General features: G+C 71.9%; 101 protein-coding genes and 1 tRNA gene (2 of these 102 only partly in view). 47 read left to right on the top strand and 55 right to left on the bottom strand.

Annotated features, from left to right (window positions below; genetic code table 11):
* From Q7L65_RS06815 to Q7L65_RS27695, 15 genes are all read left to right on the top strand, one after another.
* Window positions 1-1,469: the 3' portion of a hydantoinase/oxoprolinase family protein gene (locus tag Q7L65_RS06815; RefSeq protein WP_304719700.1), read on the top strand. 640 nt of this gene lie to the left of the window's left edge; the window shows 1,469 of its 2,109 coding nt (coding positions 641-2,109); its start codon lies beyond the left edge, outside the window; the stop codon is at window positions 1,467-1,469.
* Window positions 1,469-3,643, top strand: a complete 2,175-nt coding sequence (locus Q7L65_RS06810; protein WP_304719698.1) for a hydantoinase B/oxoprolinase family protein — start codon at window positions 1,469-1,471, stop codon at window positions 3,641-3,643. Before Q7L65_RS06815 ends, Q7L65_RS06810 begins: the two co-directional genes overlap by 1 nt.
* Window positions 3,643-4,371 (top strand): SDR family NAD(P)-dependent oxidoreductase, encoded by a 729-nt coding sequence (locus Q7L65_RS06805; protein WP_304719696.1) that lies wholly within the window; start codon window positions 3,643-3,645, stop codon window positions 4,369-4,371. The genes Q7L65_RS06810 and Q7L65_RS06805 overlap by 1 nt, the downstream gene beginning before the upstream one ends.
* Before the next feature lie 47 nt (window positions 4,372-4,418).
* On the top strand, window positions 4,419-5,237 hold the full coding sequence (locus Q7L65_RS06800) for an SDR family NAD(P)-dependent oxidoreductase (protein ID WP_304719694.1): 819 nt from the start codon (window positions 4,419-4,421) through the stop codon (window positions 5,235-5,237).
* 14 nt (window positions 5,238-5,251) lie between these two features.
* Window positions 5,252-7,384, top strand: coding sequence for a hydantoinase/oxoprolinase family protein (locus Q7L65_RS06795; RefSeq protein ID WP_304719693.1), 2,133 nt, complete (start codon window positions 5,252-5,254; stop codon window positions 7,382-7,384).
* Between the two features lie 11 nt (window positions 7,385-7,395).
* Window positions 7,396-9,729, top strand: a complete 2,334-nt coding sequence (locus Q7L65_RS06790) for a hydantoinase B/oxoprolinase family protein (protein WP_304719692.1) — start codon at window positions 7,396-7,398, stop codon at window positions 9,727-9,729.
* Window positions 9,722-10,474, top strand: coding sequence for an ABC transporter ATP-binding protein (locus Q7L65_RS06785; RefSeq protein ID WP_304719691.1), 753 nt, complete (start codon window positions 9,722-9,724; stop codon window positions 10,472-10,474). Before Q7L65_RS06790 ends, Q7L65_RS06785 begins: the two co-directional genes overlap by 8 nt.
* The gene (locus tag Q7L65_RS06780) at window positions 10,461-11,165 is read left to right on the top strand and encodes an ABC transporter ATP-binding protein (RefSeq protein ID WP_304719690.1); all 705 of its coding nucleotides are present in this window, start codon (window positions 10,461-10,463) and stop codon (window positions 11,163-11,165) included. The genes Q7L65_RS06785 and Q7L65_RS06780 overlap by 14 nt, the downstream gene beginning before the upstream one ends.
* Before the next feature lie 10 nt (window positions 11,166-11,175).
* Complete coding sequence (locus Q7L65_RS06775; protein WP_304719689.1) at window positions 11,176-12,081, top strand: branched-chain amino acid ABC transporter permease; 906 nt, start codon at window positions 11,176-11,178, stop codon at window positions 12,079-12,081.
* A complete protein-coding gene (locus Q7L65_RS06770) occupies window positions 12,078-13,181 on the top strand; it encodes a branched-chain amino acid ABC transporter permease (protein ID WP_304719688.1) in 1,104 nt (367 codons plus the stop codon). The genes Q7L65_RS06775 and Q7L65_RS06770 overlap by 4 nt, the downstream gene beginning before the upstream one ends.
* 70 nt (window positions 13,182-13,251) lie before the next feature.
* Window positions 13,252-14,490 carry an ABC transporter substrate-binding protein gene (locus tag Q7L65_RS06765; protein ID WP_304719686.1) on the top strand — a complete coding sequence of 413 codons (1,239 nt, stop codon included), beginning with the start codon at window positions 13,252-13,254 and terminating at the stop codon, window positions 14,488-14,490.
* 119 nt (window positions 14,491-14,609) lie between these two features.
* Window positions 14,610-16,625: a dehydrogenase E1 component subunit alpha/beta gene (locus Q7L65_RS06760; RefSeq protein WP_304719684.1), complete on the top strand. Its 2,016-nt coding sequence runs from the start codon at window positions 14,610-14,612 to the stop codon at window positions 16,623-16,625.
* A gap of 18 nt (window positions 16,626-16,643) precedes the next feature.
* Window positions 16,644-18,158 (top strand): CoA-acylating methylmalonate-semialdehyde dehydrogenase, encoded by a 1,515-nt coding sequence (locus Q7L65_RS06755; protein ID WP_304719681.1) that lies wholly within the window; start codon window positions 16,644-16,646, stop codon window positions 18,156-18,158.
* A gap of 4 nt (window positions 18,159-18,162) precedes the next feature.
* Window positions 18,163-19,338: a dihydrolipoamide acetyltransferase family protein gene (locus tag Q7L65_RS06750; protein ID WP_304719679.1), complete on the top strand. Its 1,176-nt coding sequence runs from the start codon at window positions 18,163-18,165 to the stop codon at window positions 19,336-19,338.
* A gap of 777 nt (window positions 19,339-20,115) precedes the next feature.
* Window positions 20,116-21,213, top strand: a complete 1,098-nt coding sequence (locus Q7L65_RS27695; protein WP_370552523.1) for an IS630 family transposase — start codon at window positions 20,116-20,118, stop codon at window positions 21,211-21,213.
* Here the strand turns inward: Q7L65_RS27695 and Q7L65_RS06735 are convergent.
* Window positions 21,214-21,286, bottom strand: a tRNA-Phe gene (locus tag Q7L65_RS06735).
* Between the two features lie 86 nt (window positions 21,287-21,372).
* On the opposite strand from Q7L65_RS06735, the gene Q7L65_RS06730 reads away from it, so the two are divergent.
* Window positions 21,373-21,741 (top strand): hypothetical protein, encoded by a 369-nt coding sequence (locus Q7L65_RS06730; RefSeq protein ID WP_304719675.1) that lies wholly within the window; start codon window positions 21,373-21,375, stop codon window positions 21,739-21,741.
* Window positions 21,742-21,745: 4 nt separating this feature from the next.
* On the opposite strand, the gene Q7L65_RS06725 is transcribed toward Q7L65_RS06730, so the two are convergent.
* Window positions 21,746-22,432 carry a rhomboid family intramembrane serine protease gene (locus tag Q7L65_RS06725; protein WP_304719672.1) on the bottom strand — a complete coding sequence of 229 codons (687 nt, stop codon included), beginning with the start codon at window positions 22,430-22,432 and terminating at the stop codon, window positions 21,746-21,748.
* Between the two features lie 94 nt (window positions 22,433-22,526).
* Here Q7L65_RS06725 and Q7L65_RS06720 point away from each other — a divergent pair, with 94 nt between their 5' ends.
* Window positions 22,527-23,411, top strand: a complete 885-nt coding sequence (locus Q7L65_RS06720) for a bile acid:sodium symporter family protein (RefSeq protein ID WP_304719671.1) — start codon at window positions 22,527-22,529, stop codon at window positions 23,409-23,411.
* A gap of 48 nt (window positions 23,412-23,459) precedes the next feature.
* Here Q7L65_RS06720 and Q7L65_RS06715 read toward each other — a convergent pair whose 3' ends face one another.
* The 3 genes from Q7L65_RS06715 to Q7L65_RS06705 all read right to left on the bottom strand — a co-directional run bounded on the left by Q7L65_RS06715 (window position 23,460) and on the right by Q7L65_RS06705 (window position 27,119).
* Window positions 23,460-23,984, bottom strand: a complete 525-nt coding sequence (locus tag Q7L65_RS06715) for a M23 family metallopeptidase (RefSeq protein ID WP_304719670.1) — start codon at window positions 23,982-23,984, stop codon at window positions 23,460-23,462.
* A 334-nt stretch (window positions 23,985-24,318) separates the two neighbouring features.
* On the bottom strand, window positions 24,319-26,604 hold the full coding sequence (locus Q7L65_RS06710; RefSeq protein WP_304719668.1) for a DEAD/DEAH box helicase: 2,286 nt from the start codon (window positions 26,602-26,604) through the stop codon (window positions 24,319-24,321).
* A gap of 71 nt (window positions 26,605-26,675) precedes the next feature.
* A complete protein-coding gene (locus tag Q7L65_RS06705) occupies window positions 26,676-27,119 on the bottom strand; it encodes an Lrp/AsnC family transcriptional regulator (protein ID WP_304719666.1) in 444 nt (147 codons plus the stop codon).
* 100 nt (window positions 27,120-27,219) lie between these two features.
* Here Q7L65_RS06705 and Q7L65_RS06700 point away from each other — a divergent pair, with 100 nt between their 5' ends.
* The 4 genes from Q7L65_RS06700 to Q7L65_RS06685 are packed head-to-tail and all read left to right on the top strand — an operon-like array spanning window position 27,220 to window position 31,952.
* Window positions 27,220-29,334 (top strand): DUF6421 family protein, encoded by a 2,115-nt coding sequence (locus Q7L65_RS06700; protein WP_304719664.1) that lies wholly within the window; start codon window positions 27,220-27,222, stop codon window positions 29,332-29,334.
* The gene (locus tag Q7L65_RS06695) at window positions 29,331-30,077 is read left to right on the top strand and encodes an SDR family NAD(P)-dependent oxidoreductase (RefSeq protein ID WP_304719662.1); all 747 of its coding nucleotides are present in this window, start codon (window positions 29,331-29,333) and stop codon (window positions 30,075-30,077) included. The genes Q7L65_RS06700 and Q7L65_RS06695 overlap by 4 nt, the downstream gene beginning before the upstream one ends.
* Window positions 30,074-31,114, top strand: a complete 1,041-nt coding sequence (locus Q7L65_RS06690; RefSeq protein ID WP_304719660.1) for a low specificity L-threonine aldolase — start codon at window positions 30,074-30,076, stop codon at window positions 31,112-31,114. The genes Q7L65_RS06695 and Q7L65_RS06690 overlap by 4 nt, the downstream gene beginning before the upstream one ends.
* 19 nt (window positions 31,115-31,133) lie before the next feature.
* The gene (locus Q7L65_RS06685; protein WP_304719659.1) at window positions 31,134-31,952 is read left to right on the top strand and encodes an HAD family hydrolase; all 819 of its coding nucleotides are present in this window, start codon (window positions 31,134-31,136) and stop codon (window positions 31,950-31,952) included.
* A gap of 57 nt (window positions 31,953-32,009) precedes the next feature.
* Here the strand turns inward: Q7L65_RS06685 and Q7L65_RS06680 are convergent, their stop codons facing one another.
* The 9 genes from Q7L65_RS06680 to Q7L65_RS06640 all read right to left on the bottom strand — a co-directional run bounded on the left by Q7L65_RS06680 (window position 32,010) and on the right by Q7L65_RS06640 (window position 40,032).
* Entirely contained in the window at window positions 32,010-33,137 is a 1,128-nt protein-coding gene (locus tag Q7L65_RS06680; RefSeq protein WP_304719657.1) for an NAD(P)H-dependent glycerol-3-phosphate dehydrogenase, read from the bottom strand.
* Window positions 33,138-33,246: 109 nt separating this feature from the next.
* On the bottom strand, window positions 33,247-33,627 hold the full coding sequence (locus tag Q7L65_RS06675) for a hypothetical protein (protein ID WP_304719655.1): 381 nt from the start codon (window positions 33,625-33,627) through the stop codon (window positions 33,247-33,249).
* A 79-nt stretch (window positions 33,628-33,706) separates the two neighbouring features.
* Window positions 33,707-34,618: a glycerate kinase gene (locus Q7L65_RS06670; protein ID WP_304719653.1), complete on the bottom strand. Its 912-nt coding sequence runs from the start codon at window positions 34,616-34,618 to the stop codon at window positions 33,707-33,709.
* Between the two features lie 22 nt (window positions 34,619-34,640).
* Window positions 34,641-35,045: a hypothetical protein gene (locus Q7L65_RS06665; protein WP_304719651.1), complete on the bottom strand. Its 405-nt coding sequence runs from the start codon at window positions 35,043-35,045 to the stop codon at window positions 34,641-34,643.
* Between the two features lie 3 nt (window positions 35,046-35,048).
* The gene (locus Q7L65_RS06660; protein WP_304719649.1) at window positions 35,049-35,606 is read right to left on the bottom strand and encodes a hypothetical protein; all 558 of its coding nucleotides are present in this window, start codon (window positions 35,604-35,606) and stop codon (window positions 35,049-35,051) included.
* Window positions 35,575-36,123 (bottom strand): SipW-dependent-type signal peptide-containing protein, encoded by a 549-nt coding sequence (locus Q7L65_RS06655; RefSeq protein WP_304719647.1) that lies wholly within the window; start codon window positions 36,121-36,123, stop codon window positions 35,575-35,577. Before Q7L65_RS06655 ends, Q7L65_RS06660 begins: the two co-directional genes overlap by 32 nt.
* Before the next feature lie 193 nt (window positions 36,124-36,316).
* Window positions 36,317-37,810 carry a hypothetical protein gene (locus tag Q7L65_RS06650; protein WP_304719644.1) on the bottom strand — a complete coding sequence of 498 codons (1,494 nt, stop codon included), beginning with the start codon at window positions 37,808-37,810 and terminating at the stop codon, window positions 36,317-36,319.
* Window positions 37,811-37,952: 142 nt separating this feature from the next.
* On the bottom strand, window positions 37,953-38,915 hold the full coding sequence (locus Q7L65_RS06645) for an ATP-dependent DNA ligase (RefSeq protein ID WP_304719642.1): 963 nt from the start codon (window positions 38,913-38,915) through the stop codon (window positions 37,953-37,955).
* The gene (locus Q7L65_RS06640; protein ID WP_304719641.1) at window positions 38,842-40,032 is read right to left on the bottom strand and encodes a DMT family transporter; all 1,191 of its coding nucleotides are present in this window, start codon (window positions 40,030-40,032) and stop codon (window positions 38,842-38,844) included. The genes Q7L65_RS06645 and Q7L65_RS06640 overlap by 74 nt, the downstream gene beginning before the upstream one ends.
* Before the next feature lie 71 nt (window positions 40,033-40,103).
* Here Q7L65_RS06640 and Q7L65_RS06635 point away from each other — a divergent pair, with 71 nt between their 5' ends.
* Window positions 40,104-41,024, top strand: a complete 921-nt coding sequence (locus Q7L65_RS06635) for a LysR family transcriptional regulator (protein WP_304719640.1) — start codon at window positions 40,104-40,106, stop codon at window positions 41,022-41,024.
* A gap of 57 nt (window positions 41,025-41,081) precedes the next feature.
* Here Q7L65_RS06635 and Q7L65_RS06630 read toward each other — a convergent pair whose 3' ends face one another.
* The gene (locus tag Q7L65_RS06630; protein ID WP_304719639.1) at window positions 41,082-41,885 is read right to left on the bottom strand and encodes an SDR family oxidoreductase; all 804 of its coding nucleotides are present in this window, start codon (window positions 41,883-41,885) and stop codon (window positions 41,082-41,084) included.
* Between the two features lie 68 nt (window positions 41,886-41,953).
* Here Q7L65_RS06630 and Q7L65_RS06625 point away from each other — a divergent pair, with 68 nt between their 5' ends.
* Entirely contained in the window at window positions 41,954-42,676 is a 723-nt protein-coding gene (locus Q7L65_RS06625) for a metal-dependent transcriptional regulator (protein ID WP_304719636.1), read from the top strand.
* 21 nt (window positions 42,677-42,697) lie between these two features.
* On the opposite strand, the gene Q7L65_RS06620 is transcribed toward Q7L65_RS06625, so the two are convergent.
* The 3 genes from Q7L65_RS06620 to sucC form a co-directional block, all read right to left on the bottom strand.
* Entirely contained in the window at window positions 42,698-43,798 is a 1,101-nt protein-coding gene (locus Q7L65_RS06620) for a PLP-dependent aminotransferase family protein (RefSeq protein ID WP_304719633.1), read from the bottom strand.
* 103 nt (window positions 43,799-43,901) lie between these two features.
* Window positions 43,902-44,774, bottom strand: coding sequence for a succinate--CoA ligase subunit alpha (gene sucD / locus Q7L65_RS06615; protein ID WP_304719631.1), 873 nt, complete (start codon window positions 44,772-44,774; stop codon window positions 43,902-43,904).
* Window positions 44,771-45,925 carry an ADP-forming succinate--CoA ligase subunit beta gene (gene sucC, locus Q7L65_RS06610; RefSeq protein WP_304719630.1) on the bottom strand — a complete coding sequence of 385 codons (1,155 nt, stop codon included), beginning with the start codon at window positions 45,923-45,925 and terminating at the stop codon, window positions 44,771-44,773. Before sucC ends, sucD begins: the two co-directional genes overlap by 4 nt.
* Window positions 45,926-46,009: 84 nt before the next feature.
* Between sucC and Q7L65_RS06605 the strand changes: the two genes are divergently transcribed.
* Window positions 46,010-46,690 carry an HAD-IA family hydrolase gene (locus tag Q7L65_RS06605; protein WP_304719628.1) on the top strand — a complete coding sequence of 227 codons (681 nt, stop codon included), beginning with the start codon at window positions 46,010-46,012 and terminating at the stop codon, window positions 46,688-46,690.
* Between the two features lie 15 nt (window positions 46,691-46,705).
* Window positions 46,706-47,500 (top strand): MBL fold metallo-hydrolase, encoded by a 795-nt coding sequence (locus Q7L65_RS06600; protein ID WP_304719626.1) that lies wholly within the window; start codon window positions 46,706-46,708, stop codon window positions 47,498-47,500.
* On the opposite strand, the gene Q7L65_RS06595 is transcribed toward Q7L65_RS06600, so the two are convergent.
* The 10 genes from Q7L65_RS06595 to Q7L65_RS06550 form a co-directional block, all read right to left on the bottom strand.
* Window positions 47,501-47,989, bottom strand: coding sequence for an N-acetyltransferase (locus Q7L65_RS06595; RefSeq protein WP_304719624.1), 489 nt, complete (start codon window positions 47,987-47,989; stop codon window positions 47,501-47,503).
* 22 nt (window positions 47,990-48,011) lie between these two features.
* A complete protein-coding gene (locus Q7L65_RS06590) occupies window positions 48,012-49,799 on the bottom strand; it encodes an acetyl-CoA carboxylase biotin carboxylase subunit (protein WP_304719622.1) in 1,788 nt (595 codons plus the stop codon).
* Window positions 49,800-49,810: 11 nt separating this feature from the next.
* Window positions 49,811-50,809, bottom strand: coding sequence for a phosphatase PAP2 family protein (locus Q7L65_RS06585; protein WP_304719620.1), 999 nt, complete (start codon window positions 50,807-50,809; stop codon window positions 49,811-49,813).
* A gap of 89 nt (window positions 50,810-50,898) precedes the next feature.
* Entirely contained in the window at window positions 50,899-52,188 is a 1,290-nt protein-coding gene (locus Q7L65_RS06580) for a sulfate adenylyltransferase subunit 1 (protein WP_304719618.1), read from the bottom strand.
* Window positions 52,189-52,205: 17 nt separating this feature from the next.
* Window positions 52,206-53,111: a sulfate adenylyltransferase subunit CysD gene (gene cysD / locus Q7L65_RS06575; protein WP_304719616.1), complete on the bottom strand. Its 906-nt coding sequence runs from the start codon at window positions 53,109-53,111 to the stop codon at window positions 52,206-52,208.
* Complete coding sequence (locus Q7L65_RS06570; RefSeq protein WP_304719615.1) at window positions 53,108-54,040, bottom strand: sulfite exporter TauE/SafE family protein; 933 nt, start codon at window positions 54,038-54,040, stop codon at window positions 53,108-53,110. The genes cysD and Q7L65_RS06570 overlap by 4 nt, the downstream gene beginning before the upstream one ends.
* A 43-nt stretch (window positions 54,041-54,083) precedes the next feature.
* A complete protein-coding gene (locus Q7L65_RS06565; RefSeq protein WP_304719614.1) occupies window positions 54,084-54,758 on the bottom strand; it encodes a phosphoadenylyl-sulfate reductase in 675 nt (224 codons plus the stop codon).
* Between the two features lie 42 nt (window positions 54,759-54,800).
* Window positions 54,801-55,442: an HAD family phosphatase gene (locus tag Q7L65_RS06560; RefSeq protein ID WP_304720248.1), complete on the bottom strand. Its 642-nt coding sequence runs from the start codon at window positions 55,440-55,442 to the stop codon at window positions 54,801-54,803.
* A gap of 76 nt (window positions 55,443-55,518) precedes the next feature.
* Window positions 55,519-57,351 carry a nitrite/sulfite reductase gene (locus tag Q7L65_RS06555; protein ID WP_304719612.1) on the bottom strand — a complete coding sequence of 611 codons (1,833 nt, stop codon included), beginning with the start codon at window positions 57,349-57,351 and terminating at the stop codon, window positions 55,519-55,521.
* 79 nt (window positions 57,352-57,430) lie between these two features.
* Window positions 57,431-57,646 carry a hypothetical protein gene (locus tag Q7L65_RS06550; RefSeq protein ID WP_304719611.1) on the bottom strand — a complete coding sequence of 72 codons (216 nt, stop codon included), beginning with the start codon at window positions 57,644-57,646 and terminating at the stop codon, window positions 57,431-57,433.
* Window positions 57,647-57,672: 26 nt separating this feature from the next.
* On the opposite strand from Q7L65_RS06550, the gene Q7L65_RS06545 reads away from it, so the two are divergent.
* Together Q7L65_RS06545 and Q7L65_RS06540 are read left to right on the top strand one after the other, a co-directional pair.
* Entirely contained in the window at window positions 57,673-58,872 is a 1,200-nt protein-coding gene (locus Q7L65_RS06545; protein ID WP_304719609.1) for a hypothetical protein, read from the top strand.
* A complete protein-coding gene (locus tag Q7L65_RS06540) occupies window positions 58,869-59,804 on the top strand; it encodes a GDSL-type esterase/lipase family protein (RefSeq protein WP_304719607.1) in 936 nt (311 codons plus the stop codon). The genes Q7L65_RS06545 and Q7L65_RS06540 overlap by 4 nt, the downstream gene beginning before the upstream one ends.
* A 24-nt stretch (window positions 59,805-59,828) precedes the next feature.
* Here the strand turns inward: Q7L65_RS06540 and Q7L65_RS06535 are convergent, their stop codons facing one another.
* A complete protein-coding gene (locus Q7L65_RS06535; protein ID WP_304719604.1) occupies window positions 59,829-60,554 on the bottom strand; it encodes a FadR/GntR family transcriptional regulator in 726 nt (241 codons plus the stop codon).
* A gap of 134 nt (window positions 60,555-60,688) precedes the next feature.
* On the opposite strand from Q7L65_RS06535, the gene Q7L65_RS06530 reads away from it, so the two are divergent.
* Genes Q7L65_RS06530 through Q7L65_RS06485 form a run of 10 tightly spaced genes read left to right on the top strand, consistent with a single transcriptional unit; the run spans window position 60,689 to window position 71,744 of the window.
* Window positions 60,689-62,215, top strand: a complete 1,527-nt coding sequence (locus Q7L65_RS06530; RefSeq protein ID WP_304719601.1) for a sugar ABC transporter ATP-binding protein — start codon at window positions 60,689-60,691, stop codon at window positions 62,213-62,215.
* Window positions 62,212-63,210: an ABC transporter permease gene (locus Q7L65_RS06525; protein ID WP_304719598.1), complete on the top strand. Its 999-nt coding sequence runs from the start codon at window positions 62,212-62,214 to the stop codon at window positions 63,208-63,210. Before Q7L65_RS06530 ends, Q7L65_RS06525 begins: the two co-directional genes overlap by 4 nt.
* Entirely contained in the window at window positions 63,207-64,232 is a 1,026-nt protein-coding gene (locus Q7L65_RS06520) for an ABC transporter permease (RefSeq protein ID WP_304719594.1), read from the top strand. The genes Q7L65_RS06525 and Q7L65_RS06520 overlap by 4 nt, the downstream gene beginning before the upstream one ends.
* A 12-nt stretch (window positions 64,233-64,244) precedes the next feature.
* Window positions 64,245-65,294 carry a substrate-binding domain-containing protein gene (locus tag Q7L65_RS06515; protein ID WP_304719593.1) on the top strand — a complete coding sequence of 350 codons (1,050 nt, stop codon included), beginning with the start codon at window positions 64,245-64,247 and terminating at the stop codon, window positions 65,292-65,294.
* A 9-nt stretch (window positions 65,295-65,303) separates the two neighbouring features.
* A complete protein-coding gene (locus Q7L65_RS06510) occupies window positions 65,304-66,257 on the top strand; it encodes a hypothetical protein (RefSeq protein WP_304719591.1) in 954 nt (317 codons plus the stop codon).
* Window positions 66,250-67,434 carry an enolase C-terminal domain-like protein gene (locus Q7L65_RS06505; protein ID WP_304719589.1) on the top strand — a complete coding sequence of 395 codons (1,185 nt, stop codon included), beginning with the start codon at window positions 66,250-66,252 and terminating at the stop codon, window positions 67,432-67,434. The genes Q7L65_RS06510 and Q7L65_RS06505 overlap by 8 nt, the downstream gene beginning before the upstream one ends.
* Entirely contained in the window at window positions 67,427-68,227 is an 801-nt protein-coding gene (locus Q7L65_RS06500) for a hypothetical protein (RefSeq protein ID WP_304719587.1), read from the top strand. The genes Q7L65_RS06505 and Q7L65_RS06500 overlap by 8 nt, the downstream gene beginning before the upstream one ends.
* On the top strand, window positions 68,224-68,988 hold the full coding sequence (locus Q7L65_RS06495) for an SDR family NAD(P)-dependent oxidoreductase (protein WP_304719586.1): 765 nt from the start codon (window positions 68,224-68,226) through the stop codon (window positions 68,986-68,988). The genes Q7L65_RS06500 and Q7L65_RS06495 overlap by 4 nt, the downstream gene beginning before the upstream one ends.
* Window positions 68,989-69,004: 16 nt before the next feature.
* Window positions 69,005-70,177: an L-rhamnose isomerase gene (locus tag Q7L65_RS06490; protein ID WP_304719585.1), complete on the top strand. Its 1,173-nt coding sequence runs from the start codon at window positions 69,005-69,007 to the stop codon at window positions 70,175-70,177.
* Window positions 70,178-70,181: 4 nt separating this feature from the next.
* On the top strand, window positions 70,182-71,744 hold the full coding sequence (locus tag Q7L65_RS06485; protein ID WP_304719583.1) for an aldehyde dehydrogenase family protein: 1,563 nt from the start codon (window positions 70,182-70,184) through the stop codon (window positions 71,742-71,744).
* Window positions 71,745-71,827: 83 nt separating this feature from the next.
* Here Q7L65_RS06485 and Q7L65_RS06480 read toward each other — a convergent pair whose 3' ends face one another.
* The 3 genes from Q7L65_RS06480 to Q7L65_RS06470 all read right to left on the bottom strand — a co-directional run bounded on the left by Q7L65_RS06480 (window position 71,828) and on the right by Q7L65_RS06470 (window position 76,984).
* Window positions 71,828-73,396: an acyl-CoA carboxylase subunit beta gene (locus Q7L65_RS06480; RefSeq protein WP_304719582.1), complete on the bottom strand. Its 1,569-nt coding sequence runs from the start codon at window positions 73,394-73,396 to the stop codon at window positions 71,828-71,830.
* A 65-nt stretch (window positions 73,397-73,461) separates the two neighbouring features.
* On the bottom strand, window positions 73,462-73,956 hold the full coding sequence (locus tag Q7L65_RS06475) for a DUF2269 family protein (RefSeq protein WP_304719581.1): 495 nt from the start codon (window positions 73,954-73,956) through the stop codon (window positions 73,462-73,464).
* A gap of 34 nt (window positions 73,957-73,990) precedes the next feature.
* Entirely contained in the window at window positions 73,991-76,984 is a 2,994-nt protein-coding gene (locus Q7L65_RS06470; RefSeq protein WP_304719579.1) for a hypothetical protein, read from the bottom strand.
* A 215-nt stretch (window positions 76,985-77,199) separates the two neighbouring features.
* Here Q7L65_RS06470 and Q7L65_RS06465 point away from each other — a divergent pair, with 215 nt between their 5' ends.
* On the top strand, window positions 77,200-79,182 hold the full coding sequence (locus Q7L65_RS06465) for a metallophosphoesterase (RefSeq protein WP_304719578.1): 1,983 nt from the start codon (window positions 77,200-77,202) through the stop codon (window positions 79,180-79,182).
* 43 nt (window positions 79,183-79,225) lie between these two features.
* On the opposite strand, the gene Q7L65_RS06460 is transcribed toward Q7L65_RS06465, so the two are convergent.
* Window positions 79,226-80,839 (bottom strand): methylmalonyl-CoA mutase, encoded by a 1,614-nt coding sequence (locus tag Q7L65_RS06460; RefSeq protein ID WP_304719576.1) that lies wholly within the window; start codon window positions 80,837-80,839, stop codon window positions 79,226-79,228.
* Window positions 80,840-80,904: 65 nt separating this feature from the next.
* On the opposite strand from Q7L65_RS06460, the gene Q7L65_RS06455 reads away from it, so the two are divergent.
* Entirely contained in the window at window positions 80,905-81,606 is a 702-nt protein-coding gene (locus tag Q7L65_RS06455; protein WP_304719574.1) for a molybdenum cofactor biosynthesis protein MoaE, read from the top strand.
* Window positions 81,607-81,781: 175 nt separating this feature from the next.
* On the opposite strand, the gene Q7L65_RS06450 is transcribed toward Q7L65_RS06455, so the two are convergent.
* Together Q7L65_RS06450 and Q7L65_RS06445 are read right to left on the bottom strand one after the other, a co-directional pair.
* Window positions 81,782-82,627, bottom strand: a complete 846-nt coding sequence (locus Q7L65_RS06450) for a TenA family protein (RefSeq protein ID WP_370552529.1) — start codon at window positions 82,625-82,627, stop codon at window positions 81,782-81,784.
* A gap of 86 nt (window positions 82,628-82,713) precedes the next feature.
* Window positions 82,714-83,250 carry a ferritin gene (locus tag Q7L65_RS06445; protein WP_304719570.1) on the bottom strand — a complete coding sequence of 179 codons (537 nt, stop codon included), beginning with the start codon at window positions 83,248-83,250 and terminating at the stop codon, window positions 82,714-82,716.
* Window positions 83,251-83,364: 114 nt separating this feature from the next.
* On the opposite strand from Q7L65_RS06445, the gene Q7L65_RS06440 reads away from it, so the two are divergent.
* Window positions 83,365-84,312, top strand: a complete 948-nt coding sequence (locus Q7L65_RS06440) for a UDP-glucuronic acid decarboxylase family protein (protein ID WP_304719568.1) — start codon at window positions 83,365-83,367, stop codon at window positions 84,310-84,312.
* A 56-nt stretch (window positions 84,313-84,368) separates the two neighbouring features.
* Window positions 84,369-85,898: a sugar transferase gene (locus Q7L65_RS06435; RefSeq protein WP_304719566.1), complete on the top strand. Its 1,530-nt coding sequence runs from the start codon at window positions 84,369-84,371 to the stop codon at window positions 85,896-85,898.
* A 123-nt stretch (window positions 85,899-86,021) separates the two neighbouring features.
* Here the strand turns inward: Q7L65_RS06435 and Q7L65_RS06430 are convergent, their stop codons facing one another.
* The 5 genes from Q7L65_RS06430 to Q7L65_RS06410 all read right to left on the bottom strand — a co-directional run bounded on the left by Q7L65_RS06430 (window position 86,022) and on the right by Q7L65_RS06410 (window position 92,369).
* A complete protein-coding gene (locus Q7L65_RS06430) occupies window positions 86,022-88,235 on the bottom strand; it encodes an O-antigen ligase family protein (RefSeq protein ID WP_304719564.1) in 2,214 nt (737 codons plus the stop codon).
* On the bottom strand, window positions 88,210-88,887 hold the full coding sequence (locus Q7L65_RS06425; protein WP_304719562.1) for a hypothetical protein: 678 nt from the start codon (window positions 88,885-88,887) through the stop codon (window positions 88,210-88,212). Before Q7L65_RS06425 ends, Q7L65_RS06430 begins: the two co-directional genes overlap by 26 nt.
* 449 nt (window positions 88,888-89,336) lie before the next feature.
* Entirely contained in the window at window positions 89,337-90,638 is a 1,302-nt protein-coding gene (locus Q7L65_RS06420; protein WP_304719558.1) for a glycosyltransferase, read from the bottom strand.
* Between the two features lie 73 nt (window positions 90,639-90,711).
* Complete coding sequence (locus Q7L65_RS06415) at window positions 90,712-91,530, bottom strand: hypothetical protein (RefSeq protein ID WP_304719556.1); 819 nt, start codon at window positions 91,528-91,530, stop codon at window positions 90,712-90,714.
* Entirely contained in the window at window positions 91,527-92,369 is an 843-nt protein-coding gene (locus Q7L65_RS06410) for a glycosyltransferase family 2 protein (protein WP_304719554.1), read from the bottom strand. Before Q7L65_RS06410 ends, Q7L65_RS06415 begins: the two co-directional genes overlap by 4 nt.
* Window positions 92,370-92,472: 103 nt before the next feature.
* On the opposite strand from Q7L65_RS06410, the gene Q7L65_RS06405 reads away from it, so the two are divergent.
* Window positions 92,473-92,784, top strand: coding sequence for a hypothetical protein (locus tag Q7L65_RS06405; protein WP_304719551.1), 312 nt, complete (start codon window positions 92,473-92,475; stop codon window positions 92,782-92,784).
* A 144-nt stretch (window positions 92,785-92,928) separates the two neighbouring features.
* On the opposite strand, the gene Q7L65_RS06400 is transcribed toward Q7L65_RS06405, so the two are convergent.
* From Q7L65_RS06400 to Q7L65_RS06385, 4 genes are read right to left on the bottom strand one after another with little or no spacing between them, the layout of a single operon-like run.
* Complete coding sequence (locus Q7L65_RS06400) at window positions 92,929-93,918, bottom strand: NAD(P)-dependent oxidoreductase (RefSeq protein ID WP_304719549.1); 990 nt, start codon at window positions 93,916-93,918, stop codon at window positions 92,929-92,931.
* On the bottom strand, window positions 93,915-95,201 hold the full coding sequence (locus Q7L65_RS06395) for a nucleotide sugar dehydrogenase (protein WP_304719546.1): 1,287 nt from the start codon (window positions 95,199-95,201) through the stop codon (window positions 93,915-93,917). Before Q7L65_RS06395 ends, Q7L65_RS06400 begins: the two co-directional genes overlap by 4 nt.
* Window positions 95,202-95,224: 23 nt before the next feature.
* Window positions 95,225-96,775 (bottom strand): glycosyltransferase family 39 protein, encoded by a 1,551-nt coding sequence (locus tag Q7L65_RS06390; protein ID WP_304719544.1) that lies wholly within the window; start codon window positions 96,773-96,775, stop codon window positions 95,225-95,227.
* A 30-nt stretch (window positions 96,776-96,805) separates the two neighbouring features.
* Window positions 96,806-97,648, bottom strand: a complete 843-nt coding sequence (locus Q7L65_RS06385) for a WecB/TagA/CpsF family glycosyltransferase (RefSeq protein ID WP_304719541.1) — start codon at window positions 97,646-97,648, stop codon at window positions 96,806-96,808.
* A 234-nt stretch (window positions 97,649-97,882) separates the two neighbouring features.
* On the opposite strand from Q7L65_RS06385, the gene gmd reads away from it, so the two are divergent.
* Complete coding sequence (gene gmd, locus Q7L65_RS06380) at window positions 97,883-98,854, top strand: GDP-mannose 4,6-dehydratase (RefSeq protein WP_304719539.1); 972 nt, start codon at window positions 97,883-97,885, stop codon at window positions 98,852-98,854.
* Between the two features lie 67 nt (window positions 98,855-98,921).
* Here the strand turns inward: gmd and Q7L65_RS06375 are convergent, their stop codons facing one another.
* From Q7L65_RS06375 to Q7L65_RS06355, 5 genes are read right to left on the bottom strand one after another with little or no spacing between them, the layout of a single operon-like run.
* Window positions 98,922-99,920, bottom strand: coding sequence for a GDP-mannose 4,6-dehydratase (locus Q7L65_RS06375; RefSeq protein ID WP_304719538.1), 999 nt, complete (start codon window positions 99,918-99,920; stop codon window positions 98,922-98,924).
* A 50-nt stretch (window positions 99,921-99,970) separates the two neighbouring features.
* Complete coding sequence (locus Q7L65_RS06370) at window positions 99,971-100,522, bottom strand: DapH/DapD/GlmU-related protein (RefSeq protein WP_304719536.1); 552 nt, start codon at window positions 100,520-100,522, stop codon at window positions 99,971-99,973.
* Window positions 100,523-100,545: 23 nt separating this feature from the next.
* On the bottom strand, window positions 100,546-101,775 hold the full coding sequence (locus Q7L65_RS06365) for a glycosyltransferase (RefSeq protein ID WP_304719535.1): 1,230 nt from the start codon (window positions 101,773-101,775) through the stop codon (window positions 100,546-100,548).
* On the bottom strand, window positions 101,775-103,316 hold the full coding sequence (locus Q7L65_RS06360) for a lipid II flippase MurJ (RefSeq protein ID WP_304719533.1): 1,542 nt from the start codon (window positions 103,314-103,316) through the stop codon (window positions 101,775-101,777). The genes Q7L65_RS06365 and Q7L65_RS06360 overlap by 1 nt, the downstream gene beginning before the upstream one ends.
* Window positions 103,313-104,023: a bifunctional 2-polyprenyl-6-hydroxyphenol methylase/3-demethylubiquinol 3-O-methyltransferase UbiG gene (locus tag Q7L65_RS06355; protein WP_304719531.1), complete on the bottom strand. Its 711-nt coding sequence runs from the start codon at window positions 104,021-104,023 to the stop codon at window positions 103,313-103,315. The genes Q7L65_RS06360 and Q7L65_RS06355 overlap by 4 nt, the downstream gene beginning before the upstream one ends.
* Before the next feature lie 63 nt (window positions 104,024-104,086).
* Here Q7L65_RS06355 and Q7L65_RS06350 point away from each other — a divergent pair, with 63 nt between their 5' ends.
* Complete coding sequence (locus tag Q7L65_RS06350; RefSeq protein WP_304719530.1) at window positions 104,087-105,094, top strand: glycosyltransferase family 4 protein; 1,008 nt, start codon at window positions 104,087-104,089, stop codon at window positions 105,092-105,094.
* On the opposite strand, the gene Q7L65_RS06345 is transcribed toward Q7L65_RS06350, so the two are convergent.
* Genes Q7L65_RS06345 through Q7L65_RS06325 form a run of 5 tightly spaced genes read right to left on the bottom strand, consistent with a single transcriptional unit; the run spans window position 105,058 to window position 109,634 of the window.
* Window positions 105,058-106,221, bottom strand: a complete 1,164-nt coding sequence (locus Q7L65_RS06345) for a glycosyltransferase family 1 protein (protein ID WP_304719528.1) — start codon at window positions 106,219-106,221, stop codon at window positions 105,058-105,060. The two genes, Q7L65_RS06350 and Q7L65_RS06345, sit on opposite strands and share 37 nt — an antisense overlap.
* A 10-nt stretch (window positions 106,222-106,231) precedes the next feature.
* A complete protein-coding gene (locus Q7L65_RS06340) occupies window positions 106,232-106,954 on the bottom strand; it encodes a hypothetical protein (RefSeq protein WP_304719526.1) in 723 nt (240 codons plus the stop codon).
* A complete protein-coding gene (locus Q7L65_RS06335) occupies window positions 106,947-108,470 on the bottom strand; it encodes a DUF2142 domain-containing protein (protein WP_304719523.1) in 1,524 nt (507 codons plus the stop codon). Before Q7L65_RS06335 ends, Q7L65_RS06340 begins: the two co-directional genes overlap by 8 nt.
* Entirely contained in the window at window positions 108,467-108,871 is a 405-nt protein-coding gene (locus tag Q7L65_RS06330; protein ID WP_304719521.1) for a DUF2304 domain-containing protein, read from the bottom strand. The genes Q7L65_RS06335 and Q7L65_RS06330 overlap by 4 nt, the downstream gene beginning before the upstream one ends.
* 4 nt (window positions 108,872-108,875) lie before the next feature.
* Window positions 108,876-109,634, bottom strand: a complete 759-nt coding sequence (locus tag Q7L65_RS06325; protein ID WP_304719519.1) for a glycosyltransferase family 2 protein — start codon at window positions 109,632-109,634, stop codon at window positions 108,876-108,878.
* A gap of 89 nt (window positions 109,635-109,723) precedes the next feature.
* On the opposite strand from Q7L65_RS06325, the gene Q7L65_RS06320 reads away from it, so the two are divergent.
* From Q7L65_RS06320 to Q7L65_RS06310, 3 genes are read left to right on the top strand one after another with little or no spacing between them, the layout of a single operon-like run.
* Window positions 109,724-110,758: a glycosyltransferase family 2 protein gene (locus tag Q7L65_RS06320; protein WP_304719518.1), complete on the top strand. Its 1,035-nt coding sequence runs from the start codon at window positions 109,724-109,726 to the stop codon at window positions 110,756-110,758.
* A 34-nt stretch (window positions 110,759-110,792) separates the two neighbouring features.
* A complete protein-coding gene (locus tag Q7L65_RS06315; RefSeq protein ID WP_304719516.1) occupies window positions 110,793-112,247 on the top strand; it encodes a hypothetical protein in 1,455 nt (484 codons plus the stop codon).
* Window positions 112,240-112,917 (top strand): hypothetical protein, encoded by a 678-nt coding sequence (locus Q7L65_RS06310; protein WP_304719514.1) that lies wholly within the window; start codon window positions 112,240-112,242, stop codon window positions 112,915-112,917. The genes Q7L65_RS06315 and Q7L65_RS06310 overlap by 8 nt, the downstream gene beginning before the upstream one ends.
* Here Q7L65_RS06310 and Q7L65_RS06305 read toward each other — a convergent pair.
* Window positions 112,914-113,678, bottom strand: the 3' portion of a protein-coding gene (locus tag Q7L65_RS06305) for a glycosyltransferase family 4 protein (protein WP_304719513.1). 594 nt of this gene lie beyond the right edge of the window; only the last 765 of its 1,359 coding nucleotides appear in the window; its start codon lies beyond the right edge, outside the window; its stop codon occupies window positions 112,914-112,916. The two genes, Q7L65_RS06310 and Q7L65_RS06305, sit on opposite strands and share 4 nt — an antisense overlap.

The following is a 113,678-nucleotide window of genomic DNA, read 5'->3' as shown; positions in this document are numbered from 1 at the left end:
ACAGCTACGTCGGGCCGCGCACACGGACGTACCTCGACACGATCTCGAGCCGTACGAGCGCTGCCAGGCTCGATGCGGACCTGCTGGTGATGAACGCGCGAGGCGGTTTCACCGGCGTGGGCGAGGCGCGCGAGCGACCGGTGAACCTGATCGGCTCGGGGCCGGCGGCGGGCGTGATGGGCGCGCGCTTCTTCGGTCAGACGCTGGGGATCGACAACATCGTCTGCGCCGACGTCGGCGGCACCAGCTTCGACGTCGCGACGCTGCCGAACCTGAAGGCGCCGGTCGTGCACCGCATCTCGATCGGCCCGTTCGCGACCGCGATGTCGGCGATGGGCGTCGACTCGATCGGCACGGGCGGCGGCTCGATCGCGTGGATCGACGCGCGCGGCGCGCTCAACGTCGGCCCGCGCAGTGCGGGCTCCGAGCCGGGCCCGGCGTGCTATCGCCGCGGCGGCGAGCAGCCGACCGTCACCGATGCCTTGGTCGCGCTCGGCCTGATCCAGCCCGACCGCTATCTCGGCGGCCGCGTGACGATCGACCGTGAGCGCGCGGAGGAGGTGATCGCGCGCAGACTGTGCGACGCGATCGGCGGCACCGTCACGCAGCGCGCGGCCGACGTGATCCGCATCGCGCTGACGCAGTGCGCCGGTCAGCTGGCGTTGAGCACCGTCGAGAAGGGCTACGACCCGCGCGAGTTCGCGATGTTCGTCTACGGCGGGCTGGGCTCGATCCTCTGCCCGCTGATCGCGCAGGACGTCGGCGTCGCGCGCGCCGTCATCCCGGAGTCCGCGGCGCAGTTCTCCGCCTTCGGCCTGCTGACAGTCGATCGTCAGGTCGAGCTCACGGTCACGCGCCCGTGGATCCTGCCGGGCGACCCGGCTGCCGTCGAGCGGTCCTTCGCGGAGCTGGAGGCGCAGGGACGCGCGGCGCTGCAGAAGGAGGGCTTCAGCGGCGACGTGCACGTCGAACGCTCCGGCGACTTCAGCTTCCTCGGGCAGCACTCGGAGCTGCACATGGAGCTGCCGTTCGAGACGATCGACGCGACGGCGACGGAGGCGATCGCGGAGCGGTTCTCGGCCTACTACGAGGAGCTGCACGGGCCGGGAACGGCCTGGACGGGCGTGCCGATCCAGATGGTCAACACGCGCGTCAAGGTCAGCGGCGCGATCGACAAGCCGACGCTCAGAGCGCTGCCGGAGGGCGACGCCGACGCCTCCTCCGCGCTGCTGCAGCGACGCGAGATGTACGTGCTCGGCCGCGACGAGATCGGCGAGGTGCCGCTGTTCGACTGGGCGGCGCTGGAGCCCGGCATGCGGCTCGACGGCCCAGCCCTGATCGTCGGCGAGGACACGACCGCGTACGTCCCGCCGGACACGCGGCTGCACGTTGACGTGTACCGCAATCTGATCCTTGACCTGGTCGCGGCGCCGTCCGTGGCGGCCGCTCGCAACGGAGGAGGCGCCTGATGGCCATCGAAGTCGGAGACAGCCGCACGACGGGCGCGACCGCGCTGGATCCGGTCGAGGCCGAGATCGTCCGCCACCAGGTGCTCGCGGTCGTCGAGGAGATGGCCGCGACGATGCGCAAGGCGTCCGGCTCGCCCGCGATCACGGAGGCGAACGACTTCTCGGTCTGTCTGCTCGACGCGCAGGGCGAGGTCGTCTCGTTCGCCGTCTACATCACGCTCCATCTCGGGGCGGCGAAGGAGTGCGTCGCGGCGCTGCTGGAGCGCCACCCGGTCGAGACGATCAGACCCGGCGACCGCTTCATCGTCAACGACGCGTATCTCGGCAGCGCGCATCTCAACGACACCGGTGTGATCGCGCCGATCTTCTCGCCCGGCGGCGAGCTGCTCGCGTGGGCGTGGGCGGAGGCGCATCTGCCCGACTACGGCGGCTGGGGCTTCGGCGGCTTCTCGCCCGGCATCACCGACCTCTATCAGGAGGGGTTCCGGATGAGCCTGGTGAAGTTCGTCGAGGAAGGCAGGACGGTTGCGCAGGTGGAGGCGATCCTGCGCGACAACGTGCGCATGCCCGACCTGCTGATGAACGACGTGCGCGGGCTGCTCGCCGCGTGCAACGTCTGCGAGGACCGTGTCGGCCAGCTGGCCGCGAGACACGGAGAGGATCGCATTCGCGACGTCTTCGACTGGAGCATGGCGTCGACGGAGGAGGTGCTGCGCCGCCGCATCGCGAGCCTGCCCGACGGCGACTACGAGTCGGAGGCGTGGTTGGAGCACGACGGCGTCGTGGAGCGCTACTACCGCATCGCGCTGGTGATGACCGTCGCCGGCGATCGGCTGACGTTCGACTTCACCGGGACCGACCCGCAGGCGCTCGGCCTCAGCAACGGCGGGCCCGGCGCGGTCTGGGGCTTCCTGCTGACGCCGCTGATGCACCAGCTGGCGTGGGATCTGCCGATCAACCACGGCTTGATCCGGCCGCTCTCGGTCGTGTTGCCGAGCGGCTCGCTCGTCAGCCCGGTGCCGCCGGCCGGCGTGTCGGGCGGACACCTCGACACCGGGATGCACGGCGTGCAGCCGGCCGTCGGACAGGCGCTGACGCTGGCGCTCGAGCGCGCGGAGGACCCCGCGCTGCGCGAGCGTGTCAGCGGCCTCTTCCACAACACGTGGATGACCGAGAACTGGTTCGGGCAGGACGGCGACGGCGCCCCGTTCCTGTTCTTCAATCTCGACGGCGGCATGACGGGCGGCGGCGCGCAGAGCGTCTGCGACGGCCTGCACACGGCCGGCGACCTGTGCCAGCCCGACAACCACATCCCGGACGTCGAGTGGTACGAGTACCTCAACCCGATCCTGTTCCTGTTCCGGCGCCCGTGGCAGGACTCCGGCGGTCCCGGCCGCTTCCGCGGCGGCGTCGGGGCGGAGGAGGCGTGGGCGCTGTGGGGCGCGGAGCGCGCGACGGGGACCCTGTTCGGTCAGGGCGCAGAGATCCCCCGCAGCGGCGCGTTCGGCGGAATGCCGGCCGGCGGGCACGCCTACGAGATCTGGCGCGGAGTGGACGTCGGCCAGAAGCTGCGTGACGGGGCGACCGTCGGCGACTACGACGCGCTGCGCGAGGTCGCCCGCGTCGACGGCGCGGCTGCGCAACCGCCCGGCTTCAAGATCTCGAATGTCCCGCTCTCCGAGCGCGATGTCGTCTACCGCACGCTGGGCGGCGGATCGGGCCTCGGCGACTGCACGACGCGCCCGCCGCAGCTGGTCCGCGACGACGTCGCCCGCGGGCTCGTCTCGGAGCGCGCGGCGCGTGAGATCTACGGTGTGGCGCTCGAGCGCGGGCAGGTCGACGCGGCCGGGACCGAGCGCCTGCGCTCGGAGATCCGCGCGCGTCGCGCGACCGGCACGCCCCGCGAGGACGCGCCCGGCTACGGCCTCGGCTCGGCGCGGCTCGCCGGCTGCGACCACTGCCGGGCGCTCGTGGCGGGTGCCGGCTGGCGCAGCGACGCGCTCGCGGAGACGGTCGACGCACGCGAGTACGTCGAGCGCAACGGCGGGTGGCTGGCGCCGGCGCGCGCGGGCACGGTCGAGGTCATCGAGTACAGCTGCCCGGAGTGCGCGACGCTGCTCGACGCGGCGGTCGTCGTCACGCGCGAGTCGCCTGAGCCGAGCGGACCGTCATGATGCTCGCAGGCAAGCGCGCGCTCGTGACTGGCGGTTCGTCGGGCATCGGCGAGGCGATCGTCGAGCGGTTCGTGGCCGAAGGCGCCAGTGTGGTGCTCGTCGCCCGCGACGCCGAGCGCGGCACGGCCGTCGCGGCCCGTCACGACGGCGCCGCGACCTTCCTTCGGGCCGACATCGCCGACGTCGCGAGCCTGCCGGACGTGGTGGAGCGGACGCTGGAACGGCTCGGCGCGATCGACATCCTCGTCAACAACGCCGGCGCGTTCGCCGTCGGGCCGCTGATTGAGCCCGACGAGGAGGTCTTCGCGCGCAACTTCGACGTCAACGTCAAGGGCCCGTACTTCCTGACCGGGCTCGTCGCGCCGTCGATGATGCGGCAGGGGCAGGGGAAGATCGTGAGCATCACGACGATGGCCGCATGCGTCGGCGTGCCGGGCATCGGTGTCTACAGCGCGTCGAAGGCCGCCGTCGCATCGTTGACGCAGACGTGGGCGGCGGAGCTGGGTCCGCACGGGATCAACGTCAACGCGGTCGCGCCGGGGCCGGTGGCGACCCCGATGACCGCGGGCATCGCCGCGGCTCAGGACGAGTTCGCGCGCGCGATGCCGGCGCGGCGCAGAGGCGAACCGGGCGAGATCGCGAGCGCGGTGCTCTACCTCGCCAGCGATGAATCGAACTACATGCACGGCGCCCACGTGATGGTCGACGGCGGGTTCGTGGCGGTCTGATGACGGCGCACGAGCAGCGCGGCCCGTCGAGACGGACAGGAGAGACGATGAACGGACGGCTGGACGGCAGAGTCGCATATATCACCGGCGGCGCGAGCGGCCTGGGGCTGCAGGCTGCCCAAGCGCTGGCAGGCGCGGGCGGGCGTGTCCTGCTGATCGACCGCGACGAAGAGGCCGCCCGCGCGAGCGCCAGCGCAATCGAGGCCGGAGGCGCGGAGGCGAGCTTCGTCGCGTGCGACGTCGCCTCGGCGCAGAGCGTGGAGCAGGCGTTCGCGCGCGGCGGAGAGGTCCTTGGGCCGCCGGACGTGCTCGTCAACTCGGCCGGCATCCGCGAGATCAACGACGTGCTGGAGATCGACAGCTCCGACTGGGACCGGGTGATCGCCGTCAACCTCACGGGCACGTTCTACTGCGCGCAGCAGGCCGCGCGCGCGATGGCCCGCAACGGCGGCGGATCGATCGTCAACATCTCGTCGGTCGCCGGGCTGGCCGCGGTGCCGAGACGCCCCGCGTACTCGGCCGCGAAGGCCGGCGTGATCGGGCTCACGCGCTCGATCGCGACCGATCTCGGTCACCTCGGTATTCGCGCCAACGCGATCTGCCCGGGGCTGATTCGCACGCCGCTGACCGACTCCTACTTCGACGACGAGGACTTCGCCGGCGGGCTGGCAGCGCTGGTCCCGGCCGGGCGCGCCGGCGATCCGCGCGAGATCTCCGACGTGATCCTGTTCCTCGCGAGCGACCTCTCCAGGTACGTCAACGGGACCACCATCACGGTCGACGGCGGATTTCTCGCCGGCAAGGGGTTCGAGGTCGGCAAGCCCGGCGCCACGTCCAAGTTCGCCGCCACGCGCGGCGTTCGGTGAGGAAAGGAGCCTCCATGAGATACAGCATCGGCACCGACATCGGCGGGACGTTCACGGACTGCGTGATCGTCGACGAGGAAGGAGCCATCACGACCGGCAAGGCGCCGTCGACGCCGCCCGATTTCGCGGTCGGCTTCTTCGCCGCGATGGAGAACGCGGCGCAGAAGCTCGAGCTGACGCTGCCGCAGCTCTTCTCGCAGAGCCGCCTGCTCGTGCACGCGACGACGGCGGCGACGAACGCACTCGTCGAGAAGCGCGGCGCCAACGTCGGCCTGATCACCACGCGCGGCCACGGCGAGGCGATGCCGATCATGCGCGGCGGGGGACGCTCGAAGGGCCTGGAGGTCGACGACCTGCTCTACCTGCCGGCGATGCACAAGCCGGCGCCGATCGTCCCGCGCGACATGGTCCGCGAGGTGCGCGAGCGAGTCGACTCGAAGGGGCGCGTCGTGATCGCGCTCGACGACGGCGAAGTCCGGCGCGCGATCGCGGAGCTGCTCGCGGCCGGGGCCGAGGCGCTCGCCGTCGGGTTCCTCTGGAGCTTCCTCGAACCCAGCCACGAGCAGCGCGTGCGTGAGCTGATCGAACAGGAGGCGCCGGGTCTGTTCGTCTCCTGCTCGCACGAGATCGCGCCGCAGGTGGGCGAGTACTACCGCCTCGTCGCGACCGTCTTCAACTCGTACGTCGGACCGCTGATGTCGCGCTACGTCGGCAACATCGCCGACGGCGCGATCGAGCGCGGCGCCGACCGTGCGCCGCTGTTCGCGCAGTGCATCGGCGGCACGGTGCCGGTCGAGGAGGTCCAGCGCAAGCCGCTCTTCACGCTCGACAGCGGCCCGGTCAGCGGCATCGTCGCCGCGACGTTCCTCGGCGACGCGCTCGGCTACCCGAACGTGATCACCGCCGACATGGGCGGCACGACGTTCGACGTCAGCGTGATCAGCGACGGGACGCCGACGCGACGCGACGGCACGACGATCGACCGCTACCACATGTACCTCCCGATGCTCGACGTCGAGAGCATCGGCGCGGGTGGCGGCAGCATCGCCTGGCTCGATCCCAAGAGCGGAACGATGAAGGTCGGTCCGCAGAGCGCGGGCGCCGATCCCGGGCCGATCTGCTACCAGCGCGGCGGGACCGCTCCGACGGTCACCGATGCCGACGTCGTGCTCGGCGTCGTCAACCCCGACGCGTTCCTCGGCGGCCGCCGCCGGCTCGACGCCGACGCGGCGCGCGCCGGCATCGCCGAGCTCGGCGGGGCGCTTGCGATGAGCCCCGAGGAGACGGCCGCTGGCATCAGCGAGATCATCGACAACATGATGGCGGACAAGATCCGCCGGATGACGGTGTATCGCGGTCACGATCCGCGCAACTTCGCCGTCTTCGCCTTCGGCGGCGGCGGGCCGACGCACGCGAGCGGATTCTCCGCGCAGCTCGGCGTCGAGGAGGTCGTGATCCCGCTCGGCAACACCGCCTCGGTGCTGTCGGCGCTCGGCACCGTCAGCGGCGACGTGGTCCACATCTACGACCGGGTCACGCGGCTGATCGCTCCGTTGGACATCGACGCGCTGTTCGCGGAGTTCGCCGAGCTGGCGGCCGGCGCGACCGCGCAGCTGCGGGCGGAGGGCTTCGACGACGACGCGATCGGGATCGAGCGGATCGTCTCGATGAAGTACGGAGCGCAGGTGTTCGACATCGAGATCCCCGTCGAACCGGGGATCACGAGCGAGCGGCTGTGCGAGGAGTTCGAGCGGACCTACGAGCGCCGTTTCGGCGAGGGCTCCGGCTACGCGCCCGCGGGGATCGAGGTGATCCGGCTGCGCGTGCGCTCGCGCGGTCGCATCCCGCGCCCCCGGCTGCCCCGTCAGCGGCTGGCGGGCGCCGGTGCCGAGCCTGTCGCGACCCGTCAGGTGTGGTGGCCGCAGGAGCGCGGCTTCGTCGACACCCCCGTCTACCGCGGCGACGCCGGTCGGCTGCGAGACGTCGAGGGTCCGGCGATCGTCGAGCTGCCGGACACGACCGTCCCGGTCCGCCCGGGACAGACCGCCGGCCACGACGACCACGGCAACCTCGTGCTGCGGTTCCCTGCCGCGCGACGCGATCGCGTCGCCAGAAGCGCACACGGCACCCTGACGGCAACGAGCTGAGGAGCACGCAGATGACGACCGACACCGAGATCGCCGTCGCGCTCGACGCGCCGGACTGGAACGGCAAGGACCTGCCGTACCGGCCGCCGGCCGAGCCGTGGACGGCGCCGCGCCTGCAGCTGCATCGCGAGTCCGCGAGCGATATCGACCCGATCGACTTCGAGGTGCTCAGCAACCGTTTCTGGAGCATCAACGAGGAGCACGCGGACACGATCCAGCGCGTCTCCGGCTCGCCTGTCGTGGTGCACAACTACGACTTCAACACCTGCATCTCCACCGAGATCGGCGAGGCGTTCCTGTTCGCGCCCTACATCCAGTACTTCTCGGGCGCCGCCGAGCTGGTGATCAAGTACACGCTCGAGAACCGCGGCGACAGCCCCGGCATCAACCCGGGCGACGTGTTCGTCTGCAACGACCCGCTGATCGCGGGCAGCCATCAGATGGACGTCTCGATGTACGCGCCGGTGTTCGTCGACGGCAGGCTGTTCTGCTGGGTCTTCAACAGCTGCCACTGCCGCGACCTCGGCGGCGTCGAGCCCGGCAGCTTCTCCGTGCAGGCGCCGAACCACTACTACGAGGCGCCCGCGATGGTGGCGGTCAAGCTGGTCGACGGCGAGGGCGGCATCCGCACCGACGTCGAGGACACGCTGTTGCGCTACTCGCGCATCCCGCACATGCTCGCGCTCGAGCTGCGCTCGCAGATCGCCGGCGTCGCGCGTGCCCGCACCCGCATCGAGGAGCTGGTGCAGGAGTACGGCGCCCCCGTCGCCAAGGGCGTCATGCACAAGCTGATCGACGACACCGAGACGGCGATGCGCGAGAAGCTCTCCGCGCTGCCGGACGGGACCTGGCGCGAGGTGTCGTTCTGCAGCGGCGCGCTGCCCGGTGACAGATCGAGCCACAAGCTCTGCCTGACGCTGGAGAAGCGCGGTTCGGAGCTGTACTTCACCAACGCCGGGACGGATCCCGAGATCGGCTCGATCAACTGCGGCTACGGCCAGCTGCGCGCGGCGATCGGGGCGGCGCTGGCGTACATGCTGGCCTACGACCACCGCTTCTGCGCCGGCGGAGTCCTGCGGCTGGTCAACATCGACGCGGAGGTCGGCACGATCTCCGCGGTCAGCCGCGAGGGCGCCGTCACGTCGTGCCATGCGCCGTTGCTGAGCATCTACATGGCGGCGAAGGTCGCCTCGAAGATGATCTACCCGGATCCGGAGCTGCGGCCGACGATCATGGGCAACTCGGGCCTCTCGTCCTGCAGCTGGATCACGTTCTCCGGGACGGACCAATGGGGCGCGCCGTTCGCGAGCGTGTCGCTTGACCACAGCGCCGGCGGGATCGGCGCGTTCCCGTTCCGCGACGGGATCGACCAGGGCGGGTCGACCTTCTGGCCCAAGAGCGAGATCCCCGACTGCGAGGCCTACGAGCAGCTCTACCCGATCCTCTACCTCTACCGCCGTGCCGCGCTCAACGGCGGCCACGGCAAGTTCCGCGGTGGCAACGGAATCGTCTTCGGCTGGGTCGGGCACGACACCGACCACCAGCTGGCATCGACGATCTCGATGGCGTCGACGTTCAGCACGCAGGGCGGCATCTACGGCGGGCACTTCGGTGAGACGGGCACCTACTACGCCGTCAGCGCAAGCGACGTGCGCGATCGGATCGCGGCGCGCGACGCGCCGGGGCATCCGCTGGAGCTGCGCGAGCTGAGCGGCGACGCGCGCACGCTGCCCGCCAAGTCGATCGGCCTCTCGCTCGGCGAGCACGACGTGATCGAGTCGTCGGTCTACGGCGGCGGCGGCTACGGCGACCCGCTCCAGCGCAATCCGCAGGCGGTCGCCGACGACGTCGCGGCCGGCGCGGTCAGAGCCGAGATCGCGCGCTCGGTGTACGCGGTCGCGCTCGGCGAGGAGGGCGCCGTCAACGCGTCGGAGACCGCTTCGCTGCGCGCCGCCGCCTACGCCAAGCGGCTCAAGCGCGCCACGGCGCCGGCGCGGCGCCACCCCGGCGGAGAGACGCAGCAGCTGGTCGAGATCGGCGAGTCGCTCGCGATCGGCCGCACCAGCGACGACGCGCTGGTGACCTGCTGCACGGCGTGCGCGGGAGTCCTCTGCGACGCGGACGAGAACTACAAGCTGGCGGCGAGCACGCTCGACACGTCGCTGCACGAGCTGGACCCGTCGATCTACATCGACCCGGCGACCGAGGTCGACGACGACGTCGTCTACCGCATGTTCCTCTGTCCCGACTGCGGCGTCGCGCTCGAGAACGAGCTGACGCTGCGCGACGAGCCGCCGGTGTGGGACATCCAGCTCGACACGGCGAAGCTGGTGCGTCGTGACTGACACGGCCACGGAGACGCTCGAGGCGCGCGAGGTGCACGTCGAGTTCGGCGGCGTCAAGGCGCTCGACGGCATCGACCTGACGCTCGCTCGCGGCGAGACGCTCGGCCTGATCGGCCCCAACGGCGCCGGCAAGTCGACGCTCGTGAACGTGCTGACGGGCTTCCAGCGTCCGACACGCGGCGACGTGCTGCTCGACGGCCGGCGGATCACCGGCGGCGCGCCGCACCGCAACCCGCGGCAGGGGATCGTGCGGACGTTCCAGAGCACGCGCGTGTTCAGCGGGCTGACGGTCGAGGAGAACGTCGAGGTCTGCGCGCTCGGCGTCGCCCGCTCCCGCCGCGGCGCCCGTCGCGTCGCGCGCGAAGCGCTGCAGCGGGCGGAGCTGTGGGACCGCCGCCGAAGCGGCGCCGGCACGCTCTCCACCGGCGACGCGCATCGTCTCGGCGTCGCTCGCTCGCTCGCCCAGCGTCCGCGCTTCCTGCTGCTGGACGAGCCCGCGGCTGGTCTCAACGACACGGAGTCCGAGCAGCTCGTGGAGGTTCTGCGCGGTGTCCGCCTGGAGCAGTCGATCGGGCTGTTGCTGATCGAGCACAACATGGACGTCATCACCGCGTTGAGCGAGCGGATCCAGGTGATCCATGAGGGCCGCACGATCGCTGTCGGCGTCGCGGAGGCCGTCCGGCGCGATCCCGCCGTGCTCGACGCCTATCTCGGAACGGAGCGACCGGCCGATGCTCGCGCTTGAGGACGTCGTGCTGCGCTACGGGCGCGTGGAGGCGGTTCGCGGCGTCTCGCTGAATGTCGAGCACGGCGAGCTGGTCGGACTGATCGGGCCCAACGGGGCCGGCAAGTCGACGACGCTCGCGGCGATCATGGGCTTCCTCAACGCCGCTTCCGGGTCGATCGAGCTCGACGGCCGCTCGCTCACGGGGACCGGGCCCGAGCGAGTCGCCCGGCTCGGCGTCGCGCTGGTGCCCGAGGGACGCCATATCTTCCCGACGCTGACCGTCGGCGAGAACCTGCGCCTTGGCGCGACGGTCCGCAGCGACGTGGACGCCGTCACGGCGGACTGCGACGCGCTGCAGGACCGCTTTCCCGTCATCCGCCGCGCCTGGAGACGCCGTGCGGGAGGGCTGAGCGGCGGTGAGCAGCAGCAGCTGGCGATCGCGCGGGCGCTGCTGAGCAACCCGAGGCTGCTGCTGCTCGACGAGCCCACGCTCGGGCTCGCGCCGCTGATGGTCGACGCGATCTTCGACGTGCTCGGGGAGCTGCGCGAGGAGGGGATGACGATCCTGCTCGTCGAGCAGAACGCGATCCGCACCGCCGGCCTCGCCGATCGCACCTACGTGCTCAGAAGCGGCCGGATCGCGCTGCAGGGTACGCGCGCGGAGCTCGCCGACCGGCCCGACCTCGCTTCGCTCTACCTCGGCCTCTGAGGGGTTCACCATGCACATCGTCGAATTCGCATCCATCTCGTCGGTCCTGCAGCACGTGATCGACGCGTTCTCGGGCGGCTCGCTGTACGCGCTCTTCGCGCTCGCCATCGCGCTCGTCTTCGGGATCGTGCGCCTGATCAACTTCGCGCAGGGCGCGATCATGACCGTCGCGGCCTACGGGCTGCTGGTGGTCGAGGGCGTGCCGGTGATCGTGAAGCTGGTCGTCGTGATCGTCGTCGCGGTCGGCCTCTCGTTGGCCGTCGACCGTGTCGCCTTCCGTCCGATCCGCGACGTCGACCCGACGACGCTGCTGGTCACATCGTTCGCGGTCGGGTCGCTGTTGCAGGCGCTGCTCGTCGTGATCGACCAGGACCAGCCGCGCTCGACCGAGGTCTCGTCGTGGCTGTCCAGCTCGCTGCACGTGGGCTCGCTCGTGGTCTCGTGGGTGAGCGTCGCGACGATCGTCGCGACGGCGCTGCTGCTGATCGCGCTCGTGCTCTTCCTGCGGCGCTCGACGACCGGCTTGGAGATGCGCGCCGTGGCGGAGAACTTCCGCATGTCGCAGGCCCTCGGCGTGCGCTCCAACCGCGTCATCGCGGTCGCGTTCGCGATCTCGGGCGTGCTGACCGGCATCACCGCCTTCTTCCTGATCGCGCAGAGCGGGACGATCTCGCCCACGATCGGCATCACGCCGCTGCTGTTCGGCTTCATCGGCACCGTCGTCGGCGGGATCGGCTCGTTGCCGGGCGCCGTCGCGGGCGGCTACTTGCTCGGCGTGCTGACCGAGGCCTTGCAGGCGGCGCTGCCCGACAATCTCGTGCCCTACCGCGACGCGTTCGTCTTCGGCGCCGTCTTCTTCCTGCTCGTCTTTCGTCCACAGGGCCTCTTCGGGTCCAACTTCCAGGAGCGCGTATGAGCTCGGCAGGCAGAGCCTTCTCCGACCGCCGTGATGGGCGCAGCTGGATCACGCTCGTGGTCCTGCTGGCGCTGACGGCGGCGGTCCTGCTGATCGCGCCGGCGTTGTCGCCGCAGCTGGAGGGTCCGACCGCGACGGCGGGGATCAACATGGTGCTGGCGGTCGGGCTCTACACGTTCGTCGGCACGACCGGGATCATGTCGTTCGGCCACATGGCCTACATGGCACTCGGCGCGTACGCGGGCGCGATCCTGGCGACGCCCGTCGCGACGAAGGAGCTGCTGTCGGCGGGGATGCCGGCGTGGGCCAGCGGCGTGCACCTGCCGACGGTGCCGGCGATCCTCGCCGGCGCGGCGGTTGCGGCGCTGTTCGCGGCGGTCGTCTCGTTTCCGCTGATGCGGTTGCGGGGACTGGTCGCGAGCCTCGCGACCTTCGCGATCCTCAACGTCGTCCACAACGTCGCGACGAACTGGACGGCGCTGACCGGCGGTGTCGTCGGCTTCACGGGCGCGCCGATCACGACGACGCCGAGATCGGCGTTGGTGTGGGCGCTGGTCGCGATCGTCGCCGGCTTCCTCTTCCGCGAGTCGCGTGTCGGCCTGCGGTTGCGGGCGTCGCGCGAGGACGAGATCGCCGCCCTCGGAGCTGGCCTCGACGTCAGACGGGACCGGCGTGTCGCGATGGTCGTGTCCGGCTTCATCGTCGGTGTCGGCGGCGCCCTCACCGCGTTGCAGCTCGGTCAGTTCACACCCGACGCCTTCTACCTGACGACCACGTTCCTCGTGATCGTGATCGTCGTCGTCGGCGGGGTCAACAGCCTGTCGGGAGCGGTGATCGGGACGCTGCTGATCTCGGCGGTCGGCTACGTCCTGCAGCTCGCGCAGCAGGGCGACGTGCTGGGCGTCTATTCGTTCGGGGGACGGGCGGGGATCGAGGACGCCGGACTTGCGGTGCTGGTCCTCGCCGTACTGCTGCTGCGGCCCCGGGGGCTGCTTGGCAGCAAGGAGATCGGCGAGCTGCGGCCGCCGCGCTCGCGCGGGCGTCCGCGCGTCGGCACGCGGCGCTCGGCGCCGCAGCCGACGCAGCACGAGCCCGCCTGAACGACCCGGGCAGTCTGCACCACAGTCAGTCAATCGGGATCGACCGATCCCAGAAAGCAGGAGGAGAGTCATGCGAGGTAGACATCTCGTTGCGGTTCTGTGCGCGCTTCTGGCGGTCGTGCTGACGGTCTCCGCATGCGGTTCGTCGAGCGACGACAGCTCGTCGTCGACGAGCACGGGCGCCAGCACCGGCGGCGCCGCCAGCGGCAATAAGGATCCGATCACGATCGGCGCCACGTTCGGCCTGACCGGCCCGATGAGCTTCTACGACCAGCCGATGGTCCAGGGCATCGAGGCGGCGATCAAGGACGTCAACGCCAGAGGCGGGATCGACGGACGGCCGGTCAGACTCATCACGAACGACAACCAGTCGGACGTGAACAAGCTCGTCCAGTCGGCGAGAGACATGATCGCCAAGAGACCAACGCTGCTGCTGACGTCGAGCAGCAACACGACCGGCGGGCCGGCGGCCCGGGTCGCCAACGCGGCCGGGCAGCTGACGATGGGCGCCGCCGGCAACACGATCTACGGCAAGACCGGCGGCGGCGAGCTCGTCTTCAACGACTGGCACGGCGACCCGACAGAGGCGGCCGCGCTCGCGCAGTTCGCCGACAGAAAGGGGTACGACTCGGTGTACATCGCAGAGGATCTTGCGCTCGACTACACGCAGGATGTCTGCAGATACTTCCGCACCGCGTACAGAGGCAGAATCGTCGGCGAGGTCAGATACAACTCAAGCACCGACCAGTCGTTCAATTCACAGGTGACGCAGATTCGCTCGGCCGCACCAGAGGCCAGAGCGATCGTGATCTGCGGCCTCACCACGGGCGGCCCGACGCTGATCAAGCAGCTGCGATCCGCCGGCGTCGACAACCCGGTGATCGGGACCGGCGGCGGCATGGACGGCGACTTCTGGGCCAGAGCCGTCCCGAACCTCGGCGAGTTCTACTCCGACAGCGTCGCGTCCGTCTACGGCGACGACCCGGACCCCGCGCGCAACGAGCTCGTCGCGCGCATCACGAGAGAGACCGGGAGAGTGCCTCCGACCGGCCACATCTTCATCGCGTACTCGGTCGTCGAGATGCTGAAGAAGGCGATCGAGGACAGCGGCGGCAAGACCGACGCCGCGACGCTGCAGAAGGCATACGAGTCGTTCAGAGACGTGCCGACCATCGCTGGCACCACGACCTACACCGCGGACTGTCACGTGCCGATCGGCCGGACACTCGCGATCACCGAGATCGTCGACGGCAGAGGCAGATTCGTCGAGGCGATCAAGCCGGCGGACGTGCCGAGAGCGATCTGCTGACCGAACCCGGGAGCGCCGCCGGCCGGCCGACTCGGTTCGGCCGGCGGCGCCCACGGAGACAAGCTCCATGACCCGCCCTCACTTCCGAACACCACGAGCGACGCGACAGGACGTGACGTATGAGCAGCGCGACCATCCCGCCGTTGACGGCCGACCGACCGGCCGACCGGCCTCCGCTGATCGACCACTACCGGCAGATGCTGCGGATCCGCTACTTCGAGGATCGCGCGACTGAGCTGTTCGTCGATGGGCAGATCGTCGGCACGGCCCACAGCTGCGCAGGCCAGGAGGCGATCGCCGTCGGCGCCGCCGCCGTCATGCGCGCCAGCGACTACCTGATCGGCCACCACCGCTCGCACGGCCACCTGATGGCCCGCGGCGCGGACATCCGCCGCATGATGGCCGAGATGTTCGGCAAGCGGACCGGCTTCTGCAAGGGGCTCGGCGGCTCGATGCACATCGCCGACCTCGAGTTGGACATCCTCGGCTGCAACGGGATCGTCGGCGCCGGCCTGCCGCACGCTTGCGGCGCGGCGCTGACCGCCTCCTACCGCGACACCGACCACGCCGCGGTCGCGTTCTTCGGCGACGGCGCGGCGGGCCAGGGCGCGGCGCACGAGGCGATGAACCTCGCCGCGACGTGGAAGCTGCCCGTGGTCTTCATCTGCGAGAACAACCAGTTCGCGCTGTCGGCCGACTGGACGACGACGCGCGCGGTCGCCGACCTCGCCGACCGCGCCCCCGGCTACGGCATGGCCGGGGAGGTCGTCGACGGCAACGACGTCGTGGCGGTCGAGAACGCCGTCGAGCGCGCGCTCGAGCGGGCGCGCGCGGGGGACGGACCGACGCTTCTGGAGATGAAGACGTTCCGGCGGATGCAGCACTCGATGCGCGCGAACCTGCCGGACGTGCGCGACATGGAGCTGGTCGCGAGCTGGGAGCGCAACGACCCGATCCCGCGACTGGAGACGGCGCTGCGCGAACGCGGCGAGCTCGACGACGCGCTGCACGAGCGGCTCGTCGCCGAGATCCGTGCGGAGGTCGACACGGCGGTCGACACCGCGGCAGCCGACGAGGACGCCAGCGCCGACGACCTGCTGAGCTCGGTGTACTCGCCGCACCAGCGTCATCCCGCGCCGCCGCGCCGCTCGGACGACCGCACGCTCGGCTTCGTCGACGCGATCCGCGAGGCGATGGACCTCGAGCTGGAGGCCGATCCGGACGTGCTCGTGATCGGCGAGGACGTCGGCAGGGTCGGCGGCATCTTCCGCGCGACCGCCGGACTGTACGAGAGACACGGCGCCAGACGGGTGCGCGACACGCCGCTGACCGAGAGCGGCTTCGTCGGCTGCGGCATCGGCGCCGCCCTGACGGGTCTGCGCCCGATCGTCGAGCTGCAGTTCTCCGACTTCTCCGCCGTCGCCTTCGACCAGCTCGTCAACCAGGCGGCCAAGCTGAAGTTCATGATGGGCGGCGGCCCGGCGATCCCGCTCGTGATCCGGATGGTGTCCGGCGGAGGGGTCCGGCTCGGAGCGCAGCATTCGCAGAGCCTGGAGAGCGTCTTCGCGCACTTCCCCGGCCTCGTCGTGCTGATGCCGTCCAACGCCTACGACGCGAAGGGGCTGCTGGCCGCCGCCGTGCGAGACGACAACCCCGTCGTGTTCCTCGAGCAGAAGCAGCTGATGTTCGCAAACCCCGAGCCGGTGCCCGAGGCGCGCTACTCACTCGACATCGGCAGCGCGGCCGTCGTGCGCGAGGGCAGCGACGTGACCGTCGTGGCGCTCGGCGCGATGGTGCCCGCGGCGCTGCGCTCGGCGCGCGAGCTCGAGAAGCAGGGCGTCAGCGTGGAGGTGATCGACCCACGCACGATTGTGCCGCTGGACCGCGAGACGATCCTCGCGTCGGTGCGCAAGACCAGCCGCTTGGTCGTCGCCCACGAGGCCGTCACGTTCGGCGGCTTCGGCGGCGAGATCGCGGCGCTGGTCGCCGCGGAGGCGTTCTGGGATCTCGACGCTCCGGTCGTGCGCGTCGGCGCTCCGTTTCACCCGGTGCCGTACCAGAAGGACCTCGAGCGTCAGACCTTGCCGGACGCGGCGGACATCACCGCGGCCATCCAATCGCTGCAGCAGAACTGAGACAGGAGCCACTTCGCGATGAGTACCACTGCGACGGACAGGGCCGGCAGCCCCGTCCGCGAGATGCACAACCACATCGGCGGCCGCTGGGTCGCCGCGACCGGCGCCGGGGGCCTCGAGGTGCTCAACCCCGCCGACGGCGCCGCGCTGGCGACCGTGCCGCTCTCGAGCGCGGCCGACGTCGACGCGGCCGTCGCCGCCGCGCGCGCGGCGCTGCCCCAGTGGAGCCGGCGACCCGTGATCGAGCGGGCACGGCTCCTGTTCAGGCTTCGCCAGCTGGTCGAGGAGCGACTCGAGGACTTCGCCGAGCTGCTGACGCGCGACACCGGCAAGGCGCTCCTCGACGCGCGGCTGGAGATGATGCGCGCGCTGGAGACGATCGAGTGCGCCTGCGCGATCCCGCAGACGATGCAGGGCCGCGCGCTCGGGCAGATCGCCAACGGCGTCGACTGCGAGACGTTCCGCCAGCCGGTCGGCGTCTGCGCCGCGATCACACCGTTCAACTTCCCGGCGATGCTGACGATGTGGTTCCTGCCGTTCGCGATCGGCTGCGGCAACACGCTCGTGCTGAAGCCCTCGGAGCAGACGCCGCTCGTGCCCGAGCTGATCTTCGAGCTGCTGGAGCAGCTGGAGCTTCCGCCCGGGGTCGTCAACCTCGTCCACGGCGGCGAGGCGGCGGTCAACGCGCTCCTCGACGCACCCGGGGTCGACGCGGTCTCGTTCGTCGGATCGGCAGCGACGGCGGCCTACGTCTATGAGCGCGCCGCCGCCACCGGCAAGCGCGTGCAGGCGTTCGGCGGCGCGAAGAACTACATGGTGGTGATGCCGGACGCGGTCGCCGACAAGGTCGCCGCCAACATCGTCGCGAGCGCCTTCGGCGGCGCCGGGCAGCGCTGCATGGCGGGCTCGGTGATCCTCGCGGTCGACGGCGCCTGGGAGCAGATCCGCGAACCGCTGGTGGCGGCCGCGGACAGACTGCGGGTGGGCGACGGGATGCAGGCCGGCACCGACCTCGGGCCGGTCGTCTCGCAGGACGCCCGCGCGCGCGTGACCGACATGATCGAGATCGGCGTCGACGAGGGCGCGTCGCTCGCGCTCGACGGCCGCGGGCCGGTGGCGGACCCCAACGGCGCCTTCGTCGGCCCGACCGTGCTCGAGAACGTCTCCGCGCAGATGCTCGTCGCCAGGGAGGAGATATTCGGCCCGGTGCTGTCCGTGATCCCCGTCGCGAGCCTCGACGAGGCGATCGCGCTCGTGAACGCGAGCCGCTACGGCAACGGCACGTCGATCTTCACCGAGTCGGGCGCCGTCGTGCGGCGCTACCGGGAGGAGGTCGAGGTCGGCATGATCGGCGTCAACATCGGCGTCGCCGCGCCGGTCGCGTTCTTCCCGTTCGGCGGCTGGAAGAGCTCCTTCCTGGGCGACGTCGGCGCCTGCGGCACCGACGCGATCGACTTCTTCACGCGCAAGAAGACCGTCACCTCGCGCTGGTTCTCGGGCGGGCAGACCGGCAAGTACTTCGTCGAGAGCTGACGCGATGCCGCACGCGAGCATGCACGCCGAGGTCGCGATGCCGCGGCTGACGGAGACGATGGAGGAGGCGACCGTCGCGCGCTGGCTCAGAGCCGACGGTGACGAGGTCGCCGTCGGCGACGAGCTGGTCGAGATCGAGACCGACAAGGCGACGACGGTGCACGAGGCGACGGCCGACGGCCGGCTGCGGGTGCTCGTGCAGGAGGGCGCGACGGCGGCGGTGGGAGCGACGCTGGCGACGATCGCAGCGGAGCCGGCCGCGAACGTCCAGGGCCGTTTCACGGCTTCGCCGGTCGCCCGGCGGATCGCGCGCGAACACGGCGTCGAGCTGGCGCAGGTGCGCGGGAGCGGCCCGCACGGACGTGTCCTCAAGTTCGACGTGCTGAGCGCGATCCAGCAGGAGCCCGCGCCCGCGGAGGCGCCCCGCTCGGAGCGGAAGGTCGCGGAGGCATCCCCGGAGGCGGACGGCGCGCCGCTCCCGGTCGCGGCGGACGGCTCGACGTGGCAGGACCTCAGCCGTATCCAGCAGGTAGTCGCGAGACGGATGGCCGCTGCGAAGGCGTCCGTGCCCGACTTCGCCGTCGCCATCGAGATCGACATGGGAGCCTGCCGGGAACTGCGTGCCGAGCTGGGATCGCGCGCGACGCCACAGCGGCCAGCGCCGTCGTACAACGACATGGTCGTCAAGGCGACCGCGTTGTCGTTGCGCGACACGCCGCGAGCGAACGCGTCGTTCCGCGACGGGCGCTACCAGTTGCACGACCACGTCAACGTCGGCGTGGCCGTCGCCGGCGACGGCACGCTGGTCGTGCCGACGGTCTTCGATGCGGACCGCCTGTCGCTGATCGAGATCGCCCGCACGACGCGGCACCTCGCTGCAAGTGTGCGTGACGGCTCGATCGAAGCGGGGGAGCTGGCGGGCGGCACCTGCACGGTGTCCAACCTGGGGATGTTCGGGGTGAGCAGCTTCACCGCGATCATCAATCCGCCGCAGGCTGCGATCGTCGCCGTGGGGGCGATCGTCGACCGTCCTGTCGCGCGCGCGGGCGAGGTGGTGATCCGGCCAATCATGACGGTGTCTCTGGTCGCAGACCATCGGATCCTCTACGGGGCCGACGCCGCCGCGTTCCTCGCGCGTCTGCGCGATCGGCTGGAGGACCCGCTGACGATGGCGCTGTGAGCAATTGCGCGAGGCGAGGCCGAGTCTTGCCGAGCAGCTGACACCGAAGATGCGCGGCATGTGCCGCGCACCTCCGGTCCGTGTCGCGCCATCCGCAGGAGCTTGGAGCGCTATGAGCGTGCTCGCCGGTTCGTCGCGGCGCGGCCCGGACTTGCAACGGTGACGGCGCACGGGAGAAGGTCAAATAGATGAGAATGCCCAAGCTCGCATGGACAGACTGAGGCCTGCGACGCATGGAGCCGGACCTGCGCACCGCTGGCTCGAACGTGCAGAACGTCGGCCCTCCAGTAGCGGGATGCGGGCGGGTGCTGCGCGCACGGCGGCCGTCGAACTGCTGGCGCGAGACGGGCAGCGTCTCGTCAGTGCGCAGGAGATCACCGAGCGCCTGACGGCTCTCAGTTTGCGACGCGAAATGGCCGGTACGCGCCTGGCGACGGCGTCGATGAACTCGGGTGTCAGCTCTGGCCCGGGTCTCACCGCAGCCGCGTCGCAACAGGCCTCGAAAGCACCCCCCTGAATTGGTATCGGCGTGGCTGCGCGGCGGCGGCGAGAGGTGGGTTTAGTCAGAAAACGGGCTTCAATCGGCGTTTTGGGACCAGGAATCGGCCGACTTCCTCGTATTGCGCGCTGCGAGAGAGGCAGCATGCAGGTATTTCGTCGGCGCGGTCCGCGTGCCGAGGCAGCGTCCGCAGGTGCGAGCGACGGATGGCAGCGGCGAGTTGCAGTGGGAGGGTTTGGTGATGCCGAGTCCTGCTGCTGTGCCGATCGAGTTGAGCGGTGAGGAGCGCGAGGCGTTGGAGGCGTGGACGCGTCGGCGTACGTCTGCGGCGGCGTTTGTCGTTGCGGTCGCGGATCGTGCTGGCGTGCGCGGCTGGCCAGGGCAATACCGAGATTGCTGCTGGGCTGGGTGTTCATCGCAACACGGTGGCGCTGTGGCGCAGGCGGTTCTTGGAGTTCCGGCTCGACGGCCTGACCGATGAGCCGCGGCCGGGGCAGCCGCGCAGGATCACCGACGCCAAGGTCGAGGAGGTGATCGCCAAGACGCTGGAGAGCGCTCCCAAGGGCGCGACGCATTGGTCGACGCGGTCGATGGCAGCCGAGGTCGGGCTCAACCAGACCGCGGTCGCGCGGATCTGGCGGGCATTTGGGCTGCAGCCCCATCGCCAGGAGACGTGGAAGCTGTCCAGGGACCCGTTGTTCGTTGAGAAGGTCCGAGACGTCGTCGGTCTCTATCTCGACCCGCCTGAGCGCGCCGATTCTGCCGATGCTGCCCGGGACCCCGCAGCGCGCCACCCACGACTACAAGCGCCACGGCACCCGCATCAGCACGATCGGATCCGTCGTGATCGCGAACTCCTCACCGGGGTCGTCCTCGCGCCAGCCGAGGTCGTCCAGCAGCCGCATGTAGCCCTCGTAGCGGCGCCGCAGCCCGAGCGCGAGCGGGCCTTTGCCGGTGTCGAGCATCAGGTGGATCTCGCCGATGTCACGCAGCTCCGCGATCACCTGGCGGCGCAGCACGTCGCGATGGGCACGCCGGATCGTCACAGGCATGACGCACCCGCCCGAGCGCGCACGAGGAGAAGCTCCACACGCCTGCAGGCATGTGGGGAACAATGGAAGGGCATCGGAGCTAACTCCTTCGGTGCCGGGCCCGGGGTGTCGCAAGCACCGCCGGGCCGCTTTATGGATGGAACAGCTGTCGTGAAGCTAGGTGGAGGCGGCACCCACGGCAAGCCTTCACGCGCCCCACGTTCCTCCTACGACCGCCCCATTGGGCCACGAGCGGGCCACGAGCGTCCGAAGTGGCACGTCAGCGCTCAGATCGAACGCGCTCCAGGCAAAAGAAACCCCGCGATATGCAGGGCTTTCGTCTGATGGCGACTCCCAGATTCGAACTGGGGACACCACGATTTTCAGTCGTGTGCTCTACCAACTGAGCTAAGTCGCCGCGACGGCGGATGGTACCGAAGATCGGGCGGGGGGCGAGTGGCGGTGGGTGGCGCGGCGCGGGGAGGGGCGGGTTAGGATCGGCGGATGAGTCCTCGCACGCTGGTGACGGGCATTGCGCTGGGGCGTCTGGCGATCGGTGCGGCGCTTGTGGTGGCGCCGCGCAAGGTCTTCGGACCCGGGTGGATCGGGACGGAGGCGGAGCGGCCGCCGGCCGGCGTGTTGCTGCGCGCTGTCGGGGCGCGTGACGTCGCGCTCGGGCTCGGCACGCTGATCGCCCTGAAGCAGGGCTCCTCGCTCGAGCCCTGGGTGCTCGGGGCGACGATCGCGGACGGGACCGACTTCTTCGCCACGCTCGCCGCCGGGCAGTCGATTCCGGCCGCGGGCCGTGCCGGTGTCGGGGCGCTCGCGGGCGGCTCGTTCGGGCTGCAGTTGGGGCTGTTGAAGGCGCTCTAGCCCCTCACACCACCAGCGCCCCCACGAACAAGATCACGAGCAGCGCCGCGACCAGTGCCGTCGCCGTCCCCTCCGACCGCAGTCGCGCGCCGTCGTCGACCAGCAGCCCGCCCGCCAGGCAGCCGGCGACCAGCCCGCCGAAGTGGCCCGCCTGGGAGATGCCGGGGACGAAGATTGTGCTGCTCAACGTGTAGAGCGTCCAGGCCGCCGCGAACAGCAGCAGGAAGATCCTTCTCTGGCGCCAGCCGACCAGCAGGGCGCCGCCGGCCAGGCCGAAGATCGCTCCGGACGCGCCCACCGTCAGCGTGTCGGGGGCGAAGACGATCACCGAGAACGAGCTGCCGAGCAGGCCCGCCGCGTAGACGAGCACCATCCGCAGTTGGCCGATCGCCAGCGTCAGCACGCCGCCGAGGATCAGCAGGGCGACGAGGTTGCCGAACAGGTGCGCCCCGCTCGCGTGCAGAAAGCCGCTCGTGACGATCCGCCACCACTCGCCGTGGTCGACCTCGAACGCGCTCAGGCCGCCGTGCTGCACGAGCGTCCCGTTCAACGTGTCGCTGAACGGCGCGCTGGCGACCTCGATCAGGAAGATGCCGACGTTGAGCGCGACCAGCACCGCCAGCGCGGTGAAGCGCGCGGCGGTCGCGGGCTGCTTGGCGGTGCGGGTCGAAGGGGTCGGCGTGACGCTCATCGTCACATCATCGCTGACGGGCGCAGGGGGCTCGCCGACCGCCCGCGATCCGACTGGCGCGTCGGCCGCATCCCCTCACTAGGGTCGGCCGCCGATGGAGGATTCGATTCTTACCGCCGTCCTGCTCCCCGCCGCGCTCGCGCTGATCATGGTCAGCCTCGGGCTGGAGCTGACGCGCGCCGACTTCGCGCGGATCGTGCAACAGCCGCGCGGGGTCGCGATCGGGCTCGTCAACCTCGCGATCATCTCACCCCTGCTCGCGGTCGCGATCGCGGAGCTGTTCGGCCTCTCGCCCGGCCTCGCCGTCGGGCTGGTGCTGCTCGGTGCCTCGCCCGGCGGCACGATGGCGAACCTGCTCACCCACTTCGCCCGCGGCGACACGGCGCTGTCGGTGACGATGACCGCGATCAGCAGCCTCGCGGCCGCGATCACCGTGCCGCTCTTCCTGTCTCTCGCGTCGAACCACTTCGACGCGCAGTCACTCGTCGGCGACGTCGCGATGGGCGGGATCGTGCTGCGGATCCTGCTCGTCACCGTCGTGCCGGTCGCAGTCGGGATGACGATCCGCGCGCGCTGGCCCGAGTGGACGCACGCGGCCCGGCCGTTCGTCTCGAAGATCGCGCTCGGGCTCTTCCTGCTCGTGGTCGTCGGGGCCGTCACGGCCGAGCACGAGAAGGCGATCGACAACCTCGCCGACGTCGCCGGCGCGGCGCTCGCGCTCAACGTCGCGGCGATGACCGTCTCCTTCACGATCTCCAAGCTCGCCCGGCTCGACGACCGCAGCGCGACCGCGATCTCGCTCGAACTGGGCGTCCACAACGCGACGCTGGCGATCGCCGTGGGCGCCTCGCTGGCGACGGTGCTGACGATCCCCGCCGCCGTCTACGCGCTCTTCATGTTCATAACGGGCTGCGGCTTCGCCCGTCTGATGTACACGCGCAACATGCGCGCGGAAGCGGCAGCCGCCGCCACGCCGTGAGCGGACCGCATCGCTGCGGCCGGCGCGGCCCGGCGCGGCCCGGGCCGGCTACGACCCCGCCCAGCGCTCCAGTTGCGGCAGCGGATCGATCGGCGCTCCGCCTCTGGCCTGCCAGCCGCCGATCCAGATCTCGAAGTGCAGGTGCGGACCGGACGCGATGCCGGTCGCGCCGACCTCGGCGAGCTGCTGCCCGGCCGTCACGGCCTGGTCCGGCGCGACGAGCACCGAACCCCGCTTGAGATGCATGAAGACGTAGTCGCGGCCGTCGGAGCTGGCGCGCAGCACGAGGTAGATCCCCGCCCCGCCCGGCTGGTTGGCCTTCCAGATGATCGTGCCGGCGACCGGCGCGACGATCGGGGTCCCGCTCGCGGCGGGCACGTCCTGGCCCTGGTGCACATGACCGGGCCGCCCGACGCCGAAGCGCGCGTCTCTGCCGCCGAAGCTGTAGGCGCCCTGGACCGGGAAGCGGCCGACGACCGTCCCGGCGGCGTCCGGATCGGCCGGAACGTCGGATCCGGTCGGGGCGACGACGGCGGATCTTCTGGGAGCCGGCGCGACTCTGCGCTTCGGCACGCTCCCCGGCACCGCGCCACCGGTCTGCGCGCTCGGGGCGCCCGTCGAGCGGTTCGGAGCGCCGGCCGGCGCATCGGGCGCCCCACCGCCGCTCGCAGCGGACGCAGCTATCGGAGCCGCGCCGCCGTTGGCTGCCAGCGCGGATGCCGGCACGGCGCACGCGGCTCCGAGAGCCACTGCGAGGAGAGAGGTACGTCGAACCATCACGACCAACATCGGCCGATCCAATGCACCAGCCAGCCGGTGACAGCCTCGTGCACAGGTTCGAGGGGAGCAAGCTGCAGCGCGGCGCGCGCCTTCGCGCCCGGCTGCAACGGATCCTTCAATTACACCGTCATGCCTCGCTCAGCAACCGTCGCATCAACGCGCTCGCCCCGCCCTTCGACAGCGGCTCGTTCAAGTTCCCGCACTTCGGCGACTGCACGCACGACGGGCAGCCGTGCTTGCAGCTGCACTCCGAGATCAAGCGGTAGGCGTCTCCGACGAGCTGCTCGAAGCGGTTGAAGCCCTGGCGGGTGATGCCGACGCCGCCGGGGTGGCCGTCGTAGATGAAGATCGTCGGGCGGCCGGTCTGCGGGTGGGCGTTGGTGGAGAGGCCGCCGATGTCCCAGCGGTCGCACATCGCCAGCAGCGGCAGCACCGCGATCTGCGAATGCTCGGCGGCGTGCAGCGCGCCCAGCAGCCGATCCAGCATCTGCTCCGGGCCGAGCACCGCATCCGGCAGCTCGTACCAGAGCGCCTGCGTCGTGAACGCGGTCTCCGGCATGTCGAGCGAGTGGAAGTCGATCGACTCGTGGTCGACGAGCGACTTTCTCTGGTAGCCGACGACCAGCTCCGTCACGACGACGGTCCCGAACGAGAGCCGCACGCCCATCGTCTCGCGCCGTTCGATCAGTCGCTCGATCGCCGTCATCGTCTCGCGCCGCGGCTGCGTGAACCAGTCGCCGTCGAACGGGCGCAGCAGCGCGCGGCGGTCGTGCAGGTCGAGCTGCTCGACCTCGTACGCGCGCCCCATGTGCAGGTAGACGGCGCCCTCGTGCGCGGTGTTGAACGCGCGCGCCGACTCGAGCGTGCCGACGACCTCGCCGGAGGTGCCGTCGATCAGCGTGAAGTTGTCCGTCGAGGAGGAGCGCAGCGGGACGCGCGCGGCGGGGAAGTCCTCCGGCGCGCGCAGCTGGAACGTGCCGCGCCGCTCGATCAGCACGCCCGCCCCGACGAGCCGCTCGGCGTGCTCGCGCCATCTCGGTCCGAGCACCTCCGCGTCGCCCGGCGCCAGCGGCCCCTCGTGCGCGGCGCAGACGAGGTGCGCGGCGTGGATCTGCTCGCTCTCGTGGTCGAGGATCGCCGCCTCGACCGGCCGCTGCAGGAACTCGTCCGGGTGGCGGCAGAAGAACTGGTCCAGCGCGTCCTCGCCGGCGACGTAGACCGCGAGCCCTCTGCCGCGCCGCCCGGCGCGGCCCCACATCTGCCGCAGCGACGCGACCGTGCCGGGGAACGTCACGCAGATCGCGGCGTCCAGCTCGCCGATGTCGATCCCCAGCTCCAGCGCGTCGGTCGCCACGACGCCGCGCAGCTCGCCGCTCATCAGCCGCTGCTCCAGTTCGCGCCGCTGCAACGACGTGTAGCCGGCACGGTACGGCGCGAGCTTGTCGGCGAGGTCGTCGTGGCCCATCTGCCGCAGCCGCGCGGTCGCGCTGCGCATGATCACCTCGACCGCCTTGCGCGACTTGATGAAGCAGATCGTGCGCGAGCCGGCGGCGACGAGGTCGGCGAGCAGGTCCGACGCCTCGCTCAGCGCCGAGGCGCGCGTCCCGAGCGCCTCGTCGAGCATCGGCGGGTTCCACATCGCGATCGTGCGCTGTGAGGCGGGCGCGCCGTCCTCGTCGATCAGCTCGATCTCGTCGAGCCCGGTCAGCCGCTGCGCCAGCTCCAGCGGGTTGGCGATCGTCGCGCTCGCGAGCAGGAAGCGCGGCTCGGTCCCGTACGCGACCGCGATCCGCCGCAGCCGCCGCAGCACGTTCGCCACGTGCGAGCCGAACACGCCGCGGTAGACGTGCGCCTCGTCGACCACGACGACCGCGAGGTTGGCGAGGAAGTCGCCCCACGCGCGGTGGTTGGGCAGGATCCCGACGTGCAGCATGTCGGGATTCGTCAGCACGACGTTGGCGTTTCTGCGGATCGCTCTGCGCTCGACCTGCGGCGTGTCGCCGTCGTAGATCGCGGGACGCAGCCGCGGCAGTCTCAGTGCCGCCAGCGCGCGCGCCTGGTCCTGCGCGAGCGCCTTCGTCGGGTACAGGTAGAGCGCCCGCGCGCGCGGGTCGACGTGCAGCATCTGCAGCGTCGGCAGGTTGAAGCAGAGCGACTTGCCGGAGGCGGTCCCGGTCGTGACGATCATCGGGCCGTCCATCGCGGCGTACAAAGCCTGCTGCTGATGCGTGTGCAGCGCCGCGATTCCGACCCGCGCCAACGCGTCGCCGACCTCGTGGTGCAGCTCGCGCGGTATCGGCACCGCCCTGCCGGCTCTGGGCGGCACGATCGACTCGTGCACGAGCCGCTCGTCCGCTCGCCCACGCGCGAGCAGCCCCTCCCAGGGCTCGACGATCTGATCCGCTGCGGCCATCTCTGTCCAGAGTACGCGCCCCGCGCGACCTCGCAGCCGATCGGCTCGCCTCGACGCTCTGGGCGCGCTCCCTACCGCTCCGCCTGCCCCCGCACGACCAGCCGCGACAGCACGATCTGCGACCGCGTGCGCACGACGGAGCCGTCGCGCTGGAGCGCCATGATCAGGCGCTCCAGGTCGCGGGCGTCGGTGACCCGGACGCGCGCGATCGCGTCGGCGTCGCCGGTCACGCTCCACGCCTCGACGACCTCGGGGTGCAGCTTCAGCCGCTCGGTCACCTCGTCCAGCAGCGTGCCGGGGGCGAAGAACAGCTCGACGAGCGCCTCCGTGCCGGCGCCGAGCGCGGCGTGGTCGAGGATCGCGGTGAAGCCCTCGATCGCGCCGCTTGCGCGCAGGCGATCGACGCGGCGCTTCACCGCGGGCGCGCTGAGCGCGACCTGACGGCCGATCTCGCCGTACGAACGACGTGCATCCTCGACGAGTAGCGCAACGATCTGCCGGTCGACTGCGTCCATTCGTTCGATTGTTGCAGCAGGACGAGCGATCGGTCCCTTCCAGATGCCGATGGTGGGGACTAGCTTCCTTGGCACCGTTCGACTCTCGGAAGGAGCACCCATGTCGCCCCAGCGTCCGGCATCAGCTCGGATCGTCTTCGACGAGGCACACGCGGAGGCATGGACGGTGCGTCCGGATGTCGCCCGTGCGATCCAGCCGTCCCATCCGCAGGATTCCTCGTACGCGCGCGCCGCCGAGCTGCTGCGCAGCCATGACCTCGACGTCGCCGTCCACGCGCCCGAGCAGGGCGCGCTGACCGGCGCTGCGCTCGCGACCGCCGACGTGCTCGTGATCGCGCACCCGTCGGAGCCGGAGTGGGAGCAGGTCGTCCCCGGCGGCAGTCCCCGCTTCACCCCCGAGGAGCTCGACGCGCTCGAGGCGTTCGTCGACGCCGGCGGCGGCCTGATCGTCCTCGGCGAGGAGGAGCAGCGCAAGTACGGCAACAACGTCAACGAGCTGCTCGCGCGCTTCCACGTCGAGATCGAGAACCGCACGGTCTCCGACTACGAGCAGCACCGCTCCAGCCCACACTGGATCCTCGCCGAGCTGACGGGCCAGACGCGCTCCGCCGACGGCGTCGACCTGCTCGCGCGCGTGCACCAGGCGTGCTTCTACCGCGCGACGACGCTGCAGCTCTCCAACGGCGCGCACGTGCTCGCGCGCACGTCGAAGACCGCCTCCGTGCCGAGCGCGCCGCTCGTCGCGATCACCGAGCACGGCAAGGGCCGCGTCGTCGTGCTGGGCGACTCCGACCTGTTCGGCGACGACTGCATGGACGCGCTCGACCACGCCGACCTGTGGCTCAACCTCGTCCACTGGGTCGCCCGCCGCGCGTTCGCCGCGCCGCTGGAGCCCCTCCCGCAGGCGGTCGCCGCGAAGGACGACCCCCACTGGCAGGCGCTCAAGGCCGAGGTCGACGCGCTGCGCCTGCGGCAGCGCCCCGACGGCTCGGTCGACCTCGACGACGCGGCCAACGACGCCGCCGCGCTGAACGCGCGCGTCGACGCGATCGTCGCCGCGGTCGAGGGTCTCGCGCCGCGCTTCCCGCACCAGGCCGACTACCTCGCGGCCGCGGTCGCAGACCTGCGCGCGTGGGCCGACGGCGGCTTCGGCGTGCCGGACTTCACCGCGGCGCTGGAGCAGTTCCGCCCCGACCTGCAGCGCGAGGACGGCATCCAGCACCTCGTGCTGTTCCCGATGTACAAGCAGAACGGCTCGCGCGACAGAGTCTTCGAGGCGCTGATAGTCGGCGTCCCATGGCCCGCGTGGCTCGCCGAGCTGGAGCGCGACCGCTACGACAACGCGAAGTTCGTGCCGGTCACGCTCGTCGACTACACCGCCGGCTACGAGTCCGACTGCGCGGTCCTGTTCCCCGAGACGGTCTCGGTCGCCGGCAAGCCCGTCAACCACTTCGGCGGGATCTTCTGCGACCGCGAGGCCGAGCGCTTCCGCCGCACCTCCAGCGACGCGGCCGAGCTGCTGCGCCTGAACCTGCCGCCCGACGCCGCCGCGCTGCTCAGCAGCGAGCGCCTGTCGCGTGACGCGTTCGAGCTGTGGGACCTGATCCACGACCGCGCGCACAGTCACGGCGACCTGCCGTTCGACCCGTTCATGATCCGCCAGCGGATGCCGTTCTGGATGTACGCACTGGAGGAGCTGCGCTGCGACCTGACCGCGTTCAGCGAGGCGGTCAAGCTGGAGCAGGAGGGCTTCGCGTTCGCGCGCAACGTGCAGTACGCGATCCTCTTCGACCGTCTCTTCCGCTTCCCGATCACCGGCACGCGCGTGCGCAACTACGACGGCCTCGGCGGACAGCTGCTGTTCGGCTTCCTGCACGGCTCGCGTCGCCTGCACTGGACCGACAACCGCCTGACGATCGACTGGGAGCAGGTCTCCGAGGGCGTGCTGGAGCTGCGTGAGCAGGTCGAGACGCTCTACCGCGCCGGCATCCAGCGCACGAAGCTGCAGCACTGGGCGGCCGCGCACGACCTCGTCGCCGCGCACGTCTCGCCGGCCTCCAGCTCGCGCTGGGTGGCGGGCACGCGGGCGTTCGAGGAGGCTGCGGATCTGCGACCGTATGTCGACGAGGTGCTCGACGACGAGTTCCCGCTCTCGCTCTTCTACGTGTCGCTGCAGGGCAAGCTGTCGGCGGCGAAGGAGGCTGTCCCCGCATGACCGCAAGCAGTTCGCTCGACGGCCGCGTGATCGCCCTCGCCGGCGCCGGCGGCTCGCTCGGGCCGATCGTCGCCCGCGCGCTGGCCGACGCCGGCGCGACCGTCGCGCTGGCCGACCGCACGCAGGAGCATCTCGACCCGCTCGTGGCGCAGCTGGGTCTGCCGGCCGAGCGCGTCCACGCGCAGGCGCTGAACCTGCTCGACGCCGACGAGACGGCCGCGTGGGCGGCGACGCTGACGGAGCGCTTCGGCCGCGTCGACGGGCTCGTGCACGCCGTCGGCGGCTGGCGCGGCGGCAAGCCGATCGCCGAGGCTCCGGCTGAGGACTGGACGTTCCTCGAAGGGCTGCTGATCCGCACCGCGCAGAACACCTCGCGCGCGTTCCACGACGCGCTTGCCAGCTCCGGCCGCGGCCGCTTCGTGCTCGTCTCCGCCAAGCAGGCGGTCCGCCCGACCGGCAGCAACGCCGCGTACGCCGCGGCGAAGGCCGCCGCGGAGGCGTGGACGTACGCGCTCGCGGAGGAGTTCGGCGGCCTGGACGTGTCCGCCGGCGGCGCGCGCCCGACGGCGAACGTCGTCGCGATCAACGCGCTCGTGACGCCGAGAATGCGCGAGCAGTCGCCCGAGAAGGCGTTCCTCACGTTCACCGACGCGGGCGAGGTCGCGGACGCGATCGTCTACCTGCTCGGCGACGCCGCGCGCAAGGTCAACGGGCAGCGCCTGGCGCTGTACAGCGCGTCGTGACGACGTTCGCGAGCGACAACTACGCGGGCGCGCACCCGGCCGTCGTCGAGGCGGTCGCGGCGGCCAACACGGGCCACGCGGTCGCCTACGGCGCCGATCCCTGGACCGCGCGTGCGCAGGAGCTGATCCAGCAGCAGCTGGGCGACGACGCGCGCGCCTTCCTCGTCTTCAACGGAACCGGCGCGAACGTGCTCGCGCTGCGGGCCGCGTGCACGGCCTGGGGTGCGGTGATCTGCTCGCAGACGGCGCACCTGCACGTCGACGAGGGCGGCGCGCCCGAGCGTGTCGGCGGCGTCAAGCTGCTGACGACGCCGACGCCCGACGGCAAGCTCGTGCCCGACGACGTCGTGCGGCTGACCGATCGCCTCGGCGACGAGCACCAGGCGCAGGCGCAGGTCGTCTCGATCGCGCAGTCGACCGAGCTGGGCACGCTCTACACGCCGCAGGAGATCCGCGCGCTCGCCGACGCCGCGCACGCACGGCACATGCTGCTGCACGTCGACGGCGCGCGGCTGCCGATGGCGGCCGCCGCGCTCGGCGTGCCGCTGCGCGAGATCACCACCGGCGCCGGCGTCGACCTGCTGTCGTTCGGTGCGACGAAGGTCGGCGCGCTCGGCGCCGAGGCCGTCGTCGTGCTGCGGCCGGAGGGCGAGCTGGCCGACGGCCTGCCGTTCCTGCGCAAGCAGTCGCTGCAGCTCGCCTCCAAGGGCCGCTTCCTCGCCGCGCAGTTCATCGCGCTGCTGGAGGACGGCCTGTGGGAGCGGCTCGCCTCGCACGCGAACGCGATGGCGGCGCGGCTCGCCGACGCCGTGCGCGACACGCCCGGCCTGGAGATCACGCAGACCGTGCAGGCGAACGCGATCTTCGCGAAGCTGCCGGCCGAGGTGACCGCGCGGCTGCAGCAGCAGTTCCGCTTCTACACGTGGGACGCGAACACCGGCGAGGTTCGCTGGATGTGCTCGTGGGACACGACGGAGGAGGACGTCGACGCGTTCGCCGCGGCGATCAAGGCGGAGCTGGCGGCGGTCGCGGCCTGAGCCCGACACAATCCCCGCCATGCGCTGTCTCTACGTCGACCTCGACGGAACCCTGCTGGGCCGCGGCGCGTCGCTCCTGAGCGACGCCGACGGGAACTTCTCGACCGCCGCGGTGCGCGCGCTGGAGGCGTGCCACCGCGCCGGCGTCGAGGTCGTCATCTACACCGGTCGGCGCGAGACGCAGGTGAGAGAGGACGCGCGCCTGCTCGGCCACTCGGCGTACATCTTCGAGGCCGGCTCGGGCCTCGTCGTCGACGGCGAGCTGGAGTGGCTCACGGGCGGACTGGAGCCGCGCGACGGCATCACGATCCACCAGCAGATCGAGGACCGCGGCGCGCCTGCGCTGCTGCTGGAGCGCTTCCCCGGCCAGCTCGAGTACCACGCGCCATGGCACGTCGACCGCGAGGTCTCGCACCTCTTCCGCGGCCTCGTCGACGCGTTCGAGGTCGACGCGCTGCTGAGCGCCAACGGCCACGACGACCTGCGTCTGGTCGACAACGGCACCGTCCACTCGCGCTCCGACGCGCTCGCCGGCCTGGAGCAGGTGCGCGCCTATCACCTGGTTCCGAGATCGGCCTCGAAGGCGGCGGCGGTCGCGCGCCACATGCAGATCCGCGGCTACACGTCCGAGGAGTGCATCGCCGTCGGCGACTCGCGCGAGGACCTCGGCGCCGCCGCCGCCGTCGGCACCTTCTGGCTCGTCGCCAACGCGCTGGAGAAGGACCCGACCCTGCGCGAGGCGATCAAGGGCAGACCCAACGTCCGCATCGCCGAGGGCCGCAACGGCGAGGGCGTCTACGAGGCGGTCGTCACGACGTTGGCGCAGCGGCGCGGCTGAGCTGGACGGCGCCGCCGCACTGGCCTGCGCGCACGCCGCCCGGCAGCCTGCGCGTCGCTACTCCGCCGCTCCCCGCAGGTCCTCACCGCGTCTGAACCACCCGCGCACCCTCGTCGCGGCGCGCCCGAGCGCGCCGCGGGGGACCGCTCTCGCCGGGCGCCAGCGGGCGGGCGGGGGGACGGTCGCGCGCACCAGCGCGACCCATTCGCTCAGCGGCAGCTCGCCCGCGATCAGCTGCGCCAGCGCGCTCGTGACGGGGGCCTCGACGCCGGCGCGCGCGAGCGCGTGGGCCAGCAGCGGGACCGACTCCAGCGCCTCGACCGCCTGGCCGATCCGCGCCGGGATCTCGCTCGCCGGCACGCCCTGCGCGAGCAGCTCGCCGGCGCGGCGGTTGCGGCTCTGCGGCGCGAGCGCGGTCGCGACGAGGTCGCCGGTGCCGGCGAGGCCGATCATCGACTCCGGCCGCGCGCCCTGGCGCTCGGCGTAGCGCCAGACCTCCGCGAAGATGTGGCCGGCGGCGGCGCCGGCGGCGTTAAGGCCCTGCGACTCGGTCGCGCCCGCGGCGAGCGCGGCGGCGTTCTTGGCCGCGCCGGCCAGCTCGACGCCGACCGGGTCGTTGGACTGCTCGCAGACGACCCCGGCGCGGATGAAGACCGACGCGATCAGTCGCGCGAGCGCCTCGTCGGTCGCGGCGGCGACGAGCCCGGCGCCCTCGCGCACCATCTCCTGCGCGTGCGCCGGCCCGCCGACGCAGGCGACCCGCTGCGCGCCGAAGCGCTCGCGCAGCAGCACCGTCGGCGCGGTCCCGGCGGGCGGGACGAGGCCCTTCGTGAGCGAGACGATCGAGGCGCGGCGGCTGAGGCCGGCCGATTCCAGCCCGGCCATGACGGGCTCCAGCTGCGCCGAAGGGATCGCGAGGAAGACGAACTCCGCCCGCCCGAGCCCTGCCGAGGCCGGCTCGACGCGCAGCTCCCGCGGCAGCTCGACGCCGGGCAGGTACGCGCTGTTCTCGCGCGCGGCCTGCAGCGTCTCGGCCTGCTCCGGCGTGCGCGTCTGCAAGGTGGTGCGCAGCCCGCCGCGCGCCAGCAGCACCGCGACCGCGGTCCCGAACGACCCCGCGCCGATCACCACCGCGCGTCGCAACGCGGGCGGGACGGGGATCTGGGGGCGGGGAAGCGGCGGCACGGAGCGGCGAGCCTAGCGCTCCGGCCGCGCGCGCCGCACGTTCGCGCCGCACGTGACAGTGAGCTTGCGCCGAGCCCGCTCGCCGGCGGTGCAGTGCGGGCGCCGCCGCTCAGCCGGCGGAGGTCGGCGCATCCAGATCCTGCACCTCGACGATCACGATCTCGCCGGCGACGACGTCGGTGCGGAAGCGGGGGTGGCCTCTGACCATCACCGTCTGCGGATCGTCGCGGTCGTACATCACGCGCGCGGGCTCGCCGGGCGCGAGGCCGTGCAGCGTGAAGCGGTTCATGTACTGGCGGTGGACGGTGCGTACGGTCGTCCCGTCCGGCAGCGCGAGGTCGAGCGTGAACTCGATCTCTCTGGCGGCCTCGTCGCGCGTCGCGCCCGTCGCGCGCAGCTCGACGACCGTCGCGCGACCGGCGACGCCGCGGCGCGCGAGCGCGGATGCCAGTTCCTTCTCAGGATTCGGCTTGCGTTTGAACAGTCCCACGACCCGCAGCCTAGCGGCGGCCAGGTCGCTCGCGTCAGCGGCCCGACGACGCGAGATGCGCCTGGGCGGGAGCCGGCGACTAGACCAATTCCGCCAGGCGCTTGCCGGCCTGCTCCAGCGCGTCCAGCGTCGATGCTTCCAGCACCGCTTGAAGATCGAGGATCCGCCCGCCGAACGCGTCGAGCGTGCGGCTTCCGACGACCGCGAAGCACGGCACGCCGCTCTGCCGCGCGCGCGTCGCCAGTTCGCCCGGCGCCTTGCCCGCGAGCGTGTGCAGGTCGAGCAGCCCCTCGCCGACGACGATCGCTCGCGCCGCCCGCATGCGCGCGTCGCCGTCGAGCACGTCGAGCACGAACGAGGCGCCCGACTCCGGCTGCGCGTCGCACGCCTGCGCCAGCGCGCCTGCGATCCCGCCGCCGGTTGCGCCCCAGGCGACACCGCCCGCGGGCGTGCGCACGTCGCACAGCACGACGATCCGCGCATCGATCCCGCCGCCCGACGCGATCACCTCGACGCACCCCTCGCCGCCGTCGCCGGCCGCCACGTCGCCCGCCCCGACGAGCAGGACCTCGGCGCCGGTCGCCGCGGCAGCCAGCAGCAGCTCACCGGCGGGGGCGCTCGACGCAGCCTCGCCAGCGCCACCCGCGCGTGCGCTGCCGTCGCCTTCGCCCGCACGCGCGCTGCTGCTGCCACCGCCCGCGCCCGCGCCGCGGCTCTCGCCCAACACGCTCCCCAATTCCACGATCGCGGTGCCGCCGTCCTCGATCAGACCGATCCCGACCCGTCTGCCGCCGACCTCGACGGCCGCGGTCTCGCCCGCCAGCCGCGGCAGCAGGATCTCGAGCGTGCCGGCGCCGCCGTCGGCGAGCGGGCACAGGTCGACCTCCCGGCCGCCGGCCTCCAGACCGCGTCCGAGCGCCGCGGCGACCTGCGTGGCGCGCAGCCCGGCGGCGCGAAACGGGGCGGGGGCGACGAGGATCGGTCCGGACATCGGCCCGAGATCCTACGAGGCGTCACCCGCATATGTAGATGCCGGCGACGTTCGTCACCGTCACGGTGACCGCGGTCGATCTCCAGCCGCCCGCCGACAGTCTCGTCTGGACTCTGTAGGCGCCTATCAGCGAGATCGCCGGCAACGTGTAGCTGGTGGCGCTCGTGTTGACGACTCTCGCGTCCGGCCGGGTCACGTCGTAGGAGACGGTCGCGCCGGCCGGCGGCGTGACCGCGTCCCACACGATCGCTCCGCTCAGCAACCCCAGCCCGGCGCATCTGACGTTGGCCGGCGCCGGCACCGTGTAGGCGGAGAAGGCCGCGGTCGCCGCGACCGACGCGAGGAACGCGGCGGCGGCGGGAACGGCCGCCCACAGCGCGGCCGCGACGATCGCGCCGAGCAGACCGGTGCGCCGACGCGCCCCCATCGCTCAGGACGCCTTCCGCGCCGGCGCAGCGGCCCGCCCGCTCCCTCCGCGTCGGCGCTCGAAGAACCATGCCAGCGCGATCGCGCTCGTGAGGACGCCGAGCCAGTACTGCATCCAGGGGTTGTCGAGCCAGCCGATCGGCGCGCCCAGCCACGGCACGACCGCGAGCGGGCGCTCCACCCTGCTGACGGTCAGCGGCGGGTCGGCGGTTCTGTTGCGGTCGCCCTTCACGACCAGCGTCACGGCCCCGCCGCCGGCCGCTCTGAGCGACTGCACGCGGTGCATGATGCGCCTGCCGTCGCTGCGGCGCACGGCGACGACCTCGCCGACTCTGACCGTCGTCGCGGCGACTGGGCGCACAATCGCGACGGTGCCGACCGGCAGCTCGGGCCGCATCGAGCCGGTCTTGATCACCAGCGGCGTCGCGCCGACCGTCATCCCGAGCACGGTCGCGGCGATGCACGCCGCGCCGAACAGCGCGAACCCCCAGCTGAGCGTGCGCAGCAGCCCGCGCCGCAGCTGCCGCTGGTCAGCTGGTTGCGGTGAAGGTGAACGTCGCATTCGACGTCAGGCCCTGCAGCGAGTTGGCGGCGCCGCTGGGCAGCTCCACGCGGTAGCAGAGGAACTCGCTGGCGGCTGCCGCCAGCGGACGTGAGGCGATCGCTGCGCTGCCGAGCTCTGCCGCTTCGGCGTAGACGACCGTTCTCGACGCGTTGTACTCCGTCGCGGTGCAGGTCGCGCTGGTGACGGTCTTGATCCCGATCGTGAGCGCGCTCGCCAGCGGCGCGCTGCCCGTCACCGCGGTGCTCATCGCGTAGTCGAAGTCTGACGTGCCGCTGTTGGTGATTCTCAGCGGCGCGTATCTGACGGTGCCGGGGATCATCCCGGTCGTCGTCAGCGAGGTGAACGCGACGGTGCCCGTCTGGTCGTTCGCTCTGATCGCGATCGTGCCGGTCGAGAAGCTCGTCGTCACGTCGACGGAGTCGGTGAACGCGGCGTACGCACCCAGCCATGAGAGTCCGACGAGCGGACCGATCGCAAGCAACGCCCGCACGCGGCGCGACGAGGGGAACTTCATTCCGACACCTCCCGAATGTCAGTGGGACTGAACCAGGGGTGGTATCGACAACTGATCGAGAAACTTGAAAGTAGTCAGACTACGAGCAAGCAATAGTCAGGTTTGATCTACCTTACAATCGTGTAATGGGGATCGCCGCCTGGCGCCGAGCGGTATGTGCCCCGTGCGGCTCACATTACAGAAAGAAGGTCGATCAATGAGGCGGACGATCCGGCACGAAGCGGATCGTCCGCCAGACGGCTCCGTCGCGTCTGCCGACGGTCACGACCAGCAGCCCCTGCAGCAGCACGCGCGCGCCCGTGCGCGCCGTCATCCTGTAGCTCCAGCTGCCGCTGTCCTCGCCGCGCGGCGTCAGCCGCAGCGCCGCGCCCGCGCGTCGCGCGGCGATGTCCGGCAGCGCCGCGCCCGGTGCGCCCCAGCCGGCGCACGGCTCCGTCACGCGGTAGCTGCGGGTGTAGCCGAGCCCCTCGACCTGCACGTCGAGCGCGCGCCGTTGCAGCGCATGGCAGTCGCGCCCGCGGGCACCCCAGGCGAGCGACAACCGGTCCGGGTCGCGCGCGAGCTGAAGCCGCGGCTCCAGCGGCTGCACGACCGTCGTCTCGTGTGGGTCGGAGCGCTGCGGGCACGGCGTTCCGGCGCCGCTGCCGCGCCGCTCGACCCACGCCAGCGCCACGGTGAGGCGACCGGTGCGGGCGGGCGCGCGCAACTGCAGCGCGTAGCCGCGCGCGGGCAGCGCGATCCGGGCGGGCTCGCCGACCTGCGCCCCCGCGCGGAAGGTCGTGACCGTCGCGACGACGTCCTCGACGCGCCGGTCTCTGCGCGCCTGCACCGGCACCGTCGCGGTCGCGCGCACTGCCAGCTCGCGTGGGAACTCGCGCCACGTCAGCGCGGGCGTCGCGATCGTGCGGCAGGCGCGGGCGACGTCGGATCTGGTGGCGACTGTGGGGCTGGTGGGCGCGGGCGGCGACGCGCCGACGCTCGGCGGGGCCGGAGGCGCGGGGGAGGGCGGCTGGTCGCCGGACGGCCCCGGATCCGGGTCACCCGGGCCTCTGGGTTCGCCCGGCTCGGCCGGCGCGTACCCGTCGAACCAGCCGCTGAGCAGGTCGTCGGCCGGCGGTTGCGCCGGGTCGCTCGGCGCGAGTGGCAGATCCGCGACGAGCCCATGTGCCCGTGCCTCCACACAACGTGGCTGCGCCTGCGCCAGCAGCGGATCGCGCAGCGTCAGCGACAGTCGCGAGCGATCGGGCGACAGAGCGACCGGCAGCAGGAGCGGATCGCCGTTCGGAGCCACCGTCGCGGTCGCGACGAGCGCGTCGCCGAGCGGGCCCGCGGCGATCGTCAGCCGCACGTCGCCGGTGCTCTCGGGCGGCTCGAGCCGGCAGCCGGCGTCGGCGGTCGCCGTCGCGTGCTCGCCGAGCGCGATCGTCACCTGCTGGTCGGGGCTGGGCAGCAGCGCCGGCAGCGGCTGGTGCAGGTCGAGCTCGACCGTCAGCGTGCTCGCCGCGCGGTCGAACGTGACGTCGAGCGCGCTCATGTCGAACGTGACGGCAGGGTCGGGCGGGTCGAGCAGATTCGCGTGACGGACCTCCGCCTGCGCCGCGGCGGCGCCGATCGGCAGCATGAACGCGACGGCGATGAACGCCCCCGCGGCGATCCGCAGACCGAGCTGGCACGCGCGCACGCTCACGCGCCAAATGCTAACGCGCCGCTCGCCCCGGTCGGTGATCGCAGCGTGAAGCGGCTGCCGGCGATCCGCGCCGCCCGCCCGCGCTCGCGCCGCCTGCCGGCGCCGCCTGCCCGTGCCGGCGCCGCGCGTCGAGCCCCGCGCGTCAGTCGTCGAGCTGCGCGACGCCGCACTCGGCGGGCGGCTTGTCGTCGCGCCAGCGCTTCAGCTTCGCGCCGTGACGTATGCGTCCGCCGGCGACGTGGTCGAAGCTGACCTCTACGACCAGCTCCGGCCGCAGCCCGACCCACTCGAGGTCCTTGTCGTTCTTCCAGCGGCTGGGATCGGCGGAGCCGCGCTCGCCGCTCTGAAACGGCGCCAGTCTGTCGACCAGCTCGCGTCTCTCCGCCGCTCTCAACGACGACGTGTGGCCGACGACGCGCAGCTCGCCCTCGTCGTTGTAGAGGCCGAGGATCAGCGAGCCGACGGTGCGCTCCTCCTTGCCGGGGCGCCAGCCGACCAGTACGCAGTCGATCGTGCGCACGCGCTTGATCTTCGCCATGCCGGCGCGTTCGCCGGGCTTGTAGGGCGCCTCCAACTCCTTCGCGACGACGCCCTCGGCACTGCGCAGCCATCCTTCCGCCTCGGCGGTGGTCCGCACCAGCGGCGTCAGCGTCAGCGGGTCGGGAGCGTCCGGCAGCCGCGCCCGCAGCGCCTCCAGCGCGGCGCGCCGTTCGCCGAACGGCCGCTCCAGCAGCACGTCGTCATCGTCGGCGAGCAGGTCGAAGGCGATGTAGTGCGCCGGCGTCTCCTGCGACAGCCGCTCGATCCGCGACGCGGCCGGGTGGATCCGCTGCGACAGCAGGTCGAAATCCTGGCGGCCGTCGTCGCCCTCGATCACGATCTCGCCGTCGACGACGTAGCGGCCGGGCGGGAACTTCAGCTCGGGGAAGTAACGCTCCAGCGGTCTGCCGCCGCGCGACAGCAGCAGCACCACGTCACCGTCGACGAACGCGATCGCGCGGAAGCCGTCGAACTTCGGCTCGAAGACCCAGCTACTGCCGCTCGGAAGTGACGAGCGCGAGCGAGCCAGCTGAGGGCTGAGGGGCGGGCTGAGCGGAAGCGCCACGGTCGCGCGATGGTATCGGCACGATCGGCTCTTCGCAGCCGTCGGCGCGTGCGGCGGTGCGCGCGGAGACCGCGGATTCGCGCCCCGTGTGCGCGCCGCGGATGCGCCGCATCGGCGCGATCAGGCCGCCGCCGGCGGCGACGACGCCGGCTCGCGCGCCTCGCCCCGCGCGGCCGCCTGCCGCGCCAGCCGCGACCACGCCAGCCCGCGCACCGCGCCGCAGCTCTGCGACCCCGCGCATCTGCAGCACCAGCACTGCGGTGACGACGAGCAGCGCGCCGACGATCTGGATCGGGCCGAGCCGCTCGCCGAAGGCGATCCCGCCCGCGACGATCGCGACGACCGGGTCCAGTGCCGACATGATCGAGGTGCGGCTGGCGCCGAGGCGCTCGACGCCGGCTATGAACGCCGTCATCGCGACGGCGGTCGAGCCGACGGCGATCAGGGCGATCCACACCCAGGCGCTCGGCTGCAGCGCGCCGACGTCGATCGAGCCGGACGCCGTGCCCGCGATCGTGAAGGAGATCGCCGCGCCGGAGCAGACGAGCGCGGAGAAGGTGAGCGGGTGCAGCTTGCCGCCAAGCCCGTCGGCGCTCAGCACGTAGGTCGCGTAGATGACGGCTGCGCCGAGCGCGAGCGCGACCCCGGCGGGGTCGATCGCGCCGGTCGAGCCGCCGGCCAGCACCAGCGCGACGCCGCTGGTCGCGATCACGACCGCGCCGATGCGGCGGCGCGACGGCGACTCGCGCCGCAGCAGGATCGCGGCCACGACGACGATCGCGGGGTAGCTGAACAGCAACAGCTCGCCGAGCGAGGCGTCGATGCGCGTCAGCGCGCCCGCGTAGAGGCCGGACTCGGCGGCATAGAGGAAGAGGCCGAGGCCGAGCGCGCCGAATGCCGCGCGCGGCTGCGTGATGCGCGCGACGCCGCGATAGGCGGCGAAGCCCCACAGCAGCGCGGCGCCGATCACGAAGCGGATCGACAGCAGCGTCAGCACGCTTGCGCCGGCGGCGTACGCGAGCTTCGCGAAGACGGCCATCGTGCCGAAGCCGAGCGCGGCGAGGAGGCACAGGACGAGGCCCTGGCGCTCGCGGCTGATGTGCGGGAAAACGTTCACGCGGACCACCTTAGGCGTGCGTAAAGAACTGCGTTACCCTTGATGTACTTCACTATCCATAGGTTTTACCTTTGACTCTGCAGCAGCTCCAGTACTTCCTCGCGGCGATCGAGCACGGCACCTTCAGCGCGGCCGCCGACGCGCTCTACATGGCGCAGCCGTCGCTGTCGGAGCAGATCCGGCGGCTGGAGGCGGAGCTGGGCGTGGCGCTGTTCGTGCGCGCCGGCCGCAGACTCGCGCTGACGGAGGCCGGCCGCGCGCTGCGCCCGGAGGCCGAGCGCACGCTGGAGGCGGCCGCGCACGCGGCGGAGTCGGTCGCGGGCGTGCGCGAGCTGCGCGCCGGCACCGCGACCTTCGGCACGTTCGGCGACGCGCCGACGTGGCTGATCGGCAACGTCGTGGCGACCTTCCGCCGCCGCCATCCGGACGTGCGCCTGCGCGTCGTCGGCTCCAACTCGGCCGAGGTCGCCGACGAGGTCCGCGAGGGGCGGATCGAGGCCGGCCTGATCGTGCTGCCGATCGACGACGCCGGGCTCGACGTGCGCCCCGCGATGGAAGACGAGATCGTCTACGTCAGCGCCGAGCCGTCGCGCGTCGCGCGGCCGGTCGCGATCGAGCTGCTCGCGGGCGTGCCGCTGATCCTCTACGACGCGCGCTGGGGCTGGGAGGACCCGACCCGTCGCGCGCTGTTGGAGCGCGCCCAACGCGCCGGCGTGCGGCTGGACCCGGCGATCGAGGTCGAGGAGGTCGTCAACGCGCTCGACCTGGCCGCGCGCGGGCTCGGCGACACCGTCATCTCGGCCTCGATCTCGCTGCGCCGCGGCGCGCTGCCGAGTGCGCTCAGATGGGTCCCGTTCGACCCGCCGCTGAACGAGACGTTCGCCTTCATCACCCGCCGCGACGCGATCCTCTCGCCCGCCACGCGAGAGCTGATAGCGCTGGCCGAGCGCCAGCTCGCCGACATGCAGGAGCGGCGCGCGGCGGCGCGCTGAGGAGGACACGGCAGGTTTGGTGTCGTGTGACGACACCGAACCTGCCGTGTCCGTCGCTCAGTCCCGCCGCGGCGCCGCGCTCGGGCCGCGCAGGCGGCGCAGGACGGTGTCGGCGAGGCGCGGGGAGATGCCGTGCGCGACGCCGAGCAGGCCGACGACGCGCGGGTACGCGACGGCGCGGCGGTCTCTTGCGACTGCGTCGAGGATCGCGTCGGCGAGCTCGTCCGGCGGAGACGCTCTCGCGTCGCCGTGGTACCAGACCGGCATCGTCGCCTTCTCATGGTCGTGCAGCGAGGTCGCGATCTCGCCGGGGTAGGCGACCGTCAGCGAGACGCCCGTGCCGTCCAGCTCGTGTCGCAGCGCCTCGCCGAACGCGCGCTGGGCGGCCTTCGTCGCGCCGTAGACGGCGGCGTCGGGGAACGATCGCTGGGCTGCGCCGGAGGAGACGATCACGACGTGGCCGCGGCCGGCGGCGACCATCGGCTCCAGCGCCGCGCGCACCGTCCAGACGGTCCCGAGCCAGTTGACCTGCGTCATCCGCTCGACCAGCTCCGGCGCCAGTTCGCGGAACGGGCCGTAGTGGGCGATACCCGCGTTCGCGACCACCAGCTCGATCCCGCCGCCGGTCTGGGCGACGAACCGCGCGACGGCAGTCTCGACGTCCGCGCGGACAGCGACGTCGCAGGGGAGGACGAGATGGGGTCCGCCCGGCAGCTCCGCCGCCAACGACTCCAGCTGATCCACCGACCGCGCCGCCAGCCCGACGCGGGCGCCGCGCTGCGCCAGCTTCTGCGCGAGCGCACGGCCGATGCCGCTGGACGCGCCGGTGACGAGTGCGCGTGTTCCGGTCGTGACCTCCACGCGCGCCAGCGTAGTCAATACGATCATGGGCATGGGTCAGTCAGAGACAGCCGGAAAGGGGAGTGCGCGTGTCCCATGAGCACGTGACGGTCGCGGAGGAGGAGTACCTCCAGATGCTCTTCTGGCTGTTCGAGGCGAACCTGCCGATGACCGGCGCGAACCTCGCGCGCGCGATGCAGCTGTCGGCGCCGACGGTCCACGAGATGATCGGCCGGCTGGAACGCGACGGCTACATCACCCGCGCGAGAGACAAGTCGATCTCGTTCACCGACCAGGGGCGCAGGGAGGCGGAGGAGGTCACCAGCCGCCACCGCCTGATCGAGCGCTTCCTGACCGACGTCGTCGGCGTCCCGTGGGACGACGTGCACGAGGAGGCCGAGCGGCTGGAGCACGCGATGACGCCGCGCTTCGAGGCGTACGTGCGCGCATCGGTCGCCGACGCGACGACCTGCCCGCACGGCCACCCGATCAAGGTCGGCGAGCGGATCTCCGGCGTGCCGCTGTCCGACTGCGAGATCGGCGCCAGCGTGCTGATCCTGCGGCTGGAGAACGAGGCCGAGGACGTCCTGCACTATCTGATGGACGCGGGCGTCGAACCGGGCCTGCAGGGCACCGTCGTCGCCAGCGACGACGAGCACGTCACGGTCCGGGCCGACGCCGACGGCTCCGAGCACACGCTCACGCGCAGCGTCGCCGAGACGGTCACCGTCAGAGCCGACCCGTCGCCGCCCGCCCGCACCGCGATCCCCGCCGAGCAGCTCGTGCTCGGAGCAAATCGCTACGGCCGCTAGCCGGCCGCCTGAGCGAACCGCTCAGGCGACCGGCAGGGAGTTGGCTGCTTCGGCGAGCCGCGTGACGCCCTCGCGGATCTGCTCGACGCTGACGCCGGAGTAGGCGAGGCGGAAGGCGTTCTCGCCGCCCTCGATCAGGAAGTCCGTGCCCTTCACGATCGCGACGCCGCGCTCGGCGGCGGCCTTGAAGAGCGCGTCGGCGTCGAAGCCCTCCGGCATCTCGACCCAGAGGAAGTAGCCGCCCTCGGGACGGACGAAGCGGGCCTCCGGCAGCTGCTCGGCGAGCGCGTCGCAGAGCGCGTCGGCGCGCTCCTTCAGCGCGACCTTGACGGTCTCGATCGAGCGCTCGTAGGAGCCGTCGCGGCAGAACGTGTTGACGATCGACTGCGCCACCATGTTCGGCGAGATGTAGGTGTTCGTCGCCAGCTTCGCGATCCGCGAGATCAGCTTCTCCGGGCCGACGAGGTAACCGACCCGGATGCCGGGGCAGACGGTCTTGGAGAACGAGGAGGCGTAGACGACCTGGTCGTCCTGCGCCATCGACAGCATCGTCGGCAGCGTCTCGCCGCTGAAGCGCAGCTCGACGTACGGGTCGTCCTCGAAGATCACGAAGCCGTTGGCCTTCGCCAGCTCGACGAGCGCCTCGCGCTTGGGCAGCGAGAGCGTGTAGCCGGCGGGGTTCTGGAAGTTCGGGATCAGGTGCGCTATCCGCGGCTTGACGCCGTCGGCGATCAGCGCCTGCACGCCGCTCACGTCGATCCCGTCCTCCTGCATCGCGACCGGGCGCAGGTCGCCCCCGCGCGAGCGCAGCGACAGCAGCGTGCGGTCGTACGTCGGCCGCTCGACGATCACGACGTCGTCGGGCTCGACGAGCGCCTCGAACAGGAACGCGTCGGCCTGCATCGACCCGTTCGTGACGATCACGTTCTCCTGCGCGACGCCGTGCTGCTCCGCGATCCAGGCGCGCAGCGGTCTGTAGCCGACCGACGTGCCGTACGAGAAGGTTCCGGCGGGGTCGTCCGCGAAGGCGCGGTCGGCCGCGGCGCGCAGGCCCTCGACGTCGATGATGTCGAGCGACGGAGCGCCGCGTGCGAAGGAGATCGGAGCGGGTTCGGAGGCCATCAGCCCAGGGTACGCAATGCCGTCCGGCGACGTAACCCCCGTGTTAACGACGCAGCGCCCCTGGAGGGGCGCTGCGCGTGTCCGAGCGGCGGGGAGGCGCCCCTCAGCCCAGGATCTCCATCGCGATCTCGGCGGTCTCGGTGGGAGTGCGACCGACGCGCACGCCCTTGGCCTCGAGGGCCTGGGCCTTGGCTCTCGCCGTGCCCGCGTTGCCGGAGACGATCGCGCCGGCGTGGCCCATCGTCTTGCCGGGCGGCGCCGTGAAGCCGGCGATGTAGGCGACGACCGGCTTGGTGACGTGCGCCGCGATGTACTCGGCCGCCTCCTCCTCGGCAGAGCCGCCGATCTCGCCGGACATGACGATGATCTCGGTCTCCGGATCGGCCTCGAACAGCTCGATGATGTCGATGAACGACGAGCCCGGGACCGGGTCGCCGCCGATGCCGACGATCGAGGAGTTGCCGAAGCCGCGCTGGGCCAGCTCGTTGCCGATCTGGTAGGTCAGCGTGCCGGAGCGCGACACGACGCCGACGTTGCCCGGCTTGAAGAACGACGCCGGGATGATGCCGACGCTCGCCTTGCCCGGCGACAGGATGCCCGGGCAGTTCGGGCCGATCAGGCGCACGTCCGCGTTGCGTCTGAGCTGCGTGTAGACGCGCAGCTCGTCGTGTGCCGGGATGCCCTCGGTGATCGCGATGATCAGTCTGACGCCGGCGTCCGCGGCCTCGAGGATCGAGTCGGCGGCGAAGCGCGGCGGGACGAAGATCATCGCCGTGTTCGCGCCGGCCTTCTCGACCGACTCCGCGACCGTGTTGAAGACGGGGATCCCGTCGACGTCCTGGCCGCCCTTGCCGGGCGTCACGCCCGCCACGACCTGCGTGCCGTAGCGCTTGTTGTTGGTCGCGTGGAACGTGCCCTCGCGGCCGGTGATGCCGGTGACGACGAGGCGGGTGTCGTTGTCGACGAGGACGCTCATGCTGCGACTCCGGTCTTCGCGCGCTCGACGACCAGTTCGGCCGCCTCGTTCATCGTCGCCGCGGTGGCGACGCCCGGCAGGTCAGCCTCGGCCAGCAGCCGCCGGCCCTCGACGTCGTTGGTGCCGTCGAGGCGCACGACGAACGGGACCGTCGGTCTGATCACCGCGTACGCCTCGATCAGGCCCTTCGCCACCTCGTCGCAGCGGGTGATGCCGCCGAAGATGTTGAAGAGGACGGCTCTGACCTTCTCGTCGGACAGGATCACCTCGACGGCGCTGACGATCGCCTCCGACTTCGAGCCGCCGCCCGCATCGAGGAAGTTCGCCGGCGCGCCGCCCGCCTGGGCGACGACGTCGAGCGTCGACATCACGAGCCCGGCGCCGTTGCCGAGGATCCCGATGTCGCCGTCGAGCTTCACGTACGTGAGCCCGCGCTCGTGCGCCATCTGCTCCTGCGGATCCTCCGCGGAGGGATCGCGCAACGCCGCGTTGTCGGCGTGGCGGTAGAGCGAGTTGTCGTCGAGCGTGACCTTCGCGTCGAGCGCACGCACCTCGCGCTCCGGCGTGACGATCAGCGGGTTGACCTCGATCAGCATCGCCTCTTCGGCGACGAACGTCGTGTAGAGCTTTGCGAGCATCGCTCCGACAGGACGGATCAGGTCGGCCGGGATGCCGGCGGCGAACGCCAGCTTGCGGCCGTGGAAGTCCTGAAAGCCCAGCAGCGGGTCGACGTGAAGTCTCGCAAGCGCATCCGGCGTCTTCTCGGCCACTTCCTCGATGTCCATGCCGCCCTGTGTGGAGAGCATGACGAGGGGCGCCTTGGCGGCGCGGTCGAAGACGATCGAGGCGTAGTACTCCTCGGCGATGTCAGAGGCAGCCTCGATCCAGACCTCATGGACCGTGAAGCCCTTGATGTCCATCCCGAGGATGTCGGTGGCGTACTGCGTCGCCTCCGCTCTGTCCTTCGCGAGTTTCACGCCGCCGGCCTTACCGCGGCCGCCGATCAGCACTTGCGCCTTCACGACGCAGGGATATCCAATTTCATCAGCCGCCGCGACGGCCACTTCGACCGTTGAGGCGGGCTTCCCGGAAGGGACCGGGATTCCGTGACGGGCGAAAAGCTGCTTGCCCTGATATTCGAGCAGGTCCATAGCGCTCGCGGACTCTACTCCGCGCTAGCAGAAACCGCCCCCAGGAAGCGCGAACCTCACCCGAGCAGGCATAATGCCGGGCCAATGGCGATTCCCAGAAATGTCACATTCGTTACGTTCGACGTCTACGGCACCCTGATCGACTGGGATACGGGCGCCTACGACGCTTTCGCCAGAGAGGCGAAGCGTGACGGCTTCACGATCGACCGCGACGCCCTCATCCCGCTGTTCCACTCGATACAGCAGGAGATCGAGGCCGGCTCGTACGAGCTCTACGCGGAGGTGCTGCGGCGCACCGCGGTCAGAACCTCGGAGGAGCTGGGCTGGGGCCTGGAGCCCTCGCGCTCGGGTTTCCTGCCCGACTCGGTCCAGCGCTGGCCCGCGTTCAGAGAGGCCAACCCGACGCTCGCGAGATTCGCGAAGCTGTTCAGAACCGGCCTGATCTCGAACATCGACGACAAGCTGCTCGGCCAGACGCGGCGCCACATCCCGCTCGACTTCGACCTCGTCGTGACGGCGCAGCAGGTGCGCTCGTACAAGCCGGACCCCGCGCACTTCAAGGAGTGCGAGCGGCGCGTCGGCGGCAAGAGAGGCTGGGTCCACGTCGGCTCCAGCTACGTGACGGACGTCGAGCCGTGCCTCAGAGCGAGAATCCCCGTCGTCTGGGTCAACCGCGACAGAGTCGCGCTCGAGAGCGGGCAGAAGAAGCCTGACGCGGAGGTCTCGAACCTGCGCGAGGCGTTCAGACTGCTCGCCGGCGACTGAGCTGAGCCGCGCACGATGAAGGCCGTCGCCGTCCACGCGGACGTGATCGTCGTCACGAGCCGGATCTGGAAGACGACCGCGACGGCCGTCCGCAGCGGCGACGAGGCGTTCCTGATCGACTCGCCGATCCTGCCGGACGAGCTGGAGATCCTGCCGGCGCTGATGGACCAGGCCGGCTTCCCGATCACCGGCCTGCTGGCGACGCACGCCGACTGGGACCACCTGCTCGGCCGCTACGCCTTCCCGGAGGCCGCGATCGGCTGCGGCGAGACGACCGCCGCACGGCTGACGGCCGAGCCCGGCGCCGCCGCGCGCGAGCTGCGCGCGTTCGACGAGGAGTACTACGTCGACCGCCCCAGCCCGCTGTCGCTGCCGGGCGTGCAGGCGCTGCCGGTGCCCGGCTACTGCGCCGTCGGCGAACAGGAGCTGGAGCTGCACCCGGCCGACGGCCACACGGCGGACGGCACCGCCGTCTGGATCCCGTGGGCGCGCGTGCTGGTCGTCGGCGACTACCTCTCCTCGCACGCGATCCCGGAGCTGTCGCCCGGGGCTTCGATCGACAACTACCTCGCGACGCTGAGACGGTTCGGCCCGCTGCTGACGCAGGCCGACGTCGTCGTGCCGGGCCACGGCGAGCCGCTCGACGGCGCCCGCGCCGCGGCGATCCTGCGCGAGGACGTCGCATACCTGGAAGGCCTGCGCGGCGAGGATCCCGACAGAGCCCCGCTCCCGCTCGCCCGCCGCACGACCGCGCAGAAGAACCTGCACCAGTACAACCTCTCGCTGCTGCGAGAGGGCAGAGCGGTCTAGCTAGCGCGGGTCGTCCAGCGAGCGCGCGAGGACGATCTCGCGGCGTCCGCCGGAGCGGCCGAGGACGAAGCCGAAGCGCTCGTAGAGCGCGATCGCGGGCGCGTTGTCCTCGTAGGCGTCCAGCTCGATCCAGCGGCTGTTGCGTTCGCGCGCCCGCTCCAGCGCCGCGGTCACCAGCGCGGCGCCGAGGCCCTCGCGGCGTGCGCGCTCGCGCACGAACAGGTCCTCCAGCACGCATTCCGTCCCCGCGCGCCAGAGGTTGAAGCCGAAGCGCAGCTGGCAGACGCCGGCGGCCGGGGCGCCGTCGGCGGCGGAGGCGAGCAGGAAGTCGGCCTCGTTGCGCTCCAGCATCCGCTCGACGCCCGCGTGGAACGCGTTGTCGGAGGGCCAGTCGCGGCCGATGTGATCGCGGAACTCGACGAGCAGCTCGGCGACCGTCTCGGCCTCGTGCGGCGTCGCGCGCCAGACGTGGGGAGCGGCGTCGCTCACGTTGGTCGCGTCCCGGCGGCGGCTACTCGGCCGCTGCCGGGGATCTGATGACGGCGATCGTGTCGCCGGCGCTGATCGACGCGCCCTCGGTGATCGGGATCTCGGCGATCACGCCCGCCTTGTGGGCGGTGATCTCGTTCTCCATCTTCATCGCCTCGATGATGCAGAGCAGCTGCCCCTCGGTCACGCTGTCGCCCTGTCTGACCTTGACTCTCCACATGTTGCCCTGCATCGGCGAGGGCAGCGTGTCGGCGCCGCCGCCGGCAGCGCCGCTCTTGCGCTCGCGCCGCGGTCTCTTCGCGCCCGGGCCGGCGCCGTTGTGCGCGACGACGGCGCCGCCGCCCGCGAACGGCGCGCCGATCACTCTGACGTCGAAGCGGCGGCCGGAGACCTCGACGGTGTAGGTCTGCTCGACCTTCGGGTCGTCCTCGTCGTCGCTCGGCGTGGGCGGCGGAAACGCGAGCGTTCTGAGCCACTTGCGATCCTCGACGAGGTCGCGGCAGGTCTCCGCGTCGCCCCACTGACGGGTCGAGAGGAGCGCGGTGTGGAACGGCAGCAGCGTCTTCAGCTCGCCGATCTCGTACTCCGCCAGCGCACGCAGCATCCGTCTCGTGGCGGACTCGCGGTCGACGTCCCAGACGATCAGCTTCGCGACCATCGGGTCGTACATCGGCGACACCTCGCCGCCGGCGCCGACGCCCGAGTCGACGCGCACGCCGGGGCCCGAGGGCTCCTTGTACGCGCCGATTCTGCCCGGCGCGGGGGCGAAGTTGCGCGAGGCGTCCTCGGCGTTGATGCGGCACTCGATCGCGTGGCCGCGCAGCTCGACGTCGTCCTGCGTGATCGACAGCGGCTCGCCGGCGGCGGCGCGGATGCCCTCTTTGACGATGTCGATCCCCGTCACCATCTCGGTCACGCAGTGCTCGACCTGCACGCGCGTGTTCATCTCGAGGAAGTAGTACTCGCCGTCCTGCAGCAGGCCCTCGATCGTGCCGGCGCCGACGTAGTGCACCGCCGCCGCGGCGTCGGTCGCGATCTTGCCGATCTTCGCGCGCAGCTCGGCGTCGACGGCCGGCGCGGGCGACTCCTCGATCAGCTTCTGGTGGCGGCGCTGGATCGAGCAGTCGCGCTCGCCGAGGTGGATCACGTTGCCGTGACGGTCGGCCAGCACCTGCACCTCGACGTGGCGCGGGTCCGGCAGGTAGCGCTCGAGGTAGACGGTCGCGTCGGAGAAGAACTTCTCGCCTTCGCGCGCGGCGCCCTCGAAGGCCGCCTCCAGCTCGTCGTCGGTCAGCGCGACGCGGAAGCCCTTGCCGCCGCCGCCGCCCGCCGCCTTGACGGCGACCGGGAAGCCGATCGTTCTCTCGATGATCTTGCGCGCCGCCTTGACGTCCTTGACCGGCTCGGTCGTGCCGGGCACGATCGGCACGCCGGCCTTCTGCATCAGATCGCGCGCGGCGGTCTTGGAGCCCATCGCGTCGATCGCGGCTGCGGGCGGCCCGATGAAGGTGATCCCCGCCTCCTCGCAGGCGGCGGCGAAGGCGGCGTTCTCGGCCAGGAAGCCGTAGCCGGGGTGGATCGCCTCGGCGCCGGATCTCTTCGCCACCGCGAGGATCTTGTCGACTCTGAGGTAGGACTCCGCGGCCGGGCCGGGGCCGATCAGGTACGCCTCGTCGGCGCGCTTGACGTGCAGGGCGTCGCGGTCCAGCTCCGAGTAGACGGCGACGGAGCCGATGCCCAGCTCTTCGCACGCGCGGATGACGCGGACGGCGATCTCGCCGCGATTGGCGATCAGAATCTTCGAGAACACGCGGCGGAAGGTTAGTCGCTGGTCGTGGAAAAGGACCCCGATGTCACGGCCGGTTCCTTGTGGTGCCGGACAACCCAGCGCGCGAACGCCTTGCGCACGCCCCAGACGGTGACGACGGCGTAGAGCCAGCCGAGCAGCACGTCGGCGACATAGTGCTCGCCGCTGTAGACGAGCGCGAACGCCATCGTGAGGGGATAGGCGACCAAGACGGCGCGGAGGTACCAGCGACGAGCGTTCTGCCAGAGCTCCAGCGAGATCAGCAGCGAGAAGGCGGCGTGCAGGGAGGGGACGGCCGCGACGTCGTTGGCGTACTCGTAGCCCGTCCCGACGAGGCCGAATCTTGGCGCGAAGCCGAGCTGTCCCCAGATCTCGGGGATCACGCGCACGGTGTGCGGGATCAGGCCCGCCTCGCCCGCCATCCACGGCGGCGCCGCGGGGAACAGCGCGTAGGTCGCGAAGCCCAGCAGCGACAGCACCGCGACGCAGGCGGCGTAGCGGCGGAAGCGCATCCGGTCGAGCTTCCAGAGGATTCCCGCCAACAGCGGCGTCGCGAAGAAGTGCGACATGTACACCGTCCAGGCGATCACGCCGTACCACGGCAGCGTGCCGCGCGTGTACAGATGGTCCTGCAGCCAGACGGTCGGCACCGTCCCGAAGAAGAGGAACTCGTCGACGTCGATCTGCGGCAGGAAGAACGGTCTGAAGACGAGCCCGTCGGCGGCGCCGCGCAGCAGGTCGTAGAGCGCGAGTATTCCGAAGAACGGCAGCCAGTCGAAGACGACGCCTCTGAACCAGCCGCCGAGGTCGCCGAGCGAGAACGCGAGCAGGCCGAGCACGACCCACGCGGCGATCCAGTCGCGCGTCAGCGGCAACCCCTCGAACGCGACGAACCAGATCGTCGCGAGCACCCAGATCGTCGGTACGACGACGCGGGCCAGGCGCATCCATCTGGACCCGCTTCGAAACGGGTTGCGGGTGGTGGTCGCTGCCGGAACGAAGTTCCACTGCATCGCGCGACCATAGCGTGCTGCGCATCGCGAGTTCCACGACCGCGGGACGCCGCTTCGCGACGCCCCGGGACTCGCGCTGAGGCTCCGTCTTACGGCGTGACGATCATCCCGGCGCCGACGGTGTCGTTGGTCGCCTCGTCGATCAGGATGAAGCTGCCGGTGTCGCGGTTGCGCTCGTAGGAGTCGAACGCGAGCGGCGCGCTGAGGCGCAGCTTGACGTGGCCGATCTCGTTCAGCGACAGGCCGCCCTCGGCCTCCTCGCGGTCGAGCGACTCGACGTTGAGGCGCCAGTCGATCGAGTCGACGACCGCGCGCGCCGCGCGCGTGGTGTGCTTGATCGCGTATCTGCCGCCCGGCTGCAGCGGCCGGTCGGCCATCCAGCAGACGACCGCCTCCAGTTCGCGCGCGACCGTCGGCGCGTCCGACGGGCGCGCGATCAGGTCGCCGCGCGAGACGTCGAGGTCGTCCTCCAGCAGCAGCGTGACCGACTGCGGCGGGAAGGCGACGTCGAGCGGGCCGTCGATCGTGTCGATCGCGGCGAGTCTGGTCGTGCGCCCGGACGGCAGCACGACGACCTCCTCGCCCGGCGTCAGCACGCCGCCGGCGACGGTGCCGCTGTAGCCGCGGTAGTCGTGGTGGCGCTCGTCGTTCTGCGGGCGCACGACCCACTGGACCGGGAAGCGCCAGTCGTCGAGGTTGCGGTCGCCCGATATCTCGACGGTCTCGAGGTGGTGCAGCAGCGGCTCGCCGGTGTACCACGGCATGTTCGTGGAGGCGTCGACGACGTTGTCGCCCTTCAGCGCGGAGATCGGGATGAAGGTGACCTCGCGGAAGCCGTCCAGTTGCGCCGACCACTGCTTGAAGTCGGCCACGATCGCGTCGAAGATCGCCTCGTCGTAGTCGACGAGGTCCATCTTGTTGACGCAGACGACGAGGTGCGGGGTGCGCAGCAGCGCCGAGATCGCGGCGTGGCGGCGCGACTGTCTGACGAGGCCGTTGCGGGCGTCGACGAGCACGAGCGAGAGGTCGGCCGTCGAGGCACCCGTCACCATGTTGCGCGTGTACTGCTCGTGGCCCGGGCAGTCGGCGATGATGAAGCGGCGTCTGTCGGTCTGGAACGAGCGGTAGGCGACGTCGATCGTGATGCCCTGCTCGCGCTCGGCGCGCAGGCCGTCGGTCAGCAGCGCGAGGTTCAGCTCGCCGTCGCCGCGCCGCTCGCTCGTCTCCTTCACGTGCGCGAGCTGGTCGGCGAGGATCGACTTCGCGTCGTGCAGCAGCCGGCCGATCAGGGTGCTCTTGCCGTCGTCGACCGAACCCGCCGTCGCGAACCGCAGCAGCTCCGTCGTGCTGGTGTCCTCGCCGTGGGGGCGTCCGTTCATGGTCGCCGTGACTGCCATTAGAAGTAACCCTCTCGCTTGCGATCTTCCATCGCGGCCTCCGTCACGCGGTCGTCCGCGCGCGTCTGGCCTCGTTCGGTGATGTTCGTCGCGGCGATCTCCGCGACGACCGTCTCCAGGGTGGCGGCGGTCGACTGGACCGCGCCGGTACAGGTGATGTCGCCGACGGTGCGGTAGCGCACCGTCTCGGTGAAGACGGTCTCGTGCTCGAACCGCTCCATGAAGTCGAAGGCGGCGTACAGCATGCCGTCGCGCGCGAAGACCTCGCGCTCGTGCGCGAAGTAGATCGACGGCAGCTCGAGCTCCTCGCGCTCGATGTACTGCCAGACGTCGAGCTCGGTCCAGTTCGAGATCGGGAAGACGCGCACGTGCTCGCCCTTGCGCACGCGGCCGTTGTAGAGCGACCACAGCTCCGGGCGCTGCGCCTTCGGGTCCCACTGGCCGAAGTCGTCGCGGAAGGAGAAGATCCGCTCCTTCGCGCGGGCGCGCTCCTCGTCGCGGCGGGCGCCGCCGAAGGCGGCGTCGAAGCCGTGCTCCTCGATCGCGTCCAGCAGCGTCACCGTCTGCAGCCGGTTGCGCGAGGCGCGCGGGCCGGTGTCCTCGACGACGCGGCCCTTGTCGATCGACTCCTGCACGGAGGCGACGATCAGCCGCTCGCCGATCTCCTCGATGCGACGGTCGCGGTACTCGGTCACTTCGGGGAAGTTGTGACCCGTGTCGACGTGCATCACCGGGAACGGGAAGCGGCCCGGACGGAACGCCTTCTCCGCCAGCCGCAGCAGCACGATCGAGTCCTTGCCGCCCGAGAAGAGCAGGACCGGCCGCTCAAGCTCGGCGGCGACCTCGCGCATGATGTGGATCGCCTCGGCTTCGAGTGCGTCCAGGTGTGAGAGCTCGTACGTCATGCCTGTTCCGTTGCCGTTGTGTCGGTGGTGAGAGTGGGTTGAGAAGGGTCTTCCTCGCGACGCTGACGCGTGCGATGAAGGGCGTATGCGGCGATCGCGACCGCGATCGGGCCTATGAAGATGACAGACACGGGGATGTCGGCGCCCGCTTTCTTCAGCAGCGCCAGTCCTGCTGCCAGCAGAACGATGCCCAGCGTCGGCCGCAGCGCGTTCTCCGGCAGCTTGAACGCGAGGTTCGATCCGATCCACACGCCGGGCAGCGATCCGAGCAGCAGATTGCCCGCCAGCAACAGGTCGACGTTGCCGCTGAAGAGGTGCGCGAGCGAGGCGACCCACAGCAGCAGCGCGGCGTGGAAGACGTCGGTGCCGACGACGCGGATCGGCGTCAGGCGGAAGATGATGATCAGCGCGACGGCGATCAGCGCACCGCTGCCGGCGGAGGTGAGGCCGAGCACGAAGCCGACCGAGACGCCGACGAGGATCGCGGCGACCTTGTGGCGGGTCTGGAAGTGCTCGACCGTGACGCGCTCGCCGCCGCTGCTCATGAACAGGGCCCGCGCGAGCACGGCGATGCCGGTCACGAACAGGGCGCCGGCGACCGCCGTCAGCAGGAAGGTGTCGAACGAGTCGCCGCCGAGCGCCTTCTCCAATCGGTGCAGCACCTCGACGCCGCCGAGCGCGCCGGGGATCGAGCCGACCGCCAGCCACAGCGCGATCGTCATGTCGACCGAGCCGCGGCGCCAGTGGCGCCAGCCGCCCAGCGTCTTCGTGACGGCCGCGTAGGCGAGGTCGGTGCCGATCGCGGTTGTGGGGGCGGTTCCGAGCACGAGAATCAAGAGGGGAGTCATCAGCGAGCCGCCGCCGATGCCGGTCATTCCGACCAGCATCCCGACGCCGAACCCGAACGCGATGACGAGAGGCCAGTCCATCGCGCCTCAGTGTTTCACTTGTCCGGTCGGAGAAACCGGCCGGTCAGCCATGCAGGCCGCACTCGACCTTGCCGTTGCCCGCCCAGCGGCCGCTGCGGTCCGCCGCCGGGACGGTGCAGTGGGTGCAGCCGATCGAAGCGTAGCCGCGGTCGTGCAGCGGGTTGTACGGCAGGTCGTGCTCGTGGATGTAGCGCCACACGTCTCTCTCGCTCCAGTCGGCGAGCGGGGCGGCCTTCCAGATCCCGTGCTTGGCGTCCCAGTCGATCTTCGGCGTGTTCGCCCGCGTCGGGGCCTGGTCGCGGCGCACGCCGACGATCCACGCGTCGACCTCGCCGAGCGCCTCCTTCAGCGGCACGACCTTGCGGATCGCGCAGCAGGCGTCGGGGTCCCGCTCCCACAGCGCGGCGCCGTGCTCGGCGGCCTGCTGTTCCAGCGACATGCCGCTCCAGGACTCGAACTCGGTGTCGTAGCGCGCTTCCATCGTTCTCCAGGTCTCGTACGTCTCCGGGAAGAGAACACCGGTGTCGAGCGTGAAGATGCGCGCCTGCGGCTCGATTCTCAGCAACAGGTCGACCATCACGGACTCCTCCTGCTGGAAGGAGCACGCCAGGTAGAGCTTCGGATGGAAGCGGTCGACCATCCGCGTGAGGACCCCGGTCGCGCTGAGCGACTCGGCGTCGGCGGTCAGAGAGCTGTCGGTGGGAACGGTCGCACTCATCGTCCGCAGAAATTAGCAGAAACCCGAGTGGGAATTGGCAATTTAGACCGTTGCGGTCAACAAGCGCGGCAGTTCGGCCATCGCCGCGAACGGCTCTGCGCCGGCCGATCGCAGCACTTCCGCGGGCGTTCGGCCGCTGTAGCCGAGCACGCGCATTCCCGCTGCCAGACCGGCCTCGACGCCGGCCGGGCTGTCCTCGACGACGACCGTCGAGGCCGGCTCGAACCCCATCTGCCGCGCCGCGTGCAGGAACAGATCGGGCCACGGCTTGCCGCGCCCGACGTCGTCGGCGCTGAAGGTCTGCTCGTCGTGGAAGCGGTCGCTCAGGCCCGCGGTCGCGAGCCCGTTGCGGATCCGCTCGTGGTCGCCGCTGGAGGCGACGCAGTAGGGCAGGCCGGCCGCGTCGAGCCCGTCGAGGGCCGCGGCGATCCCCGGCACGGCCGGGACGCTGCGGGCGGCGTAGGCGGCGAACAGCCGGTCGCGGTACTGCTGGCGCAGGGCGTCCGGCGGCGGCGCGCCGAGCCGCTCGGTCACGACCTCCACCATGTGCTCCCACGAGCGGCCCATGAAGGCGCGCTCGCTCTGCTCGAGCGTCGTCGCGAAGCCGATCGCGTTCAGGCCCTCCGTGAGGATCCTGTTCGCGGTCGGCTCGGAGTCGACGAGAACCCCGTCGCAGTCGAAGATGATGTGCTTCGCACTGCGAGTTCCACGGCGGCGTGGTGCCGCTTCGTCGCGCTCGGGGAACTCGCGGGCGCCGTCGTCAGACAGCGCACTCTCCCTCGCCGCGCTCGACGGCGAACGGGACGTTCTTGTTCCAGTCGATGAACAGGTTCATGTTCTCGAGGTTGAACTCGGCCGGCATCGCGAGATCGCGGACTTCGTCCTCGAACGTTCTCGTGCCGACGCGCTCGGCGTAGTCGTTGAACGCCTCGCCCTCTTCGCGCCCGGCCTCGTACATGCGGATCCAGCGCTCGACGGCGTCCGGGACGCGCTTGGACGGCAGGCGCAGTCTCAGGCGCGCGCCGAACAGCACGTCGCCGCCCTCGTAGCGGCCGCCGATGTGCGGGATCGAGGCGGGGATCGTCTTGTCGCCGACCTTGATCGAGGCGCCGTAGAAGCCGATGTTGGCGATGTGGTGCTGGGAGCAGCCGTTCGGGCAGCCCGACATCTTGATGTGGATTCTCCGCGTCAGCGGGTCGTTCAGTCTCATCTCCAGGATCCGCTGCTTGACGGCCTGGTTGAGGCCCATCGAGCTGGTGATCCCGAGCTTGCAGGAGTCGGTGCCGGGGCACGAGACGACGTCGGAGATCTCGTCGACGCCGGCCTCGCCGAGGTCGAGCGCCTTCAGCCGCGTCCAGACGTCGTAGAGCGCCTCGTCGCGGACCCACCGCAGCACGAGGTTCTGCTGCACCGTCGTGCGCGCGTAGCCGCCGCTGTAGTCGCGCATGATCTGCGCGAGGCCGCGGAACTGCTCGGGCGTCAGGTCGCCGCGCTCGATCTTCACCTCGACGGTCGAGAAGCCCGCCTGGATCTGCGCTCTGACGTTGGTCGAGACGTAGTGCTCGAACTCCGACAGGTCGCCGTTGGGCGTGTCGTAGGACGGCTGCAGCGCCGGGGCGTACGCCTCCTCGTCGTGCACGAACAGCCGCTGCATCGGGTCGAAGTCGCGCTCGTGGACCCAGTCGCCCTTGAGCTCCTCCTCGACCTGGTTGCGCAGCTCGTCGATGCCGAACTTGTCGACGAAGACCTTCAGGCGGGCACGCGCGCGGTTCTTGCGCAGCCAGTCCTGGCGGTCGAAGATGCGGAAGACGGCCTCGGCGACCTTCAGGTACTCGCCGTCCTCGGCCGTCTTGAACTCGTACAGCGTCGGTGCGACGCGCGCCATGATCGACGTGCCGCCGCCGACGCGGATCTCGAAGCCCTTGACGCCGTCGCGGACTCTCGCGAGGAACGCGATGTCGTGGATGCCGGTGATCGCGCGGTCGGCGGGAGTGCCGTCGAACGCGGTCTTGACCTTGCGCGGCATCAGCTGCGTCGTCGGGTGGCGCACGAAGTAGCGCACGTACGCGCCCGCCCACGGCGTCGTGTCGAAGACCTCGTCCTCGCAGATCCCCGCCCAGGGATCGGCGGTGACGTTGCGCACCGTGTTGCCGCAACCCTCGCGGCTGGAGAGGCCGACGGCGCTGACGTCGCGGATCATCACGGCCATCTGGTCGAGCGGCACGTGGTGGATCTGGATGTTCTGGCGCGTCGTGATGTGGCCCTTTCTCAAGGGCGCGTAGCGCTCGACGACGTCGCCGAACATGTCCATCTGCTCGGGGCTGACGCCGCCCCACGGCAGCTTCACGCGGACCATCTGCACGTTCGGCTGGCGCTGCCCGTAGACACCCTGTCTGAGCCGGAAGCCGATGAACTCGTTCTCCGGGTAGTCGCCGCGCAGGAATCTCTGCGACTCCGTGTCGAAGTCGTCGAACTCGCGCTCGATGATCGGGATCACGTACCCCGGGACGTCTTCGACGACCTCCGGGTTGTCGATCGAACCCAGCTTGCCGCTGGGTCTCTTCGTCTTCTCGCTGACCGAGCTGGGCTCCATGCGCTGCGTTCCTCCTACGGGCGGGCGGAGACCAAAGGTAGCAAAGCCGAGTGGCTTTTCGGGTATTTCCCGGTGGGCGTCAGCGCGCCCAGGGATGCGCGCCGGTGACGCCCACGGTCCCGCCGCGCACGCCTTCCAGCAGCGCCGCGTGCGTCCAGCGGTTCACGCGCTCGGGCGCCGCGACCAGCACAGGCGCCGTCTCGCGCATGAACTGCTCCAGCGCGGCGACGACCGCCGCGGCCTCCTCGGGGGAGGCGTTCGGCGCGACGATCTCCAACTGGGGACGACGGTTCATGCGCGTGAGGGTATCGTGGCGGCGCTGTGGAGGACGTACGTCACAGCGAGCGCCTGGGCGCCCGCGGCCTGCTCGCCGCCGTCTGGGCCGACTGGAAGCTGCGCGTCATCGCGCTGACCGCCGTCGCGCTGATCGTGCGGCTCGTCGTGATCGCCGTCACCGACGGCGGCGCGGACCTCGCGATCTACCGCTTCTTCGGCGGCTTCGCGCTGCACGGCGTGAACCCGTACGACGCGCCGGCCGGCGGCCCGATAGAGCCGCGCTTCGCCGACAGCCCGCCGTTGGAGTTCGCGCTCTTCGCCGGCCTGCTGGCGCTGCACGACTCGGCCGCGACGCTGCGGATCTTCTTCGCGCTGTGCGACGCCGGCACGCTGCTGCTGATCGGGTTCGCGTTCCCGTTCGCGCGCGCGTGGCGCTGGCGCGTGCTCGTCTTCTACGCCTTCAACCCGTTCGTGCTGACGGGGTGGACGGCGTTCGCGGAGGACAAGACGCTGCTGTTCCTGCTGATCGCCGCGCTGCTGCTGGCGCTCGACGGCGGCCGGCTGGCGTGGGCGTGGGCGGCGACCGCGGCACTGACGGCGCTGAAGTTCCTCGGCGCCTTCTTCGCGCCCGCGCTCGCGCTGCACACCGTCAGAGCGCTCGGCTGGCGGCGCGCGCTGATCCCGGTCGGGCTGTGCGCCGCCGCGGTCGCGCTGACGTGCCTGCTGTGGTTCCCGGACAGCCTGCACATGCTCGACAACCGCCGCGACCGCGCGGCGATCCCCGAGCCGATCCACGCCAGCCCGCTGCTGTTCCTGTCGCACGCCGGCCTCTACGCGACGTGGCTGCCGCAGCTGCTGATGATCGTCTCGCTGATCGTCGTGATCGCGCTCTACGCACGCGAGCGGCTCGACGTCAAGGAGGCGGTCGTGCTGTCGATCGCGGCCGGCTACGTCTACCTGCCGGACCAGCCGTCGAACCGGATCCTGCTGGTGCTGCTGCCGTTCCTGCTGCTCGTCGACCTCTCGCGCCGCGCCTGGATCCTGCTCTGGATCGCCTCGCTCCCCGCTGCCGCCGCGGTGATAGAGGCGTCGCGGCCGCTGCCCGGCGGCCTCGCGCAGCTGATCGGGCCGAGCGGCTCGCTGCGGCAGGTCGTCTGGCTGCACCTGCCGCTGCTGGTCGTGTTCGCGTCGTGGATACGCGAACGTTCACGCGCGGCGCCGATCTCCGTTAGCGTGTCGAAATGATCCCACCACGTTTTGCGAGCGGCGCGGCCGCGATCGCGGCGATCGCCGCCCTGGCGCTGCCGACCGCAGCGCTCGCCGCCAGAAAGCCCTCGGCACAGGGCAGAAGAGCGGCCCCGCAGTTCCTCGTCTCGCTCGGGGACTCCTACGCCGTCGGCTACCAGCCGAACCCCGCCACCGGCGCGCCTGGCACGGGCTCGACGGCCGGGTTCGTCTACCAGACCGTGGGCCTCGCGGCCAGACGGGGCTGGAGACTGAGAGTCGCGCAGTTCGGCTGCGGCGGCGCGACGAGCTCCTCGATCCTGACGCAGAAGGGCTGTCCGGCCGGCCTGCGCGGCCCCGACTACAGACCGTACGAGGGCAAGACGCAGATCGCCGCCGCCGAGGCGTTCCTGAAGAGAAACAGAGACAAGACGGGCCTCATCACCGTCTCGATCGGCGGCAACGACGTGACCGCCTGCGCCAGAGCCGCGAACGCGGTCACCTGCGTCGCGCAGGCCTCCGGCGTGCTGCGCGCGAACGTCAAGAAGCTCGTCACGAGACTGCGCAGAGCGGCCGGGCCGAAGGTCCGCATCGTCGGCACGACCTACCCGGACGTGATCCTCGGCGCGTACCTCTCGCCCGACCCGGCGACGAGATCGCTCGCCGATCTGTCGGTGATCGCCTTCAGAACGATCATCAACCCGACGCTGAAGGAGGAGTACGAGGCGGTCAGAGGCCAGCTCGTCGACGTCACGAGAGGGACCGGCGGGTTCATCCCGTTCGACCAGACGACCGACCTGCCGCCGTTCGGCACGATCCCCGTCGCCGTCGCGAAGATCTGCGACCTGACGTGGTACTGCCAGTACCAGGACATCCACGCGAGAGCGTCCGGCTACAAGATCATCGCCGACCTCGTCGCGAGAACCCTGCCGAAGAACAAGCAGTTCGGCTAGGGCCGCGCCCCGGGACGGGTCGCGCTACGGCGCGGCCCGCGCGGGCGGCGTCAGGATCCCGTAGTCGACGTCCGGGGCCGACTCGAGGAAGTGCACGGCCATCGCGCGCACGGCGGCGTCGCGGTCGCCTGCCGCGACCGCGTCGGCGATCCGCTGGTGGTGCCCGACAGTCCTTCTGAGCGCGTCCGCGCGGCCGGCGACGCGCCGCCACAGCTGTCCGAGCGAGTGCGAGACGACGGTGTTGAGCGCCTCCAGCAGCAGCACCAGCGCGTGGTTGCCGGCCAGCTGCGCGAGCGCGAGGTGGAAGTCGAGGTCGGCCTCTCGGAACGCGTCGAGGCTCTGGGCCGCGCGCATCGCATCGAGCGCGGGGGAGAGCGCGGTCGCGCGCGCCGTCGCGTCGTCGACCGACGCCGCCAGCGCCGCCGACTGCGCCTCCAGCGCGGCGCGGCACTGCTGGAACTCGTCCACGGCGATCCCGTCCTGGCGCATCCGCACGCGCAGGATCGAGTCGAGGATCTCGGCCCCCGGTCTGCCGACCACGGTGCCGCGGCCCTGGCTGCGCACGAGGATGCCGCGGCCTGCGAGCGCGGCGATCGCCTCGCGCACGACGACGACGCTGACGCCGAACCGTCTCGCGAGCTCGCCGGCCGGCGGGACGGGATCGCCGGCGCCGAGCCGCTCGTCGTCGATCAGGACGAGGATCGCCTCGGCGGCCTGATCGGAGAGTGAGCTGCGGGGGAGCGTCGCCACGCCACGAGTGTAAAGGGAGGTCCGGCCTCGTCTCATCTTCTTAGCTTGACAGCTTCTATTAGAAGTAGCTAGGTTGTCTGGCAGAGAGATCGGCGCGGCCATCTGGGCGCCGCGCCGGGAGGAGAACGATCGACGTGCTCGACCCCCAAACAAGACGAGCTGCACCCGTGCTGGAGGCGCGCGACGTGTCGAAGGTGTTCGGCGGGACCGTCGCCCTCGATCACGTCGACCTCAGCCTCTACGCGGGCGAGATCCACGCCCTGATGGGCGAGAACGGCGCCGGCAAGTCGACGGTCACGCGCATCCTCTGCGGCGTCCACCGGCCCGACACGGGCGTGCTGCTGATCGACGGAGAGCCCGTCGAGCTGCATTCGCCGGCCGCCGCGCAGGAGCGCGACATCGCGATCCTGCACCAGGAGCCGTCGCTGTTCGGCGACCTCGACGTGGCCGAGAACGTCTTCGTCGGGCGCCAGCCCAAGCACGGCCGTCCGCCGCGGATCGACCGCCGCCGCATGCGCGCCGAGGCGGCTCGCCTGCTCGGCGAGCTGGGCGTCGAGCTCGACCCGGGCGCGCGCGTCGCCGACCTCTCGCTGGCGGAGGCGCAGATGGTCGAGATGGCCAGCGCGCTGTCGCGCGACGCGCGCGTGCTGATCGTCGACGAACCGACCGCCGCGCTCACGCCCGGCGAGGTCGCCGACCTCTTCCGCGTCCTGCGCGGGCTGCGCGACCGCGGCGTCGCCGTGCTCTTCATCGGCCACCGGCTGGAGGAGATCCTCGCGCTCGCCGACCGCGTCACCGTCCTGCGCGACGGCCGCTTCGTCGACTCCCAGCCGGTTGGCTTCTACGACGAGGCGTCGATCATCAGAGCGATGGTCGGGCGCGCCGTCGAGGGCGCCTACGTGCGTGAGCGCGGCGAGCTCGGCGAGGTGCTGCTGGCGGTCAGGGGGCTGGCGCGCGCCGGCGTCTTCAGCGACGTCGACCTCGAGGTCCGCGCCGGCGAGATCGTCGGCCTCGCGGGCCTCGTCGGCGCCGGGCGGACAGAGGTCGCGCGCACGATCTTCGGGATCGACAAGCGCTCCGCCGGCAGCGTCGAGATCGCCGGCGAGCGCGACGTCGCCACGCCGCAGAAGGCGATGCGCGCCGGTCTCGGCTTCGTGCCCGAGGACCGCCAGCACGAGGGCGTCGCGGTCGAGCTGCCGATCTCCGCCAACGTCGCGCTGCCGATCCTCGGCAGAGTCTCCTCGCGCGGCTGGCTGCGTCCCGGCCGCGAGCGCAGGCTCGCGCGCGAGTGGGGCGAGCGGCTGCGGCTGAAGGCGCGCGACGTCTCGCAGGCGCCGCGCGAGCTGTCCGGCGGCAACCAGCAGAAGGTCGTGCTGGCGAAGTGGCTGGCGACCGATCCGCGCGTGCTGATCCTCGACGAGCCGACGCGCGGCGTCGACGTCGGCGCGAAGGTCGAGATCCACCGTCTCGTCGACGAGCTGGCGCGCAGAGGGATGGCGATCCTGCTGATCTCCTCCGACCTGCCCGAGGTGCTGGCGCTCAGCGACCGCCTGCTGGTGATGCGCGAGGGGCGCGTGACCGCGCAGCTGGGGCATGCCGAGGCGACTCCGGAGCGCGTCATGCAGGCGGCGGCCGCCGAGGTCGAGGCGGTGGTCGCGTGACCGCCGCCGCCCGGAGCCTCGCGCGTGCACGAGAAGCGGCGCTGGCCGGCTTCATCGTCCTGCTCGTGATCGTCGTCGCCGCGCAGAACGGCGATTTCCTGTCCGGCTCCAACCTGCGCAGCATCCTGCTCGACATCGCGCTGATCGCCGCGCTGGCGAGCGCGCAGCTGATGGTGATGCTGACGCGCAACTTCGACCTCTCGATCGGCTCGACCGTCGGCCTCGCGGCCGTCACGGTCGGGATGATCTGTCAGCAGCACGGCGCGCTCTCGACACCCGTCGCCTACCTGATCGCGATCGCGGTCGGGCTCGTCGTCGGGCTGCTCAACGGCTTCCTGATCGCGTGGCTGCGGATCCCGTCGATCATCTTCACGCTCGGGATGCTGAGCGTCGTGCGCGGCGCCGTGTACCTCGTCGCCGACGGCGGCCAGGTCAACAGCGAGGACGTGCCGAAGGGGCTGACCGACCTCTCGACGGGCGGCCTGCTCGGGATCCCGCCGCTGGTGCTGATCGCGGTCGCGGTCGCGGTCGCGGTGGCGCTGTTCCTGCGCTGGACGCGCAGCGGCCGCAGCGTCTACGCGGTCGGCTCCAACCCCGACGCCGCTCGCCTGCACGGGCTGCCGGTCTCGCGCACGATCGTGCTCGTGTTCGCGCTCAGCGGCGCGACCGCCGGCCTCGCCGGCGCGATGTACCTGAGCCGCTTCGGCTTCGCGCAGATCACCGCCGGCAGCGGCATGGAGCTGACCGTGATCGCCGCCGTCGTCGTCGGCGGAGCGTCGATCTTCGGCGGCTCGGGCAGCGTCGCCGGCACGTTGCTGGGCTGCCTGCTGCTCGGCGTCATCGGCAACGGCTTCGCGGTGCTGGGCGTCTCGCAGTACTGGCAGGAGGCCGCCTACGGCGCGCTGATCCTGCTCGCCGTGATCGCCGACCAGCGGTTGCGCGCGCGGCGCTCCCCCGCCCGTTCCCCCGAGACGACGACGGAGGCCGTCGCATGATCCGACAGACCGCCCGCCGCTTCGCCTTCTCGCACGAGGCGTTCGCGCTCGTGCTGCTCGTGATCGCCGTCGCCGTGGTCTCGCAGCTGTCGCCGTACTTCTTCGACGCGCAGAACTTCTCGCAGATCGCGACCGACTCGCTGGAGATCGGCCTGATCGCGCTCGCGATGACGCCGCTGATCGTGATGCGCGAGATCGACCTGTCGGTCGGCTCGACGCTCGGGTTGACGGCGGTGATCTTCGGCGAGCTCGCCACGCACGACGTGCCGCTGCTGGCGGCGATCGTCCTGACGGTCGCCGCCGGCGGCCTCGCCGGCCTGCTCAACGGCGTGCTGGTGACGCGCTTCGGGCTGTCGTCGATCGTCGTGACGCTGGGGACGATGGCGCTCTACCGCGGGCTCGCCAACGCGATCGTCGGCGACCAGACGATCGTCGACCTGCCCGGTGACTTCACCGCCAGCGACACGCGCTTCGCGATCGGCACGCTCGTGACCGTCCCGCACGTGCTGTTCCTGCTGTTCGCGTCCGCCGCGGCGCTGATCCTCCACCGCTCGACGGTCGGGCGGCGGATCTTCTTCAGCGGCTCGAGCCCCGAGGTGGCGGCGCTCTCGGGCGTGCGCGTCGACCGGCTCAAGGTCGGTCTGTTCGTCGCGGCCGGCATGCTCGCCGCGATCGCGGGGCTGTTCATGACCTCGCGGCTGCAGTCGGTGCGAGCCGACACCGGCACCGGTCTGGAACTGCTCGTGCTGACCGTCGTCCTGCTCGGCGGCGCGGACATCCGCGGCGGGCGCGGGACGATCTTCGGCACGCTCGTCGCGCTCGCGCTCGTCGGCGCGGTGCGCAGCGGGATGGCGCTGGGGGACCTGCCCGACCAGGCGCGCGTCGCCGTCGTCGGCGGGCTGCTGCTGCTGTCGATCGGCGCCGGCGTCGGGATCGAGACGCTGCGCAGAGCGGTCGCGGGGCGTCGCACCACCCGGAGGATCCGCGCGGGCGCGGAGCTCCAACCCACATCCACGAAGTAGGAGGAGAGACCAATGGTGAGAACGGCTGCGCGCCTGACGGCGCTGGGCCTGGGAGCTGCTGCGCTGCTGTTCGCAGGCTGCGGCGAGAAGTCCGACGGCAGCGCCACCGGCGCCGCGTCGTCCGGCGGTTCCAGCGGCGGCAAGCCGCGGATCGTCTTCATCCAGCAGAACTCGGGCAACCCCTACTTCGACAACATCTCCGCCGGCTTCGAGGCGGCCGGCAGAGCGCTCGGCTACGACTTCACCGCGACCGGCCCGTCGACCGCCGCCGCGGCCGACCAGGTCCCGCTGATCCAGGACCAGATCCAGAAGCAGGTCGACGCGATCGCGATCCAGGCGAGCGACCCGAAGGCGGTGCTGCCCGCGCTCAGACAGGCGCAGGCGAAGGGGATCAGAATCATCGCCGTCAACTCCGACCAGATCGAGGAGGTGCGCGACGCCGCCGTCACCCCGGTCGACTTCGAGAGAGTCGGCGCCGCCCAGCTCGAGCTGCTCGGCGAGCTGATGGGCTACAGGGGCGACTTCGCGGTCCTGAGCGCGACGACGACGGCCCCGTTCCAGGTCACCGTGATCGACCACATCAGAAGACTGCTCGCCTCCGACCCCAGATACAGAGCGATGAAGATGGTCAAGGTCGCCTACGGCAACGACGAGCCGCAGAAGTCGACGACCGAGACCCAGGGCCTGCTGACGAGCTATCCGGACCTGAAGGGGATCCTCGCGCCGACGACCGTCGGCCTGCCGGCCGCCGCGCAGGCGATCGAGACCGCCGGCAAGGGCGGCAGGGTCGCGCTGACCGGCGTCGGGCAGCCCAACCAGATGCGCAAGTTCGTCAGAGACGGCACGGTCGAGAAGTTCCAGCTGTGGGTCCCCTACGACCAGGGCTACGTCGGCGGCACGCTGCTGAAGGGCCTGATCGACGGCGAGATCGAGGCCGGGCCGGGGGTCTCCTTCGACGCCGGCAGATACGGCACGCAGAGAGTCTCCGAGAGCGGCGTCGTCTACGTCGCGCCGGAGATGACGGTCTTCGACAAGGACAACATCGACGACTACGACTTCTAGGCGGGCGCGATGAGCATCGATCACACGAAGCTCTTCCACGCGCTCGATCTGCCCGCGGGCGACCTCCACGACCACCCGAGCTCGCCGCTGTCGTTCCCCGACGGCGGCGAGTACCGGATCGAGATCGCGACAGCGGAGGGGCTCGCCTCGATCGAGGCGAGCGTCGCGACCGCGCTGGAGCTGGGCGTCCCCGTCCATCGCTTCACGCAGGGCAGCGGCGCGATGCTGCTGACCGCGGCCGAGCTGACCGCGATGGCGCAGCTCGGTGCCGAGCACGGCGCCGAGGTCTGCATCTTCGTCGGGCCGCGCGGTCCGTGGGACGGCACCGCCTCGCCGCACACGCCGCAGGGCGGGGTCTTCGGCTGGCGCAACTTCGGCATGGACCAGCTCGGCTACGCGGTCCGCGACGTGCAGCGCGCCGTGCGCGCCGGCGTGCGCTCGATCTGCGTCGCCGACGAGGGTCTGCTGTGGCTGCTGGCACAGGCGCGCGCGCGCGGCGAGCTGCCGGCCGAGCTGATCCTCAAGGTCAGCGCGCTCGCGGGGATCGCCAACCCGGTGCAGGCGCGGATGCTCGCGCAGGCCGGCGCCGACACGATCAACGTCGCCTCCGACACCTCGCTGGCGCGGCTGGCCGCGTTCCGCGCGGTCACCGACCGCCCGCTCGACCTGTACGTGGAGAGCCCGGACGCGCTCGGCGGTTTCGCGCGTCAGTGGGAGATCGGCGAGATCGTGCGCGTCGCTGCGCCCGTCCACCTCAAGTTCGCGCTCAAGAACGCGCCCAACCACTACCCGGCCGGCCGCCATCACGAGGGCGCCGTCGTCGCCGGCTCGATCGAGCGCGTCCGCCGTGCCGCGGCGGCGCTGGAGATCCTGCGCGACGTCGCGCCGCAGGCACGTTGCTCGCCCGGCGGCGTCGGCGCCGCGCCGGCCCACCCGACCCCCGACTCCAGAGACCATGTCTGAACATCGAATCGTCGACATCCGCACCCGCCGCGTCGGGTTCTCGCGGACACCGAAGACGCTCCAGGCCCACCTCGCCAGTCCGATCAGCGCGCTGCCGCCGGTGGAGCCGGCCGGCGGCGGCAGCTGGTTCGGGCCGTGCGCGCAGGTGATCGTCGAGGTCGTGACCGACACCGGCCTGGTCGGGGTCGGCACCGCCGGCGGCTTCAGCGCCGTGCCCGCGACCGTGATCGAGCAGCACCTGCGCCCGCTCGTGCTCGGCGCCGACCCGTTCAACGTCGAGCGCAACTGGGACCTGATGTACCGCGCGGTCGCCCGGCTCGGCATCAGCGGCGCGGTGATGGCCGGGATCAGCGGGATCGACATCGCCTGCTACGACATCATGGGCAAGGCGCTCGGCGTGCCCGTCTACGACCTCGTCGGCGGTCGCAAGCAGGAGCGCATTCCGGTCTACGCCAGCCGCCTCTACGCGCTCGACGACCTCGACGAGCTCGCCGACGAGGCGCGCCGCTGGCGCGACGCCGGCTTCAGGCTCGTCAAGCAGCGCTTCGGCTTCACCGCGCGCGACGGCCTTGCCGGCATGCGCCGCAACGTCGAGCTGGTGCGGACCGTGCGCGAGGCGGTCGGCGACGACGTCGAGGTCGCCGCCGACGCCTACATGGGCTGGACCGTCGAGTACACGCTGGAGATGATCAAGCGGCTGGCCGAGTTCGACCTCAAATGGATCGAGGAGCCGCTGCTGCCGCACGACATCGACGGCTACCGGCGCCTCTGCCGCACGAGCCCGATCCCGATCTCCCACGGCGAGCACCAGTACACGCGCTACGGCTTCGCGCGCGTGATCGAAGCGGAGGCCGCGCACCTCCTGCAGCCCGACGTCAACCGCGTCGGCGGCCTCACGGAGGCGCGCAAGATCTTCGCGTTGGCGGCGGCCAGAGACCTCGCCGTGATCCCGCACTCCAACGAGCTGCACAATCTCCATCTCGTGGTCTCGCAGCCCAACGCGCCGATGGCCGAGTACTTTCCAGATGTCGAGCCGGACACCGGCAACGAGCTGTTCTGGAAGATCTTCGAGGGCGCTCCCGTCGCGCGCGACGGCTTCGTCGAGCTGGGCGATGCGCCCGGTCTCGGCCTGTCGATCCGCGAGTCCGCGCTCGAGGAGCTGACGACGCATGCCTGAGGAGATCGCAGTGAATTGGCACGTACGCGCGATGAAGGTCGGCCACTGGACGACGGTGCCCGGCCCCGAGCTGTTCTGGATGTCCAACTGGGACGAGTGGCGGCAGGTGTCGGTCCTGATGCTCGTCGCCAGGAGCGATGACGGCAGAGTCGCGCTCGTCAACACCGGCCCCGGGCAGGACTACCTGCCGTTCATGAACGCGCACTGGGCGCGCGTCGTGCGCGAGGACTGCTCCTTCGACGTCGCTCCCGAGCAGCGGGTCGAGGCGATCCTCGCGGCCAACGAGCTGACCCCGAGTGACGTCGACTACGTGATCTGCACGCCGTTCCAGGCCTATACGGTCGGCAACCTGCCGCTGTTTCACAACGCGCGGATCTGCCTCTCGCGCAGAGGCTGGGAGTTCTTCTTCCAGAACCCGTACCCCAACCACCCGCACGACTTCCGCCCGATGGTCTTCCCGCCGCGGGTGCTGGAGTGGCTCGTCTACGAGGCGCACGACCGGATCGAGCTGCTCGACGACGAGCACGAGGTCGCGGCGGGCCTCAGCACCTACTTCACCGGCGGCCACCACCGCGCGTCGATCGCCGCTCAGTTCGCGACGGCGAGGGGGACGGTCGTCGCCTCCGACACCGCGTTCCTGTACGAGAACGTCGAGCAGGACAAGATCCTCGGGATCAACGAGAGCATGTACGAGACGCTCGACGCCTACGCCCGCTTCCGTCGCGCCGACCACTTCGTGCCGCTGTGCGACGCGCAGGTGCTCGAGCGCTATCCCGACGGGGTGATCGCGTGAGCGCCGCGGTCAGACGGGTGGCGCTCGTCACCGGCTCCGCCCGCGGGATCGGACGCGGGATCGCGCTGCGGCTCGCCGCCGACGGCTATCGCGTCGCCGTCAACGGGCCGAGCGCCGACGACGGGCCGCAGGAGACCGTCGCCCAGATCGCCGCCGCCGGCGGCGAGGCCCACGGCTTCGTGGCCGACGTCGGCGTCGCCGTGGAGGCGACCGGACTCGTCGACGCCGTCGTCGCCCACTTCGGCCGTCTCGACGCGGTCGTCTGCAACGCCGGCATCTGCCCGTTCGGTCCCTTCGACGACGTCTCCGAGGCGGTCTGGGACCGCACCCACCAGGTCAACCTGAAGGGCACGTTCCTCGTCAGCCAGGCCGCCTCGCGCGTGCTGATCGCGCAGGGCGACGGCGGACGGATCGTCGCGATCTCGTCGATCTCCGCGATCGCCGGCGGCTCGATGCAGACGGCCTACACGCCGACCAAGGCCGGACAGGTCTCGCTGATGCGCTCGCTCGCGATCGCGCTCGGCCCGTACGGGATCACCTGCAACTGCGTCGAGCCGGGCACGATCGAGACCGACCTCAACGCCGAGGTGCTCTCCGATCCGAGAATGCGCGAGCACTACGAGTCGCGCATCCCCGTGCGGCGGATCGGCGCGCCGGCCGACATCGCCGGCGCCGTCGCCTTCCTCGTCTCCGAGGACGCCGCCTACGTCAACGGGACAGAGATCCTCGTCGACGGCGGCGCCCTCGTGAACCTCGCCTAGAGCAGGAGCTGAACCAATGGACATGGACACCACCGCGCAGTTCGCCGCCGTCGAGCCGCTGCTCGACGAGCTGGAGGTCGTCACGGCCTCGTGGGCGTTCGGCAACGCCGGCACGCGCTTCAACGTCGTGCAGCATCCAGGCTGTCCCCGCAACGTGTGGGAGAAGCTCGACGACGCCGCGACCGTGCACGAGCTGACGGCGGCCGCCGGCAGCGTCGCGCTGATCGTCCCCTGGGACGTCGTGCCCGATCCGCAGCAGCTGGTCGACGGGCTGCGGCAGCGCAACCTGAAGCCCGGCCCGATCCGCACCAACCTGTTCCAGGACGACGACTACATGCTCGGCACGCTCTGCCACCCCGAGCAGCGCGTGCGCGACAAGGCGATCGCGCACATCCGCGCATGCGTCGAGCTGGCGCAGGCGGTCGGCTCCGAGACCGTCGGCATCTGGCTGCCCGACGGCACCAACTATCCCGGCCAGGACTCGATCGTCGAGCGCAAGCGGCGCCTGGAGGCCTCGCTGGACGAGGTCCACGACTTCTTCCCCGACGAGATCACGCTGCTGCTGGAGTACAAGTTCTTCGAGCCCGCTTTCTACTGGACCGACCTGCCCGACTGGGGCACGTCGCTGATGCACTGCGAGCGGCTCGGCGACAACGCGAAGGTGCTGGTCGACATGGGCCACCACGCCGCGCACACGAACGTCGAGGGCGTTGTCGCGCAGCTGCTCGACGTCGGGCGCCTCGGCGGCTTCGACTTCAACAACCGCGCCTACGCCGACGACGACCTGATCGTCGGCTCGGTCGATCCGTTCGAGCTGTTCCTCGTACTCGACCAGCTGGTGATCGGCTGGGACAGGGCCCGCGACGTCGTGCTCGCGCTCGATCAGAACCACAACATCGAGGAGAAGATCCCCGCCGTCGTGCGCTCGGTGCTCAACATCCAGGAGGCGGCGGCGAAGGCGGCGCTCGTCGACCGCGCGGCGCTCGCCGCGGCGCAGGCGGCCGGGGACGTGATGGGCGGCCACGAGGTGATGCTCGACGCATACAGCACCGACGTGCGTCCGCTGCTGGCGAGATGGCGTGCGCAGCACGGCGCCCCCGAGCAGCCGCTCAAGACCTATCGCGACAGCGGCCGTCGCGAGGCGCTGATCGCCGAGCGCGGCAGCGCCGGCGACGGCGGCTGGGGCTGAGCGCGTGGAGGCCTCCGCGATCACGACCTTCCGCGCCGTCGACCCGTGCAGCGGAGCGACGCTGGAGCCGGCCTTCGCCGACGCCCAGCCGGCGGCTGTCGAGGCCGCCGCGCGCCGCGCCGGCTGCGCCTTCGCCGCCGAGTGGACGGCGCGCACGTTCTCCGACGCCGCGCTGCTGCGCGCGATCGCCGACGGGATCGAGGCATCCGCGCAGGCGCTGCGCGCATGCGCGCAGGCCGAGACGGGCCTGCCCGAGCCCCGTCTGAGCGGTGAGCTCGCGCGCACCACCGGGCAGCTGCGTGCCTTCGCCGACGTCGCCGAGCGCGGCGACCTGCTCGATCCGATCATCGACACGGCCGTTGCGGGCGCGACCCCGCCCAAGCCCGACCAGCGGCGCGCGAACGTGCCGATCGGGCCGGTCGCCGTCTTCGCCGCGAGCAACTTCCCGTTCGCCTTCAGCGTCGCGGGCGGCGACACCGCGGCCGCGCTCGCGGCCGGCTGCCCGGTCGTGCTGAAGGCCCATCCCGCGCATCCGCGCACGTCGGACCTGACGGCGGCGATCGTCGCGGAGGCGGTCGCCGCCGTGGGTGCGCCGCAGGCGTGGTTCCAGCTCCTGCACGGCAGCACGCCCGCGGTCGGGCAGGCGCTCGCGCAGGCGTCGGCGATCGAGGCGATCGCCTTCACCGGCTCGACCGGCGCCGGCACGGCGCTCGCCCGCGCCGCCGCGCTGCGCGACCGCCCGGTCCCCGTCTTCGCCGAGATGGGCTCCGCGAATCCGCTGCTGGTCACGCCGGCCGCGGCGGCCGCGCGCGGCGCGGAGATCGCCGCCGGGCTGGCGGCCGCGATCACCGGCTCGGCCGGGCAGCTGTGCACCAAGCCGGGCCTGATCGCGCTCGTCGACGACGCGGCCGGACGCGCGCTCGTCGAGGCGCTGTCGCAGCGGCTTGCCGCCGCCGACGTGCTCCCGATGCTGACGCCGCGGCTGCGCGACGGCTTCGCCGCCGCCGCGACGCTGGCGCTCGGCGACGAGCGCGTCACCGCGCGCGTGCGACCCGCTGCCGATGCCCGCCCCGGCGCGTGGCAGGCGCCGCTGCTGGGCGAGCTGCGCGCCGCGGCGCTGGAGCCCGGCGACGTCCTGCTGGAGGAGCTGTTCGGCCCCGGCGCGCTCGTGCTCTGGTGCGCGGACGCGGCTGAGCTGGAGCTGCTCGCGGGCGAGCGTTTGCCGGCGGCGCTGACCGGGACCGTCCACGGCGACGGCGAGGATCCGCTCGTGCAGCGGCTGCTGCGCCAGCTCGCCGCGCGCGTGGGACGCGTGATCGTCAACGGCTATCCGACCGGCGTGGCCGTCGGCTGGGCGACGGTTCACGGCGGGCCGTTCCCGGCGACCAGCGCGCCGGCGACGACCTCGGTCGGGATGACGGCCGCGTTGCGCTTCATGCGCCCGGTCGGCTACCAGTCGCTGCCCGACGCGCTGCTGCCGCCGGCCCTGCGCGACGCGAACCCGCTCGGGCTCGTGCGGCGGGTGGACGGCGTACTGGGCGCCGGCCCCGTCACGCGCGCAGCCTGAGCGCCGCCTGAGCGCCCGCGCCGCTGCGCGCGCTCCCCCTGCCGGCGCGTGGCGCGAGCGCGCCGGCAGGGTGGCGGGCCCGCTCAGAGCGGGATGTTGCCGTGCTTGCGCTGCGGACCGGGCTCGCGCTTGGTCTGCAGCGTGTGCAGCGCGGCGATCAGCTTCGGCCGCGTCTCGTGCGGGATGATCACGTCGTCGATGTAGCCGCGCTCGGCCGCGACGTACGGGTTCGCGAAGCGCGCCTTGTAGTCGTCCATCAGCTTTCTGCGGCGCTCGTCCGGCGTCGGGCTGCCGGCGATGTCGCGCCGGTAGATGATGTTGACCGCGCCCTCCGGGCCCATCACGGCGACCTCCGCCTGCGGCCAGGCGAAGTTGAAGTCCGCGCCGAGGTGCTTTGACGCCATCACGTCGTAGGCGCCGCCGTAGGCCTTGCGCGTGATGACGGTGATCTTCGGCACGGTCGCCTCGGCGTAGGCGTACAGCAGCTTGGCGCCGTGGCGGATGATCCCGCCCCACTCCTGCGCGGTGCCGGGCAGGAAGCCGGGCACGTCGCAGAGCGTGAGGATCGGGATGTTGAACGCGTCGCAGGTGCGCACGAAGCGCGCGGCCTTCTCCGACGCGGCGATGTCGAGCACGCCGGCCAGCGACGCCGGCTGGTTGCCGACGATCCCGACGGGGAAGCCGTCCAGGCGCGCGAGGCCGCAGATGATGTTGGTCGCGAAGTGCTCGTGGACCTCGAGGAACTCGCCGTCGTCGACGATCAGCCTGACGACGTTGCGCATGTCGTAGGGCTTGTTCGGCGCGTCCGGGACGACGCTGTCCAGCTCCTCGTCCATCCGCAACGGGTCGTCGCTCGGCTGCACGCGCGGCGGCAGCTCGAGGTTGTTGCTCGGCAGGAACGAGAAGAGGTAGCGCGCGTCCTCCAGGCAGGCGTCCTCGTCGTCGGAGGCGAAGTGCGCCACGCCCGACTTCGAGTTGTGCGTCATCGCGCCGCCGAGCTCCTCGAACGTCGGCTCCTCACCAGTGACGGTCTTGATCACGTCAGGACCGGTGATGAACATGTGAGAGGTCTCTCTCACCATGAAGATGAAGTCGGTTATCGCCGGCGAGTAGACCGCGCCGCCCGCGCACGGGCCCATGATCAGCGAGATCTGCGGGATCACGCCGGAGCAGCGGACGTTGCGCAGGAACACGTCGCCGTAGCCGCCGAGCGAGACGACGCCCTCCTGGATCCGCGCGCCGCCGGAGTCGTTGATGCCGATCACGGGCGCGCCGATCTTCGCGGCGAGGTCCATCACCTTCACCATCTTCTCCGCCATCACCTCGCCGAGCGAGCCGCCGACGACGGTGAAGTCCTGGCTGAAGACGCAGACCGTGCGGCCGTCGATTCTGCCGTGACCGGTGACGACGGCGTCGCCCCACGGTCTGTTCTTCTGCATCTCGAAGTCGTAGGTGCGGTGGCGCACGAACGTGTCCAACTCCTGGAAGGAGCCGGGGTCGAGCAGCTTCTCGATCCGCTCGCGAGCGGTGTACTTGCCCTTCGCGTGTTGCTTCTCGACCGCGGCGGCAGAGGCGGAGTGAATCGCCTCCTCGCGGAGCTCGTTGAGCTGGCCGAGCTTCTCTTCGAACGTCTCTGGAGCCTTTTGGCGCATAGCGGCGGCGGATGCTATCGACCCGCCGCTCCAACGCTCCCCGATCGGGGAGCGCCGCCGAGCGCTCAGACGCCCGGCTTGACGACCATCAGGAAGACGGCGATCACGACCAGCAGCGAGGCGAGCCCGCCGAAGATCGCGCGCTGTCTGGCGAGCTGCTCGTACTCGGCGCTCAGCGTGACGCCGCCGGAGCCCTGCACGTCGAGCGCGGCCCGGTCGCGCATTCTGCGCGCGTTCGGGATCAGGAAGCCGTGCTCCAGACCCAGCAGCACGACGACGATCGCCAGCGCGGCGCTCCACCAGCCGCTGGAGAAGTCGCTCCAGCGGTCGCTGACCAGGTAGATGCCGGCGACCAGCAGCAGGATCGCCGCGGGCGTGACGATTCTGCGGCCGACCTGGATCTGCGCCTCGTGGTAGGTCGCCAGCGAGCGCGGGTCGCGCGTGCGCACGACGCTGTCGATCACCGGGTAGGCGAACGTCACGCCGAACGCGACGATCGCCGACACGATGTGGACGAAGAGGACGATCGCGTAGAAGTCGAGATGGCCGGGTGCAGTCATCTTCCAGACGCTACCCGACCATCCCGACGCACGCTCAGCGCAGCGTCACGCGCACCGACTGCGACGCCTTCGCTCTGTTGGTCTGGCGCGTCACGACGCGGACCGAGACGCGCGCTCTCCTCGACGCGAGCCGTCCCGCGACTCTTCTGCTCGCGCCGATCTTCGTGAGCTTCAGCGTCACCGCTCTGGCGCCGCCTTTGGGCAGCTTGACGCTGACGTTGCGGCCTCTGATCCGCAGCGCTCTTCTGCCAGCTCTCTTGCCGCCGGCCTTCGCCGAGACGCCCGCTCTGGCGAGCGTGAAGCCTCTCGGCAGCGCGACCGCGTAGGTCGCGATCGGCTTGGCGCCGCTCGGCAGCGTCGTCTTGATCGACAGCGTCCCAGCGCCTCTGCGGAAGCGCAGCGACGCGGTCGAGCGCGGCCGCGTGCAGCCCTCGGGGATCAGTCTCGGGCTCTGCGCCGCGGTCTTGCCGTTCTGGCCGGCGAACGTCGAGACCAGTCTCGGCCCGGCGCAGATGTCGCCGACGGTCGTCAGCACGCCCTCCGGTCCCCCTCTGAACTTCAGCTCGAAGCTCGACAGGGCAAGGTCGGGGATCGTGCCGAACGTCGTCACGACGAGGCCCTTTCTGATCGTGACGATGCCCTCCAGGTCGAGGTTCACCTCGCCGCGCAGCTCCACCATCAGCTTCGGCAGCCCGCCGCTCGCCACTCTCACGAGGTACGTGTTGCCGGTCAGCGGTCTGGAGATCAGCGGGCTGACGGCCTTCGCGGTCGCGACGATCGTGCGCGTCGCGCATCTTCTCGCCAGGTAGGCCGCGGGATCGCACGCCGCTCTGAGCGTCGGCAGGTTCGTCGCGACCGCTCTCGGCAGCGTCACGACCGCCTGCTTCATCGCCGCCTCGCCGGCTCTCTGCGTGATCGTCGTCGTGAACTGCGGCTGCTTGCCGACGGTCGTCAGCCCTCTGCCGCCGATCACGCCTCTGATCCGCGGGGTGAACGGGAGTCTGTCGCAGCCCGTGAACTCGAGCGAGCTGGCCGCCGTCGCGGGCGTGCCGCCGCCGAGCGGCTGGAACGTGCCGCCGGTCGGCTTGACGCCGCAGTTGGACGGGTTGCGCATGAAGCCGTCGCGGTCGACGTTGACGGTCAGTCTGCGGATCGCGAGCGGGATGCCGAGTTGCAGCGCCGGGATCGCGTCGCTGATGACGTGCAGCGCGCCGTCGTTGGTGAGCGTCAGCCGCTGCTTGACGATCACCGTGCCGGCGTCGACCGGCCCGAGTCTCGCGGGCACGACGACGACCAGGCCGGCCGGGTCGCCGGCTGCCTGCGGCTCGGTCAGGTAGATCGAGCCGGGCAGCGTCGGCGGCTCGCTGCCGGAGCCGACGACCGACGCCACGCCGCCGATCCGGCTCGACGCCTCGCAGTTGCCGGCGGCGGCGTTCACGAGCGAGCACTTCGTCAGGCCCGGCAGCGCGAGCGCTCCGATCAGGCCGGGCGGCAGGTCGAAGGAGACGCTGCCGACGGGGGTCGTTCTGTCGGGCCGGTCGAACGAGAGCGAGAAGCCGGTGCTCGCGCCGCCCTGCGGGTTGGAGACCGTCGTGCCCATCGAGGGGGTGAAGGCCGGTGCGCAGTTGCCGTCGGTTCTGAACGAGCCGGTCGGTCTCACGTCCGCGCCGCCCGACCACGGTCCGACGATCGCCTGCGAGACGTTCTCACCGCAGGTCGTCGGTGTCACGAGCGCCGATCTGGGGCCGCCGTTGAACGTCAGTCTGAAGTCGGTGAAGGCGATCTGCGGCAGGTCGCTGAACCTGGTCGTCACCTGACCGGTCGTGAAGTCCGGGTTCACCGTCGCGGAGACCTTGATGTGCGCGCCGAACAGCGGCACGTCGAGGAACAGCCGCAGACGATCGGTCGGCGTCTGCGTGCCGAAGTAGACCTTGCCGGGGAACGCGCCGAGGATCGGCGAGACGAACTCGATGCTGCCGACCTCCGAGGAGGCCGGGCAGTTCGCGGCGACCGCCGTGTTCGACTGCTGGAAGCCGGCGTCGGTGCAGGCGTCGAGGCCCGCGGCCAGCGACGCGTTCAGGAGCACGCCGGGCGGCGCTATGACCGTCGTGCCCTTCACGTGCGAGGTCGCGCGCGGGATGTCCTGGTCGGTCGGCTTGACGTCGAAGCTGATCGCGGAGGTCGAGTCCGGTGTCGCCGGGTCCGCGGTCGTCGTGAGGGTCGCGCCGAACGGGACGCCGGCGCAGTCGGTCGGCGTGTAGGTGCCGCTGCTGGCGCTGGTCGCGCCGGCGTGCGAGGTCGCGCTGACGTTGATCGTCGCCGGGAGGCAGGAGGTCGGGTTGGTGAAGAACGATCTCTGCGTCGGCGTGTAGCCGTAGAGGATCTGCGTGATCGCGTCGATGTGGAGCGCGAACCCGGACGCCTCGTCCGGCAGCCCGTCGAGCGTCGCGGTCAGCCCGAGCGTCGCCGGGTCGACGGTGATCGGCGAGACGAGCTTGGTCCGCTGCAGGCCGGAGATCGGCGGGTCGATGTCGATGCCGAGGGCCGCCGGGACTCTCGTCGGATCGGGGGAGGCGATGCGGTAGATCGTGCCTCTGAGGGTGAGCGGCGTCCCGACCGGGATTCTCAGCAGCGGGATCTCGACGAGCAGCGTCACTCTCGTCGCGGTGGCGCCGACGATCGAGTCGGGACAGCTCGTCGCCGTCTGCGTCGTCGCGTCCCAGCTGTCGCAGACCGGCACGTGGTTGATGAACGACACGATTCCCGGCGCGAGGTCGAGTCTCAGCCCCGCGACGCTGTCGTTCCCGTCTCTGGCGAAGGTGAGGTTGATCGCCATGTCCGGGTGCGCCGCGGCGGCCGTCGGGTCTCTCAGGACCGGATCGCCGGGGACCGGGCTGCCCTGCGACGGCGCGCTCGCGACAGGATCGACGCTGTCGAGCGAGAAGGCCTGTGCGCTGGCCGTGAGCGCGCACGACGAGATCAGGACGGCGAGCGCTGCCAACAGCGCCCGCGGGGGGACGAGCTTCATTTCTCACCTCTCCTTGCGACGGTGCTGCAACGGATCTTCCGTACCGCTCCCGATGCATGCCCGCGAGAATCGAGTGGCAAACACGTGCGTTTCAGGGCGTGTCTCTAGGAAGTTCGACGAGAGTCGATGCAACTTCACACCCCAGTAACGATCGCCGACGCCGAATTCAGTGAGGTGCTGCTGTCAGGCCCACCGATTGAACGGAATATCTCCTCATGAGTCGTACCTCCTCTGGCCGGTTCGCCGGCCTGGCGGCTGCCGCTGCGCTGGCGGCGGCCGGGCTCGCCCCGGCGTCACCCGCGAGCGCCGCGATCACGCAGGCCCACCTCGCCTTCACCGGTGACACCAGCACGACGATGACGGTCACCTTCAAGGAAGACGCCGCCGTCTCCGGCACGACCGCGCTCGCCTACGCGCGCCCGGTCGGCGGCAGCGACGGTGCCGCCGCCTGCGCCGTCTCGCCGGCTCCCGCCGACTGCCTCCAGATCCCCCTGCAGCGCACCGACGCGCAGGGCAGACAGGGCGTCGACCCGACGTACACGTTCTTCACCGGCACGTTCAGAGACCTCACTCCGGGCGCCAGATATGACTGGTTCGTCAGCGACAGCGTCACGCCGGCCGGCGTCACGCCCGGCACCTTCGAGACCGCCAAGGGCGGCGACAAGGTCTACACCGCCGCGACGTACGGCGAGGTCCACACCGACGACGGCGACGACGTCCCCGCGTTCGGTGCCAACGGCCCCGGCGACTACTCCGTCCAGGGCGTCGTCGGCCTCAGCTTCGCCGACAGAGTCGTCTGGAACCAGGACACGCGCCCCGCGTTCGTCGTCTCCTCCGGCGACAACATGAACGACGGCACGATGGAGGTCAGATGGAACGACCTGCTCGCCGGCGCTCCTGACAGCCCCGCCGGTGCCGGCAGAACGCTCGACACGACGTTCATCAGAACGTTCGTCGGCAGCGTCCCGTTCATGTCCGCGCTCGGCGACCACGAGTACAAGAACACCCCGACGCCCGGCACGGCCTCGCCGCTGTACTACGCGCACCTGCCCAACCCGGCCAACGGTCCGTCCGGGCAGGAGAACCGCTCCTACTCCTACGACTACAACGGCGTCCACTGGACCGTCCTGGAGGCCAGCCCCGGCCTGCCGCCGTCGGCCGCGCCCGAGTACTGGGCGCACGAGCTGCAGTGGCTCGACGCGGATCTCGCGTCGGCCGTCAGACGCACGCGCTTCCAGGTCGTCGTGATGCACCAGCCGCCGTTCCACTCCAAGACGAGCCGCGTCTACCCGGAGTACGCCGATCCGGAGTTCCGCGACGACATCCTCCCGCTGATGGACAAGTACGGGGTCGAAGTCGTCGTCTCCGGCCACGACGCGCACAACGTCCGCAGCCATCCGCTCGTCGGCACGCCGACGCCGGACTGGACCGAGGGGCAGCCGAGAGTCTCGCCGGAGCTGGTCGCGCCGGGGCATGGCACGACGTACCTGGAGCAGTCGACGACCGGCAAGAACTACGACGGCCTGCTCGACCGCGAGCCGTGGGTCGCCTGGTCGCAGACGCAGGAGACGATGCCGGCGGTGCTGCTGTTCACGTTCGGCGCCAGAACGATCAGCGCGAAGTTCGTCCGCACGGATGCGCTCGACCCGGTCACCCATCAGCCGCTGTACGGCGGCGGGCTGGTCGACAGCTTCACGATCCCGCAGGTGCCGGTGCCCGGCAGCGACGAGCCGGCCACCGGTCCGGCCGGTCCGAAGGGCGATACGGGCGACAGCGGTCCGAAGGGTGACAAGGGCGACAAGGGCGACGTCGGCTCGACCGGCCCGGTCGGTCCCGTCGGTCCGGTCGGTCCGCTCGGCCCCGTCGGTCCGCTCGGCCCCAAGGGCGACGCCGGTGCCAGAGGCGCCAGAGGCGCGACCGGCCCGAAGGGCGCGCCCGGCCGTGACGCGAAGATCACGTGCAAGCTCAGAGTCGCGCCGGGTCGCGGCGGCCAGAAGGTCGCGTGCAAGGTGACGCTGGCGAACAAGGCCTCGCGCAGCGCGGTCACGCACGCCACAGCGCGCCTCGTGCGCAACGGCCGCACGTTCGCGAGCGGCAACGTCGCGCACCTCAGCGGTCACCGCGTCACGCGCGGCCGCTACACGCTGCGCGCGAAGGTCGGCCGCAACGTGCTGACGTTCCCCGTCCGCGTGCGCTGAGCCGCGCTGCTTGGTCCGGCGCCGCCAGGGGGCGGCGCCGGACCTACAGCTGCGGCTGGTAGGTCCCGAAGACGTCGCGCATCGCGCCGCAGACCTCGCCCATCGAGCAGCGGTCCTTGAGCGCCGCGCGGATCGGCGGCAGCAGGTTCTCGTCGCCGCGCGCGGCGACGCGCAGCTGCTCCAGGCGGCGCGCGGCCAGCTCCTGGTCGCGGTCGGCCTTGAACGCCTTCAGCCGCTGCACCTGCGCGCGCTCGGTCGCCGGATCGACGCGCAGCAGGTCCTGCACCTCGAGCGCCTCGTCGACGTACTTGTTGACACCCACGACGACGTCCTGGCCCTGCGCGTAGCGCTCCTGGTAGCCCCAGGCCGACTCCTCGATCTCGTTCTTGATGAACGCGATCGCCTCGACCGAGCCGCCCAGCTCGTCGACCTTCGCGATCAGCTCGCTCGCGCGCGTCTCGATCTCGGCCGTCAGCGCCTCGACGAAGTAGGAGCCGGCGAACGGGTCGACGGTGTCGGTCGCGCCCGACTCGTGGCCGATGATCTGCTGCGTGCGCAGCGCGATCTTCGCGGCCCGCTCGGTCGGCAGCGCCAGCGCCTCGTCGAAGCCGTTGGTGTGCAGCGACTGGGTTCCGCCGCAGACCGCGGCGAAGCCCTGCAGCGCGACGCGCACGATGTTGTTCTCCGGCTGCTGCGCGGTCAGCGTGACGCCGCCCGTCTGCGTGTGGAAGCGCAGCTTGAGCGACTTCTCGTCCTTGGCGCCGAAGCGCTCGCGCATGATCTGCGCCCACATCTTGCGGGCGGCGCGGAACTTCGCGACCTCCTGGAAGACGTTGTTGTGGCCGTTGAAGAAGAACGCGAGGCGCGGCGCGAAGTCGTCGACGGCGAGGCCGGCGTCGATCGCGGCTTGCACGTACGCGATCCCGCTGGAGAGCGTGAACGCGACCTCCTGCACCGCCGAGCAGCCCTTCTCGCGGAAGTGGTAGCCGGAGATCGAGACCGTGTTCCATCTCGGAACGTGCTCTCTGCAGTAGGCGAACAGGTCGGTCGTCAGCCGCATCGAGCCGGCGGGCGGGTAGATGAAGTTCCCGCGCGCGATGTACTCCTTGAGGATGTCGTTCTGGACCGTGCCGCGCAGTTGCTGCGACGCGACGCCCTGCTCCTCGCCGACGAGCTGGTAGAGCAGCAGCAGCACGCTCGCGGGCGCGTTGATCGTCATCGACGTCGAGACTCTGTCCAGCGGGATCCCGTCGAACGCCGTGCGCATGTCGTCGATCGTGTCGATCGCGACGCCCGTGCGGCCGACCTCGCCCAGACAGCGCGGGTCGTCGGAGTCGAGCCCGAGCTGGGTCGGCAGGTCGAAGGCCATCGAGAGGCCGGTCGAGCCGTTGGCGAGCAGGTACTTGTAGCGCTCGTTGGACTCTCTCGCGGACGCGTAGCCGGCGTACTGGCGCATCGTCCAGAGCCGCTTGCGGTACATCTCCGCGTGCACGCCGCGCGTGTAGGGAAAGTCGCCCGGCTCGCCGAGCTGCAGCTGCTCCGGGACGTCGCGCTCGTCGTAGCGCTGCTTGACCTCGATGCCGGAGTCGGTGAAGTGGCGCGGATCGTCCGGGCCGACGATCGGTGCGATGAAGCGGTGGTCCTCGGTCACGCTCATCGCCTGAGGGTACTTCGCGCTTGGGGAAAAGAGCCCCGATCTGACAGGGCGCGTACGCTTGGCCGATGCAGGTACGGATCCGACTGTTCGCGATGCTGCGCGAGCGCGCCGGCACGAGCGAGCTGGAGCTCGAGCTGCCCGACGGCGCACGCGTCCGCGACGCCCTCGCGGCGCCGGCCGTCGCCGCACTCGCCGACGGCCTCTCGCTCGTGCTGGCGGTCAACCGCGAGTACGCCGACGAGGACGTCGCGCTGTCGCCGGGCGACGAGCTGGCGCTGGTGCCGCCGGTGTCCGGCGGGGCGCCCGCGGCGGACGCACCTGGTGACGACGTCGTCGCCGCCGCCGCACCGGGCGACCAGCACGTGCGGATCACCGACGCTCCGCTGTCGCTCGACGCGCTCGTCGAGCGCGTGAGAGATACGCGCGCGGGTGCCGTCGTGACCTTCTCCGGCGTCACGCGCGACGTGCCGTCGCTCGTCTACGAGGCGTACGCCGAGATGGCGCTGGGGCAGATGGAGGCGATCGTGCGCGAGGCGATCGAGCGCCACGGCCTCTGCGCCGCCGCCGCCGAGCACCGCATCGGCACGGTCCCGCTGTCGGAGCCGTCGGTCCTCGTCGCCGTCTCCGCCCCGCATCGCCCCGAGGCCTTCCAGGGCGCCCGCGAGATCATCGACCGCATCAAGGCCGCCGCGCCGATCTGGAAGCAGGAGGTCGAAGAGGGCGGCGCCGCGACCTGGGTGCAAGGCACCATCCCGCCGGTCGGCTGAGCCTCGACCACGGGCAGTCCACATGCCTTGGTCAGGAGCACCTGTCTACCCAAGGATCTTTGGTCAGCAGCGGTCACACGGCGGCGACCATATGCCTGTTGTGGCGGGGATTGCGGGATCGGGCGAGATCGCGCGAGAGGTTGCGAAGGGGTGTGGAAGTCGTTGCGAAGCGGGGCTACGCCGGCGCAGGCTCCAGCCGCCAGGCGGCGTCCCAGAAGGCCAGCTCATGGCGGCTGCAGGTGGTGAAGGCGGCGTGCAGGCGGGCGCGGGTGGGGGCGTCGGCGGTGGCACCGAGGCGGTCCATCAGCTCGCGGCACCACGTCGCCAGTGCCTGGAACTCGGGATCGGCGTAGGTCGCGATCCAGCGGGCGTAGGGATTCGCCGGGCCGGCCGGGGACGCGGATGCGGCGGGGGACGCGGCCGCGCCGGGCGAGGCGGCCGCGACAGGCGAGGCGGGCGCGCCGGGCGAAACGACCGCGACAGGCGAGGCGGGCGCGCCGGGCAAGGCGGCCGTGCCGGGCGAAACGACCGCGCCGGCCTGCGCCGCCGCCAGCCGCTCGCCGACCTCGGCGTAGCCCCACATGCACGGCAGCAGCGCCGCGACCAGCTCGGCGAAGTCGCCGAGGGCGGCGGTGCGCAGGAGGAAGTCGACGTAGGCGCGCGTCGTCGGCGTCGCGGGCTCGGCCTCCAGCGCTGCGGGGACGATGCCCCAGTCGGCGGCGAACGCACGGTGGAGATCCATCTCGGTCACGAGGATCGCCTGCGTCAGCTCGGCGAAGCTGCGCATCGTCGCCAGCTCCGGCGCTCGCGCGCAGGCGAGCGCCAGCAGGCGGCCGTAGTCGACGAGGTAGACGTAGTCCTGTCGCACGAAGTGCTGGAAACGCTCGCGCGACAGCGACCCGTCGCCGATCCCGCGCACGAACGGATGCGCATGCTGCGCCTCCCACACCTCCGCGGCGGCGGCGCGCAGCTCGTCGCTGAACGCCGTGGCGGCGCCGCGCGCGCCAGCGGCGACCTCCATGGAGGCCGCGCCGCTCGCGCCCGCGGCGTCCCCCGTGGAAGTCGCGCCGCCCGCGGCCCGCTCGTCGTCCATGCCGGCGCGCTCGCTCAGAGCGCGCCGCCGGCCGCGCCCGGCGCGGTCGGGTCGCTGTCGCCCGCGTTGCCGGGGTGCTCGCGCACGAGGTAGTCCTCGATGTGCATCGGCGTGTCAGCGGAGCGCTCGACGACCTTCAGCAGGTCCGACATCGAGGCGACCTCCTCGACCTGCTCCTTCAGGAACCACTGCATGAACTGCTCGCTCTGGAAGTCGCCCTCCTCGCGCGCGACGCCGACGAGCGCGGCGATCTGGTCGCTGACGCGCTTCTCCTGCTCCAGCGACAGCGCGACCGGCGCGACGATGTCGGCGAACGTCGTCTCCGGCGCCTTGACGCCCGGGACCGTCACGTCGGCGTCCGCGTCGAGCAGGTACTGGACCATCATCATCGCGTGATTGCGCTCCTCGAGCGCCTGCGTGTAGAAGAAGGCGGCAAGCCGCGGCAGCGTCTCGGCGTCGTAGTAGACGGCGACCGCGATGTACTGCTGCGAGGCGGCGAACTCGTAGGCGATCTGCTCGTTGAGACGCTCGACGAAGCGGGTGGCGGGCATGGGGCTCCTGGGAAGACGGGTTCGCTCGGAAAGGCCCTGCAACAAGGGCTGCACGCGATCGTAGAGGACCCGCCAGTCCGCAAACATGCCGGTTGCAGGGCTATCCTCCCGCGGATGGCTACCTGTCTGGTGACCGGAGGCGCGGGCTTCCTTGGATCGCACTTGTGCGATGAGCTGCTGCGCCGAGGGCACCGCGTGATCTGCGTCGACAACCTGGAGACGGGCTCGCTGGCGAACATCCATCACATTCGCCGGCCGGAGTTCGTCCATCTCAACATCGACATCATCACGCCGTACTTCGTCGATGAGCCGGTCGATTTCGTGTACCACCTCGCCTCCCCGGCCTCGCCGATCGACTACCTGCGGTTGCCGCTGCACACGCTGAAGGTCGGCTCGCACGGCACGCACCACACGCTCGGGCTGGCGAAGAAGCACCGCGCGCGCTTCCTGATCGCCTCCACCAGCGAGGTCTACGGCGATCCGCAGGAGCACCCGCAGAGAGAGACCTACTGGGGTCATGTCAACCCGATCGGCCCGCGCGGCGTCTACGACGAGGCGAAGCGCTACGCCGAGGCGCTGACGATGGCGTACCACCGCCAGCAGGGCGTCGACACCGCGATCATGCGGATCTTCAACACGTACGGCCCGCGGATGCGCCCGCACGACGGCCGCGCGATCCCGACGTTCCTGCGCCAGGCGCTGCAGGATCAGCCGATCACGGTCTTCGGCGACGGCTCGCAGACGCGCAGCTTCTGCTTCGTCTCCGACCTCATACGCGGCATGATCGCGCTCGCCGAGTCCGACATCCACCACCCGGTCAACATCGGCAACCCGAGAGAGTTCACGCTGCTGGAGCTGGCCGAGGCGGTCATCGAGATCACCAAGTCGCGCTCGCAGATCGTGCACGAGCAGCTGCCGACCGACGACCCGCAGGTGCGTCGTCCGGACATCACGCTGGCACGCGAGCTGCTCGGCTGGGAGCCGCAGGTCGAGCTGCGCGAAGGGCTGCGCCGCACGATCGAGGACGCGGGCGTGGAGGCGCTCGTGGGGGCGCCGACCTGACGCATGTGACGAAAGGCCGGAACTCCTCGCGTTCCGGGCCGTTGCAGAAGGAGGCCATGCAACGTGTGATGAACGGCGCGCTTGACGTCGATGAGCAGCAAGCCGACGGGGTGATCGCCGCCCTGTCCGACAGAGACGTACGCCGCAAGCGTCCGCCGGTCCTGTCGTTCCTGCTGCGGCTCGTGACGTTGCGCAAGCTGCTGCGGATCGCGACGCTGCTCGCGCTCGACTTCGCCGGCGTCTGGCTCGCGCTCTTCACCGCCCTGCTGCTGAAGGCGCTGATCAAGGGCGAGTTCACGATCTCCTCCGGCGCCGACCTCGCGTTCGGGCAGACGCAGGACTACCTCGCGTTCGCCTACCTCGTGACGGTGCTGCTGTTCGCGCGCTCGGACCTCTACTCCGACCGCCCGCGGCGCCCCGGTCTGACGCGGATCGTCACGTCGCTGTTCCAGGTCACGATCGTGGCGCTGATCTTCGCCGTCGCCAGCGGCCAGGAGTTCACCAGCTACTACATCTTCTACGCGTCGCTGGGCTTCTCGATCCTCTACGTCGCCTCGTTCCGTTGGATCCACACGTTCGTGACGGGCAGGCTGCTGACGCTCGCCGGCTACTCGCGCCGCACGCTGCTGGTCGGCAGCGGCAAGCACATCGACCAGGTCGCGCACGCGCTGACCGCCTCGCCCAGCCGCGAGGTCGAGATGGTCGGCTACATCTCGCTGACGCCGCGCCCGGACAACGGGCTGCGCTCGCTCGGCGCGCTCGCCGACCTCGGCGAGGTGCTGGCGCGCGACCGCGTGCAGGAGGTGATCATCGCCGACCCCGACTTCCCGCAGGCGCTCGCCGTCGAGCTGGTCGACCAGTGCCACCGCCGCGGCGTCGAGGTGCACGTCGCGCCGTCGACGATGGAGATCCTCGTCCAGCGCGCCGAGTTCATGCCGGGCCAGTCGGTCCCGCTCTTCACGCTCAAGCCGCCGGTCTTCGACGGGATCGACTTCGCCGTCAAGCGCACGTTCGACCTCGTCGGCGCGCTGCTGCTGCTGGCGCTGCTGTCGCCGCTGCTGCTGGCGCTCTCGCTCGCCGTCAAGCTGACCTCGCGCGGCCCGGTCCTCTACCGCTCGGCGCGCCCCGGGATCGGCGGGATGCCGTTCGACTGCTTCAAGTTCCGCACGATGCGCGACGACGCCGGCGTCAGCGAGGAGGAGCTGGAGCAGCTCAACGAGGCCGACGGCGCGCTCTTCAAGATCCGCGACGACCCGCGCGTGACGTCGGTCGGCAGGCTGCTGCGCCGCTTCTCGCTCGACGAGCTGCCGCAGCTCGTCAACGTCGTGCGCGGCGAGATGTCGCTGGTCGGGCCGCGGCCGCTGCCGCTGCGCGACTTCGAGCGGCTGGAGGAGTGGCACAAGAAGCGCTACCTCGTGCTGCCGGGGATCACCGGCCTGTGGCAGGTCTCGGGCCGCTCCGAGCTGGACTTCGACGACCTCGTGCGGCTCGACTTCCTCTACCTCGAGCGCTGGTCGGTCGCGCTCGATCTCGTGATCCTGCTGAAGACGCTGCCCGCCGTCGTGATGCGGCGCGGCGCCTTCTAGCTTCTCGGCCCCGGCCGTCCGTCCGCCAGCGCCGCAGCCGCTACCAGCACGCGTCCGACGGAGATCAGCTCGGAGCCGTCGGCGCAGCCGGCCGACCAGCGGCGAGCGGCTTGAGCGGGGCGGTCAGGGCGTCGGCGTGGCGGGCGGCGTCGTCGTTCCCAGCGCGACGCCGGCTCTCGCCTGCGCCTCGGCCAGCGCCGCTCTCGTCGAGGGCGAGAACGGGTCGAGGAAGACAGCTGCCGCATAGGCGCTGAGCGCGCCTCTGAGGTCGTTCAGCGCAAGTTCCTCGGAACCGAGCCGCAGCCAGGCCTCGGGATTCGCCTGCTGCAGCTCGACCGCCTGCTGCAGCGTTCTGAGCGCCTCCCGCGGTCTGCCCGACTGGTCCTGCGCGTCGGCGATCGTGAACAGCGGCTCGACCGACAGCGGGTTGGCGTCGGCCGCGTCGCGCCCCTTCGCGATCGCCTGCGGCAGTCTGCCGGCGTCGAGCAGCGTCTGTGCGTCCGCGTTGAGGTTCGCGGAGCGCTGCGGCTGCCAGATCGTCCAGGCGCCCGCCAGTCCGACGAGCACGATCGCGCCGGCGAACGCCAGCGCGGTCGGCGCGCTCTTCAGCGGCCGCGGGACGCGGCCGCGCGCGGGCGGCTCGGCGAGCGGGCCGCGGCCGGCGACCCAGCCGGCGCAGATCAGGCCCGTGACCGCGGTGCCGGGGATGAACCAGGTCCAGTCGACGGCGGAGTGCAGGCCGAACGCGACCGCGGTCAGCGCGAGCGTGACGAGGCCGATCCGCTCGGGCGTCCACTCGACCGGCTCGCGCCGCGGGACGGGCGTGCGCAGGTCGCGCGCGCGGGCGGCGGCGACGGCCCAAGCGCCGATGCGATGGCGGGGCTTCAGCGCGGTCGCGCGCGCGACCGCGACCAGCCACGCGACCAGCAGCAGCAGGTTCACGAGCAGGCCCGCGAGGCCGAGGTCGGCGAGCGTCTGCGGGATGTAGCCGTGCGCGTGGCCGGCGCGCAGCTTGTCCGTCTGCAACGCGCGGCGAGCGGAGTCGAAGCCGTCGGCGCCGACGCCCGCCCAGCGCGTGCGGTCGTCCCACTTCCACAGTCTGAAGGCGTCGTCCCAATATCTGGCGCGCACGCCGCCGGCGGACGTGAAGCGGCTCGGGTCGTTGCCCGGCTGTGCGGCGTTGGGATCGGTCAGCTCGTGCCAGCGGTCGGAGATCGTGCCGGGCAGGCCGCGGTCGGAGACGGCGAGCTTGCCGGCCGCCGCGAGCGGGACCAGCGCGAGCAGCACCAGCAGCGTCGCGCCGACGGCCTGGCGGCGCTGCTGCGGCCACTGCCCCTTCTCGGTCGCGAAGGCGAGCGCGAGGCCGGCGCCGGCCGTCACGATCAGAACCGCGACCAGCAGCAGCCCGAGCTCGTGTCCGCCGTCGGCGCGCACGTCGAGCGGCACGCCGTCTCTCGACAGGCTGTCGTTGCCGAACGACCACAGGCCGACGACCGCGGTGCCGGCGCCGGCGGCCAGCAGCATCGCGGCGCCGCGCAGTCGCAGCGGCACGATCGCGAACCACAGCGCGATCACGATCACCGTCACCAGCAGCGCGCCGCGGCTGTAGGCGAGCAGCATCGCGGTCAGCAGCAGCGTCAGCGCGGGGACCGACAGCGCGCGCAGCGCGGCGTGGCCGTCGCGGCGCGCGCCGACCCACAGCGTCCCGGGGATCCCCAGCACGGCCATCAGCCCGACCGCGTTCCAGTAGTCGAACGGCGAACGCAGCCGCGCGGTGCCTGTGTCGATCCCCTCCAGCGACGGGAAGACCTTCACCAGCAGCGCGTAGCCGGACAGCACCAGCGCCGCCAGCACGACACCGCCGAGGACCGCCGCCCAGCGCTCGGAGGCGATCCGCACGAGCGCGGCCGCGCCGGCGAACGCGGCCAGATAGGAGAGCGTCAGGTTCGCCGCCAGCCACGACTCCGACGGCGCGACCGACCAGGCGATCGAGATCGCCGTCAACGCCGTCAGCGCGCCGAACAGCAGCAGCGTGACGCCGCCCCACAGCCGCCGCCCGGGCGGCGACAGGACCGCGGCGAGCGCGACGGCAGCGGTGCCGAGCAGCGTCAGCGCGATCTCGGGGCCGGTCGTCGAGTCGAGCGCGCCGCCGCCGCCGACGACGAAGCCGATCGCGATCAGCAGCGCGGCGAGCGCGATCGTCACGGGCGGGTCGGGGTGCGCGGCGAGGCGCGCGCGCAGGCCGCCGCGCGCACGGCTCGGCGCGCCGGCACCCGAGGGCGCCGGCGGGGTCAGCTGCGAAGCGTCGTTCTCAGCCGCGTCTGCGAGCGAGGACACGTCGCCCGATCGTCGGTGCGGCAACGCCGATGGCGCCGGCCGCGAGCAGCACGAGGAAGGCGATCAGCGGCGTCGGAAGCGCGCGCGCCTCGGGGTCGGCGGTGGCGCCGAAGCCGGGCGTGATCGTCGCGCCGGCGAGTTCCACGGGTGCGGCTCTGCCGGCCCGCTGCGTCGTCGGCGCGGGTGTCGTGGGAGCGGGCGTCGAGCCGTCCGCGGTGCCGCTGGGGGCGTCGGTGGCGCCGCCGCCCGTCCTGCCGGCGCCGCCGCTGGCGGCGGTGGCGCTGTCGACGGCGCCGCCGGTCGTGCCGCCGCTGCTGGTGGCGCCGGCGCCGGAGTCGACACCGCCGCCGCCGCCATCGCTCGTGTCGCTGCCGTTGCCGCCACCGCCGCTGGTGTCGTTCGTTCTCGGTCTCGCACGCAGCGCCGCTTCGATCGCGTCGTAGCAGCCGGTGTACTCGGCGATGTCGCCTCTGACCAGCTTTCTCGCGGCGCGCAGTTCGCTCTTGCTGTACGTGCCCTTCAGCAGGCCGGTGTCGGAGTTGGAGCAGTCTCTGATGATCGCGTCGCCGCTGGCCGCGCTCGCGGGCGCAGCGGCGACCGTGCCGAGGACGGCGACGAGGAGGAGTGCGAGAAGAGTGTTCGGCTTGCTCATGGGTGACAGGGCCCTTCGCGGCCGTGGATGTTCAACGCTACCAAGGGGTCGGGCGGGATCCGCCCACGGTCGCGTCGTCGTTGAAGGCCTCAACGGGCCGTCTGCGCCGAAGTTGCGGGGTTGCGGTTCGGGGAGTCTCCGCAAAACGGGGCGCGCGGGAGGTCCCGCAACCGGACAGTCCTCCGGCGCGGGGGAGGAACATCGACGGGGCGTCGGTGCTCCTCCCCAGCTGCGCCGAAGGTATGCCGCGCTGGCGACGGAAGCCCGGGACCGGGGGCGGCCTCCGTCGACCAGGACCAGCGCGACATGAGGCGCCTCCCGGCCCGAGGCGCGCCGGGCCGGGAGAACACCTTGACGGCCTGGTACCCACGCCCTCACGGCTGAAACGCGGCCATGTCAGGGCGCGTCAGCGCACACGCGCCGACTTGCGCAGCGCGCGCCGAAGCGTTTCAACGCGCCAGCGCGCGGGCATACGCCGCGACCGTCGCAGCACCGCACCGTTCCCAGGTGAAGTGCGCTGCCACGGTCGCGCGGGCGGTCTCGCCGAGCGCGCGGCGGGCAGGGGCGTCGCGCAGCAGCGCGTCGATCCGCTCGGCCAGCGCGGCCGGATCGCGCGGTGGCACGCGCACGATCCCGCCGCCGAGCGCGGCGATCTCCTCCGGGCCGTCCTCGCCCGCGCAGCCGATCGCGGGCACGCCGCCGGCCATCGCCTCGACGTAGGCGACGCCGAACGCCTCGTCGACGCTCGGCAGCACGAACAGGTCCGCCCGCTGCGCCCGCTCGCGCGCCTGCGCCGGCGGCAGCTGCCCGCTGAAGTCGACGCGGTCGCCGACGCCGAGCCGCTGCACGAGATCTTGCAGCGGCGCGCGCTCCGGCCCGTCGCCGACGATCTCGTAGCGCAGCTCCGGATGGTCGGCGCGCAGGAGCGCGAGCGCCTCCACGACGTCCGCGTGCCGCTTGCGCGCGACGAGGTGGCCGACGCTGACGAGGGTGGGCGGGGGCTCGGCGGGCTCGCGCGCGGCGCCGGGGCGCATGGCGGCTCCAGGGCGCGTGACGGCGCCGGGGCGCGTGGCGGCGCCGGGGCGCGTGGCGGCGCCGCCGAGGGCGGCGGTCGTGCCGGCCGCGCGCGGCGCGGCGGCCAGCGCCGGCAGATCCGTCCCCAGGTGGACGACCTCGACGGCGTCGGCGGGCGCGCCCGCGACGCGGCAGCGAGCGGCCGTGCCGGCGCTGTTGGCGAGCACCAGTTGCGCGTGGCCGAACGTGCGCGCGACGGTGCGGCGCGCGTACGGGCTGCGGTTGACCGTCGACAGCACGTCGCCGCCGTGGACGGAGACGACGAGCGGCACGCCGGGCAGCGCGCGTCGCACCGCGTCGCCCGCTGGGACGGCGTAGTGCGCGTGCACCAGCTCGAACGGGAAGCGCGCGTGCAGCGCGTGCAGCGCCCGCTTCAGCGCCGGCGCCGCCCACGCGCCCCAGGCGCCGTAGCTCCACGGGCGCGGCGGCGAGACGTACTGCACGTAGGAGACCTCCAGCCCGTCCAGCTCGACGCCGCGCGGCTGGCTCAGCGCCGTGCGCAGGGCGCGTACGTCGCCGCGCTTGACGGCGGCGAGCGGCGGCAGCGGGCGGTGCAGCACCACCACCCGCACGTCGGCGCCGGCGTCCCGCGCCGCGAGCGCCTGCCGGTGCGCCCACACCCCCAGCACCGGATCGCTCGCGCGCGGGTACAGCTCCGCGACGACGGCGACCTTCATCGCGCCGTCTCCTGCGCGCGGGTCGCGGCGGCGCGCACCGGCCCGGTCCTCCGTGCGCCGATCATCGACGCGCTCACCACGCCCGGTGCGTCGCGGTCGTGCGCTGCGCCTCGGCGGGCGTGACGTGCGGCCGCTCGGCGAGGAAGGCGCTCGCCTCGGCGACCGCCTCCTCGCGCCGGTAGCTGTCGGCGATCGGGCGCATCACGTGGCGGATCGGCGTCGCGTCGACGACGCCGGTGCGCCAGCCGAGCTGGCGCGCGAGCGCGGCCCAGTGCGCGTCGAGGCCCCAGCCGGCGCGGAGGTGGTCGGGGAACGGCAGCAGCGCCTCGAAGGTGCTCGAGTGCAGGGCGCTGATCGGGCCGATCTCGACGAAGCCGGTCTCGCGCACGACGCTGCCGCCGCGGCGTCTCGTGACGCGCCAGGCGGCGTGCGAACGGCGGCGGTGCGCGGGCTGCGCGAGCCGCAGGTCGAAGCGCTCGGCGAGGAACAGGAAGTCGTCGAGGAAGCCGTGCGGCAGCGCGACGTCGTCGTCGACCACGAGCAGCCAGTCGCGGTCCTGCGCCGGATGGTCGGCGAGCAGCAGGTTGAGGTTCGCCCACTTGCCGCGGCCGCCGACGTCGATCGTCGCGACCTCGACGTCGTGGCGCGAGCGCAGCAGCTCCGTGCGCGTCGGCGCCATCAGGTTCGCGCGGTCGGTCCGCTCGATCCCGAGCGCCAGCACGCGTCGGCGCGGCGGCGCGCTGCGCGCGGCCCGTCGCAGCCGCCACGGCTCCAGCTGCGCGACCCGCAGCGCGTCGAGCGCGGCGTCCTGCGCGCGCGTGCGCACGTTCGCGCGCACGCCCGCGACGATCCCCGACTCGCCCGAGGCGAACGGGTTCTCGGCCTCGCTCATCGGCGCGCGAGCGCCTCTCGGATCCGCCCGGCGCTGTGCGCCGCCATCACGACGCCGATCAGGCAGAGGCGGCGCGGGACGTGCCAGCAGCAGCCGGCGAAGACGCGCAGTTCGCGCATCAGCGACGGTGCGACGCCCTTGCGCACATCCGTGCGGCGGCCGGCGCGGCCGCGGTGGAACGCCGCGCGCGAGAGCGATCGCAGCGTCGCGTCCGCGGGCGTGCGGCGATGGTCGAGGCCCGCGGCGGCGACGTAGCGGATCCGCCCGCCGGCGGCGCGGTGGCGTTCGAGCCACTCCTCTTCGTCCCCGCCGACCGGAATCGCCTCGTCGAAGCGGCCGGCGCTCTCGAAGGCGGAGCGGCGGATCGCCAGGTTCGCGCTCCATGCGAGCGGCACGTCGACGTCTGCCGGGCCGGCGTCGAACGCGGTGATCGGCGGCGCCTCGCGCCCGCAGGCGCGCGGGCCGCCGCCCTCCAGCACCGCGTGGATCGGTCCGGTGAAGGCGTCGCGATCGGGCGTCGCGGCGGCCGCGGCCAGCAGCGCCTCCAACCAGCTCGGCGGCACCCGCACGTCGTCGTCGACGAACGCGAGCAGGTCGCTGCCGGCGGCGTCGATCGCTGCGTTGCGGGCGGCGTTGGGCCCGTGCTGACGGTCGAGCGCGATCACGCGCGCGCCGTGACGTGCGGCGGTGGCGGCGCTGACGGGGTCGGGCCCGTCGAGCACGACGAGCAGTTCGGCACCGCGCGCGGCCGCCTGCGGCTGCAGCGAAGCGAGCGTGACGTCGAGGTAGCCGGGCCGGTTGCGGGTCGGGATGACGATCGTGGCGGGAGGGGATGACACCGGCGTCGAACCTTAGTCGGGCGGGCGCGCGATCGGTCGGAGCGGGGATTGAACGCGCGCTTGAAGGTGGACTGATCCGACTTCCGGAGGGTAGGTTGACCAGATGAGCGACCTATCGCCCAGAGGTCCCCGCGCGCTGCCGCTGCTGGAACCGCTCCCTGCGAGGGGCTCGCCGCCTGCGACGGCGCGCGTGCCCGTGGGGAGAACGCCCGCCGACAGGACGCCCAGCGCCGGCCGTTCCGTCTCCGTCAGCCTGCTCGTGCGTCTGCTCGCGACCGTCGTCGTGCTCGCCGTCGCGACAGCGCTCGGCGCCGTCCTCGTCGACCGGGACGTCAGCGGCTGGCTCGCCGGCCTCGCGATCGGCCTCGTCACCGTCGTGCTCGCCGCCCTGCTCTGGTCCCCGCGCCGGCGGTGAGCCGGGCGGCGCGGCATGGCACGGCGTCCGGTGTCACTCGTACAGCGCGCTGAGCGGGACAGCATCAGGTACGCCAGCAGCCCGCTGTCGGTGATGTGGCGCCGCGCGCGCGGGGGATGTCCTCGGCGGACGACTCCGCGCGGGTTACCTGCCGAGCGAGCTGAGGTGGCTTGACTGCGTCAGGTCCTGCTCGCGCAGCCAGGCGACGGTGGCGGCGATGCCCTCGCGGACGCTGATCTGGGACTCCCAGCCGAGCAGGCGTCTGGCCTTCTCGACCGACGGCCAGCGGCGCACGACGTCGACCTCGAAGGTCGGCAGGTGCTCCAGTTCGAACGCGTCCGGGTCCTCGCCGCACGCCTCCCAGATGATCCGCGCCGTCTCGGCGACGGTCAGCTCCTCGGAGGCGGAGATGTTGAAGTCCTCGTTGAGCGCGGCCGGGTGGCCGGTCGCGACGACGATCCCGTCGGCGATGTCGTCGATGTGCGTGAGCGTGCGCGTCTGCTCGCCGGAGCCGAAGATCTGCAGCGGCTTCTGGCCGCTCAGCACCTTCTTGATCACGTCCGGGACCATGTGCGCGATGCCGGGCTCGGGGTCGGGCACTTCGCCCGGTCCGTACGCGTTGAACGGGCGGCAGATCGTGTAGGGCAGGCCGTGCTCGGCGTGCGCGGCTCTGCAGTAGACCTCGCCGGTCAGCTTCGAGAAGCCGTACGCCGACGTCGGCGTCGGGCACTGCGGCAGATACTCCTCGGTCGTCGGGTACTCGAGCGCGTTCTCGAACACCATCGAGGAGGAGACGTACGTGAAGCGATCGACGCCGAGGTCCAGCGCGGCGCGGAAGACGCCGTTGTAGAGGCCGTTGTTGACCTCCGTCAGCGTGTGCGGCAGCTTGTGGAAGTTGCCGATCCCGCCGACGATCGCGGCGAGGTGGATGACGAGCGGGCAGCCGTCCATCGCGGCCTTCGCCTGCTCGACGTCGCGCAGGTCGCCGGTGTGGATCTCGCAGCCCTCGCGCATCCACTGCGGCGCCTGGCGCTGGTCGGAGACGCGCACCTCGAAGGCCGGGTCGCGCAGCAGGCGACGCACGACCGCGGCGCCGATCGTGCCGGCGCCGCCAGTGACGAGCACGCGGGTCATGACTGCGGGGACTCCGTTCCGGAAAGGGGGGCGAGCTCGTCGGCGAACGCGAACACCTGGCCGCTGCCGAGGCAGTTCCAGGGGTCGACCACGAGCGCGCCGTCGGCCGCCAGCGCGGCTATCGCCTGCGCGGTGGCGGGCGTCGAGAAGATGCTGTGGTTGGCGGCGACGACGACCACGTCGGCGTCGCGCAGCGCCTCCTCCAGCGGCTGCGTCGGCGAGGCGACGAGCGGGTCGTGGACGGCGACGTCGGCCAGTTCGCGCTCCAGCAGGCGCACGAGCTTGTGCGCGAGCGAGTCGCGCTCGTCGTCGGTGTCGCGCTTGAACGCGAGCCCGAGCACGGCGACCTTGCGATCGCGCAGCGTGCCGCCGGCTATGCGGCGCTTCAGCCCCGTGACGAGGAAGTTCGGGACCGACTCGTTCACGCGCGAGACGGCCAGCAGCATGCCGGGGGCGTTGGAGCGCTCCTCCGAGAAGGCGAAGTCCTTGCGCAGGCAGGTGCCGGCGGTGAAGCCGGGCTGTGCGAGACCGCCGCGCGGGTAGTCCTTGTTGACGAGGTCGATCACGTCGAAGACGTTCGCGCCGTACTGCTCGCAGTCCATCATCAGCAGGTTCGGCAGCGCGAAGGTCGTGTAGCGCATGATGTTCGCCCAGATCTTCGCCAGCTCCGCCTGCACCGGCGTCGTCTGCACGATCTCGGCGTCGAAGACCTCGAACAGGCTCGCGGTGCGCGCGCCCGACTCCTCGCCGACGCCGCCGATGATGCACGGCAGCGTGTCGATCTCCTCGAGGAAGCGCCCGGCGGCGATCCGCTCCGGCGCGTGCGCGACGAAGACGTCCTCGCCCGCGCGCAGGCCGCGCTTTCGCTCCAGGTAGCCGGCGACGAACTCGGTCGTGCCCGGCGCGATCGTCGAGCGCAGCACGATCGTCTGACCCGCGCGCAGCAGCGGCAGCAGGTCGTCGAGGACCGCGCGGATGTCGCTCATGTCGATCTCGATGTGCGACAGCGACGGCGTTCCGAGCGTCAGCACGATCGCGTTCGCGGCGGCGGCGTCGGTGACCGACGCGGTCGTCGTCAGCCGCCCGGAGGCGTGCACGCGCTCGATCAGCTCGTCGGCCCCGGTCTCCTTGAACGGCATCCGGCCGGTGGCGATCGCGCCGAGGCGGCCGCTGTCGTTGTCGACGCCGATCACGTTCAAACCGCGGTCGGCGAAGCTGAGGGCGAGGGGAAGCCCGATCCGGCCGAGGCCGATGACCGCGACGTCGGGGACGGTAGAGCTCACCGGGCCAAGGGTATCGGGTCCCATCACCGATCCGCCGGCAGCACCTGCACCGATGGCGGCAGGACCGAGAAGCGGACCAGCGAGACCGGGAACGGCAGCACCAGCCCGGCGGTCGGCTGGCGCCACCGCAGCAGCTCGTACTCGCCGGTGCGCACGCTCGCCGTCTGTCTCAGCGCCAGCAGGTCCGGCGGGAAGGCCGTGCCGAACTGCTGCGGCAGCACCGGCGGGTCGCCGGGGGCGGTCGAGCCGGCGACGCCGACCGTCTCGACGACTCTGGCGTGCGTGCCCGGCTCGCCCAGCGTGTGCATGTCGCGGCGGTAGAAGCGCAGCGCCGTCGCGCCGTTGGCGGGCGAGACGACGACGACGCGCTGCTCGTCGGAGTGGCCGAGCGCCTGCGCCAAGCCCTTCCAGTCCGGCCGCTGGTACTGCTTGTCGAGCGCGACCGTCACGACGATCGCGACCGACAGCGCGCACAGCAGCGCCAGCAGCCCCGTCGCGAGCCGGCGCATTTGAGGCGGGCGCGCGACGCCGAAGCCGGCGCCGAGCGCGGCGGCCAGCGGCACCAGCGCCGGGATCAGGTTGCGCGTGTTGAGGTAGTCGGCGCCGGCGAGCGCCGCCAGCAGCGGCACCACGACGCCGGCGAGGCCGATCCCGCCGACCAGCAGCGCGCGCTCGCGCACGGCCGGCTCGGCGTGGCGCCACAGCAGGAACAGCGCGCCTGCTATCAGCGCCGCGCCGAGCAGACCGGTCGGCAGGCCCAGCGGCCCGCGGTAGCCGAGCAGGAACTGCTTCGGGATCTGCAGCAGCCGCGTCGCCAGCGACGAGCCGGCGATCTCGTACGGGTTGCCGCGCTGCGCCAGCAGCAGCGGCAGCAGCAGCAGGCCGACGCCGGCGACTGCGGCGCTGCCGAGCGCCGCCGCGCGCCGCCGCGGGTGGCGCAGCAGCAGCCAGGCGATCTGCGGGATCAGCACGAACGCGGCGAAGTAGTGCGAGCAGAGCGCGAGCGCCGACAGCGCGGCCCACCACGCCAGCACGCGCGGGCGCGGGTCGTCGAGCGCGCGCAGGAACAGCAGCAGCGAGGCGGCGCTCAGCAGCACGACCAGCTCGTAGCTGCGCGCCTCTTGCGAGAACCACACCAGCAGCGGGTCGACGGCGACCAGCAGCGCGGTCGCGACGCCGGCGCGCTCGCCGCCGATCCGCCGCCCGATCCCGTAGGTGACCGGGACGGCGAGCGTCCCGGCGACGGCGGACAGCGCGCGCAGCCCGAACTCGTGGTCGCCGAGCGCGCGCGTGAAGACCCACTCGAGCGCGTAGAACAGCGGCGGATTGCTCTCGCGGTCGGGCAGCGCCGACAGCATGTCGCCGAACGGCAGCCGCGTCAGCTCCCACGTCGCGGCCTCGTCGAACCAGACGCTCTGCAACGACAGCGTCGGGAAGCGCAGCACGATCGCCAGCAGCACGATCGCGCCGAGCGGAAGCCACGCGACGGGGCCGACCGCGGAGACTCGCGCGAGCGCGGCGGCGGGTGCGGCGGCGTCGCCGTGCGCGGTGGCTGAGACCGGTGAGAGGCGCACGGCTGGGTGCTTCCGCGATCGCAGCAGCGGTCAGGCGCGCGCGTCGCGGCGTTCGCCGGCCCACTGGCGGGCGAAGCGCATCACGAAGCGGGGGTTGTGGCGGGCGTAGCGCTTCCACAGCCGCCGTGGCTCCTGCTTGAGGCGGTACAGCCACTCGAGCCCGTTGCGCTGCATCCAGGCGGGCGCCTGCGGCACGAGGCCGGCGTGGAAGTCGAACGCGGCGCCGACGCCGATCAGCACGGGCGCGTCGAGCCGCTCGCGCATCGCGGCCATCCACTTCTCCTGCTTCGGCACGCCGATCCCGACCCAGACGATGTCCGGCCGCGCGCGGTTGATGTCCGCGGCGATCGCGTCCAGTTCCGGCTCCGACAGCGCTCGGAACGGCGGCGAGTAGCCGCCGACGACGCGCAGGCCGGGGAAGCGCTGGCGCAGCCTCAGCGTCAGCTTGAAGAGCGCGCTCTGATCGCGGCCGCCGTAGAGGTAATGACGCTGACCGGTGCGCGTGGCGCGCTCCATCGCCCGCGCCATCAGCTCCGGACCGTAGACGCGGCTGTCGATCTCGTGCCCGAGCGCCCGCAGCGCCCAGGCCAGCGGCTGACCGTCCGGGACGGTGAAGGCCGCGCCGGCGACGGCGCTGCGCAGCGCCTCGTCGTCGTGCGACTCCATCACCGTGTGGACCGCGGCGACGCAGACGTACTCGTGCGCGCCGGCGGCGACGGCCGCGTCGACCCAGTCGAGCACGCGCTCGTAGTCGGTCAGCGCGAGCGGGACCTCGAGCACGCGGATCTGCTCGACCGTCGGCAGCGACGGGGCAGGGGCCGCGGCGGGCGCCGCGTGCGAGGGGGGGATGACTTCAAAGGAGGAGGTAGACATTGAGTGGCCGCCGTGACGACGATCGGGGGAAAGCTTCCGCCGATGTCAACGAGCTAAACGCCCGAAGGTTGCGACGTTTCTTTCTCAGAGCCTTCGCGCGCCGCCCCGCGCAGACGCGAATTGCTCCAAGCGCGGGAGTCTAGAGGACCATGTGGCGGATGCATGCAAGCGCGCGCCCGCGCCCGCGGCGTCCGCTGACGACGGCCGCCAGCGCGGTTGCATAGGCTGCTGGGCATGTCATCCCCCAAGAGGGCGCTCATCACTGGGATCACCGGCCAGGACGGCTCCTACCTCGCCGAGCTGCTGCTCGAGCACGGGTACGAGGTGCACGGGATGGTGCGCCGCGCCTCAACCGAGAAGTTCGACCGCATCGAGCATCTGCGCGACCGCATCACCCTGCACCAGGGCGACCTGCTCGACCAGCGCTCGCTCGTCGACACGCTGCGCGCCGCGCAGCCGGCGGAGATCTACAACCTCGCCGCGATGAGCTTCGTCGCGCTCTCGTGGGTGCAGCCGACGCTGACCGCCGACTTCACGGGCGTCAGCGTCACGCGCATGCTGGAGGCGGTCCGCGAGGCGGCGCCCGAGGCGCGCTTCTACCAGGCCTCCAGCTCCGAGATGTTCGGCAAGGTGCGCGAGGTCCCGCAGAACGAGCAGACGCCGCTCTACCCGCGCTCGCCGTACGGCGTCGCGAAGGTCTACGGCCACTTCATCACGATCAACTACCGCGAGTCGTACGACCTCCACGCGACCAGCGGCATCCTCTTCAACCACGAGTCGCCGCGCCGCGGGCTGGAGTTCGTGACGCGCAAGATCACGTGGCACGCCGCCGCGATCAAGCACGGGCTGCGCGACAGACTCGCGCTCGGCAACCTCGACGCGAAGCGCGACTGGGGCTACGCGAAGGACTACGTCAAGGCGATGTGGCTGATGCTGCAGCAGGACGAGCCCGAGGACTTCGTGATCGCGACCGGCGAGACGCACACCGTGCGCGACTGCGTGCAGGTGGCGTTCGACGAGGCCGGCCTGGGCGACTGGGAGCGCTACGTCGAGATCGATCCGCAGTTCGTGCGCCCGGCCGAGGTCGACCTGCTGATCGGCGATCCGACGAAGGCGAAGGACAGACTCGGTTGGGTCCCCGAGACGACGTTCGACGAGCTGATCCGCCTGATGGTGCGCGCCGACCTGGAGCTGCTCTCCAGCTGAACGCAGGCGCGACCGGTGCGCAACGCGCGCGCCGGTCCGCGAGCGGCCGACGGCGCGCGGCGACCGGTCAGGCCAGCCGCGCGAGGTCCGCTTCGACCATCTCGGAGACGAGCTGCTCGAACGAGCGGCTCGGCCGCCAGCCGAGCCGCTCGCGCGCCTTCGACGGGTCGCCGACCGGCGGCCAGCGCTCCGGCGGGCGCACGAAGCGGGGGTCGACGAGGATGCGGTCGCGCAGGCCGTCCGGGGCGCTCGCGTCGGGGACGCTGCGATCGATCCCGGCGGCGGCGAAGGCCGCGTCGACGAGGTCGCCGACCGTGTGCGGGATGCCGGACGCGAAGACGTAGTCGCCGGCTTCGTCGTGGCGCAGCGCGCGCACGAGGCCGTCGACGACGTCGCGCGCGTCGGACCAGTCGCGCACCGCGGAGAGGTCCCCGAGCGTCAGCGAGTCGGCGCGGCCGGCGGCGATCGCGGCGACGCCGGCGCTGACCTTGCGCGGCAGGAACCGCTCCGGCCGGCGCGGCGACTCGTGGTTGAAGGTGATCGCGGAGACGAGGAAGCGGCCGTGGCGCGCGCGCAGCGTCCCGACGAGGCCGTGCGCGGCGAGCTTGGCGACGCCGTACGGCGAGCGCGGCCGCATCGGCGAGCGCTCCGACTGCGGTGAGACGCCGGCGTCGCCGAAGACCTCGCTCGAGCTGGCGACCAGCACGCGGACGTCGTCGCCGAGCCCGCCGGCGGCCGCGAGCACGGTCGCGGTGCCGGTCGCGACCGCGGCGATCACTGCGCTCGGGTCGTCCCACGAGTCGGGCACGAACGTCGGTGCGGCGAGGTGGTAGATCTCCTGCGGCTGCGCCTCGGCGATCGCGCGTCGCACGCTGTCCGGGTCGAGCAGGTCCGCCCGCAGCAGCGTGACGCGGCCCGCGAGCTGGCCCAGGCCGGCCGCGTCCAGCGCGCCGTCGGGCTGGCGCACGGTGCCGATGACCTCGTCGCCCGCGGCCAGCAGCTGCTCGGCGAGATAGCCACCGTCCTGGCCGGTGATGCCGGTGATCAGCACGCGTCTGCGGGACATCGAAGCGCGCAGCCTACGGCAATGCGCAGCGGCGGACGGTCACGCTCGGATCAGACCCAGTTGGCGCGGTAGCCGAGTCTGTAACGCAGGTCGCGCGTGCGTTCGCCGATCGGTCTCGCCGGCACGCCGCCGACGATCGTGTAGGGCGCCACGTCGCTCGTCACGACGGCGCCGGCCGCGACGACCGCGCCCTCGCCGAGCGTGACGCCGCCGAGCACCGTCGCGCGGGTCGCGATCCAGACGCGATCGCCGATCGTGATCGGCTCGTAGGTGCCGCCGAAGTCCGGGTCCTGCACCTCGTGCTTGGCCGTCATCAGGATCGTCTCGGAGCCGATGTTGACGTGGTCCCCGATGCGGATCCCGCCGCGTGCGTCGACGATGCAGCCGCGCCCGACGATCGAGCCGCGGCCGAACTCGAGCAGCTGCGGCGACCAGACCTCGGCGCCGAGCATCAGCATCCCGCTGCCGGCCTCGGCGAAGCGCACGCCGAACGCGCCGTAGGCGCGCATCCGCAGCCCGACGAACGGGATCCGGTTGACGAACAGGTTCAGCACCGCGGCCTTCGGCGGCGCCCAGCGTGCGAGCAGGTCAGCGACAGGCATCGCGCGAGGGTACGCGATCGGGCTCAGCTGCCGTCCGCCGCCGCGCGCACGATCCGCTCGAAGCGATCGCCCAGCGCGCGCCAGTCGTAGCGCTCCGCGAAGCTGCGCGCCGCCGCCGCCAGCTGCGCGCGGCGTGCGGGATCGCCCAGCAGCGCGAGCGTCTGCGCGGCGAACTCCTCCGGGGCATCCGCGATCAGCAGCTCTCTCCCCGCCGCGACGTCGAGCCCTTCCGCGCCGCGGCTGGTCGAGACGATCGCGCGGCGGCTGGCGGCCGCCTCGACGATCTTCAGCCGCGTGCCGCCGCCGGACAGCAGCGGCACGACGACGAGCTGCGCGTCGCCGAAGTACGGCGCGACGTCCGCGACCGAGCCGGTCACCGTGACGCCGTCGAGCTCGCCCAGCCGGATGACGGCCGGCGTCGGATCGCGCCCCACCACGAGCAGGCGCGCATCCGCGTGACGGGCACGGATGCGGGGCCAGACCCCGTCGGCGAACCAGCGGATGCCCTCGACGTTGGGCGCGTAGTTCATCGTGCCGGTGAACAGCAGCGTCGGCGGCCCGTCCGGCTCGTCGCCGGCCGGGGGGAAGGCGCTCAGGTCGACGCCGTTGGGGACGACGTGGGGCGCCGGCGCGGCCGGCCCGAGCAGCGCCGCCAACGCGTCGGCGTCCGCCTGCGAGACGCAGACGAGCCCCCGCGCGCGCGGCAGCCAGCGGCGCGCGTCGGCGCCGGCGCGGCGCTGCTCGAACGCGAACCAGCGCTGCTGGCGCCCGCTCGTCGCGGCGGCGCGCGCGGCGAAGTAGCCGGCCGTCACGTCGTGCATGGCGACGAGCACCGGCAGCTGCTGCGGCAGGTCGGCGATCCAGCCGCCGCTGACGTCCAGCTCGACGATGACGAGGTCCGGCGGTGTCTCCGCGATCACGCGTGCGACGACGGGGCGCAGCTGCTGCCACAGCACGCGCACCTGCCAGGCGGGCAGCGGGGCGGCGGCGGCGAGCGGCAGCAGGCGCGGCTCGTGCATGACCGCGTCGAGCGTCTCGCGCACGCGCGACGCCGGTCGTGGGACCGCCTCGACGCGGATCCCCGCCGCGCGCGTCAGCGCGACGTGCTCGCGATGCTGCCGCGGCACCGGCACGACTGTCGTGACGTCGTGGCCGAGCTCGACGAGGCGGCGCAGCAGGTGGAACTGGCGCGTCGCGCCGCCGGAACCGCCGGGGGCGAACGGCAGGTGCGGAGACAGGTGCAGGATGCGCATCAGGTCGTGCCTCCGGCGGTCGGGATCGGCAGCACGCGCAGCAGCAGCGCCCAGTGCTCGGGGCGCAGCAGCCGCAGGAAGAGCAGGTAGAGCAGGCTCGCCGCGACCGCCGCCGCGACCGCCCAGCCGTCGCCGCCGAGCGCGGCCGCCGCGAACCCGGCGGGCACGAACAGCACTGCGCACGGGAGCAGCAGCGACAGCAGCTCGCGCAGGACGAGCTTGATCGGCGTCAGCAGCTCGCGCCCGTAGATCAGCTGCAGCAGCAGCGTGACGTAGGTGAGGGTCGCGATCGACGTCGCGACGCCGAGGCCGACGAGCGAGTCGAGCTCCAGCGCGACGCTCGCGATCGCGACCTGGGTCACGACGAGCGTCAGCGACAGCAGCGCGACGCGGCTGTAGCGGGAGGTCGCGAACGCCGCCAGCATCGGGACCGGCTCGACGGCGCTCGCCAGCATCGCGCCGGCGAGCGCGAGCACGATCCCGACGATCGTGACCGCGTCGGAATGCGACAGCGACGAGCCGAGCACCAGCTCGATCACAGGCGTGCCGGCGAGCGCGATCACGCCCAGCAGCGGCACCATCACCATCAGCACGGCGCGCGCGACGATCTGCATGTGTGCGTCCAGCGAGCGCGGGCGCCGATCCCAGCTGCCGGCGATCGGCGCCGCCAGCACGAGCGCGATCGAGCCGCTCGTCGCGCCGACGATCGCGGCGTTGGCGAGGAACGCGTACGAGTAGAGCGTCACCCCGCCGGGTCCGATCCGCGCCGCGAACGCGAGGCTGACGAGGTACGTCAGCTGCACGGCGAGGTGCGCGGTCGCGCCGCCGAGCATCTGCACCAGCGTGCGCAGGGTGGTGAGACGGGGCCGGACGTCGCGCGGGTGCGGGCGGTAGCCGAGCACGGCCATCCGGCCCAGCAGCAGCGCGCACGTCAGCAGCGAGCCGGCGGCGATCGCGACCGCGACCGCGTCGTGCCCGAGCGGGCCCGACAGCGCCAGCGTCAGCGCGACCTGCGTCAGTCCGCCGCCGACGAACGCGGCCCCGGGCAGCGCGAACTCGCCGCGCACGCCGAGCTGCGCGGCACTCAGCGCGGAGACGAGCTGGGCGCCCGCCGCCGGCCACAGCAGCGCGAGCGTGAAGCGCGCGGTGTCGTGCGCCGCGTCGCCGAGGTCGCCGGTCAGCAGCGTCGCGAGCTGCGAGCCGAGCACGACCAGCACGACGCCGGAGCCGAGGATGATCACGAGCACCCCGCCGAGAAAGCGGTCGTAGGTCTCGAACGGCCGCTCGCCCTCGACCAGACGCGCGACGGCGGTCGTGCGGAAGCTCTGCGCGAACAGCACGACGATGCTGTAGACGCCGTAGGCGGCGAGCAGACCGTCCGTGCGGCTGTTCTTGCCGAACACGAGCAGGATCACGATCGAGAGGACCGCGCCGATCCCCAGCATCGCGATCTGCGCGAGCCCGGTCACGGCGGCGCTGCGCGCGACGTGGCGCTGCTCGACCGGGCCGGGCGGGACGCCGTCGGGCGCCGCCGCGGTCATGTGCCCTGGGGCCGGCGCGCGCGACAGACGTAGCCGAGCGGCAGCGCGCGGCGGCGGTCGAGTCGGTCCAGGCGCGGCAGCGCCGGCGCGACCATGCGCATCGCGGCCGCGAGCGCGCGCCGCGCCAGGTCGCCCTGCGCCTGCACGCCGGTGATCAGGCCGGCGCTGCGCAGCAGCGCGGCGAGCGTCGTGTAGAAGCCGGTCAGCGGCTCGATCGAGAGGACCTCGAGGCCGGCCTGCTCGAACAGCGATCTGAGCGCGTACGGCGTGTAGCGGTAGAAGTCGTAGGGCTCTTCGTGCAGCTCGTTGACGAGCGGGACGGTGAGGCACAGCTCGCCCCCGGGGACGAGCACGCGGCGCAGCTCCCGCACGACCGCGAGCGGCTCGGCGACGTGCTCGAGCACCTGCGTGTTGAGGACCGTGTCGAACGAGCGGTCGGGGATCGGCAGCGCGTCGAGCGAGGCGACGAAGTCGACCGCCTGCGCGCCCTCGTGGACGGAGTTGGTCCAGTCGCTGGTCTTGTAGTCGCAGTGCGCGAACAGCTCGCGATACGGCGCGTCGCCGGCGCCCGCGTCAAGCACGGTCGAGCCCGCCGGAAGGCGTGCGGCGACCGCCTCCATGAACGCGAGGATCGGTTGGCGGTCGAACGGCGATTGGGCGACGAATGCGGTCAGTCGCGCGGAGCGGACGGCGGTGGCGGACGGCATGCTGGTCGCAGGATCGTAGCCGTCAGCGCGGTCGGGGCGGCGAGCTGGGAAGATTCGCGCCGCGTGACCCCGCCACTTCGAATCGGCTTCCTGGGCGGCATCCCACCGGCGATCGGGGGCGGCGGCCTCGAGCGTCAGATGCGCGACACCGCGCAGGCGCTGCGGGCGCGCGGCCACGAGGTCGTGTTCCTGGAGCGCGCCGAGCGGCGCCCGCCGCTGGACGTCGTGCACGGCTTCGGCGCCGAGCCGAACCTGCGGCACCTGCTGCTGCACGCGCAGGCGCTGAGACCGCTCGTCGTCTCGCCGGTGATCGTGCTCAGCCGCGGGCGTGAGGAGCAGGTGATGCGTGTCGCCGCGCGCCTGCCGCTGCTGACGGCGGGGCGGATGCGGCTGCAGATCCTCCAGCGCGCCGACGCGATCGTCGCGCTGACCGCCTACGAGCGCGACGTGGTCGTGCGGCTCGTCGGCAGGGACGCCACCGCGGACGTCGCGGTCGTGCCCAACGGCAGCGGCTCGCTCGACGCGCCCGTCGTCGCGCCGCCGCCGGAGTTGCCAGCGCAGCCGTTCGCGCTGCTGCTGGGGACGGTCTCCGCGCGCAAGGCGCAGCTGGAGATCGTGCGCGTGCTCGCGCCGCGGCTGCCGGTCGTCGTCGCGGGCGGCTTCCACGGCAGCGACGCCGAGCGCGCGGAGTGGGAGGGGACGGTCGCCGGCAGCGGCACGACCTGGCTCGGGCACGTCGACGACCCCGCCGTCGTCGCCGCGCTGCAGCGCGCCGCGGCGGTGCTGGTGCACCACAGCACGGCCGAGACGCAGAGCCTCGCGGTCGTCGAGACGCTGTCGCTCGGGACGCCGGTCGTGCTGAGCGACCTGCCGAGCCACCGCGAGCTGGCGGCGGCCCATCCCGCCCACGTGCGGGTCGTCGCCGAGCGCGCGCAGCTGGCGGACGCGGCGACCTCGTTCGCCGCCCACCCGCCGAGCGGCCCGGCGCCCGCGATCCCGCGCTGGGACGGGGTCGCGCAGCAGCTGGAAGCGGTCTACGCGCGCGTCGCCGGCCGCAGCGCGCGCTCGTAGCTGGCGAGCACGCCCTCGGCGCAGCGGTCCCACGTGAAGAGGCCGACGCGCCGGCGCCCGCTCGCGACCAGCTCCGCGGCGCGCGCGGGGTCGGTCAGCAGGCGTGCGATCGCGTCGCGGATCGCGCGGGGGTCGGTCGGTTCGAACAGCTCGGCGGCGTCGCCGACGACCTCCGGCAGCGAGGTCGCGTCGGAGCAGGCGAGCGGGACCTCGCGCACCATCGCCTCCAGCGGCGGCAGGCCGAAGCCCTCGTGCAGGGACGGGTAGGCGCAGCAGCTCGCGAGCGCGTAGAGGCCCTCCAGCACGTCGGCCTCGATCCAACCGGTCTGCACGATCCGGTCGCTCACGCCAGCGCGCTCGGCGTGCTCGCGCAGCGCCTCGGAGTCGCGTCCGTGATGGCCGACGAGCACGAGCCGGCAGTCCTCGAAGCCGGGGCCGAGCTGGGCGAAGGCGTCGATCAGCCGCGGCAGGTTCTTGTGCACGAGCGCGGCCGAGACGCACAGCACGACGCGCCCCTCGCCGAGTCCGAAGCGCTCGCGCAGCGCGGCCGGCGGCGCCGGAGTAGCGCGGGCGCGCTCCGCGCCGTAGCCGAGCAGGACCGCGTCGACGCGCTCGGCCGGCACGTTCAGCCGCTGCACGACGTCGCGCTTGACCGCCTCGGAGATCGTCACGACGCGGTCGGCGCGGCGCGCCGCCGGTCCGACGACGGCGCCGAGTCCGAGCCGCGCGGCGGCTGGGAACGTCTCCGGGTAGTGCGCGTAGATCAGGTCGAGGATCGACAGCACGTGCGGCACGCCCGCGACGATCGGCCCGGTCGTGCCGAGCGAGTGCAGCAGCTCGACGCGGTGGTGGCGCGCCGCCAGCGGCAGCCGCGCCAGCTCGGTCGCGATCCGCGCCGGCTTGTTGGCGCCGCGCACCGGCAGTCGCACGATCCGCACGTTGGCGGGCCAGCCGGCCTGCGCGAGCGACGGGGCGCCCTCGTCGTTGGCGAACGCGAGCAGCTCCAGCTCGGGCCGTGCGCGCCCCAGCGCGCCGACCAGCTCACGCGCGTAGACCTCGCTGCCGCCGACCTGGCCGGGCACGAGGTAGAGCAGGTTCAGGCCGACACGGCGCAGCTCGGAGGGCATCGCGGCGATGTTAGTGGTCCTGGCGCAGCGCCCACACGAGCCCGCCGATCGTCGCCAGCGGCAGTGCGAGCAGTAGCAGCACGACGACGAACCCGAGCAGCACGCCGCCGAACGGCTTGAACGCGGCGGCGTGGTCCAGCAGCGCGCCGAGGTGGTGGACCAGCCCGTTGTCGGCGGTCGTGTAGAAGGCGAGCGCGACCTTCTGCGCCAGCGGTCTGCCGTCGAGCACCGCCGCGGGCCGGGCGCTCGCGGTGAAGACCTCGGTCGAGCCGATCAGCGGCACCCTGCGGCGGCCGTCGTTGGTGACGCAGACGCGCCCGCCCGACAGCGCGCGCGGCGGCGGCGCCAGCTCGAACGCGATCACGTCGCCGCTGAAGCCGTCGGCCAGGCGCGCGCTCGCGCGGTAGCCGCCGGGGCCGCTGACGCGCACCGACAGCGGCGGTCCCTGCGCCTGCGGAGTCGTCGTGCGCAGCTGCAGCACGCGGCCGTCCGGCGGCAGCGTGACCGGCGCCATGCACAGCTCGCCGCCGGGCGGCAACGCGACCGGTGCGTAGACGAGCGGCGAGGACGGCGTCGGCGCGGGCGTGGCCGCGACGTACTGGCGCGCGTCGGTCAGCCACGGGATCCAGTAGGCGACCGCGCCCACGAGCAGGATCGCGCAGGCGACCGCGAGCGCCGGCGCCCACGGCGCGCGCAGCAGCTGGGACAGCCTCTGCCGGGGTCGCTCAGACATAGAAGCGCAGGACGGTGACGCCGAGGCCGCCGATCGACAGCAGCACGCCGATCGAGAGCACCGCCGCGGCGAGGACCGCGCCGACCCGGCGCGGCAGCGTCGCGCAGATCGCGGCGACGGCGAGCCCGACGAGCGAGACGCAGACGAGCAGGTAGCGGCCCTGCAGGATCGGGTCGACCGAGCCGGCGGCGAGCTGGCGGTAGGCGATCAGGTGCAGGCCGCCGAGCAGCGACAGCGGCGTCAGCACGAGCACGACGACGAGCTGCCAGTGCTCGGCGATCCAGCGCCGCCGCACGAACGCGGCGCCGAGGAAGCCCGCCAGGCCGAGCAGCACGAGCGCCTGCAGGCCGTCGTAGACGCGTTTGGAGAAGCCGGCGTCGAGTGAGCCGAAGCGGCCGAGGAAGGACTCGACGAAGACCTGCCGGAAGCCGTAGTCGGGGCCGATTCTCGGCCCGATCAACCCGCGCCTGCCGAGGTAGAACTGCCACACGTAGTCGGCCAGGCCGCGCACGCTCGTGCCGGCGCTGTTGGCCGTCGCGACGCCGCCGAACGCGGCGCCGCCGCTCGCCGAGCGCGTCACCAGCAGCGCCACCAGGCCGCCGGCCGCGACCAGCCCCGCGGCCCCGCCGGACCACGTCAGCGCCGCGCGCCAGCCGGGCCGGTACTTCAGGAACGCGAGCCCGATCAGCACGATCGCGGGCGGCAGCAGCAGCAGCCCGCGCCCGTGTGTCAGCGCCGAGGCCGCCGTCAGCGCGCCGACGCCGAGCACGCTGCGGGCCGTCGGCCCGCGTTTCAGCATCCGCACCGCGAGCGTCAGGAACGCCGTCCAGATCGCGGCGAGCATGATGTCCGGGTTGACGATCGTGCCGATGAACGCGAGCTGCGGGATCAGCGCCACGACCGAGGTCGCCACGACCCGCAGCCAGGTCGCCGCCATCAGCTCGCCGACGAGCACCCACGTGAGCGCGATGATCGCCAGGTAGAAGAGGCTCGTCGCCCAGCGGATCAGCATCAGGCGGCCGGTGAAGTCGAGCCCGAGCGCGCGGCCTGCCCAGTAGGGGATGCACGCGAACGCGTAGTACAGCGGCGGATTCTGCGCGGCCGGGTTGGGGCCGGTGCCGTCCTTGCGTCCCGACGCCGGCAGGTCGTCGCCGAGGCGGCGCAGCTCGGCCTCGTCGGCGGGCGACCACGACGGGCGCGCGTTGCCGACCGTCGGCAACGTGTTGAGCGCCTGCAGCAGCATCGCGGTGCCCTGCTCGGTCGAGTAGACGTGGTAGTCGTCCGCGTTGCGCTTCGGCGGGTGGCCGGTCTCGGCGAGGTGCTGCACGTAGGCGACGTGGGCGGGCTCGTCGGGCGCCTGCAGCGGCGGCGTCGCGTAGGACCACGCGATCGCGTTCAGCAGCGCCGCCAGCAGGATCGCGGCGAGCGGCAGCGGGAACTGCCGCAGTCGCGTGCGCAGCGCGGTGCGGGGGCGCGGGGCGGACCCCGCTCGACCGCCCAGCGAGAACGCGCTCACGCGCCGGAGCGCCGTGCGACGGTGACCGGTTCGGCGTCTTCGGCCGGAGTCTCGCCGCTGCGCTCGACGCGCCGCAGCCGTTCCTCCATCAGCGCCAGGCGCTGCGCGAGCAGCTTCGACTGGTCCGTCAGGCGCGAGACGGCGGTCGAGAAGTGCAGCAGCAGCACGAGCGTGAAGGCGAGCGCGACGAAGAACAGCGCGTTCGGCGCGTCGATGATGCCGAACGCTCTCGCCAGCTTCTCGAGCGCCCCGCGCCACGCGGCCAGCACCAGCACGACGACGGCGGCGAACAGCCACAGCAGCGCGTAGCGCTCCAGCAGCCGGCGGCGGCGGACCATCTCCAGCACCACCAGCAGCAGGGCGGCTGCGGCGAGGACCGAGACGAGCTGGATCCGGTCCATCTGTCTAGATCCCGTGACTCGCGGAGACGGGGGCCTGGTCGCCGGGATCGACGACCGGACGGCGCCGCGCGAGGCCGATGAACAGCGCCAGCAGCACCTTGACCATGTAGTACGCGGACTTGCCCGACGTGATCGAGGAGCTGCCGCCGTCGCGCAGGTGCATCCGCACCGGCGTCTCTCTCAGTATCAGACGGTGGTGATGCAGCATCAGCACGGCCTCGACCTCGGGATAGTCGTGCGGGTAGTCGCGTGCGAACAGCTCGATGCCGCGGCGTCCATACAGCCGGAACCCGGACGTCGGGTCGGTGATGCGCTGCCGCACGAACAGCGACAGCAGGAACGCGAAGATGTGGATGCCCGTGCGGCGGCTTATCGGCGACGGGTACTTGAGGTCCTCGCTGAGGAAGCGCGAGCCGCAGACGACGTCGGCGCCGGTCTCCTCCATCGCGACGATCAGCTTCTCCAGCTCGACCGGGTCGTGCTGCCCGTCGCCGTCGACCTGCGCCATCCGCATGTAGCCGTGCTCGCGGGCGTAGAGGAAGCCGGCCTGGACCGCGCCGCCGATGCCGAGGTTGAACGGCAGCCGCAGCACGTGCGCGCCCGCGCGCTCGGCGAGGTTGGCGGTCGCGTCGGTCGAGCCGTCGTCGACGACGAGCACGTCGAAGTCGGGTCGATCGCGCAGCATTCTCTCGACGACGCGATGAATGCTCGCCGACTCGTTGTAAGCCGGGACGACGGCGAGAGATGTAGAACGGGAATCCACAGGCGTCGGATCTGATCGGGTGCGCACGAGCCTGTCGTGCCACGCGTCCGGCGACCGCAGGATAGCGGTAGTCGTTTACGGTACGCGTCATGGAGCCCGACGTCTCGGCGATCATCGTCAGTTACGCCGACCCGGCCGCGACGCGTGCGACGATCGAGAGCCTGCTCGCGCAGCAGCTCGCGCCGCTCGAGGTCGTCGTCGTCGACAACCACCCCGACGCGCCGCTGGCGGCGCTGCTGGGCGAGCTGCCCGCGGGGGTCCGACTGCTGGAGCCGGTCGGCAACGCCGGCTACGTGCGGGCGTGCAACCGCGCCGCCGCCCAGGCGCGCGGCAGCTGGGTGTGGTTCCTCAACCCCGACGCGACGGCGGATCCGCAGTGCCTGCGGGAGTTGTGCGCGGCGGGCGAGCCCGACGACGTCGCGGTCGTCGGCGCGCAGGTGCTGCTGCCCGGCTGGGAGCGCGTCAACGCGGGCGACAACCCGATCCACCTGACCGGGCTGTGCTGGTCGGGTCGCTTCGAGGAGGCGCGCGAGCACGGCGCCCCGCGCGACGTCGCCGCCGTCTCGGGCGCGGCGCTGATGGTCCGCAGAAGCGCCTTCGAGACGCTCGGCGGCTTCGAGCCGAGCTACTTCATGTACCAGGACGACACCGACATCTGCTGGCGCGCGCGGCTGGCCGGCTGGCGCGTGCGCTTCGTCCCGGAGGCGGTCGTCGAGCACGACTACACGTTCGAGAAGGGCTCCAGCAAGTGGTATTGGCTGGAGCGCAACCGCTGGTGGACGGTGCTGTCGAACTACGAGCTGCGCACGCTGCTGCTGCTGACGCCGCTGCTGCTCGCCGCCGAGGCGGGGATCGTCGCGCTGTCGCTGCGTGACGGCTGGTGGCGCGAGAAGCTGCGCTCGTGGGCTTCGCTCGCGCGCGGGGCGCGGGCGTTGCGGCGTCACCGCAGCAGCGTGCAGGCGCTGCGCGCCGTCGGCGACGAGCGCCTGCTGCAGCAGATGACGGCGCGGCTCGACACGCCACTGTTCGCCTCGCCGCTGGCGCGCCGGGTCGGCCCGCTGCTGGACGCGTACCGCTGCGGCGTGCTGGCGGCGCTGCGCGGCTCGCGCCGCGGCGCCCGGTGAGCACGTCTCGCGTGCCCGCTACCCTGGCGCACCGATGATGCGCCATGCGCGTACGCGGATGGCCGCGATCCCATCCGCGCTCTGGATCCTGCTCGCGATGACGACGGTGCTCGCGTTCGCGTGGGCGATCCTGCTGCCGCCGTTCCAGGGCCCGGACGAAGAGAGCCACTTCAACTACACGCAGCAGATCGTCGAGAAGCGCACGATCCCGTGGAAGCCGACCGGCACGCTCGCGCCCGGTGCCAGACAAGGCGTCGGGACCGAACTGGGCGTCGCGCTGGGCGAGTCCGGCGACACGGCGCTGGTCGGCAACCTCGCCGATCGCGCCAACTGGACCGCGGTCGACGAGGACATCTGGCGCGACCTCAACAGCACGCTGCCGGACATCGCGAAGTCCAACGGCGGCTATCTGCCGGCGATGCGCAACCCGCCGCTCTACTACCTCTATGCGTCCGTCCCGTATGCGATCACGTCGGGTGCGTCGATCTGGACGCGCGAGCTGGCGGTGCGCCTGTTCGGGATCCCGCTGCTGCTCGGCACGGTCGTCTTCGCATGGCTGATCGCGGGGGAGGTGTTCCGCCGCAGACGCTGGCTGCAGGTGACGGCCGCGGGCGTCGTGGCGCTCGACGCGCAGCTCGTGCACCTGTCGTCGGTCGTCAACCCCGACGCGATGCTGGCGCTGCTGGGGTCGGCGGTGCTGTACCTGTCGGTCGTGCTGCTGCGGCACGGGCTGACGCGCGGACGCGTCGCGTGGATGGTCGCGGTCGCGGTCGCGTGCGCGGCGACGCATCCGCGCGGGCTGTCGATCTGCGGCGCGGGGCTGCTGGCGATCGCGATCGCCGCCTGGCGCTCGACCGGCCCGCACACGCCGCGCGCGGCGCGACGTATGAAGCTCGCGTCGTGGGCGCTCGGGATTCTGGGGGTCGCCGTGCTGACCGTGCTGGCGGCCGGCAGCCCGTCGCCCGGCGCCATGCGCCAGTTCGGCTCCTACCTGTGGCAGTTCTACCTGCCGAAGCTGGGCTTCATGGATCCCTCGATCCGGCCCGACTACGGCGCTCGTCAGGCGTTCGTCGAGCGCTTCTTCGGCACCTACGCCCAGCTCGACACGGTCCTCTCGCGCGACGTGCTCGACCTGATCTGGACCGGCGTGCGGGTCGGGCTCGTGCTGTTCCTCGCCTCGCTCGTGGTGCAGCGCCGCAGCGTGCGCGCAAACCTCGACGTCGTCGCGGTGCTCGGCTTCGCGCTCCTCTTCTACCTCGGGGTCAACCACGTGCTGGCGTACCGCGCGCTGCGCACGAACCCGCTCGACCCCGTCCTGACCGGCCGCTATCTGCTGCCGCTGATCGCGCTGATGGGGCTCGCGGTCGCGACCGTCGTGCGTGCGCTGCCGCGCACCGCCGGCGCGGTCGCGACGTCGGCGGCGCTGTCGCTCGCGGTGCTGTTGCAGTTCGCCGCGCTCGGAGCCGTGGTGGTGCGCTTCTATGGCTAGGCGCGCGGCGCTGCTGGCGGGGCTGCTGGGCCTCGTGCTGATCGCGGTCCTGCTGCTGCTCCCGTTCGCGACCGAGGACCGGCAGCTGTACGGGACCTTCCCGCAGCCCGACGCGGTCGCCGCCGTCACGCTCGTCGGGCTGAGAGGCGGTCAGCGCGCCTGCCTCGACGAGGCGGTCGTCGATCCGCACAGCGAGGTCGCGCAGCTGCGCGTCGGCACCTACGGGCGCCCGGCCCAGCCGCTGCGGCTGACGCTGACCGGCGACGGCTACCGCCAGACGGTCGCGATCCCCGCCTCCGGCTACGGCGACAACGAGCTGCTCGCGATCCCGGTCACGCCGCCCGCGGCCCCGGTCGAGGTCGTCATCTGCCTCGCCAACGAGGGCAGCAGAAGAGTCGCGCTGTACGGCACCGCCGACCGCGCCAAGACGCGCTCGACGACGCGCATCGACGGGGTGCGGCAGGCCGCCAACCCGGCGATCCGCTTCGCCGAGGCGAGACCGGCCAGCCTCGCCGACCGCGTCAGCACGCTCGCCGACCGGATCGAGGTCTTCCGCCCGTCGCTGCTGTCGGGCTGGATGCTGTGGCTGCTGCTCGCGCTCGTCGTCGTCGGCGTCCCCGCCGGCGCGGTGCTGGCGCTCGACCGCGCGCTGCGCGACGACGAGGGCTAGCCTGCGCCGAGCGCGGCGCGCAGGCCCGCTTCGACCTGCTCGGCGGCGCGCGGCCAGGTCCGCTCGCGCGCCCACTCCAGCCCGGCTGCGCTGCGCTGCGCGTGCAGCGCGCGGTCGTCCAGCAGCCGCTCCAGCGCGCCCGCGATCGCCTGCGGGTCGAACGCCGCCAGTTCGACGCCGCCGCTGGAGCCCCACTCCGAGCGCGTGCTCGGCCGCTCGACGTCGACGCACGGCAGCCCGCACGCGAGCATCTCCTGCGGCACCAGCGACGGGTTCGTCAGCGACAGCACCATCCCGGCGGTCGCGCCGCGGTAGGCGTCGGCGAGCTGGGCCGGCGTCAGCAGCCCCAGCTGCTCGCACGGAAACGGCGTCGCGACCGGCTTCGGCGCGCCGAACAGCGCCAGCTCGACCTGAGGACGGCGGCGGCGCAGCTCCGCGAGCGCGAACAGCCCGAGCGGGACGGCGCGGCGGTCGGTGCTCGGACGCGCGTAGAACAGCACGCGCCCGTCGCGGCGCGGCGTCTGCGGGCGGGGGCTGTAGCGGTCGTGGTCGATCCCGAGGTCGAAGTGCGTCGCGACGGCGCCGTAGCGCTCACGCAGCAGCTCGGCGAGCCAACGGCTGGCGGCGATGCAGTGCAGCCCGGCGCGATAGGTGGCCGCGGCCCACTCCGACTCGGCCGAGGTCGGGTGGAACTCGGGCTCGTGGTCCTGCACCAGATACGCGCGCGCGCGACAACCCGGCAGCAGCTGCACGCGGTAGGC

The sequence above is a fragment of the Conexibacter sp. CPCC 206217 genome (assembly GCF_030646165.1).
GTDB lineage: Bacteria > Actinomycetota > Thermoleophilia > Solirubrobacterales > Solirubrobacteraceae > Conexibacter.
The sequence above is the reverse complement of the archived record's forward strand: the minus strand, read 5'-3'. Positions and strand labels throughout refer to the sequence as shown.

Coding starts and splice junctions, on each gene's coding strand:
- Q7L65_RS06810 (WP_304719698.1), top strand. CDS start 1,469: ATGGCCATCGAAGTCGGAGACAGCCGCACGACGGGCGCGACCGCGCTG.
- Q7L65_RS06805 (WP_304719696.1), top strand. CDS start 3,643: ATGCTCGCAGGCAAGCGCGCGCTCGTGACTGGCGGTTCGTCGGGCATC.
- Q7L65_RS06800 (WP_304719694.1), top strand. CDS start 4,419: ATGAACGGACGGCTGGACGGCAGAGTCGCATATATCACCGGCGGCGCG.
- Q7L65_RS06795 (WP_304719693.1), top strand. CDS start 5,252: ATGAGATACAGCATCGGCACCGACATCGGCGGGACGTTCACGGACTGC.
- Q7L65_RS06790 (WP_304719692.1), top strand. CDS start 7,396: ATGACGACCGACACCGAGATCGCCGTCGCGCTCGACGCGCCGGACTGG.
- Q7L65_RS06780 (WP_304719690.1), top strand. CDS start 10,461: ATGCTCGCGCTTGAGGACGTCGTGCTGCGCTACGGGCGCGTGGAGGCG.
- Q7L65_RS06775 (WP_304719689.1), top strand. CDS start 11,176: ATGCACATCGTCGAATTCGCATCCATCTCGTCGGTCCTGCAGCACGTG.
- Q7L65_RS06770 (WP_304719688.1), top strand. CDS start 12,078: ATGAGCTCGGCAGGCAGAGCCTTCTCCGACCGCCGTGATGGGCGCAGC.
- Q7L65_RS06765 (WP_304719686.1), top strand. CDS start 13,252: ATGCGAGGTAGACATCTCGTTGCGGTTCTGTGCGCGCTTCTGGCGGTC.
- Q7L65_RS06760 (WP_304719684.1), top strand. CDS start 14,610: ATGAGCAGCGCGACCATCCCGCCGTTGACGGCCGACCGACCGGCCGAC.
- Q7L65_RS06755 (WP_304719681.1), top strand. CDS start 16,644: ATGAGTACCACTGCGACGGACAGGGCCGGCAGCCCCGTCCGCGAGATG.
- Q7L65_RS06750 (WP_304719679.1), top strand. CDS start 18,163: ATGCCGCACGCGAGCATGCACGCCGAGGTCGCGATGCCGCGGCTGACG.
- Q7L65_RS06730 (WP_304719675.1), top strand. CDS start 21,373: ATGAGTCCTCGCACGCTGGTGACGGGCATTGCGCTGGGGCGTCTGGCG.
- Q7L65_RS06725 (WP_304719672.1), bottom strand. CDS start 22,432: ATGAGCGTCACGCCGACCCCTTCGACCCGCACCGCCAAGCAGCCCGCG.
- Q7L65_RS06720 (WP_304719671.1), top strand. CDS start 22,527: ATGGAGGATTCGATTCTTACCGCCGTCCTGCTCCCCGCCGCGCTCGCG.
- Q7L65_RS06710 (WP_304719668.1), bottom strand. CDS start 26,604: ATGGCCGCAGCGGATCAGATCGTCGAGCCCTGGGAGGGGCTGCTCGCG.
- Q7L65_RS06705 (WP_304719666.1), bottom strand. CDS start 27,119: ATGGACGCAGTCGACCGGCAGATCGTTGCGCTACTCGTCGAGGATGCA.
- Q7L65_RS06700 (WP_304719664.1), top strand. CDS start 27,220: ATGTCGCCCCAGCGTCCGGCATCAGCTCGGATCGTCTTCGACGAGGCA.
- Q7L65_RS06695 (WP_304719662.1), top strand. CDS start 29,331: ATGACCGCAAGCAGTTCGCTCGACGGCCGCGTGATCGCCCTCGCCGGC.
- Q7L65_RS06685 (WP_304719659.1), top strand. CDS start 31,134: ATGCGCTGTCTCTACGTCGACCTCGACGGAACCCTGCTGGGCCGCGGC.
- Q7L65_RS06670 (WP_304719653.1), bottom strand. CDS start 34,618: ATGTCCGGACCGATCCTCGTCGCCCCCGCCCCGTTTCGCGCCGCCGGG.
- Q7L65_RS06665 (WP_304719651.1), bottom strand. CDS start 35,045: ATGGGGGCGCGTCGGCGCACCGGTCTGCTCGGCGCGATCGTCGCGGCC.
- Q7L65_RS06660 (WP_304719649.1), bottom strand. CDS start 35,606: ATGCGACGTTCACCTTCACCGCAACCAGCTGACCAGCGGCAGCTGCGG.
- Q7L65_RS06655 (WP_304719647.1), bottom strand. CDS start 36,123: ATGAAGTTCCCCTCGTCGCGCCGCGTGCGGGCGTTGCTTGCGATCGGT.
- Q7L65_RS06620 (WP_304719633.1), bottom strand. CDS start 43,798: ATGGCCTCCGAACCCGCTCCGATCTCCTTCGCACGCGGCGCTCCGTCG.
- sucD (WP_304719631.1), bottom strand. CDS start 44,774: ATGAGCGTCCTCGTCGACAACGACACCCGCCTCGTCGTCACCGGCATC.
- sucC (WP_304719630.1), bottom strand. CDS start 45,925: ATGGACCTGCTCGAATATCAGGGCAAGCAGCTTTTCGCCCGTCACGGA.
- Q7L65_RS06605 (WP_304719628.1), top strand. CDS start 46,010: ATGGCGATTCCCAGAAATGTCACATTCGTTACGTTCGACGTCTACGGC.
- Q7L65_RS06600 (WP_304719626.1), top strand. CDS start 46,706: ATGAAGGCCGTCGCCGTCCACGCGGACGTGATCGTCGTCACGAGCCGG.
- Q7L65_RS06585 (WP_304719620.1), bottom strand. CDS start 50,809: ATGCAGTGGAACTTCGTTCCGGCAGCGACCACCACCCGCAACCCGTTT.
- Q7L65_RS06580 (WP_304719618.1), bottom strand. CDS start 52,188: ATGAACGGACGCCCCCACGGCGAGGACACCAGCACGACGGAGCTGCTG.
- cysD (WP_304719616.1), bottom strand. CDS start 53,111: ATGACGTACGAGCTCTCACACCTGGACGCACTCGAAGCCGAGGCGATC.
- Q7L65_RS06570 (WP_304719615.1), bottom strand. CDS start 54,040: ATGGACTGGCCTCTCGTCATCGCGTTCGGGTTCGGCGTCGGGATGCTG.
- Q7L65_RS06565 (WP_304719614.1), bottom strand. CDS start 54,758: ATGAGTGCGACCGTTCCCACCGACAGCTCTCTGACCGCCGACGCCGAG.
- Q7L65_RS06555 (WP_304719612.1), bottom strand. CDS start 57,351: ATGGAGCCCAGCTCGGTCAGCGAGAAGACGAAGAGACCCAGCGGCAAG.
- Q7L65_RS06550 (WP_304719611.1), bottom strand. CDS start 57,646: ATGAACCGTCGTCCCCAGTTGGAGATCGTCGCGCCGAACGCCTCCCCC.
- Q7L65_RS06540 (WP_304719607.1), top strand. CDS start 58,869: ATGATCCCACCACGTTTTGCGAGCGGCGCGGCCGCGATCGCGGCGATC.
- Q7L65_RS06520 (WP_304719594.1), top strand. CDS start 63,207: ATGATCCGACAGACCGCCCGCCGCTTCGCCTTCTCGCACGAGGCGTTC.
- Q7L65_RS06515 (WP_304719593.1), top strand. CDS start 64,245: ATGGTGAGAACGGCTGCGCGCCTGACGGCGCTGGGCCTGGGAGCTGCT.
- Q7L65_RS06510 (WP_304719591.1), top strand. CDS start 65,304: ATGAGCATCGATCACACGAAGCTCTTCCACGCGCTCGATCTGCCCGCG.
- Q7L65_RS06505 (WP_304719589.1), top strand. CDS start 66,250: ATGTCTGAACATCGAATCGTCGACATCCGCACCCGCCGCGTCGGGTTC.
- Q7L65_RS06500 (WP_304719587.1), top strand. CDS start 67,427: ATGCCTGAGGAGATCGCAGTGAATTGGCACGTACGCGCGATGAAGGTC.
- Q7L65_RS06490 (WP_304719585.1), top strand. CDS start 69,005: ATGGACATGGACACCACCGCGCAGTTCGCCGCCGTCGAGCCGCTGCTC.
- Q7L65_RS06480 (WP_304719582.1), bottom strand. CDS start 73,396: ATGCGCCAAAAGGCTCCAGAGACGTTCGAAGAGAAGCTCGGCCAGCTC.
- Q7L65_RS06475 (WP_304719581.1), bottom strand. CDS start 73,956: ATGACTGCACCCGGCCATCTCGACTTCTACGCGATCGTCCTCTTCGTC.
- Q7L65_RS06470 (WP_304719579.1), bottom strand. CDS start 76,984: ATGAAGCTCGTCCCCCCGCGGGCGCTGTTGGCAGCGCTCGCCGTCCTG.
- Q7L65_RS06465 (WP_304719578.1), top strand. CDS start 77,200: ATGAGTCGTACCTCCTCTGGCCGGTTCGCCGGCCTGGCGGCTGCCGCT.
- Q7L65_RS06460 (WP_304719576.1), bottom strand. CDS start 80,839: ATGAGCGTGACCGAGGACCACCGCTTCATCGCACCGATCGTCGGCCCG.
- Q7L65_RS06455 (WP_304719574.1), top strand. CDS start 80,905: ATGCAGGTACGGATCCGACTGTTCGCGATGCTGCGCGAGCGCGCCGGC.
- Q7L65_RS06450 (WP_370552529.1), bottom strand. CDS start 82,627: ATGGAGGTCGCCGCTGGCGCGCGCGGCGCCGCCACGGCGTTCAGCGAC.
- Q7L65_RS06445 (WP_304719570.1), bottom strand. CDS start 83,250: ATGCCCGCCACCCGCTTCGTCGAGCGTCTCAACGAGCAGATCGCCTAC.
- Q7L65_RS06440 (WP_304719568.1), top strand. CDS start 83,365: ATGGCTACCTGTCTGGTGACCGGAGGCGCGGGCTTCCTTGGATCGCAC.
- Q7L65_RS06435 (WP_304719566.1), top strand. CDS start 84,369: ATGCAACGTGTGATGAACGGCGCGCTTGACGTCGATGAGCAGCAAGCC.
- Q7L65_RS06425 (WP_304719562.1), bottom strand. CDS start 88,887: ATGAGCAAGCCGAACACTCTTCTCGCACTCCTCCTCGTCGCCGTCCTC.
- Q7L65_RS06420 (WP_304719558.1), bottom strand. CDS start 90,638: ATGAAGGTCGCCGTCGTCGCGGAGCTGTACCCGCGCGCGAGCGATCCG.
- Q7L65_RS06415 (WP_304719556.1), bottom strand. CDS start 91,530: ATGAGCGAGGCCGAGAACCCGTTCGCCTCGGGCGAGTCGGGGATCGTC.
- Q7L65_RS06405 (WP_304719551.1), top strand. CDS start 92,473: ATGAGCGACCTATCGCCCAGAGGTCCCCGCGCGCTGCCGCTGCTGGAA.
- Q7L65_RS06400 (WP_304719549.1), bottom strand. CDS start 93,918: ATGACCCGCGTGCTCGTCACTGGCGGCGCCGGCACGATCGGCGCCGCG.
- Q7L65_RS06385 (WP_304719541.1), bottom strand. CDS start 97,648: ATGTCTACCTCCTCCTTTGAAGTCATCCCCCCCTCGCACGCGGCGCCC.
- gmd (WP_304719539.1), top strand. CDS start 97,883: ATGTCATCCCCCAAGAGGGCGCTCATCACTGGGATCACCGGCCAGGAC.
- Q7L65_RS06375 (WP_304719538.1), bottom strand. CDS start 99,920: ATGTCCCGCAGACGCGTGCTGATCACCGGCATCACCGGCCAGGACGGT.
- Q7L65_RS06370 (WP_304719536.1), bottom strand. CDS start 100,522: ATGCCTGTCGCTGACCTGCTCGCACGCTGGGCGCCGCCGAAGGCCGCG.
- Q7L65_RS06365 (WP_304719535.1), bottom strand. CDS start 101,775: ATGCGCATCCTGCACCTGTCTCCGCACCTGCCGTTCGCCCCCGGCGGT.
- Q7L65_RS06360 (WP_304719533.1), bottom strand. CDS start 103,316: ATGACCGCGGCGGCGCCCGACGGCGTCCCGCCCGGCCCGGTCGAGCAG.
- Q7L65_RS06355 (WP_304719531.1), bottom strand. CDS start 104,023: ATGCCGTCCGCCACCGCCGTCCGCTCCGCGCGACTGACCGCATTCGTC.
- Q7L65_RS06345 (WP_304719528.1), bottom strand. CDS start 106,221: ATGCCCTCCGAGCTGCGCCGTGTCGGCCTGAACCTGCTCTACCTCGTG.
- Q7L65_RS06340 (WP_304719526.1), bottom strand. CDS start 106,954: ATGTCTGAGCGACCCCGGCAGAGGCTGTCCCAGCTGCTGCGCGCGCCG.
- Q7L65_RS06330 (WP_304719521.1), bottom strand. CDS start 108,871: ATGGACCGGATCCAGCTCGTCTCGGTCCTCGCCGCAGCCGCCCTGCTG.
- Q7L65_RS06320 (WP_304719518.1), top strand. CDS start 109,724: ATGGAGCCCGACGTCTCGGCGATCATCGTCAGTTACGCCGACCCGGCC.
- Q7L65_RS06315 (WP_304719516.1), top strand. CDS start 110,793: ATGATGCGCCATGCGCGTACGCGGATGGCCGCGATCCCATCCGCGCTC.
- Q7L65_RS06310 (WP_304719514.1), top strand. CDS start 112,240: ATGGCTAGGCGCGCGGCGCTGCTGGCGGGGCTGCTGGGCCTCGTGCTG.